Annotated in this window: 97 protein-coding genes and 1 riboswitch (2 of these 98 cut by a window edge); of the genes, 56 read left to right on the forward strand and 41 right to left on the reverse strand. The window is 60.8% G+C overall.

The genetic code is table 11. The features are described from left to right. The 3 genes from ACA046_RS07870 to ACA046_RS07880 all read left to right on the forward strand — a co-directional run. Positions 1 to 328, forward strand: partial view of a CvfB family protein gene (locus tag ACA046_RS07870; protein WP_008438162.1) — the 3' end only. 509 nt of this gene lie to the left of the window's left edge; 328 of the gene's 837 nt are visible here — the last part of the coding sequence; its start codon lies off the left edge, out of view; the stop codon is at positions 326 to 328. 142 nt (positions 329 to 470) lie between these two features. After that, positions 471 to 878: a DUF2177 family protein gene (locus ACA046_RS07875; protein WP_497677054.1), complete on the forward strand. Its 408-nt coding sequence runs from the start codon at positions 471 to 473 to the stop codon at positions 876 to 878. 199 nt (positions 879 to 1,077) lie between these two features. Then, positions 1,078 to 2,520, forward strand: coding sequence for an NCS1 family nucleobase:cation symporter-1 (locus ACA046_RS07880; protein ID WP_497676229.1), 1,443 nt, complete (start codon positions 1,078 to 1,080; stop codon positions 2,518 to 2,520). Here ACA046_RS07880 and ACA046_RS07885 read toward each other — a convergent pair. Then, the gene (locus tag ACA046_RS07885; RefSeq protein WP_497676230.1) at positions 2,432 to 3,640 is read right to left on the reverse strand and encodes an MFS transporter; all 1,209 of its coding nucleotides are present in this window, start codon (positions 3,638 to 3,640) and stop codon (positions 2,432 to 2,434) included. The genes ACA046_RS07880 and ACA046_RS07885 overlap by 89 nt on opposite strands. A 104-nt stretch (positions 3,641 to 3,744) precedes the next feature. On the opposite strand from ACA046_RS07885, the gene ptrR reads away from it, so the two are divergent. The 3 genes from ptrR to ACA046_RS07900 all read left to right on the forward strand — a co-directional run bounded on the left by ptrR (position 3,745) and on the right by ACA046_RS07900 (position 7,987). Next, positions 3,745 to 4,638, forward strand: coding sequence for a putrescine utilization regulator PtrR (gene ptrR / locus ACA046_RS07890; RefSeq protein ID WP_167662693.1), 894 nt, complete (start codon positions 3,745 to 3,747; stop codon positions 4,636 to 4,638). A 137-nt stretch (positions 4,639 to 4,775) separates the two neighbouring features. After that, the gene (locus ACA046_RS07895; RefSeq protein ID WP_003210728.1) at positions 4,776 to 4,898 is read left to right on the forward strand and encodes a PA1414 family protein; all 123 of its coding nucleotides are present in this window, start codon (positions 4,776 to 4,778) and stop codon (positions 4,896 to 4,898) included. Between the two features lie 989 nt (positions 4,899 to 5,887). Beyond that, the gene (locus ACA046_RS07900; protein WP_459026871.1) at positions 5,888 to 7,987 is read left to right on the forward strand and encodes an NAD(P)-dependent oxidoreductase; all 2,100 of its coding nucleotides are present in this window, start codon (positions 5,888 to 5,890) and stop codon (positions 7,985 to 7,987) included. A 61-nt stretch (positions 7,988 to 8,048) separates the two neighbouring features. Here ACA046_RS07900 and ACA046_RS07905 read toward each other — a convergent pair whose 3' ends face one another. Genes ACA046_RS07905 through speB form a run of 4 tightly spaced genes read right to left on the reverse strand, consistent with a single transcriptional unit; the run spans position 8,049 to position 12,375 of the window. Further along, positions 8,049 to 9,431, reverse strand: coding sequence for a sodium:solute symporter family protein (locus ACA046_RS07905; RefSeq protein WP_076014769.1), 1,383 nt, complete (start codon positions 9,429 to 9,431; stop codon positions 8,049 to 8,051). A 35-nt stretch (positions 9,432 to 9,466) separates the two neighbouring features. Further along, entirely contained in the window at positions 9,467 to 10,978 is a 1,512-nt protein-coding gene (locus ACA046_RS07910) for a purine-cytosine permease family protein (RefSeq protein ID WP_497676231.1), read from the reverse strand. Positions 10,979 to 10,999: 21 nt separating this feature from the next. Beyond that, positions 11,000 to 11,425 carry a YybH family protein gene (locus ACA046_RS07915; protein ID WP_497676232.1) on the reverse strand — a complete coding sequence of 142 codons (426 nt, stop codon included), beginning with the start codon at positions 11,423 to 11,425 and terminating at the stop codon, positions 11,000 to 11,002. Next, on the reverse strand, positions 11,425 to 12,375 hold the full coding sequence (gene speB, locus ACA046_RS07920) for an agmatinase (protein WP_497676233.1): 951 nt from the start codon (positions 12,373 to 12,375) through the stop codon (positions 11,425 to 11,427). Before speB ends, ACA046_RS07915 begins: the two co-directional genes overlap by 1 nt. A 244-nt stretch (positions 12,376 to 12,619) precedes the next feature. Between speB and ACA046_RS07925 the strand changes: the two genes are divergently transcribed. The 7 genes from ACA046_RS07925 (at position 12,620) to ACA046_RS07955 (ending at position 20,558) form a co-directional block, all read left to right on the forward strand. After that, positions 12,620 to 13,513 carry a LysR family transcriptional regulator gene (locus tag ACA046_RS07925; protein ID WP_003210734.1) on the forward strand — a complete coding sequence of 298 codons (894 nt, stop codon included), beginning with the start codon at positions 12,620 to 12,622 and terminating at the stop codon, positions 13,511 to 13,513. A gap of 6 nt (positions 13,514 to 13,519) precedes the next feature. Continuing rightward, positions 13,520 to 14,113, forward strand: a complete 594-nt coding sequence (locus ACA046_RS07930) for a tRNA-uridine aminocarboxypropyltransferase (RefSeq protein WP_497676234.1) — start codon at positions 13,520 to 13,522, stop codon at positions 14,111 to 14,113. 267 nt (positions 14,114 to 14,380) lie between these two features. Continuing rightward, entirely contained in the window at positions 14,381 to 15,283 is a 903-nt protein-coding gene (gene cysM, locus ACA046_RS07935; RefSeq protein WP_017479132.1) for a cysteine synthase CysM, read from the forward strand. Further along, the gene (gene rlmD, locus ACA046_RS07940; protein WP_497676235.1) at positions 15,283 to 16,635 is read left to right on the forward strand and encodes a 23S rRNA (uracil(1939)-C(5))-methyltransferase RlmD; all 1,353 of its coding nucleotides are present in this window, start codon (positions 15,283 to 15,285) and stop codon (positions 16,633 to 16,635) included. Before cysM ends, rlmD begins: the two co-directional genes overlap by 1 nt. Positions 16,636 to 16,770: 135 nt before the next feature. Continuing rightward, positions 16,771 to 19,014: a GTP diphosphokinase gene (gene relA / locus ACA046_RS07945; protein ID WP_076014756.1), complete on the forward strand. Its 2,244-nt coding sequence runs from the start codon at positions 16,771 to 16,773 to the stop codon at positions 19,012 to 19,014. A 139-nt stretch (positions 19,015 to 19,153) separates the two neighbouring features. Beyond that, the gene (gene mazG, locus ACA046_RS07950) at positions 19,154 to 19,987 is read left to right on the forward strand and encodes a nucleoside triphosphate pyrophosphohydrolase (protein ID WP_167662686.1); all 834 of its coding nucleotides are present in this window, start codon (positions 19,154 to 19,156) and stop codon (positions 19,985 to 19,987) included. A gap of 25 nt (positions 19,988 to 20,012) precedes the next feature. Then, positions 20,013 to 20,558, forward strand: coding sequence for a DUF2058 domain-containing protein (locus ACA046_RS07955; protein WP_076014754.1), 546 nt, complete (start codon positions 20,013 to 20,015; stop codon positions 20,556 to 20,558). A gap of 179 nt (positions 20,559 to 20,737) precedes the next feature. Here the strand turns inward: ACA046_RS07955 and ACA046_RS07960 are convergent, their stop codons facing one another. The 4 genes from ACA046_RS07960 to purM form a co-directional block, all read right to left on the reverse strand. Beyond that, on the reverse strand, positions 20,738 to 20,926 hold the full coding sequence (locus ACA046_RS07960; RefSeq protein ID WP_076014753.1) for a hypothetical protein: 189 nt from the start codon (positions 20,924 to 20,926) through the stop codon (positions 20,738 to 20,740). Between the two features lie 253 nt (positions 20,927 to 21,179). Beyond that, entirely contained in the window at positions 21,180 to 21,893 is a 714-nt protein-coding gene (locus tag ACA046_RS07965) for a DUF3108 domain-containing protein (protein WP_003210742.1), read from the reverse strand. A gap of 8 nt (positions 21,894 to 21,901) precedes the next feature. Then, positions 21,902 to 22,552 (reverse strand): phosphoribosylglycinamide formyltransferase, encoded by a 651-nt coding sequence (gene purN, locus ACA046_RS07970; protein ID WP_017479128.1) that lies wholly within the window; start codon positions 22,550 to 22,552, stop codon positions 21,902 to 21,904. Continuing rightward, entirely contained in the window at positions 22,552 to 23,610 is a 1,059-nt protein-coding gene (gene purM, locus ACA046_RS07975; RefSeq protein ID WP_063032448.1) for a phosphoribosylformylglycinamidine cyclo-ligase, read from the reverse strand. The genes purN and purM overlap by 1 nt, the downstream gene beginning before the upstream one ends. Before the next feature lie 359 nt (positions 23,611 to 23,969). Here purM and ACA046_RS07980 point away from each other — a divergent pair, with 359 nt between their 5' ends. The 5 genes from ACA046_RS07980 to ACA046_RS08000 all read left to right on the forward strand — a co-directional run bounded on the left by ACA046_RS07980 (position 23,970) and on the right by ACA046_RS08000 (position 28,590). Then, positions 23,970 to 25,010 carry a DUF2066 domain-containing protein gene (locus tag ACA046_RS07980; RefSeq protein ID WP_459026887.1) on the forward strand — a complete coding sequence of 347 codons (1,041 nt, stop codon included), beginning with the start codon at positions 23,970 to 23,972 and terminating at the stop codon, positions 25,008 to 25,010. 53 nt (positions 25,011 to 25,063) lie between these two features. Beyond that, positions 25,064 to 26,137, forward strand: coding sequence for an AI-2E family transporter (locus ACA046_RS07985; RefSeq protein ID WP_497676236.1), 1,074 nt, complete (start codon positions 25,064 to 25,066; stop codon positions 26,135 to 26,137). 217 nt (positions 26,138 to 26,354) lie between these two features. Continuing rightward, positions 26,355 to 27,059: a DnaA regulatory inactivator Hda gene (gene hda, locus ACA046_RS07990; protein WP_459026891.1), complete on the forward strand. Its 705-nt coding sequence runs from the start codon at positions 26,355 to 26,357 to the stop codon at positions 27,057 to 27,059. A 214-nt stretch (positions 27,060 to 27,273) separates the two neighbouring features. Continuing rightward, the gene (locus tag ACA046_RS07995) at positions 27,274 to 27,903 is read left to right on the forward strand and encodes a C40 family peptidase (protein WP_076014748.1); all 630 of its coding nucleotides are present in this window, start codon (positions 27,274 to 27,276) and stop codon (positions 27,901 to 27,903) included. 144 nt (positions 27,904 to 28,047) lie between these two features. Next, positions 28,048 to 28,590 (forward strand): C40 family peptidase, encoded by a 543-nt coding sequence (locus ACA046_RS08000; RefSeq protein WP_076014747.1) that lies wholly within the window; start codon positions 28,048 to 28,050, stop codon positions 28,588 to 28,590. A 51-nt stretch (positions 28,591 to 28,641) separates the two neighbouring features. Here ACA046_RS08000 and ACA046_RS08005 read toward each other — a convergent pair whose 3' ends face one another. Then, on the reverse strand, positions 28,642 to 29,955 hold the full coding sequence (locus ACA046_RS08005) for a PQQ-dependent sugar dehydrogenase (protein WP_167662681.1): 1,314 nt from the start codon (positions 29,953 to 29,955) through the stop codon (positions 28,642 to 28,644). Positions 29,956 to 30,054: 99 nt separating this feature from the next. Then, positions 30,055 to 30,291: riboswitch (cobalamin riboswitch) on the forward strand. 80 nt (positions 30,292 to 30,371) lie between these two features. On the opposite strand from ACA046_RS08005, the gene cobO reads away from it, so the two are divergent. The 13 genes from cobO (at position 30,372) to ACA046_RS08070 (ending at position 42,539) form a co-directional block, all read left to right on the forward strand. Next, positions 30,372 to 30,983 carry a cob(I)yrinic acid a,c-diamide adenosyltransferase gene (gene cobO / locus ACA046_RS08010; RefSeq protein ID WP_445572966.1) on the forward strand — a complete coding sequence of 204 codons (612 nt, stop codon included), beginning with the start codon at positions 30,372 to 30,374 and terminating at the stop codon, positions 30,981 to 30,983. Beyond that, on the forward strand, positions 30,980 to 32,371 hold the full coding sequence (locus tag ACA046_RS08015; RefSeq protein WP_497676237.1) for a cobyrinic acid a,c-diamide synthase CobB: 1,392 nt from the start codon (positions 30,980 to 30,982) through the stop codon (positions 32,369 to 32,371). The genes cobO and ACA046_RS08015 overlap by 4 nt, the downstream gene beginning before the upstream one ends. Next, positions 32,368 to 33,018, forward strand: a complete 651-nt coding sequence (gene bluB / locus ACA046_RS08020) for a 5,6-dimethylbenzimidazole synthase (RefSeq protein WP_177026428.1) — start codon at positions 32,368 to 32,370, stop codon at positions 33,016 to 33,018. The genes ACA046_RS08015 and bluB overlap by 4 nt, the downstream gene beginning before the upstream one ends. Further along, complete coding sequence (gene cbiB / locus ACA046_RS08025) at positions 33,015 to 33,923, forward strand: adenosylcobinamide-phosphate synthase CbiB (protein ID WP_497676238.1); 909 nt, start codon at positions 33,015 to 33,017, stop codon at positions 33,921 to 33,923. Before bluB ends, cbiB begins: the two co-directional genes overlap by 4 nt. Continuing rightward, complete coding sequence (cobD, locus tag ACA046_RS08030; protein ID WP_167662677.1) at positions 33,916 to 34,905, forward strand: threonine-phosphate decarboxylase CobD; 990 nt, start codon at positions 33,916 to 33,918, stop codon at positions 34,903 to 34,905. Before cbiB ends, cobD begins: the two co-directional genes overlap by 8 nt. Next, positions 34,902 to 36,353, forward strand: a complete 1,452-nt coding sequence (locus ACA046_RS08035; protein ID WP_459026900.1) for a cobyric acid synthase — start codon at positions 34,902 to 34,904, stop codon at positions 36,351 to 36,353. The genes cobD and ACA046_RS08035 overlap by 4 nt, the downstream gene beginning before the upstream one ends. 898 nt (positions 36,354 to 37,251) lie before the next feature. Continuing rightward, positions 37,252 to 37,773 (forward strand): bifunctional adenosylcobinamide kinase/adenosylcobinamide-phosphate guanylyltransferase, encoded by a 522-nt coding sequence (gene cobU / locus ACA046_RS08040; protein ID WP_459026902.1) that lies wholly within the window; start codon positions 37,252 to 37,254, stop codon positions 37,771 to 37,773. Continuing rightward, the gene (gene cobT, locus ACA046_RS08045; protein WP_459026904.1) at positions 37,770 to 38,825 is read left to right on the forward strand and encodes a nicotinate-nucleotide--dimethylbenzimidazole phosphoribosyltransferase; all 1,056 of its coding nucleotides are present in this window, start codon (positions 37,770 to 37,772) and stop codon (positions 38,823 to 38,825) included. Before cobU ends, cobT begins: the two co-directional genes overlap by 4 nt. Continuing rightward, positions 38,822 to 39,397, forward strand: a complete 576-nt coding sequence (gene cobC / locus ACA046_RS08050) for an alpha-ribazole phosphatase family protein (RefSeq protein WP_497676239.1) — start codon at positions 38,822 to 38,824, stop codon at positions 39,395 to 39,397. Before cobT ends, cobC begins: the two co-directional genes overlap by 4 nt. 2 nt (positions 39,398 to 39,399) lie before the next feature. Further along, entirely contained in the window at positions 39,400 to 40,128 is a 729-nt protein-coding gene (locus tag ACA046_RS08055; RefSeq protein WP_459026908.1) for an adenosylcobinamide-GDP ribazoletransferase, read from the forward strand. Between the two features lie 42 nt (positions 40,129 to 40,170). Beyond that, entirely contained in the window at positions 40,171 to 40,575 is a 405-nt protein-coding gene (locus tag ACA046_RS08060) for a MarR family winged helix-turn-helix transcriptional regulator (RefSeq protein ID WP_459026910.1), read from the forward strand. 62 nt (positions 40,576 to 40,637) lie between these two features. Next, a complete protein-coding gene (locus tag ACA046_RS08065; protein WP_497677055.1) occupies positions 40,638 to 41,837 on the forward strand; it encodes an MFS transporter in 1,200 nt (399 codons plus the stop codon). A gap of 150 nt (positions 41,838 to 41,987) precedes the next feature. Continuing rightward, positions 41,988 to 42,539 carry a glutathione peroxidase gene (locus ACA046_RS08070; protein WP_497676240.1) on the forward strand — a complete coding sequence of 184 codons (552 nt, stop codon included), beginning with the start codon at positions 41,988 to 41,990 and terminating at the stop codon, positions 42,537 to 42,539. A 65-nt stretch (positions 42,540 to 42,604) separates the two neighbouring features. On the opposite strand, the gene ACA046_RS08075 is transcribed toward ACA046_RS08070, so the two are convergent. From ACA046_RS08075 to ACA046_RS08085, 3 genes are all read right to left on the reverse strand, one after another. After that, a complete protein-coding gene (locus ACA046_RS08075; RefSeq protein ID WP_076014734.1) occupies positions 42,605 to 43,894 on the reverse strand; it encodes an OmpP1/FadL family transporter in 1,290 nt (429 codons plus the stop codon). Between the two features lie 146 nt (positions 43,895 to 44,040). Further along, entirely contained in the window at positions 44,041 to 44,523 is a 483-nt protein-coding gene (locus ACA046_RS08080) for a hypothetical protein (RefSeq protein WP_076014733.1), read from the reverse strand. Between the two features lie 265 nt (positions 44,524 to 44,788). After that, positions 44,789 to 45,013 carry a hypothetical protein gene (locus tag ACA046_RS08085; protein ID WP_003214941.1) on the reverse strand — a complete coding sequence of 75 codons (225 nt, stop codon included), beginning with the start codon at positions 45,011 to 45,013 and terminating at the stop codon, positions 44,789 to 44,791. A gap of 846 nt (positions 45,014 to 45,859) precedes the next feature. Between ACA046_RS08085 and ACA046_RS08090 the strand changes: the two genes are divergently transcribed. Continuing rightward, complete coding sequence (locus ACA046_RS08090; RefSeq protein ID WP_026078187.1) at positions 45,860 to 46,183, forward strand: SEL1-like repeat protein; 324 nt, start codon at positions 45,860 to 45,862, stop codon at positions 46,181 to 46,183. 175 nt (positions 46,184 to 46,358) lie between these two features. Further along, positions 46,359 to 47,723, forward strand: a complete 1,365-nt coding sequence (locus tag ACA046_RS08095) for a DNA recombination protein RmuC (protein ID WP_459029221.1) — start codon at positions 46,359 to 46,361, stop codon at positions 47,721 to 47,723. A 102-nt stretch (positions 47,724 to 47,825) separates the two neighbouring features. Here the strand turns inward: ACA046_RS08095 and ACA046_RS08100 are convergent, their stop codons facing one another. Next, a complete protein-coding gene (locus ACA046_RS08100) occupies positions 47,826 to 51,296 on the reverse strand; it encodes a hybrid sensor histidine kinase/response regulator (RefSeq protein ID WP_497676241.1) in 3,471 nt (1,156 codons plus the stop codon). 120 nt (positions 51,297 to 51,416) lie between these two features. Next, positions 51,417 to 52,163, reverse strand: coding sequence for a 3-oxoacyl-ACP reductase family protein (locus ACA046_RS08105; protein WP_063032408.1), 747 nt, complete (start codon positions 52,161 to 52,163; stop codon positions 51,417 to 51,419). A 114-nt stretch (positions 52,164 to 52,277) separates the two neighbouring features. Between ACA046_RS08105 and ACA046_RS08110 the strand changes: the two genes are divergently transcribed. Next, positions 52,278 to 53,201: a LysR family transcriptional regulator gene (locus ACA046_RS08110; protein ID WP_318302125.1), complete on the forward strand. Its 924-nt coding sequence runs from the start codon at positions 52,278 to 52,280 to the stop codon at positions 53,199 to 53,201. 118 nt (positions 53,202 to 53,319) lie between these two features. Here ACA046_RS08110 and ACA046_RS08115 read toward each other — a convergent pair whose 3' ends face one another. The 3 genes from ACA046_RS08115 to ACA046_RS08125 all read right to left on the reverse strand — a co-directional run bounded on the left by ACA046_RS08115 (position 53,320) and on the right by ACA046_RS08125 (position 56,678). After that, positions 53,320 to 54,048 carry an aspartate/glutamate racemase family protein gene (locus ACA046_RS08115; RefSeq protein WP_497676242.1) on the reverse strand — a complete coding sequence of 243 codons (729 nt, stop codon included), beginning with the start codon at positions 54,046 to 54,048 and terminating at the stop codon, positions 53,320 to 53,322. 13 nt (positions 54,049 to 54,061) lie between these two features. Beyond that, on the reverse strand, positions 54,062 to 55,591 hold the full coding sequence (locus tag ACA046_RS08120; protein ID WP_497676243.1) for an NCS1 family nucleobase:cation symporter-1: 1,530 nt from the start codon (positions 55,589 to 55,591) through the stop codon (positions 54,062 to 54,064). Between the two features lie 352 nt (positions 55,592 to 55,943). After that, complete coding sequence (locus tag ACA046_RS08125; protein WP_003214958.1) at positions 55,944 to 56,678, reverse strand: phosphoadenylyl-sulfate reductase; 735 nt, start codon at positions 56,676 to 56,678, stop codon at positions 55,944 to 55,946. 152 nt (positions 56,679 to 56,830) lie between these two features. On the opposite strand from ACA046_RS08125, the gene thrH reads away from it, so the two are divergent. Continuing rightward, entirely contained in the window at positions 56,831 to 57,448 is a 618-nt protein-coding gene (gene thrH, locus ACA046_RS08130) for a bifunctional phosphoserine phosphatase/homoserine phosphotransferase ThrH (RefSeq protein ID WP_063032398.1), read from the forward strand. Between the two features lie 12 nt (positions 57,449 to 57,460). On the opposite strand, the gene ACA046_RS08135 is transcribed toward thrH, so the two are convergent. From ACA046_RS08135 to rloA, 5 genes are all read right to left on the reverse strand, one after another. Next, entirely contained in the window at positions 57,461 to 57,817 is a 357-nt protein-coding gene (locus ACA046_RS08135) for a helix-turn-helix domain-containing protein (protein WP_076014724.1), read from the reverse strand. Positions 57,818 to 58,155: 338 nt separating this feature from the next. Beyond that, positions 58,156 to 59,496: an aminodeoxychorismate synthase component I gene (gene pabB / locus ACA046_RS08140; protein ID WP_497676244.1), complete on the reverse strand. Its 1,341-nt coding sequence runs from the start codon at positions 59,494 to 59,496 to the stop codon at positions 58,156 to 58,158. 5 nt (positions 59,497 to 59,501) lie between these two features. Beyond that, positions 59,502 to 60,488 (reverse strand): alpha-L-glutamate ligase-like protein, encoded by a 987-nt coding sequence (locus tag ACA046_RS08145; RefSeq protein WP_003214969.1) that lies wholly within the window; start codon positions 60,486 to 60,488, stop codon positions 59,502 to 59,504. Continuing rightward, positions 60,488 to 62,020 (reverse strand): osmotic stress tolerance membrane protein RloB, encoded by a 1,533-nt coding sequence (rloB, locus tag ACA046_RS08150; RefSeq protein ID WP_008432680.1) that lies wholly within the window; start codon positions 62,018 to 62,020, stop codon positions 60,488 to 60,490. Before rloB ends, ACA046_RS08145 begins: the two co-directional genes overlap by 1 nt. Before the next feature lie 5 nt (positions 62,021 to 62,025). Further along, a complete protein-coding gene (gene rloA, locus ACA046_RS08155) occupies positions 62,026 to 62,559 on the reverse strand; it encodes a retropepsin-like aspartic peptidase RloA (protein ID WP_258344304.1) in 534 nt (177 codons plus the stop codon). Between the two features lie 270 nt (positions 62,560 to 62,829). Between rloA and ACA046_RS08160 the strand changes: the two genes are divergently transcribed. The 6 genes from ACA046_RS08160 (at position 62,830) to prpD (ending at position 71,370) form a co-directional block, all read left to right on the forward strand. Then, the gene (locus tag ACA046_RS08160; RefSeq protein WP_459026926.1) at positions 62,830 to 63,543 is read left to right on the forward strand and encodes a GntR family transcriptional regulator; all 714 of its coding nucleotides are present in this window, start codon (positions 62,830 to 62,832) and stop codon (positions 63,541 to 63,543) included. Continuing rightward, the gene (prpB, locus tag ACA046_RS08165) at positions 63,540 to 64,433 is read left to right on the forward strand and encodes a methylisocitrate lyase (RefSeq protein WP_003214976.1); all 894 of its coding nucleotides are present in this window, start codon (positions 63,540 to 63,542) and stop codon (positions 64,431 to 64,433) included. Before ACA046_RS08160 ends, prpB begins: the two co-directional genes overlap by 4 nt. 201 nt (positions 64,434 to 64,634) lie before the next feature. Then, complete coding sequence (gene prpC, locus ACA046_RS08170; protein WP_093200487.1) at positions 64,635 to 65,762, forward strand: bifunctional 2-methylcitrate synthase/citrate synthase; 1,128 nt, start codon at positions 64,635 to 64,637, stop codon at positions 65,760 to 65,762. Positions 65,763 to 65,963: 201 nt separating this feature from the next. Then, positions 65,964 to 68,558, forward strand: a complete 2,595-nt coding sequence (gene acnD / locus ACA046_RS08175; RefSeq protein ID WP_497676245.1) for a Fe/S-dependent 2-methylisocitrate dehydratase AcnD — start codon at positions 65,964 to 65,966, stop codon at positions 68,556 to 68,558. Between the two features lie 42 nt (positions 68,559 to 68,600). Beyond that, a complete protein-coding gene (prpF, locus tag ACA046_RS08180) occupies positions 68,601 to 69,791 on the forward strand; it encodes a 2-methylaconitate cis-trans isomerase PrpF (protein ID WP_497676246.1) in 1,191 nt (396 codons plus the stop codon). 94 nt (positions 69,792 to 69,885) lie between these two features. Beyond that, on the forward strand, positions 69,886 to 71,370 hold the full coding sequence (gene prpD, locus ACA046_RS08185; RefSeq protein WP_459026934.1) for a 2-methylcitrate dehydratase: 1,485 nt from the start codon (positions 69,886 to 69,888) through the stop codon (positions 71,368 to 71,370). A 132-nt stretch (positions 71,371 to 71,502) separates the two neighbouring features. Here prpD and ACA046_RS08190 read toward each other — a convergent pair whose 3' ends face one another. The 7 genes from ACA046_RS08190 to ACA046_RS08220 all read right to left on the reverse strand — a co-directional run bounded on the left by ACA046_RS08190 (position 71,503) and on the right by ACA046_RS08220 (position 80,252). After that, entirely contained in the window at positions 71,503 to 72,825 is a 1,323-nt protein-coding gene (locus ACA046_RS08190; RefSeq protein ID WP_076017164.1) for an ABC transporter ATP-binding protein, read from the reverse strand. Positions 72,826 to 72,839: 14 nt separating this feature from the next. Then, on the reverse strand, positions 72,840 to 74,585 hold the full coding sequence (locus ACA046_RS08195; RefSeq protein WP_497676247.1) for an ABC transporter permease: 1,746 nt from the start codon (positions 74,583 to 74,585) through the stop codon (positions 72,840 to 72,842). Positions 74,586 to 74,812: 227 nt separating this feature from the next. Then, positions 74,813 to 75,541, reverse strand: coding sequence for an alanyl-tRNA editing protein (locus ACA046_RS08200; RefSeq protein ID WP_076017166.1), 729 nt, complete (start codon positions 75,539 to 75,541; stop codon positions 74,813 to 74,815). Between the two features lie 2 nt (positions 75,542 to 75,543). Next, on the reverse strand, positions 75,544 to 76,536 hold the full coding sequence (locus ACA046_RS08205) for a serine O-acetyltransferase (protein WP_167662658.1): 993 nt from the start codon (positions 76,534 to 76,536) through the stop codon (positions 75,544 to 75,546). A 22-nt stretch (positions 76,537 to 76,558) separates the two neighbouring features. After that, a complete protein-coding gene (locus ACA046_RS08210) occupies positions 76,559 to 77,473 on the reverse strand; it encodes a PLP-dependent cysteine synthase family protein (RefSeq protein ID WP_063034033.1) in 915 nt (304 codons plus the stop codon). 24 nt (positions 77,474 to 77,497) lie between these two features. Next, entirely contained in the window at positions 77,498 to 79,357 is a 1,860-nt protein-coding gene (moeB, locus tag ACA046_RS08215) for a molybdopterin-synthase adenylyltransferase MoeB (RefSeq protein WP_459026940.1), read from the reverse strand. 1 nt (position 79,358) lies between these two features. Continuing rightward, positions 79,359 to 80,252 (reverse strand): DMT family transporter, encoded by an 894-nt coding sequence (locus tag ACA046_RS08220; protein WP_497676248.1) that lies wholly within the window; start codon positions 80,250 to 80,252, stop codon positions 79,359 to 79,361. A gap of 150 nt (positions 80,253 to 80,402) precedes the next feature. On the opposite strand from ACA046_RS08220, the gene ACA046_RS08225 reads away from it, so the two are divergent. Then, positions 80,403 to 81,827 (forward strand): aminotransferase-like domain-containing protein, encoded by a 1,425-nt coding sequence (locus tag ACA046_RS08225; protein WP_017479080.1) that lies wholly within the window; start codon positions 80,403 to 80,405, stop codon positions 81,825 to 81,827. Between the two features lie 186 nt (positions 81,828 to 82,013). On the opposite strand, the gene ppsR is transcribed toward ACA046_RS08225, so the two are convergent. Then, positions 82,014 to 82,832 (reverse strand): posphoenolpyruvate synthetase regulatory kinase/phosphorylase PpsR, encoded by an 819-nt coding sequence (ppsR, locus tag ACA046_RS08230; RefSeq protein ID WP_003215001.1) that lies wholly within the window; start codon positions 82,830 to 82,832, stop codon positions 82,014 to 82,016. A 178-nt stretch (positions 82,833 to 83,010) separates the two neighbouring features. On the opposite strand from ppsR, the gene ppsA reads away from it, so the two are divergent. The 8 genes from ppsA (at position 83,011) to ACA046_RS08270 (ending at position 91,146) form a co-directional block, all read left to right on the forward strand. Then, complete coding sequence (gene ppsA, locus ACA046_RS08235) at positions 83,011 to 85,386, forward strand: phosphoenolpyruvate synthase (protein ID WP_076017171.1); 2,376 nt, start codon at positions 83,011 to 83,013, stop codon at positions 85,384 to 85,386. Positions 85,387 to 85,493: 107 nt separating this feature from the next. After that, positions 85,494 to 86,483, forward strand: a complete 990-nt coding sequence (locus ACA046_RS08240; RefSeq protein ID WP_497676249.1) for an alpha/beta fold hydrolase — start codon at positions 85,494 to 85,496, stop codon at positions 86,481 to 86,483. A 222-nt stretch (positions 86,484 to 86,705) separates the two neighbouring features. Continuing rightward, positions 86,706 to 87,197, forward strand: coding sequence for a ribonuclease E activity regulator RraA (rraA, locus tag ACA046_RS08245; RefSeq protein WP_003215007.1), 492 nt, complete (start codon positions 86,706 to 86,708; stop codon positions 87,195 to 87,197). A gap of 25 nt (positions 87,198 to 87,222) precedes the next feature. Continuing rightward, positions 87,223 to 88,218 (forward strand): divalent cation transporter CmaX, encoded by a 996-nt coding sequence (gene cmaX / locus ACA046_RS08250; RefSeq protein ID WP_076017173.1) that lies wholly within the window; start codon positions 87,223 to 87,225, stop codon positions 88,216 to 88,218. Between the two features lie 86 nt (positions 88,219 to 88,304). After that, the gene (locus ACA046_RS08255; RefSeq protein ID WP_003215011.1) at positions 88,305 to 88,550 is read left to right on the forward strand and encodes a hypothetical protein; all 246 of its coding nucleotides are present in this window, start codon (positions 88,305 to 88,307) and stop codon (positions 88,548 to 88,550) included. A gap of 2 nt (positions 88,551 to 88,552) precedes the next feature. After that, positions 88,553 to 89,377 (forward strand): mechanosensitive ion channel family protein, encoded by an 825-nt coding sequence (locus tag ACA046_RS08260; protein ID WP_008432650.1) that lies wholly within the window; start codon positions 88,553 to 88,555, stop codon positions 89,375 to 89,377. A gap of 87 nt (positions 89,378 to 89,464) precedes the next feature. Continuing rightward, positions 89,465 to 90,055 (forward strand): RNA polymerase sigma factor SigX, encoded by a 591-nt coding sequence (gene sigX, locus ACA046_RS08265; protein WP_076017174.1) that lies wholly within the window; start codon positions 89,465 to 89,467, stop codon positions 90,053 to 90,055. A 107-nt stretch (positions 90,056 to 90,162) separates the two neighbouring features. After that, positions 90,163 to 91,146 carry an OmpA family protein gene (locus ACA046_RS08270; RefSeq protein WP_459026947.1) on the forward strand — a complete coding sequence of 328 codons (984 nt, stop codon included), beginning with the start codon at positions 90,163 to 90,165 and terminating at the stop codon, positions 91,144 to 91,146. A gap of 60 nt (positions 91,147 to 91,206) precedes the next feature. On the opposite strand, the gene cobA is transcribed toward ACA046_RS08270, so the two are convergent. The 8 genes from cobA to ACA046_RS08310 all read right to left on the reverse strand — a co-directional run bounded on the left by cobA (position 91,207) and on the right by ACA046_RS08310 (position 103,419). Continuing rightward, complete coding sequence (gene cobA / locus ACA046_RS08275) at positions 91,207 to 91,950, reverse strand: uroporphyrinogen-III C-methyltransferase (RefSeq protein ID WP_497676250.1); 744 nt, start codon at positions 91,948 to 91,950, stop codon at positions 91,207 to 91,209. 9 nt (positions 91,951 to 91,959) lie between these two features. After that, positions 91,960 to 94,668 carry a nitrate reductase gene (locus ACA046_RS08280; RefSeq protein ID WP_497676251.1) on the reverse strand — a complete coding sequence of 903 codons (2,709 nt, stop codon included), beginning with the start codon at positions 94,666 to 94,668 and terminating at the stop codon, positions 91,960 to 91,962. Continuing rightward, on the reverse strand, positions 94,668 to 94,985 hold the full coding sequence (nirD, locus tag ACA046_RS08285) for a nitrite reductase small subunit NirD (RefSeq protein WP_063032355.1): 318 nt from the start codon (positions 94,983 to 94,985) through the stop codon (positions 94,668 to 94,670). The genes ACA046_RS08280 and nirD overlap by 1 nt, the downstream gene beginning before the upstream one ends. Then, positions 94,982 to 97,435: a nitrite reductase large subunit NirB gene (nirB, locus tag ACA046_RS08290; RefSeq protein WP_497676252.1), complete on the reverse strand. Its 2,454-nt coding sequence runs from the start codon at positions 97,433 to 97,435 to the stop codon at positions 94,982 to 94,984. The genes nirD and nirB overlap by 4 nt, the downstream gene beginning before the upstream one ends. A gap of 232 nt (positions 97,436 to 97,667) precedes the next feature. Beyond that, positions 97,668 to 99,338 carry a bifunctional protein-serine/threonine kinase/phosphatase gene (locus tag ACA046_RS08295; RefSeq protein WP_497676253.1) on the reverse strand — a complete coding sequence of 557 codons (1,671 nt, stop codon included), beginning with the start codon at positions 99,336 to 99,338 and terminating at the stop codon, positions 97,668 to 97,670. Further along, on the reverse strand, positions 99,338 to 100,549 hold the full coding sequence (locus tag ACA046_RS08300; RefSeq protein WP_497676254.1) for a nitrate/nitrite transporter: 1,212 nt from the start codon (positions 100,547 to 100,549) through the stop codon (positions 99,338 to 99,340). Before ACA046_RS08300 ends, ACA046_RS08295 begins: the two co-directional genes overlap by 1 nt. 1,081 nt (positions 100,550 to 101,630) lie before the next feature. Further along, complete coding sequence (locus tag ACA046_RS08305; RefSeq protein ID WP_003219125.1) at positions 101,631 to 102,206, reverse strand: ANTAR domain-containing response regulator; 576 nt, start codon at positions 102,204 to 102,206, stop codon at positions 101,631 to 101,633. A gap of 13 nt (positions 102,207 to 102,219) precedes the next feature. After that, positions 102,220 to 103,419, reverse strand: coding sequence for a CmpA/NrtA family ABC transporter substrate-binding protein (locus ACA046_RS08310; RefSeq protein ID WP_497676255.1), 1,200 nt, complete (start codon positions 103,417 to 103,419; stop codon positions 102,220 to 102,222). Between the two features lie 237 nt (positions 103,420 to 103,656). On the opposite strand from ACA046_RS08310, the gene sctC reads away from it, so the two are divergent. The 4 genes from sctC (at position 103,657) to ACA046_RS08330 (ending at position 107,227) form a co-directional block, all read left to right on the forward strand. Then, positions 103,657 to 105,120: a type III secretion system outer membrane ring subunit SctC gene (gene sctC, locus ACA046_RS08315; protein WP_497676256.1), complete on the forward strand. Its 1,464-nt coding sequence runs from the start codon at positions 103,657 to 103,659 to the stop codon at positions 105,118 to 105,120. Positions 105,121 to 105,291: 171 nt separating this feature from the next. Next, the gene (locus ACA046_RS08320) at positions 105,292 to 105,657 is read left to right on the forward strand and encodes a winged helix-turn-helix domain-containing protein (protein WP_459026962.1); all 366 of its coding nucleotides are present in this window, start codon (positions 105,292 to 105,294) and stop codon (positions 105,655 to 105,657) included. Then, positions 105,654 to 106,115: a transglycosylase SLT domain-containing protein gene (locus ACA046_RS08325; protein ID WP_459026964.1), complete on the forward strand. Its 462-nt coding sequence runs from the start codon at positions 105,654 to 105,656 to the stop codon at positions 106,113 to 106,115. Before ACA046_RS08320 ends, ACA046_RS08325 begins: the two co-directional genes overlap by 4 nt. Before the next feature lie 86 nt (positions 106,116 to 106,201). Continuing rightward, positions 106,202 to 107,227: a quinone-dependent dihydroorotate dehydrogenase gene (locus ACA046_RS08330; protein WP_459026966.1), complete on the forward strand. Its 1,026-nt coding sequence runs from the start codon at positions 106,202 to 106,204 to the stop codon at positions 107,225 to 107,227. Between the two features lie 121 nt (positions 107,228 to 107,348). Here ACA046_RS08330 and rmf read toward each other — a convergent pair whose 3' ends face one another. Further along, positions 107,349 to 107,564 carry a ribosome modulation factor gene (gene rmf, locus ACA046_RS08335; protein ID WP_002553055.1) on the reverse strand — a complete coding sequence of 72 codons (216 nt, stop codon included), beginning with the start codon at positions 107,562 to 107,564 and terminating at the stop codon, positions 107,349 to 107,351. Between the two features lie 531 nt (positions 107,565 to 108,095). Between rmf and rlmKL the strand changes: the two genes are divergently transcribed. Both rlmKL and ACA046_RS08345 read left to right on the forward strand, forming a co-directional pair. Continuing rightward, on the forward strand, positions 108,096 to 110,366 hold the full coding sequence (gene rlmKL, locus ACA046_RS08340) for a bifunctional 23S rRNA (guanine(2069)-N(7))-methyltransferase RlmK/23S rRNA (guanine(2445)-N(2))-methyltransferase RlmL (RefSeq protein WP_497676257.1): 2,271 nt from the start codon (positions 108,096 to 108,098) through the stop codon (positions 110,364 to 110,366). A 140-nt stretch (positions 110,367 to 110,506) separates the two neighbouring features. Further along, positions 110,507 to 112,906 (forward strand): sensor domain-containing diguanylate cyclase, encoded by a 2,400-nt coding sequence (locus ACA046_RS08345; protein WP_497676258.1) that lies wholly within the window; start codon positions 110,507 to 110,509, stop codon positions 112,904 to 112,906. Positions 112,907 to 113,045: 139 nt separating this feature from the next. On the opposite strand, the gene dacB is transcribed toward ACA046_RS08345, so the two are convergent. Continuing rightward, positions 113,046 to 114,238 carry the 3' portion of a D-alanyl-D-alanine carboxypeptidase/D-alanyl-D-alanine endopeptidase gene (gene dacB / locus ACA046_RS08350; protein WP_497676259.1) on the reverse strand. The gene runs 268 nt beyond the window's last position, so 1,193 of the gene's 1,461 nt are visible here — the last part of the coding sequence; its start codon lies off the right edge, out of view; its stop codon occupies positions 113,046 to 113,048.

The following is a 114,238-nucleotide window of genomic DNA, read 5'->3' on the forward strand; positions in this document are numbered from 1 at the left end:
GCACTGGGGCCTGATCCACAAGAACGAAGTGTTCAAGTTCCTGCGCCCGGGCAAGGAAGAGAAAGGCTTCATCAAGGAAATCCGCGCCGACGGCAATATCAGCCTGAGCCTGCAGCCGGTGGGTGAAGAGGCGGCCTCCAGCCTGAACTCGAAGATCCTCGCCAAGTTGCGTGACAACAACGGCACCCTGCCGGTCAGCGATAAAAGCGATCCGGCACTGATCAGCAGTTTGTTCGGTGTCAGCAAAGGCAACTTCAAGAAGGCCATCGGCGCCCTCTACAAGCAGGGTCAGATTGTGATCCACGCGGATCGCATTGAACTAAGCTGATCGCGGTTTGCTCTTTTGTAGGAGCGAGGGGGACGCCTAGTTCTTGCTCGCGAAGAACGTCAAGGCAACGTGTTCATTCAGACTGGGCGCGTTATCGTTGACGACCATCGCGAGCAAGCTCGCTCCTACAAGGGTCACGACGATGTCCAGGAAAACACTCTTCGCCTACCTTGGCACTTTGCTCGCCTTTCTGATCCTTGACGGCCTGTGGCTCGGCGTCCTTATGGGGCCGACCTACAAAGCGCTGCTCGGCCCCCTGATGCTTGATCAGCCGCGCCTGTTCCCGGCTGTGGCGTTCTATCTCCTCTATGTATTCGGTTGCCTGGTGTTTGTCGTCCTTCCGGCTTTGGCGAGCGGCGGCTGGCAACGTGCCGCGCGGCTTGGCGCGTTGCTGGGGCTGGTGGCTTACGGCACCTATGACTTGAGCAATTGGGCGACCTTGCAAGGATGGTCTGCCGGGCTGGCCGTCATGGACGTCGCTTGGGGCACCTTTCTGAGTGCGGTTTGCTGCACCGTGGGCTATCAATGTGCACGCAGGGTGCACAATTGATTGTGTACAGGAATCATCTGCACCATCCCTGAGCGAAGCGGCACTGCCTATCTCCGGATAGTCCCGCGTGCCAGAGGGATTGTGCCGAGTTTCATTCCATTGGCACGCATTCTGCTCATCAACTCGTATACAAACCATGCCGCCTCCCGTACGCACTCCCGTCGCGGGTGGCAGGCCGGTATTTACGAGGAGCCCTGCGATGACCGAACAATTGCCCAAAGGCTACAGCCCGCGCCTGTACAACCAAGACCTGGGACCGCTGCCGCAAAAGTGGAACTGGTACAACATCTTCGCCTTCTGGATGAGCGACGTGCACAGCGTCGGCGGTTACGTATTCGCCGCCAGCCTGTTTGCCCTGGGGCTGGCGAGTTGGCAAGTATTGATCGCCTTGCTCGCCGGGATCTGCATTGTGCAATTGATCGCCAACCTGGTGGCCAAACCGAGCCAACAGGCGGCGGTACCGTACCCGGTGATCTGCCGGCTGGCCTTTGGTGTATTCGGTGCAAATATTCCGGCAGTGATTCGCGGCTTGATTGCGGTGGCCTGGTACGGAATCCAGACGTACCTGGCATCCAGCGCACTGATCATTGTGGTGCTGCGCTTTTTCCCACAGATGGCGGTATACGCAGAGCCGCATTTTGCCGGTCTGTCGTACCTGGGTTGGTTCGGTTTCCTCAGCCTGTGGACGCTCCAGGCGCTGGTGTTCTGGGCCGGTATGGAATCCATCCGTCGTTTCATCGACTGGGCGGGGCCCATTGTCTATGCGGTGATGTTTGTCCTGGCCGGCTGGATCGTCTGGAAGGCGGGCTGGGCGAATATCAGCTTCACCCTGGCGGAAAAGTCGCTGTCAGGCTGGCAGGCGTTTGGCCAAATCATCGTGGCGACGGCATTGGTGGTCTCGTACTTTTCCGGGCCGACCTTGAATTTCGGTGATTTCAGCCGCTACTGCCGCACGATGAAGGATGTACGTCGCGGAAACTTCTGGGGCTTGCCGGTAAATTTCCTGGCGTTCTCCCTGGTTACCGTGGTGATCGTCTCGGGCACCTTGCCGGTGTTCGGCGAAATGCTCCACGACCCGATTGCTACCGTCTCGCGCATCGACAACGACATGGCTGTGCTGCTGGGGGCGTTCGCCTTCGTCACCGCGACCATCGGCATCAATATCGTGGCGAACTTCGTCTCGCCGGCCTTTGACTTTGCCAACGTGGCACCCAGCAAAATCAGCTGGCGCGCCGGCGGGATGATTGCGGCGGTAGCCTCGATCTTCATCACTCCGTGGAACCTGTTCAACAACCCGTTGATGATCCACTACACCCTCGACATCCTCGCGGCGTTTATCGGGCCGTTGTTCGGGATTCTGCTGGTGGATTTCTATCTGATCAAAAAGCAGAAGATCGATGTGGACGCGCTGTTCGATGACAGCCCGAGCGGGCGCTACTACTTTGACGGCGGCGTGAACTGGACGGCGGTCAAGGCACTGGTGCCCGCGACGCTGGTGGGCGTCGCGATCACCTTTACCCCGGCGCTGCAGGGCATGGCCAACTTCGCCTGGTTTACCGGCTGCTTCCTGGGTGGGCTGTTTTTCCTGGTGTTGGCGCGGCGTGAACAGGTTCGTGCGCCTGCACCGATGGTTGCCGGCTGACCAGTACCGAGCCCGCCACTAATAAACCGGCGCCGGCGACCACCAGCGCCGGTTGCAGGCCACCACTGAGGTGGCTGCTGACCGACGCCAGCAACGGCCCGCTCAATTGGCCGATTGCAAAGCTGGCGGTCAGCAACCCGGTGCTGCGCTGGTAGCCGTGGGGGGCGACCTCACGCAAGCGCGCCATCACCAGTTGCATGCACGCCAGGAATGGCCCACCGCACAGCAACACCCCCAGCGCCAGGCCCCACCCGTTGCCCAACAGGCAGGCAAACACCCCGGCCGCTTGCAGCCAAAGGGTGGTCATCAGCCAGCGGCGGGTGGTGTCCGGGTCCTTGCGGCGCAGGCTCGCGACCACCACGCCAATCGCGGCGGCCAGGCCAAAGCAGGGCCAAAACAGGTCTGCTTGCCAGGCGCCTTTGAATTGCGCGCTGGCCATCTGTGACAGGAACGTCGCCGGGATGATGTAGCCGAGGCCGTACAACACGTAGATCCAGCACAGGTGTGTGATGCTGCCGTTGCTCACCACCTCGGTGTGGCTGGCAACGGGCGCGTTGGCAGCGGAAGGCTTGGGCAGGAACGGCAGGATTGCCAGCAGCATGATCAGGGCGACCACGCCATACACCAGCCACAAAGTTGCAGAGTTTTGCCCCAACAGGTTGGAGCCCAACGCCAGCAACCCGGTCAACAGAATCCCCAGCCCCGGTCCGGCAAACACCAGTGCACCCAAGCGTGGGCGCCCGGCCGCAATGGCCAGCGGTTGGCTCAGGCTGGTGATCATCACCAACGCCCAAGCGCTCGCCACACCGGTACCGAAGCGCAACAGCAGGTGCGGCCAGAACCCGTGGGCCCAGTACGACGCCAGGGTCAGCAGCACACACAACCAAAGCCCACCGTATAAACGTCCGCGTACATGGTGATGGCTGCGGGCAAAGATCGAATCCACCGCCCCGACGAAATAACCCAGGTAGTTGGCCGCCGCGATCAATCCGGCGCCGGTCAGGTCGATCTGGCCTTCACTGAGCAAATGCGGCATTTGCGGGGTAAGCGCGAAGCGGCCAATGCCCATGGCCATCATCAAGGCGATAAAGCTGGCGATTAAGCGGATCAGCGGTGACATGGTCAAGGTTCCTACGGGAAGCGAGTAACCATCAGGCTAAAGCTGATTGACTTTCTTTAAAAATGAATAATAGTGAGTAACTTGTTCAGTTTTGGAGAAAGGTGATGGAGTTTAGTCAATTGCGGATTTTCCAGGCCGTGGCCGAGGAGGGCTCCATCACCCGCGCCGCCGAGCGTTTGCACCGGGTGCCGTCCAACTTGTCGACCCGACTTAAACAAATGGAAGAACAGCTCGGCGTCGAACTGTTCGTACGCGAGCGCCAACGTTTGCAGCTTTCTCCCGCAGGCAAAGTGCTGTTGGACTACAGCGCGCGCCTGCTGGCTCTGCACGACGAAGCCCATGGCGCGGTGCAAGGCGGTCAACCGGCCGGCGACTTTGTGCTGGGCAGCATGTACAGCACGGCGGCGATTCACTTGCCCAAGCTGCTGGCGCGTTACCACAAGGCGTATCCGATGGTGAACCTGCAGGTGCAGTCAGCCCCCAGCGGCGAACTGCTGGAAGGTTTGATTACCGGGCGTCTGGACGCCGCGCTGGTAGACGGGCCGCTGGCCCTGGCCACCCTCGATGGCGTGCCGCTGTGCGAAGAGCGGCTGCTGCTGATTTGCGAGGCCGATCACCCGCCCGTGCGTGGCCCGCAGGACGTGGCCGGCCGCTCGGTATTCACTTTCCGACGCAGCTGTTCCTACCGGGCGCGGCTGGAAGCCTGGTTTTCCCACGACCGTGTGGCCATGGGCCGGGCCATCGAAATCGAGTCCTACCAAGGCATGCTGGCCTGTGTGATCGCCGGTTCCGGCGTGGCATTGATGTCTGAATCGATGCTCGACAGCCTGCCGGGCAAGGACAGCGTGTCCATTCATCCGTTGGCAGAGCCTTTTGCCAGCGCTACCACTTGGTTGATGTGGCGCAAGGGCATGCTCGGCGCTAATCTCAATGCATGGATTGACCTGCAGCAAGAGGGCAAAGTCGTACCCGAAGCAGACAGACGAGCGATTGCTTGAACGATCCGTCAGGATTTTGATCAATTCAGTAATAGTTCGTTGTGGTTTCGTTCAAGCAATACGTAGGACTTAAGACTACTATCTGTAGGAAGCGGCCACAGAATTCCAGCCGCTCGGCATTACCCCAAGGGGGCACCATGAAAGAGAAACTGCAAAACTGGCTGCACGACCTCGGCGTCGCACTCGGCTTGATCGAGCCACCGCTGCAACCGGTGCCAATTCGCACCGATGACGAGCAGCGTCGCCCGCGTCGCAGGTAAGTCCTGAAAAGCGCTCTCGCGACTGTAGGTTTTATCGTGTGAGCGCTGACGGGCTGGTCATTTCCAGGGTGTATTCCTGTCACCTGAAGTGTTGCTTGCAGGTGTGATTTTTCTGCCAATCCAACAAAACGTATCTGTCTGACTGCGGAAGTATTCTGGTCGGACATTTCCTGTTGTTCTGTCGTTTCGATTATCTCAGCGCTCTATATTTCTGCCTTTCTTGAAGAAGTAAGCCGTCATATGTCGATGCTTGGCTCCAGCGTGGTTCGCAAGTGAAACGCGTGCTCTGGTTGGCGGCGCTGCTGACACTCCTGGGCGGTTGCGCACAGCCGCACACGTTTGACTCTAACAACCTGGGAGACATCGCCGTCTCCGGCTTCCAGTCCCAAGAGCCTGGTAGCTGCCGACCCTCCGACGTACCTCTCGACCAGAACCAGGTACTGAGCTTTTTCCAGCGCGCCATAACCATCGATAGCCGAGCGTTGCATGACGACTACGAATGGGCGCCTTGTTACCTTGAAGGCACATTGAAATACAGCGGGAAGGCCTGCACTTGGCAGGTGAGGGCGGGGGGCATTGGCGTGATTGCGTGCCCTGCGGCGGAGCAATATTTCGCCTGCAAAGAGTGCGACGATATGTTTTCAAGTGCAACGCACTAGCTCGGACAGGCAAAAAACGGTTGATCTGAACGATCGTTCGGATGGAAGCGTCTGCTTTCCGGAAAAGTTCTTCAAATATATCGTTTAATAGTTTCACTGTAATATGGATAAGTAGTCCGAGTTCGTGCGCGTCAGTCATGCTTTGGCGTTAACTGTCGGAATTGGACTACCTATTTGTCAGAGTCGGCTGGCTTATTTTATTTTAAAGACAAGCGTAGGTTGAGTTTCATCACGAAAAGATTTGTATCGTTTGCATTTATGCAATTCCCCAACTTTATTGAATTCCGCTCTCCGGGGCATAAGTCAGTCAGAATTGTTGGAGACAAAACTATGATGTTCTCTTCCGTTCCGCCAGTCGCCGCGTCACTCATCGCCACAACCGAGAATATTTTACATATCGCACCTGTGTCGAGAGGCTGGAAGGCTGACGCACCCAGCAACGTAGTGTTTTTCCCTCCGACATTAACCAAGCAAGTTCTGCTCTTACAGATTGGACTCCTGCGCCCATCAACGATCATTGTCGGGGACCAAACTATTGATGCAGATATCATTGCTCAATGGCGTATATCGCACCCATTTGGAGACCTCTACTTAGTCCGCAGAGGTGCGAGTCTGGATAAAGTGCGGCTGGATCTTTGCGAATCTAACAATATTCGAGTGGTCAATACACCAGGGGTTAATGCACCGCATGTTGCTGCTTATATTGCGCACTGGCTGACACAGGCCGATGGCTCCATACCCCGTGAAATCTGCGTGCTGGGATACGGCAATGTAGGGAAAGAGCTTGTTAAGTTGTTGCTTGATCGAGATCCGGATGTTCGGATTAAGGTGTTGGATCGACGCGATCGCGCGCCGGACAAGATCGGGAAAGCCTCTTCCAGTTGCAGAGTTTCATTTGTCGCAGACTGGCTCGAGGCGTTGCAGGGTGCCTATGCGGTCGCCATATGCTTGTCGTTGAATGATGAGTCCGCGCATTGCATTGATCGGACCCTCATTCAGTGTATGCCCAGACACGCTCGCCTGGTCTGTGTCGCCAAGCCAGATGTCTTTAGCGATGATGCTTTGCAGACTCTGGCAACGGCCGAAGACGTCCAACTGGTATTGGACTACGGGCCCAGGACACTGGATGCGTTTCGGGTGCGCACACAAGCGCTCGGTTGCAGTGTCTCCACATGGTACAAGCCGGCGACGCTGACGACACAGGCGGCAACCACTGAAGCCTGCCATTGCGACCTCGACTATGCGGTCTCAGTGCAACTGAGCTTGGTGGCCTTGCACGGCCTTGTCAGACGAAAACTTGCACACTCATTGATGATCCCCGCTGAGCAGGCAGAGGCCGGTGCACCGCGTGTGTCGATCATTGGCAGAGGTATCAACGGCCTGCTCCAAGCCGTGATGTTCCGCCTGGCGAATTATCAGGTCATGGTTTACGGAGGCAATCAGGAGCGGGATGGTGCCAGTCATAAGCAGGTGAACATGCGTCATTTGTCAGCAACGGAGACGACTGCAAAGCCGCTGCATAACGATTACCTGACTCCCGGAAATCAGCATCTGGCCGTTGAGTGCAATCGTGCAGGGATCGAGCTGTTTGAAAAGCTACTGGCTGACAACCCATCGCTGGCAAAATTTGCGCGCTCGCGGATTGTACGTGCCTATGTGGACGACGCCAGTAGCGTAGAGGCCGCGATCCAAGAGCAGCGCGATATTGAAAACAGCCCTTGGCCGAGTGGCAGGCCGGGATGTGAACTTGCAGAGATCAGCCAAATGCAATTCCAGTCACGTTATGGCGTTCCAGGGGTCGGTCGGGCTATTGAGATATCGGGCTACGATCTGGAATTTGGCGATCTTATGGCTGAAATGGAGACGCTTTTGCTGCGCTCTGGGGTTCGGTTCATGCCCCAGCACCTAAGCCCGGTCCAAATTGCTGATCTGAGTAGAGAGCACTTCGTCGTAACCGCCATGGGGGTAGAGGAGCCCGAAGTAGTCGCGATCATTGGCTGGTTTTTCAAACTTCGCGCCGTTGGTAATGAAGGTGTCGAAATGCGCGGACTCAAGCTGCAGTACGATCTGCCAATCGGTGTCATGAATTGCCGGTTGGACGGGGACTACATTCTTGTCTCCGGCGGGCAGGTTCCGCCCGATTCGACGCCGCAGTACAAGGAGCAGATACGGGCGGCGTGTCTGGCTGCTGTTTCTCGGCACTTTCCACAGTCCTACACCATGGCCATCGAACGTGGCGACTTGCAGCTTATTGAATGTGCCAGGCCCGGCACCGCAGATGGCCTTTCAATCGTTTATTGGTCGGCATACAACCGAATTGTCGCCGGGGCAACGTATGCCGCAGGCACGACCCAGGGATTGGTATGGGCGTCTTTGGTCCAGGAAGTCATCCAGGCAAGAGCGCCAGCAGTTTCGGCAATGTGGGGGTGAAAAAAACGGGTGCGACATCCGACGTCGCACCCGCTGACGAAAGCTTCTTTCAAATGTTCGTTCAGATCGCCCGAGCTGCTACAGCCTCCGGACGACGCGACAGCAAACTCACCACCACAAAACTCACCAGGCCCACGCCCAGGCTGTAGTAGATCGGCGTGTTGGCATCCAAGCCATCCTTGATCATGAATACCAGCGCCGTCACAAAACCCAGGGTCATGGACGTGATCGCCCCGGACGTCGTCGCGCGTTTCCAGAAAATCGCGCCGATCAGCGGGATTAGCATGCCGCCCACCAACAGGTTGTAAGCCAGGGTCAGTGCGCTGATTACATCGGTTACCACCAGTGCGATGCCCAGCACGGCGATACCGGTCAGCAAGGTAAACAGGCGGTTGATCTTCAGGCTCGACTGTTTACCGCCCCGCAGGCGTGGCAGCAGGTCTTCGGTCAGTACGGTGGAAGCGGCGAGCAAACCGGCGCTGGCGGTGGACATCATCGCAGCCAGTGCGGCGGCGATTACCAGGCCGCGGATACCGTCCGGCAACGAGACTTTGACGATGGCGGCGAACGCGTTGTTGACGTTGTCCAGGTCCGGGATCAGTACGTGGGCGGCCATGCCGATCAGCGCACAGGCCAGGCCGTAGAGGATGCAGTAGAAACCGGCGAACGTGCCTGCGTACTTGGCGACCTTTTCGTCGCGGGCGGTGAACACCCGTTGCCAGATGTCCTGGCCGATCAGGATGCCGAAGAAGTAGATCATGAAGTAGGTGATGATGGTGTCCCAGCCGATTTCAGTGAAGCTGAAATTCGACGCGGGCAGTTTGGCCACCAGTTCGTCCCAACCGCCGACGCGGTACAGGCAGATCGGCAGCAGGATAAACATCAGGCCAACGGTCTTGATCACGAACTGCACGATGTCGGTCAGGGTCAGCGACCACATGCCGCCGATGGTCGAGTACACCACCACCACGCCACCGCCGACCAATACCGAGATCCAGAACGGCAGGTCGAACAGCACTTGCAGCACGGTGCCGATGGCGAGGATCGAGGTCACGCCGATCATCAGCGCGTAGGCCAGCATGATCACCGCACTGGCCTGGCGGGCCATGGGGTTGTAGCGTTTCTCCAGGACCTGGGTCACGGTGAAGATTTTCAGTTTCAGCAGCGGCTTGGCCAGGAACAGGTTCAGCGCAATGATCCCGGCGCCCAACGCGGCGCATAGCCAGAAGCCGGAAATACCATGCACATAACCCAAGCGTACAGTGCCGACGGTGGAGGCACCGCCCAGTACGGTGGCGGCCATGGTGCCCATGTACAGCGTAGGGCCGAGGTTGCGGCCCGCCACCAGGTAATCTTCATGGGTCTTGGCGCGGCGCATGCCGTAGTAGCCGAGCACCAGCATGCCGGCGGCGTAGATGAGGACGACGAATAGATCTAAAGCCATGACGGCGAGTCTCCGATTATCTTTTTTATGAGCGATCAGGCGGCAGGTTGCAGCGCCGATTTAGCGAGCGAATCCATGCTCTTGCTGCGTGGATCGGTCGGCCCGTAAACGGAAGCCGGTTCAGGGAACATGCGAAGCAGCGTCAGGTACACCAGCGAGGCCAGCCCAAGCGTTACCGGCAAGCTGATGTCGATGCCGTCGGCGAGGTTGCCCAGCGGCCCGACAAACTGTCCCGGCAGGTTGACGAAGCACAGGCCCACCAGCGCACTCGGGATCCAGGCCCCCAGGCCGCGCCAGTTCCAGCCGTGGCTGAACCAGTAGCGCCCGCCGGTTTCACCGCGAGTGAACACTTGCAGGTCGTCCGGGCAGTAGTAGCCCCGGCGTACGATCAGGCCGATGATCATCATCACCATCCACGGCGTGGTGCAGGTGATGATCAGCACGGCGAAGGTCGACACGCTCTGCACCAGGTTGGCGGCGAAACGTCCGATAAAGATGAAGGCAATCGACATCACCCCGATCAGCAGCGTCGCCTTGACCCGGGACAGCAGCCGCGGGAACACGCGGGACATGTCCAGGCCGGTGCCATACAGCGAGGTGGTGCCGGTGGACATGCCGCCGATCACCGCGATCAGGCACACCGGCAGGAAGAACCAGCTCGGTGCCACCGCCAGCAGGCCGCCGACATAGTTGTTGGCCGCGATATAGTCCGGTGCCTTGACCGCCACGATGGTCGCGGTGGCCAGGCCGAACAGGAACGGGATCAACGTCGCGATCTGTGCGAACACCACCGCCAGCATGATCCGCGTCTTCGAGGTTTCCCGCGGGATGTAGCGCGACCAGTCACCGAGGAACGCCCCGAAGGAAATCGGGTTGCTCATGGCCACCAGTGCCGCACCGATAAACGCCGCCCAGAAACCGGTCTGGCCGAGGGCAACGGTGCCGGCGAAGTGACTGTCGAAAGCGGGTGCGAAGGCGAAGATGCCCAACAGGAACAGCAGGCTCGCCGCCCATACTGCAATGCGGTTGACCCACAGCATGAAACGAAAGCCGTAGATGCACACCGTCAGTACGAGGATGGCGAACACGCCGTAGGCCAGGCCCAGGGTCAAGTCGGTTTCCGGCAAGCCCACCAGCCGTTTCGCACCGCCTACCAGCGCATCGCCTGAACTCCACACCGACAGTGAGAAGAACGCGATAGCGGTCAGCAGTGACAGGAACGAGCCGACAATCCGCCCGTGCACACCAAAGTGCGCACCGGAAGACACGGCGTTATTGGTGCCATTGAGCGGGCCGAACAGGCCCATGGGCGCCAGGATCACCGCACCCACCAGCACGCCCAGCACAATTGCCCAGACGCCGGCCTGGAACGACAAGCCAAACAGCACCGGAAAGCTCCCCAGCACGGCGGTGGCGAAGGTGTTGGCACCGCCGAAAATCAGGCGAAACAAATCCTTCGGCCCGGCGGTACGTTCGTGGTCCGGGATTTGTTCGACGCCGTTGGTTTCTATGTTGCGAATACTGTTTTCGTTGTTTTTATTATTCATGATCTGCTCCGATCACATTGGCTAATGGGGCGGCAGCCCTTCCGGCATAGCGGACAAATGTTCGTGACAGGCCAGCCACAGGCCTTCTTTTTGTTGTGGGCGATCCCCTTGTCGCTTGAAGACAATGGTCTCGCGTTCCTGGCTGAAGAATTGCTCCCCGTTCATGCGCAGCTCGGTGGCCACGTCATGCACAAATACCGCGACGTCACCGTGCAGGCTGACGAAAGCGTTGCTTGAGGTGCAGGACAGCACCTCAAAACCCTCGTCCCGGCGCCAGCTGTCCCACAACACCTGATAGGCATCGCGACTCAGCAGCGGCTGGGGGAGGGTGTAGAACACGAAGCTGGCGCCGGCACTGAACGCGCCGAAGTAGGCGGCGCGGTCGTTGCGGGCGAAGGCCGACACCAGGTCGGCCGCGGCTTTTATTACCTCGGCCTGGGCGCTCATCAGAGGTGCGCCACGCCCGGCAGTACGCAGAGCATTTCGTACAGCAGGTTGGCGCCCAGCAGCGAGGTGTTGCCGGTGGTGTCGTACGGCGGCGAAACTTCTACCAGATCGCAACCAATCAGATCCAGGCCTTGGCAGCCGCGGATGATTTCAATCGCCTGGATCGTGGTCAAGCCACCGATTTCCGGGGTGCCGGTGCCAGGCGCCCAGGCCGGGTCGATGCCGTCGATGTCGAAGCTCAGGTACACCGGGCCGCCGCCGACTTTCTCGCGCACTTCAGCCATCAGTGGCGCCAACGAGTGGTGCCAGCATTCTTCGGCCTGGACCACACGGAAGCCCTGTTTACGGCTCCAGTTGAAGTCTTCGGCGGTGTAGCCTTGGGCGCGCAGGCCGATCTGGACCACGCGGTCGCAATCCAGCAAGCCTTCTTCCACCGCGCGGCGGAAGGTAGTGCCGTGGGCGATTTTCTCGCCGAACATATGGTCGTTGACGTCAGCGTGGGCATCGATGTGCACCAGCCCGACCTTGCCGTGTTTCTTGTGGATCGCCCGCAGGATCGGCAGGGTGATGGTGTGGTCGCCACCCAGGGTCATCGGGATCACGTTGTGTTCGAGGATCTCGTCGTAGGCTTCTTCGATGATGCGCACGGCGTCCAGCAGGTTGAAGGTGTTGATCGCCACGTCGCCGATGTCGGCAACCGACAGCGAGTCAAACGGCGCAGCGCCGGTGGCCATGTTGTAAGGGCGGATCATCACCGACTCAGCGCGGATTTCCCGCGGCCCGAAACGGGTGCCGGCACGCAGGGAGGTGCCGATGTCCAGGGGCACACCGACAAAGGCGGCGTCCAGGCCCTTGGCCGATTGCAAATGGGGAAGACGCATCATGGTGGCGATGCCGGCGAAGCGCGGCATTTCGTTGCCGCCCAGTGGTTGGTGGAAAATCTTGTCCACGGGATTGCCTCATCGTTGTGTTTATTAGAGGCCGATTCTGCGAAATGCAGGGGAAGGGAAGAATCGGCAGGGGCAAATACTTAGTTCAGATTTTTCTAAACTAATGGCTGAGGTAAACTCGGTTCAAATGTGGGAGCGGGCTTGCTCGCGAATACGGTGTGTCAGTCACGGATGGTTCGATTGATCCACCGCACTCGCAAGCAAGCTCGCTCCCACAGGTTTTTTGTTTGCCTCTGGAGAGCCCATGGCCAACGCCTTGCCCGACCTGAAACTCCTGCGCATCTTCGTCAGCGTCGTGCGGCACCAGGGTTTCGCCAATGCCCAGCACGAACTCAACCTGTCGACCTCGGCCATCAGCACTTACATGAGCCAGCTGGAAGCCGCATTGGGCCTGGTGCTGTGCCATCGCGGCCGGGGCGGGTTCAGCCTCACCAGCAAGGGCGAGCTGTTCCATCAGGAAACCCTGCGCCTGCTGGGCGAGCTGGAAGGCTTCGAGCAATACGCCGCTGCGCTGAAAGGCGAGTTGCGCGGCACCCTGAAGCTCGGCGTGCTCGACTCCACCGTCAGCGACAAGGCCCTGCCGTTTGCCGAAGTCATCGGCGCCTATAGCCAGGAACACCCGGCGGTGCATTTGCACCTGTCGGTGATGAGCCCTTACGAGTTGCAGTTGGGGGTGCAGGACAATCGCCTGGACCTGGCCATCGGTGCCTTCTCCAATCGCATGAGCGGGCTGATCTACATGCCGCTGTACCGCGAGCAGCACTGGCTGTATTGCAGCACCCGCCACCCGTTGTTCAACGAGCGGCGCATCCCCGAGCAAGTGATCACCCAGCAACGCATGGTCGGTCGTGGTTACTGGAGCCAGGCCGAACTGGCGCGCCACGGCTTCAAGCACAGCGCCGCCACGGTGGAAAGTATGGAGGCGCAACTGATCCTGGTGCTGTCCGGCGCCTACATCGGCTACCTGCCGGAACACTACGCCCAGGCCTGGGCCGACAAGGGGGATTTGCGGGTGCTGCTGCCGGCGACCTTTGGCTACCAGGCGCCGTTCTCGATGATCATGCGCCGGGGCCGCAGCCGCGAACCACTGATCCAGACCTTCCGCGATTTACTTAAAGCCCAGCTCAACCAGGCCTGAAAAACCATGTCCAGACCCCAATGCCCCCGCTGCCTGCGGCCCACCACTCATTGCCTGTGCGCGCTGATCCCCAGCCTGGATAGCCGCACCCGCGTGTTGCTGTTGCAGCATCCGAGCGAGGTGAATCATGCCTTGAACACAGCGCGGCTGGCGGCGCTGGGGTTGGTGAATGCGCAGTTGGTAGTGGGCGAGGTATTTGAGGATTTGCAGGTACTGTTGAATCCGCCGGGTTATCAAGCGCGATTGTTATTCCCTGCCGAGGATGCACAACCGTTGCAGGCCTACGCGCCCTCCGACGAACCGTTGCTGCTGGTGGTGCCGGACGGCACCTGGCGCAAAGCGCGCAAGTTGCTGCACCTCAATCCGTTGTTGGCAGCATTGCCAAGAGTGACGCTGGCGGAAGGCGCTGTGTCCCGTTACCGGCTGCGCAAGGCGCCGGGGCCCGGGGCATTGTCGACGGTGGAAGCTATCGTGCAGGCATTGCAGGTGCTTGAAGCCCCGACCTTATTTGAGCCGTTATTGAAACCATTTGAGGCGCTGATCGACGGGCAAATTGCCGCGATGGGGCAGGAAGTGTACCGACGCAACCACGGCACGTAATCTCCGTAGCAGTTGTCGAGCGCCAGCGAGGCTACGTCTGCCGCACCGCCGCTCTCGCGCCAGGCAAAGGACTGCGCCGCCCCCGACGCAGCCTCGCGGGGGGGCGACAGCTGCTACACAAAAACATCGGGTGTGTCTCACTACGTGTTTGCGGGCTCTAGATTCTGCTTATTCTATTAAGCCATAAGCACCACACTTTGCGTGATATGGCCCGCCAGTCTTTCCCGGTATGATGGTCGCCCCCGCAGTCTGGATTGCGAATACGCCATGACCTTGCAGTACCCCACCATCGCCGATTGCGTCGGCAACACCCCGCTGGTCCGTTTGCAGCGCCTGCCGGGCAACACCAGCAATACCTTGTTGCTCAAGCTCGAAGGGAACAACCCGGCCGGCTCGGTCAAGGACCGCCCTGCGTTGTCGATGATCACCCGCGCCGAGTTGCGTGGGCAGATCAAGCCCGGCGACACCCTGATCGAAGCCACCTCCGGTAATACCGGGATTGCCTTGGCCATGGCTGCGGCGATCAAGGGCTACAAGATGGTCCTGATCATGCCCGACAACGGCAGCGCCGAGCGCAAGGCAGCGATGACCGCCTATGGCGCCGAGTTGATCCTGGTCACCCAGGAAGAAGGCATGGAAGGCGCCCGCGACCTCGCCGAGCGTATGGCCGCCGAAGGCCGTGGCCTGGTGCTGGACCAGTTCGCCAACGGCGATAACCCCGAGGCGCACTACACCACCACCGGCCCGGAAATCTGGCGCCAGACCCAGGGCACCATCACTCATTTCGTGAGTTCGATGGGCACCACCGGGACCATCATGGGCAACTCGCGCTACCTCAAGGAGCAGAATCCCGAGATCCAGATCGTCGGCCTGCAACCGATGGAAGGTTCGGCGATCCCCGGGATCCGTCGTTGGCCCGAAGAGTACTTGCCGAAGATCTACAACGCCGCTCGCGTTGATCGCATCATCGACATGGCCCAGCGTGAAGCCGAAGACACCACCCGCCGGTTGGCCCGTGAAGAGGGCATCTTCTGCGGCGTGTCATCCGGTGGCGCTGTTGCCGGGATGTTGCGCTTGTCCCAGGAGTTGGAAAACGCGGTGATCGTCGCGATCATCTGTGACCGTGGCGACCGTTACCTGTCGACCGGCATTTTCGACGCGCCCAACTGATGGCCAAGCACGAGAGAGGCCTGCGCTTCCAACCGACGGGCGGCAGCCGCGCCCCGCAGATTCCCGTAGGCAAGAAGCAGCGCCTGACTATCGAGCGCCTGGCCAATGACGGCCGTGGCATCGTGTTCTTTGAGGGCCGCACCTGGTTTGTGGTGGGTGCCCTGGCTGGCGAAGAGGTTGAGGCGCGGGTGTTGGGCGCCCACGGCAAAGTGGTCGAGGCCCGCACCGAGCGCGTATTTACCGCCAGCGAACTGCGCCGTCCGGCACCCTGTGTCCACGCCGGCCGCTGTGGCGGTTGCAGCCTGCAACACTTGCCCCATGACGAACAACTTGCCCTGAAACAGCGCATGCTCGCCGAGCAATTATCCCGTGTGGCCGGTGTCGAACCCCAGGAGTGGGCCGCGCCTTTGAGCGGGCCGGAATTCGGCTATCGCCGCCGCGCCCGCGTGGCCGTGCGCTGGGATGCCAAGGCGAAGAAGCTCGAGGTGGGTTTCCGTGCCGTGGCCAGCCAGGACATCGTCGCCATCGACGATTGCCCGGTGCTGGTACAGGCCTTGCAACCGATCATGCAGCGTTTGCCAAACATGCTGCGACGCTTGAGCAAACCTCAGGCGTTGGGGCACGTGGAGTTGTTCAGCGGTTCGTCGATCGCCGTGTTGTTGCGACATATGGCGCCCTTGTCTGAAGCGGACCTGACGATCCTGCAGGAATTTTGTAGCTTCCATGAAGCCCAGTTGTGGCTGCATGGCGAGGGCCAGCCGCAGCCTTTCGAGCCAGACCAGGCGTTGGGCTACCGGTTGGAGCAGTGGGATTTGCAGCTGGCGTACCGCCCGGGAGACTTCGTGCAGGTCAACGCCGGGGTCAACGAGGCGATGGTCGCCCAGGCCCTGGAATGGCTGGCGCCGAAGCCCGACGAGCGGGTACTGGATTTGTATTGTGGCTTGGGCAACTTCGCCTTGCCGCTGGCCCGCCAAGTGCGGGAAGTGGTGGCGGTGGAAGGCGTGCAGGCCATGGTGGACCGGGCGGCACACAATGCCGTCAGTAATAATTTGCATAATGTGCAGTTTTTTCAGGCCGATTTGTCCCAGCCTTTGACCGACGCGGAATGGGCCAAACAGGGCTTTTCTGCGGTACTCTTGGACCCACCCCGCGATGGTGCCCTGGAGGCTGTGCGCAAGCTCGCCACTCTGGGGGCTGATCGCCTGGTGTATGTGTCCTGCAATCCGGCAACGCTGGCGCGGGACACGGTCGAGTTGGTCAAGCAAGGCTACCGGCTAAAACGTGCCGGGATCCTCGACATGTTTCCCCAGACGGCCCATGTCGAGGCCATGGCGTTATTTGAAGCGGGCTAGGATGCCCGTTTAATCCGACTGGCCTGCATCTCCTGGGCCTGTGACCTGCCAGGGAGCGTGCACAAGCTTTTTTGTAAAGCAGGTCAGCGATGATTTTGACGCACTAAAAGGTGCGTCGTAGGGAAGGTAAGCAAGATGGTACAGGTGAGAGCACACCAGCCGATCAACACCGACGGCAGTATCAATCTCGAGGCATGGCTGGATCATGCCATCAGTGTCGACCCGGCACTGGACCGTGAAGCCTTGAAAGCAGCCTGCGAGTTCGCTCGTGAGTCTGAACAGCAAGATAATGCGGCCAAGAACCTGTGGGCCGAAGGCACTTCAAGCTTTCGCACAGGGTTGGAAATCGCTGAGATCCTCGCCGATCTCAAGCTCGATCAGGATTCGCTGATCGCGGCGGTGCTGTATCGCGGCGTGCGCGAAGGGCATATTCAACTGCCCACCGTCAGCCAGCGCTTCGGCACGGTGGTGGCCAAGCTGATCGACGGCGTGCTGCGCATGGCGGCGATCAGTGCCAGCCTCAGCCCGCGCCAGTCCATGGTGCTGGGCACCCAGGGCCAGGTGGAAAACCTGCGCAAGATGCTGGTGGCGATGGTCGACGACGTGCGCGTCGCCCTGATCAAGCTGGCCGAGCGCACTTGCGCGATTCGTGCGGTGAAAACCGCCGATGACGAAAAGCGCAACCGCGTCGCCCGCGAGGTGTTCGACATCTACGCGCCGCTGGCCCACCGCCTGGGCATCGGCCATATCAAGTGGGAACTGGAGGACTTGTCCTTCCGTTACCTCGAACCCGATCAATACAAACAGATTGCCACGCTGCTCCATGAGCGGCGGCTCGACCGTGAGCGCTTCATCGCCGACGTGATGAGCCAGTTGCGCACGGAGTTGCAGGCCACCGGCGTTGAAGCCGACATCAGCGGCCGCGCCAAACACATCTATTCCATCTGGCGCAAAATGCAGCGCAAGGGCCTGGCCTTCAGCCAGATCTACGACGTGCGTGCCGTGCGCGTGCTGGTGCCGGAAATGCGCGACTGCTACACCGCGTTGGGTATCGTCCACACGCTGTGGCGGCACATCCCCAAGGAATTCGACGACTACATCGCCAACCCCAAGGAAAACGGTTACCGCTCGTTGCATACGGCAGTGATCGGGCCCGAGGGCAAGGTGCTGGAAGTGCAGATTCGCACCCATGCGATGCACGAAGAAGCGGAGCTGGGTGTATGCGCTCACTGGCGCTACAAGGGCACCGACGTCAAGGCCGGGTCCAACCAGTACGAAGAGAAAATCTCCTGGTTGCGCCAGGTGCTGGAATGGCACGAAGAGCTGGGCGACATCGGCGGTTTGGCCGACCAGTTGCGGGTGGACATCGAACCCGACCGGGTCTACATCTTCACCCCCGACGGCCACGCGATCGACCTGCCCAAGGGCTCCACGCCGCTGGATTTTGCCTACCGTGTGCACACCGAGATCGGGCACAACTGCCGTGGCGCGAAGATCAATGGGCGCATCGTGCCGCTCAACTACAGCCTGCAGACCGGTGAACAGGTCGAGATCATCACCAGCAAGCACGGTACGCCGAGCCGCGACTGGCTGAACCCGAACCTGGGCTACATCACCACCTCCCGGGCGCGGGCGAAGATCGTCCACTGGTTCAAATTGCAGGCGCGCGACCAGAACGTCGCCGCCGGTAAAACCTTGCTTGAGCGCGAATTGGCACGCCTTGGCCTGCCGCAGGTGGACTTCGACAAGCTGGCCGACAAGGCCAACATGAAGATCGCCGAAGACATGTTCGCCGCCCTGGGTGCTGGCGATTTGCGCTTGGCGCAGTTGGTGAATCTGGCCCAGCAACTGGTTGAGCCGGAGCGTGGCAGCGAGCAGCTTGAGCTTATTCCGCGTAAAGCCACCGGCTACAAGCCAGGCAAGCGTGGCGATATCCAGATTCAGGGTGTCGGCAACCTGATGACGCAAATGGCTGGCTGCTGCCAGCCGTTGCCGGGCGACGCCATCGTCGGTTACATCACTCAAGGCCGTGGGGTGAGTATTCACCGCCAGGACTGTGCCTCGGTGTTGCAACTGGGCGGGCGTGAGCCGGAGCGGATCATCCAGGTCAGCTGGGGCCCGGTGCCGGTGTTGACCTATCCGGTGGACATCGTCATTCGCGCCTACGACCGTTCCGGCCTGCTGCGCGACGTTTCGCAGGTGCTGCTCAATGAGCGGATCAACGTGCTGGCGGTCAACACCCGCTCGAACAAAGAGGACAACACTGCGTTGATGTCCCTGACCATCGAGATTCCGGGGCTGGACGCGTTGGGTCGGTTGCTGGGGCGTATTTCCCAGTTGCCGAACATCATTGAGACCCGGCGCAACCGGACACCCTAAATCGGGAGCGCTTTACTGTAGGAGCGAGCTTGCTCGCGAAGGAGGTCAACGATAACGCGTGCTTTCTGGATAAACGCGTCGTCGCTGAGTTTTTCGCGAGCAAGCTTGCTCCTACAGGGGGTGATAAAGAGACTGACTGATGTATTCACTTGAAGACCTGCTGCACCTGATGAACCGCCTGCGCGACCCGCAATACGGTTGCCCGTGGGACATCAAGCAAACCTACGCCACCATCGTCCCCCACACCCTGGAAGAAGCCTACGAAGTCGCCGACGCCATCGAACGCGGGGATTTTGATCACCTGCAAGGTGAGCTGGGCGACCTGTTGTTCCAGGTGGTGTATTACAGCCAGCTGGCGCGGGAAGAAGGGCGCTTTGAATTCGCCGGGGTGATCGACAGCATTACCCGCAAGCTGATTCGTCGCCATCCTCATGTATTCCCCACCGGCGACCTGTATGCGCCGCTGGACATCCCGCAGTTGAGCGAGGAACAGGTCAAGCAGCGCTGGGAAGAGATCAAGGCTGAGGAGCGTGCGGAAAAGTCCGACGCGCCACAGCAATTATCCCTGCTGGATGACGTACCCACGGCCTTGCCGGCGCTGTCCCGCGCCGCCAAATTGCAAAAGCGCGCCGGGCAGGTGGGTTTTGACTGGCCAGCCGCGTTGCCAGTAGTGGATAACGTGCGCGAAGAGCTGGATGAAGTGCTCGAAGCCATGGCCGATAACGACCCGGTTGCCATCGCGGATGAGGTGGGTGACCTGCTGTTTGCAGCGGTCAATTTGGCCCGTCACCTCCAGGTCGACCCGGAAGCGGCCCTGCGTTTAGCCAACGCCAAATTCGAACGACGTTTCCGATTTATCGAACAGGCATTGCGCGACACACGCCAATCCATAGAAGATTGCACCCTCGAAGAGTTGGACGCCCTGTGGGGCGAAGCCAAACGCCAGGAAAAGAATCTGTCCAGCTGCGGCTGAACCGTTGCCCAAGTGAGTAAGCACCATGAGCATTTCCCTTCGCGACCAGTTGCTCAAAGCAGGCCTGGTCAACCAAAAGCAGGCCAAGCAGGTCGGCAAAGAGAAACAGAAACAGCAGCGCCTGGTGCATAAAGGCCAGGTCACGGCGGATGATAGCCAGGCGCGCCTGGCCATTGAGGCGCATGCCGAGAAGGTCAAGCGCGACCAGGAGCTGAACCGTCAGCACCAGGAAAAAGCCGAGGCCAAGGCCCGTGTTGCCCAGGTCAAGCAACTGATCGAAACCTCGCGCCTGCCCAAGCTGACCACCGAGGACTACTACAACTTCGTGGACGACAAGAAGGTCAAGCGCCTGTCGGTCAACACGCTGATGCGCAACAAGCTGAGCAACGGCTCCCTGGCGATCGTGCATCACGGTGGCGGTTACGAGGTGATCCCGCGCGAAGCCGCGCTGAAGATCCAGGAGCGGGCACCGGAGCGTATCGTCCAGATGAACGTCCTGACCGAAAGCCAGGTGCCGGATGAGGATGATCCGTACGCCGCCTACCAGATCCCTGATGACCTGATGTGGTAAGGCTATAGAAACGACATTCTGGGGAGGGGGCTTGTTGTGGCGAGGGAGCTTGCTCCCGCTGGGGTGCGAAGCACCCCAAAATCCCCGACCCTGAAAACACAAACCCCGCTCAAAAGGCGGGGTTTGTGTTTTTAGATACTCCAGCTGCGTGGGGCTGGCTATCTACAGATTTCAGAGTTTCAGGAGCTTTGCGCCTGCCGTTTCATCTCAAGGGTCTCGAGCTCGTTTTTATAATTATGAGCTTCGCTCTCGTCGTGAAACATGCCGACCAGCAGGTCTTGCTGGTGTACATCCCAGATGTGAATCCCGTGGGCTACTGCTTCGTGGGACATATGTTCATCGTCGCGTTCAGTTACTTTTACAGTCATCTGCTTGCTCCAATCTCTGGTTGATCTGCGGCAAGGCGTCGCAGGCCTTTGTTATATGATTTGTTAGCTTGCTAAGTAAATAACCAGGAATTGCAACACACCTTTACAGAAATTGAAGTAATCGCCCGAGCCCACGCAAACCGCGACATTGCGTCGCAGGGCGCTGAGTTATATGACAAAAGTTTCATGTTGGCGTCAGGTGACAGGCGAAAAAAAGCCCCGCATGCGCGAGGCTCTTTTATTGCGCAGAGGATCAGCTGCCTTTGACAGCCTTGCCGTCAACGGTGCCGTCTTGCAGCATGATGTTGTATTCCTTGCCGTCGGTCTCAACCTGACGCAGAGCAACCAGGATGCCGCCCCAGTCCTTGGCAAACCACATTTGAGTAATGCGCTTGCTTTGAGTCGGGTCACGCACGCGCTCGACCTTGATTGCATCGATGGAGCCGGCTTTGGTCTGGACCTTTTCCGGGCCGATCACGCGGAAGTCGTAGGTATCGACATCAGTACCTTCGACGACGTTGTAGCTCATGCTTTTCTTGCCGGCTGCCACATCGCGCTGCAGTGCCAACTGGTAGGTCGACTTGTCGAGCATGCCGCTTTGAAGGGCCACGTTGACCGGGTCCTTGTTTTCAAAGCCGGTGACTTTCTTGGCCGTCTGATCGAAGTCGAGGTTGATCTTCTTCGTCTTGCCCAGGCCGCCGCGTTCAAAGGTGTAGCTCACCGGCTGCAGGGCATCTTTGTCGAAGCGAATCACGCTGGTTTCAGTCAGGCTGGCGATCATCATGGAAGCCTTGAAATTCAAGGTCCAGCTGCCGTTGTCATTCTTGGTCAGGCTGCGTTCTGCCGAACCACTCATGGGCAACTGTTTCCAGTCGGCGGTGTAGCTGGCGGAGAAAGGGTGAAGGTCTGCTGCTTGCACGGCAGGCAAGGCGAACAGCGCAAAAGCGAAGAGCAGGGCGCGACGCATAAAGTCTCCTAGGTTCGAATCAAGTGGCCGCTGGCCGCAAGTAACTGACCGTCCAATAATGCACCGTGGTCGCCAAGAATCAACCGCCCCTCAGCGAACCAGCGAACAGCCAGCGGGTAAATCCTGTGTTCCTGGGTGTGAACCCGTTGCGCAAGCGTCTGCGCAGAGTCCGCAGACTCTACCGGAACTACTGCCTGTACGACCAGAGGCCCGCCATCGAGTTCCTCGGTAACAAAGTGCACGCTGCAGCCGTGCTCGGTGTCGCCGGCCTCAAGGGCACGCTGGTGGGTGTGTAACCCTTTGTATTTTGGCAGCAGGGACGGGTGGATATTCAGCAGGCGCCCGTTGTAGTGGCGCACGAAGTCAGCGCTGAGAATGCGCATGAAACCGGCCAGTACCACGAGTTTGGGGTTGAAGGCGTCGATCAGCTCGATCAAGGCGCTGTCGAAGGCCTCGCGGCCTTCGAAAGCCTTGTGATCCAGGGAGCGGGTGTCGATGCCCGCGTCCCTGGCGCGTTGCAGGCCGTAGGCGTCGCTGCGGTTGGAGATCACCGCAGCGATGCGCACCGGGCTATCGCCGGTGCGCGTGCTGTCGATCAGGGCCTGCAAGTTACTGCCGGTGCCGGAGAGCAGCACCACGACATCACAGGTTGCAGGCATCAGTGCGCCTTAAGGTTCTTCAGTTCAACCTGAGCCGCGCCTTCAGGAGCGGTAGCGATCTGGCCGATGACCCAAGGCTGCTCGCCGGCTTCACGCAGTACGTTCAGCGCGGTTTCAACGTGCTCTTGCGCCACGCAGATGACCATGCCCACGCCGCAGTTCAGCACGCGGTGCATCTCGGTTTCGTTGACGTTGCCTTTCTCTTGCAGCCAGTCGAAGACTGCCGGGCGCTGCCAGCTGGCCACGTCGACAATCGCCTGGGCGCCTTTAGGCAGTACGCGCGGGATGTTGTCCAGCAGGCCGCCGCCGGTGATGTGGGCCATGGCCTTGACGGCTCCGGTGTCCTTGATCAGCTTGAGCAACGGCTTCACGTAGATGCGGGTCGGTGCCATCAACAGGTCGGTCAAAGGCTTGCCGTCGAGCTGGATGGTTTCGATGTCGGCGCCGGACACTTCGATGATCTTGCGGATCAGCGAGTAGCCGTTGGAGTGCGGGCCGGACGATGGCAGGGCCAGCAGGGCGTCACCGGCAGCGACTTTGGAGCCGTCGATGATTTCGGATTTTTCTACAACGCCGACGCAGAAACCGGCCAGGTCGTAGTCTTCGCCTTCGTACATGCCTGGCATTTCAGCGGTTTCACCACCGACCAGGGAGCAGCCGGACAGTTCGCAGCCAGCGCCAATGCCGGTAACCACTTGGGTCGCGGTCTCGACGTTGAGCTTGCCGGTGGCGTAGTAGTCAAGGAAGAACAGCGGCTCGGCGCCACACACCACCAGGTCGTTCACGCACATGGCAACCAGGTCGATGCCGATGCTGTCGTGCTTGTTCAGGTTCAGTGCCAGGCGCAGCTTGGTGCCCACACCGTCGGTGCCGGAGACCAATACAGGCTGCTTGTAGCCGGCCGGGATCTCGCAGAGGGCGCCAAAACCGCCCAGGCCGCCCATGACTTCGGGGCGCGCAGTGCGCTTGGCGACGCTCTTGATGCGTTCGACCAATGCTTCACCGGCGTCGATGTCTACACCGGCGTCCTTGTAGCTCAGGGAGGGTTGCTTGCTCATGATCCAGGCCTTTAGGGGGGATTCAGGGGTAACGACCGAATGCGGCGGGAATACCGAAACCTGACGTTTCAGCATGGCCTGCCATTGACGGTCTGCGAAGGCGCGCGATTTTATCAGGCTTGAGGGGCAGCGGCCATCCTCGGGCCGACGGGCAGGGGCAATAGCTGTTAAAAAAATCGCTAATCGAGTCGGTCACGGGCCGTATTAAGGTATAGCCTTTAACTCGCTATCGTTATGACAGTACAAAAACTTACCGAGGCCCTGTGAATGTTTTGCCGGTCGCTGTGGTCACAGCCTTGCTCAACAGTGTTCACGCGGTCTGTTCCAACCGCTTATTTGTCGTTCGGGAATCTTCTTTCATGGGTCTGAGTAAATATTTTTTTGTGGGCTGCTTGTCGTTGGTCAGCCTGGCGAGTCATGCCGAAACCCTCAATGGCCTCTATCAAGTGCTGGAGCCAGTCAGCAGCCAATCTCCCCAGGAGCGTGACCAGGCGACCCAGCGTGCCCTGCAAACCCTGGTGATCCGCCTGACCGGCGACGCCAAGGCCGCCGATGGCCCGGGCCTGGCGGCGATTCGCAAGGACCCGCAACAGATCATCAGCCAATACGGCTACGACGCCGGCCCGCCGGAAAGCCTGCAAGTGGATTTCGATCCCGTCAGTACCGACCGCGCCTTGCGTGGGGCGGGCTTGGCGCTGTGGGGCAGCAACCGGCCGTCGATCCTCGGTTGGTGGCTGAACGACTCCGTCGAAGGCAGCAGCCTGGTGGGTGATGGCCAGTCCGTCGCCCAACCGCTGCGTCGCGCGGCCCAGCACCGTGGTTTGCCTTTGCGCCTGCCGCTGGGTGACCTGGACGAACAAATCGTCGCCACTGCCCCGAATCTTGAAAGCCCCGACGCCACGCCGCTGCGTGCCGCGTCCGAACGTTACGGCGCCGACGCCTTGCTGGCGGTGCATGCCCGCGAAGACGGCGGCCAATGGTCGGCTAAATGGCGCCTGTGGTTGGGCGATAAAAGCGAGCAGGGCACCGCCACCGGTACTGACACCGCTGCGCTGGCCGACGCCGTGCTGCTGGCTGTCAGCGAGCGCCTGGCACCACGCTTTGCGGTCAAGGCCGGCGCTGCCACCAGCGATCAGTTGCTCGAAGTGCAGGGCATGAACCTGGAGCATTACGCCGCCCTGGGCCATCTGCTGGAGCCGTTTGGTGCCCAGCCGGTACGGGTGGATGGCAGTCGCATCGTCTATCGTGTGAATGGCAGCCCCGAGCAGTTGCGCACCCAGTTGAGCCTGGCCAAGTTGCAGGAAATCCCCGCGGGTGAAGCGCCGGCTCCGCAGCCGGTGGTGGAAGGCTCGCAACCGGCGCCGGTCGAGCCGACGCCGCAGCTACGTTTTCATTGGTAAGCGTTCTTCCTTCTTATATAGAAGCAGGAAGCAAATAACAGAGGGAAGGGTTTATGGCGGATACGCGTCGTTGGGTGTGGCTTGGCGGGATTGTCCTGCTGTGCGTTTTTGTGTTCCTGCTGCATTCGATCCTGACGCCGTTCCTGGTCGCGTTACTGCTGGCTTACCTGTTCGATCCCGTGGTGGATCGCCTGGAAAAGATCGGCCTGTCACGTACCTGGGGCGTGGTGGCGGTGTTTGCGTTGTTCACCTTGATCATCACGGCGTTGGTGCTGGTGCTGGTGCCGATGCTGGCCAAGCAATTGTTCAAACTCTATGAGCTGGCGCCACAGATGCTCGACTGGCTGCAACACACGGCCATGCCGTGGGCGCAGGCCAAGCTGGGGCTGGCAGACGGGTTCTGGAAGTTTGACAAAGTCAAGGCCGCCATCAGCGAGCACATGGGTCAGACCACTGACATCGTCGGCGTGGTGTTGAGCCAGGCGACGGCTTCGAGTCTGGCGTTGATTGGTTGGCTGACCAACCTGGTGCTGATTCCGGTAGTGGCGTTCTACCTGTTGCGGGATTGGGACATCATGATGGCCAAAATCCGCGGCCTGCTGCCGCGCGACCGCGAAGAGCGCATCGTCTCCCTGGCCGGGGAATGCCATGAGGTGCTCGGCGCCTTCGTCCGTGGCCAGTTGCTGGTGATGCTGGCGCTGGGGGGCATCTATGCGGCGGGGCTGATGGCTATCGGCCTGGAGCTGGGGTTGTTGATCGGCCTGATCGCCGGCCTGGCGGCCATCGTGCCATACATGGGCTTTGTGATCGGTATTGGTGCGGCGCTGGTGGCCGGGCTGTTCCAGTTCCACGGCGACCTGTACCCGATGCTCGGGATTGTCGCGGTGTTTATGGTCGGCCAGGCCCTGGAAGGCATGGTGCTGACGCCGTTGCTGGTGGGTGACCGGATCGGTCTGCACCCAGTGGCAGTGATCTTCGCGATTCTGGCGGGCGGCGAGCTGTTCGGCTTCACCGGCATCCTCCTGGCGCTGCCGGTGGCGGCGGTGATCATGGTGCTGGTGCGCCATGTGCACGACCTGTACAAGGACTCGGACATGTACGCCGGGGTCGAGGATCCGGAGTTATAACCGCAGCATCACAAACCCGGCTCAAGGCCGGGTTTGTCGTTTATCGGCTCTGGCGTTTCGCCATTGCGTCAAACAATCTTCACCAAATCCAACAAGTTAACGCAAACCTTTGATTTTGCTTGTGGTCTGCTGCATTGTGCGCCCGGCGTCACGGGTATAAACTTTGCAAACTTTACACAGAGGTCACTAACGGTTCGATTGGAGCCGTTCAGTCAGCATGAAACCGATTCAGCTGCCCCTAGGTGTGCGTCTGCGTGACGACGCTACCTTTATCAATTACTACCCAGGCGCCAATGCCGCTGCACTCGGCTATGTCGAGCGGCTCTGCGAAGCCGACGCCGGGTGGACCGAAAGCCTGATCTACCTCTGGGGCAAGCATGGCGTGGGGCGTACCCACTTGTTACAGGCCGCTTGCCTGCGCTTCGAGCAGATGGGTGAGCCGGCAGTTTACTTGCCGCTGGCGGATCTGCTGGACCGTGGTATCGAGATCCTCGACAACCTCGAGCAATACGAACTGGTTTGTCTGGACGACTTGCACGCGGTAGCGGGGCGGGCGGATTGGGAAGAGGCGCTGTTCCATCTGTTCAACCGCTTGCGTGACAGCGGCCGGCGTTTGTTGATTGCCGCGTCCACCTCGCCACGTGAGTTGCCGGTGAAGCTGGCCGACTTGAAGTCGCGGCTGACCCTGGCGCTGATCTTCCAGATGCGCCCGTTGTCCGACGAGGACAAATTGCGTGCCCTGCAACTGCGTGCGTCCCGCCGCGGGCTGCACCTGACCGACGAGGTCGGGCATTTTATCCTCACTCGCGGCACCCGCAGCATGAGTGCACTGTTCGACTTGCTTGAACAGCTCGACCAGGCCTCCTTGCAGGCCCAGCGCAAGCTGACGATTCCCTTCCTTAAAGAAACCCTGGGCTGGTAGCCAGCCCTTTAAAATCGGGGGCTTCCGGCAAATTCCAGGCGTCAGAAAACCCGCGTTTGGGCTGTTTTGGCCACGCAAATGGGTTGAATGGGGTGTTAAGGGCTTAGATGTCATAGTCCAAACAAGAAGTCACATAGATCACGATTGAATTTGCAAATCGATGTGATAGAGGGCATAGTCTCGGCTTCTTTACACATCAGCCACGGTCGTGCCCATGCTAAATCGCTTCGCACCCCTCGTGCCTCTCGCACTCGTTACCCTGTTGTTTGGTTGCGCCACCCACACTCAAAACGTGGCTGAGCAGCAAAAACCAGCACAGCAGTCCCAGGCAAAATTCGTTGCATCCCAATCTTCTACTGTTTACGAAGAAGAGATCGCAACCGAAAAAGAACTCGCCGACTTCGCCGGCAGCAAGCCTTACCAGCTTCCAGTTCTGGCCGACAGCATTCTCGAACGTGGCATGTCCCTGATCGGTACCCGTTACCGTTTCGGCGGTACCTCTGAAGCCGGTTTCGACTGCAGCGGTTTCATCGGCTACCTGTTCCGTGAGGAAGCCGGCATGAATCTGCCGCGCTCCACCCGCGAAATGATCAACGTGGATGCACCGTTGGTCGCGCGGAACAACCTCAAGCCCGGTGATCTGCTTTTCTTTAGTACGGCTGGTCGCGGTCGTGTCAGCCACGCCGGTATCTACCTGGGCGACAACCAGTTTATCCACTCCAGCAGCCGCCGCAGCGGTGGTGTGCGAGTCGACAACCTGGGTGACAGCTACTGGAGCAAAACCTTCATCGAAGCCAAGCGCGCCCTGGCGATGGCCCCGACTACCGTTACCGCCAGCAAGTAAAGTTAAAGTGATACTTGAAGTTTGACGTGTAAGCGCTAGAATCCCTGGACATTGTTGTAAATCGATCGCGCGAGCTTTGCTTGCGCGTTCTGTTTTTCAACGTTCGGCAGCGAAAGCCGCATCCAGATCAGGATTGTTCTGCCCATGTCGACCTCGGCCCGCCTAATTCTTCTCGTTTGCGCCGCGCTGCTCAGCGCCTGCGCAAGTCGTCCTCCGCCTGCTCCCGTGGCCGTCAAGCCCAAGCCGGTGTTCAATACCTACGCTACCCAAAATTTCTCGCCTGCGGCCGAAGACGTGCTCTTTCGTGCGCTGGGCCTGGTCGGCACGCCTTATCGTTGGGGCGGCAACACGCCGGACTCGGGGTTTGATTGCAGTGGCTTGATCGGTTTCGTCTACCGTGATGCCGCGGGTATCTCCCTGCCGCGTACCACCCGCGAGCTGATCGTGATGCGCGCCCAGGACGTGAGCGAAAACAACCTGCAAACCGGCGACCTGATCTTCTTCGCCACCGGTGGCGGCTCGCAAGTCAGCCACGCCGGGATCTACGTGGGTGAAGGGCGTTTTGTGCATGCGCCGCAAACCGGCGGCACGGTGAAGCTGGACACGCTGTCCAAGGCCTATTGGCAGAATGCCTACCTGAGCGCCAAGCGCGTGTTGCCGGCCGATCGCCTGGCACGAAACCCGTAAGCCAAAACAACTGTGGGAGCCTAAGGCTCCCACAGTGCTTTTCAGGGTCGGCTATTTAGCCGCCGACACCCGCCACACTTTGTTCCCCACATCGTCTGCCACCAACAAATCCCCCTGCTTGTCGATCACCACGCCGACCGGACGGCCCATGGCTTTCTCATCGCTGTTGAGGAACCCGGTCAGCACATCCACCGGCTGGCCTTTGGGCTTGCCGGCCTCAAACGGCACAAAGATGACCTTGTAGCCACTGTGAGGCTTGCGGTTCCACGAACCATGTTGGCCGATAAACGCGCCATTGCTGAATTGAGCGGGTAACTTGCTGCCGTCGGCAAAGGTCAGCCCGAGCGAGGCGGTGTGCGGGCCTACTGCATAATCCGGTGCAATCGCCTTGGCCACCAAGTCCAGGTTCTGCGGTGTGACCCGCACATCCACGTGCTGCCCGTAGTAACTGAATGGCCAACCGTAGAAGGCGCCATCCTTGACCGAGGTGATGTAGTCCGGCACCAAATCGCTGCCGATTTCATCGCGCTCGTTGACCGCCGTCCATAGCGCGCCGCTTTGCGGCTCCCAGGCCATGCCGTTGGGGTTGCGCAGGCCGGAGGCGAAGATGCGGTGCTGGCCGGTGGCGCGGTCTACTTCCCAGATCGCGGCCCGGCCTTGTTCGGCTTCCAGGCCGTTTTCCCCGACGTTGCTGTTGGAGCCCACGCTGACGTACAGCTTGCTGCCGTCTTTGCTGGCGATCACGTTCTTGGTCCAGTGATGGTTAATGCTGCCGCCCGGTAAGTCGGTGACGGTGGTGCCGGCGTCCTTGATCGAGGTTTCCCCTGGCTGATAAGGGAAGCGCAGTAATTTGTCTGAATCGGCGACATACAGGTCGTTGCCCACCAGGGTCATGCCGAACGGCGAGTTCAGGTTCTCCAGGAACACCGTGCGGGTTTCGGCCACACCGTCGTGGTCGGCGTCCCGCAACAGGGTGATGCGGTTCGGGCTCGGCACGCCGGCCCCGGCACGCCCCATGACTTTCTCCATCACCCAGCCACGAATGCCCTTGGCATCATCCGGCTTGGGCGGCGCGTTGGTTTCCGCCACCAGCACGTCGCCATTGGGCAGCACGTACAGCCAGCGCGGGTGATCCAGGCCTTCGGCAAACGCTGCCACCTGAGTACCCGCCGCGGGAGTCGGCTTGGCGCCTTCGGGCCAGCCGATGGCCGTGGCGATATTCACCGTGGGGATCAGGGTTTTATTCGGCTCGGGTAGTTTGGGCGAGGGCCCGGTGCCGTCGGACACCTGAAGGGTAGAGCTTTCACCACAGGCGGCAAGGGTGCCGGCGACCATGATCAGTAGGGCAAGTCGGGTCTTGTGCATGGTTTTCTCCTTAATACCTGTAGTGGTAGAGGCGCACAGCGGCCCGATGGTTCACGCGCATGTCCGGCTTTAATTGACGCTCCACCCCCAACCCACTAACCTTCGCGGCTTGTTTCAGGTGCTCTGTGGCGTACGCGCCGACTGAGTGAAACAGGGGAGCCGGTGAGTGAGCGCATTTTTCTACAGTGCCGCCACGATCCCGGCGCTGCCCCCGCAACGGTAAATGAGTCAAGACGGTGCCTTAAGCCACTGTATCGCCCGCGATATGGGAAGGCGCACCCTCGGCATCCAATGCCACTCATGAGCCCGGAGACCGGCCTGATCCATCCAACAGCATCACGGTGGGCGATGCTTGGCTGTCTGTATGTGTCTTTTTCCTGCCCGCCGTTTTTGTCCAGCGCCAACGGAGAGCTGCCATGACTGAATCCCCCGATCGTGACGAACGCCACCTGGCGCGCATGCTGCGCAAAAAAGCCGTGATTGATGAGCGCATTGCCAATTCACCGAACGAGTGCGGGTTGCTGCTGGTGCTCACCGGCAATGGCAAGGGCAAGAGCAGCTCCGCTTTCGGCATGCTGGCCCGGGCCATGGGCCACGGCATGCAGTGCGGTGTGGTGCAGTTCATCAAGGGCCGCAACAGCACCGGTGAAGAAATGTTCTTCCGGCGTTTCCCCGAGCAGGTGCGCTTCCACGTGATGGGCGAAGGTTTTACCTGGGAAACCCAGGACCGTGCGCGCGACATCGTGGCCGCCGAAGCCGCCTGGGCGGTCTCCCGGGAAATGCTGCAGAACCCGGCCATTGGCCTGGTGGTGCTGGACGAGCTGAACATCGCCCTCAAGCACGGCTACCTCGACCTGGACCAGGTGCTCAGCGACCTGCAGGCCCGCCCGCCCATGCAGCACGTGCTGGTGACCGGCCGTGGCGCCAAACCCGAATTGATCGAAATGGCCGACACCGTGACTGAAATGGGCATGCTCAAGCACGCCTTCCAGGCCGGTATCAAGGCGCAGAAAGGCATCGAACTTTGAATCAGCCCCGTCACTGTCCTGCTGTCCTGATCGCCGCACCGGCGTCCGGCCAGGGCAAAACCACCGTCACCGCCGCGCTGGCCCGTTTGCACCGCAACCTGGGGCGCAAGGTGCGGGTGTTCAAATGCGGCCCGGACTTTCTCGACCCGATGATCCACGAGCGCGCCAGTGGTGCGCCGGTCTATCAATTGGACATGTGGATGGTGGGCGAGCAGGAAAGTCGCCGGTTGCTGTGGGAAGCGGCGGGGGAAGCCGACCTGATCCTGATCGAAGGCGTGATGGGCCTGTTCGACGGCACGCCGTCCAGCGCCGACCTGGCGCGGCACTTTGGCGTGCCGGTACTGGCGGTGATCGACGGCACGGCCATGGCCCAGACCTTCGGCGCCCTGGCATTGGGCCTGGCGCGCTACCAGCCGGACCTGCCGTTTGCCGGCGTGCTGGCCAACCGTGTTGGTACGCTGCGCCATGCGCAATTGCTCGAAGGCAGCCTTACCGAAGGCCTGCGCTGGTATGGCGCGCTGTCCCGGGAAACCGGCATCGAGTTGCCCAGCCGCCACCTTGGCCTGGTGCAGGCCAGCGAACTGAACGACCTTGATCTGCGCCTCGACGCCGCCGCCCAAGCCTTGGGCAGCAGTTGCGAGGTAGCGCTGCCACCGCCGGTGGAATTCGCCGCACCCGAGGTGATCGAGACCCAACCGTTGCTGGCCGGCGTGCGCATTGCCGTGGCCCGCGACGAAGCCTTCGCCTTTACCTACGGCGCGAGCCTCGACCTGCTGCGGGCGATGGGCGCCGAACTGTGCTTCTTCTCGCCTATTCGTGACCGCGTGTTGCCCGAAGCCGACAGCCTCTACCTGCCGGGCGGTTACCCGGAACTGCATCACCAGGCGCTGTCGGAAAATACCCCGATGCTGGACGCCATTCGCGCCCATCACGCTGCCGGCAAGCCGCTGCTGGCCGAATGCGGTGGCATGCTCTATCTGCTGGACTCGCTCACCGATGTCGACGGCACCCGTGCCGAACTGGTGGGCCTGCTCCAGGGTGATGCCGTGATGCAGAAACGTCTGGCGGCACTGGCCCTGCAAAATGTCGAACTGCCCGAAGGCCTGCTGCGTGGCCACACTTATCATCACTCGTTGACCAGCACCGAATGGCAGCCGATTGCCCGCGGCCTGAGCCCGAATGGCGGGCGCGGCGCCGAGGCGGTTTATCGTCAGGGCCGGATGACGGCTTCCTACGTGCACTTTTACTTCCCGTCCAACCCGACAGCGGTGGCTGCCCTGTTTGCGCCAAGCCTTGAGACCGCCATCGCAGGCAAGCCAGCTCCCACAGTTGACCGAGTTGAAACGCAATCTACTGTGGGAGCGGGCTTGCCCGCGATGAGGCCATGACTGACAACGCCTTTCCGGAAGCCGACCGCGAAGCCGTCTACCGCGCCATCGCCGAACGCCGCGACATGCGCCACTTCAGCGGCGGCACCGTCGCACCTGAATTGCTCCACCGCCTGCTGCAAGCCGCCCACCAGGCGCCGAGCGTCGGCTTGATGCAGCCCTGGCGTTTTATCCGCATCAGCGACCGCAACCTGCGCGGCCAGATCCAGCAGTTGGTGGAAGAAGAACGCGTACGCACCGCCGAAGCCCTCGGCGAGCGCTCCGACCAGTTCATGAAGCTCAAGGTCGAAGGCATCAACGACTGCGCCGAAGTACTGGTGGCGGCGTTGATGGACGATCGCGAACGGCATATTTTCGGGCGCCGCACCTTGCCGGAAATGGACATGGCCTCGTTGTCCTGCGCGATCCAGAATCTATGGCTGGCAGCCCGCGTCGAAGGGCTGGGCATGGGCTGGGTCTCGCTGTTCGAGCCCCAGGCCCTGGCCGACCTGCTGGGCCTGCCGCCCGGCGCCAAGCCGTTGGCGGTGTTGTGCCTGGGCCCGGTGACCGAGTTCTACCCGGCACCGATGTTGCAGCTCGAAGGCTGGACCGAACCACGGCCACTGAGTGACATGTTGTATGAGAATGTTTGGGGAGTGAGTCAATGAGTGTGGCCTTGCTGAGTGTCGCTGCGGTGGCGCTGGATGCGCTGCTGGGCGAGCCCAGGCGCTGGCATCCGCTGGTGGCGTTCGGTAATTTTGCCGGGCGCATCGAGCAGCGTTTCAACTCCGGCGGCCGTGGCTGGCGCAGTCATGGGGTCACCGCGTGGGTGATCGCGGTGGTGCCGTTGACCCTGTTGGCCACGGCCCTGTCGTGGGCGCCGTATATCGGCTGGGTATTGGAAATCCTCGCGCTGTACTGCGCACTGGGCATGCGTAGCCTCGGCGAACACGTGCTGCCGGTGGCGCAGGCGCTGCGCAGCGATGACCTGGGCGAGGCGCGCCAACGCGTCAGCTACCTGGTGAGCCGCCAGACCAGCGAACTGGACCAAACGGAAGTCGCCCGCGCGGCCACCGAATCGGTGCTGGAAAACGGCAGCGATGCAGTGTTCGCTGCACTGTTCTGGTTTGTGGTCGCTGGCGTGCCCGGTGTAGTGCTCTATCGGTTGAGCAACACTCTGGATGCCATGTGGGGCTATCGCAATGAACGCTTTGAGCGTTTCGGCTGGGCCGCGGCAAAGATCGACGACGTGCTCAACTACATTCCGGCGCGCCTGGTGGCGTTGACCTACGCACTGCTGGGCAAAACCCGCCTAGCCCTCAAATGCTGGCGTACTCAGGGTCCGACCTGGGACAGCCCCAACGCCGGCCCGGTGATGGCGGCAGGTGCCGGCGCCCTCGGCGTGGAGCTGGGTGGTGCAGCGATTTATCACGGCGAGTTGCACCAGCGCCCGCAACTGGGCGAAGGTCCGCCTGCAGATGCGGATTCCATCGAGCGCGGCTGGCAACTGGTGCAACGCGGCGTGTGGCTGTGGTTGTTGATCCTGTGTGTGGGGGCTGAATTTTATGCTTGAGCACGGTGGCCGCTTGCGTAAGGCGGCGTTGCAATACGGCATTCCAGAGGCCGATTGGCTCGACCTGTCCAGCGGCCTGGCGCCGTGGCCGTTCCCGATCCCGGACATCCCGCTGCGGGCCTGGGCGCGCCTGCCTGAAACCGATGACGGCCTGGAACAGGCCGCCTGCGAATATTACGGCGCGACCCACGTACTACCAGTGGCCGGATCCCAGGCCGCGATCCAGTTATTGCCGCGCCTGCGCCGGACGGGCAAGGTCGGGGTGCTGTCGCCGTGCTACGCCGAGCATGCTGAAGCCTGGCGTCGCGCCGGCTATATCGTGCGCGAAGTGTTGGAGCAGGAAGTCGACTTCTTCCTCGACAGCCTCGACGTATTGGTGGTGGTCAACCCCAACAACCCCACCGGCCTGAGCCTGACGCCACAACGCCTGCTGGACTGGCATGCACGGTTGGCCCAGCGTGGCGGCTGGCTGGTGGTGGACGAAGCGTTTATGGACATCACCCCGCAACTGAGCCTGGCGAGCCAAGCCCATCAGGTTGGCCTGATTGTGCTGCGCTCCTTTGGCAAATTCTTCGGTCTGGCCGGCGTGCGGCTAGGGTTTGTGCTGGCCGAGCGCAAGCTGCTCAAGCTGCTTGCCGAACAGGTGGGGCCGTGGGCGGTCAGTGGGCCGACGCGGGTGCTTGGGCAAGCATGCCTGCGTGATACCGCCGGCCATGCGCAACAGCGGTTGCGTTGCGAGTCGGCCAGCCAGCGTCTGTTTGACCTGCTTGAACGCCATGGCCTGCGGCCTCAGGGTGGCTGCGCGTTGTTCCAGTGGATGATCACCGACCGCGCCGGGCAGTTGCATGAATTCCTGGCCCAGCGCGGGATTCTGCTGCGCCTGTTTGTCGACAACAGCAGTCTGCGTTTCGGCCTGCCGGATACCGAGGCCGACTGGCTGCGGCTCGATCAGGCGCTAAGCGCCTACAAGGAAGCCCCATGAGTACCTTGATGGTGCAGGGCACCACATCCGACGCGGGCAAAAGCACGCTGGTGACCGCACTTTGCCGCTGGCTGGTGCGCCAGGGCATACCGGTGGTGCCCTTCAAGCCGCAGAACATGGCGCTCAACAGCGCCGTGACTGCCGAAGGCGGCGAAATCGGCCGGGCCCAAGCGGTGCAGGCCCAGGCCGCCAACCTGGCGCCCCACACCGACATGAACCCGGTGCTGCTCAAACCTAACAGCGACACGGGCTCCCAAGTGATTATCCATGGGCGCGCCGTGACCACCATGAATGCGGTGGCTTATCACGATTACAAAGCCATCGCGATGCAGGCGGTGTTGGCCTCCCATGCGCGGTTGAGTGCGGCGTATCCGGTGGTGATGGTCGAGGGCGCGGGTTCGCCGGCCGAGATCAATCTGCGGGCGAACGACATTGCCAACATGGGCTTTGCCGAAGCGGTGGACTGCCCGGTGCTGCTGATTGCCGACATCAATCGTGGCGGGGTGTTTGCGCACCTTGTGGGTACGCTGGAATTGTTGTCGCCGAGCGAACAGGCGCGGGTCAAAGGCTTCATCATCAATCGGTTTCGCGGGGATATTGCGCTGTTGCAGCCAGGGCTCGATTGGCTGGAAGCGCGTACCGGCAAGCCGGTGGTGGGGGTGTTGCCGTATGTGATGGATTTGCATCTGGAGGCTGAGGACGGCATCGACCGGCGCCAGATCGACAAGGCGGCGCAGGTGCTCAAGGTGGTGGTGCCGGTATTGCCGCGGATCAGTAATCACACGGATTTTGATCCGTTGCGGTTGCATCCGCAGGTGGATTTGCAGTTTGTGGGGCCGGGGCAGGCGATTCCTGCGGCGGACCTGATTATTTTGCCGGGCTCGAAGAGTGTGCGCAGTGATTTGGCGTATTTGCGGGCCAATGGGTGGGACACGGCGGTGGCGCGGCATCTGCGTTATGGCGGGAAGGTGTTGGGGATTTGTGGTGGGTTGCAGATGCTCGGGGAGCAGGTGCATGACCCGCTTGGGTTGGAAGGACCTTGCGGATCGAGTGTGGGGTTGGGGTTGTTGGCGTTCAGTACGACGCTTGCGCAGGAGAAGCAGCTGCGTAATGTGCGGGGGCGGTTGTTGCTGGAGGATGCCGAGGTGAGTGGGTATGAGATCCACGCGGGCGTTACCAGTGGCGCTGGTTTGGTGCGGGCTGCGGTGCAGTTGGACGATGGGCGTCGGGATGGGGCGCAGAGTGAGGATGGGCAGGTTCTTGGGACCTATTTGCATGGGTTGTTTGAGAGCCCAGCGGCTTGTGGGGCGTTGTTGCGGTGGGCTGGGTTGGAGGATGTGCAATCGGTGGATTATCACGGGTTGCGGGAGCGGGATATTGAGCGGTTGGCGGATTTGGTAGAGCGGCATTTGGATACGGGTTTGTTGCGTTCGTTGTGTGGGGTTTGATTTTTTTTGGGCCGTGTACATATCCGTTATTTAGGTAACGGCGACCTATGGTTCCGCTCTTACAGCGGGTCACTTTTGGCAAACGCCCGGAATGCCGGCCCAGCCAAAAGTAACCAAAAGGTCTTTGCCCCACCACTCGGTGCCTCGCTTAGGCTCGGCATGCCCGCACTCCGGCCCGGTTCCGCGGGCCGCCGCGACGGGCCATCCATGGCCCGGCGCGGCTAAATCGGCTTCCCTGCCGATTTACCCGCTCCACCGTGCCTACTTGCGGCCATCGTGGTTGACGGGGCCCGCAGATCAAGATCAAAAGCCAGATCAAAAGCAACAGCAAAGCGGCCTACAGGCCGGCTTGAGTGTTAGAAGCAGAGGCAAGATCCAGAGCGAAAGCAGAGCTGCTGTTCTGTAGGAGCGAGCTTGCTCGCGAAAAACCTGAGACCGCCGCGTTCATCCAGAATGCCCGCGTCATCGTTAACGACCTTCGCGAGCAAGCCCGCTCCCACATTTGGACCGTGCCCGCTTTAGCTTCTGATTTTGCTGTTGCTGTTGCTTCACCACACTCAAGCCGGCCTGTAGGCCGCTGTGCTCTTGATCTGCTTGTGATCTTGATCTTAGGCGCCCCGTTAAACCACGCTGGCCGAACGCAGGCTTTGGAGCGTGGGTAACCCGGCAGGACGCCGGGTTAGCCGCGCTGGGCCAAGGATGGCCCATCGCGGCGGCCCACGCTCCAAAGCCGGAGTGAGGGCACACCGAGCCCAAGCGAGGTGCCGAGTGGTGGGGCAAGAGCCCTTTTGGTTACTTTTGGGGCTCTTTTCCAAAAGTGACCCGCTGTAAGAGCGGAACCCATATCAGCCGTTACAAAAATAACGGATACACACACAGTCAAAAACAGGCACAACCCATGCTCCAGTTGATCCTCGGCGGCGCCCGCTCCGGCAAAAGCCGCCTGGCTGAAAAGCTCGCCACCGACAGCGGCCTAAGCGTCACCTACATAGCGACGAGCCAACCCCTGGACGGCGAAATGACCGCACGCATCGCCCACCACCGCGAGCGCCGCCCGGCCGAATGGGGCCTGATCGAAGAGCCCATCGAACTGGCCCGTGTCCTCAAGGAAAACGCCAGCCCGAACCATTGCCTGCTGGTCGATTGCCTGACTTTATGGCTCACCAATCTGCTGATGCTCGAAGACCCCGACCGTCTCAACGACGAGCGCGAGGCCTTGCTACAAACCCTGGCCACCCTCCCAGGAGAAATCATTTTTGTCAGCAACGAGACCGGACTGGGTGTCGTGCCGCTGGGCGAATTGACTCGCCGCTATGTCGATGAAGCCGGATGGCTGCATCAAGCCTTGGCCGAACGTTGTCAGCGCGTTGTCCTGACCGTCGCCGGCCTGCCCCTGACTTTAAAAGGTACTGCGTTATGACCGACACCTGGTGGCTCAACCCCTGCAAAGCAATCGACACCCAAGCCCACGAACAAGCCCTGGCCCGTCAGCAGCAACTGACCAAGCCCGCCGGCTCCCTCGGCCAACTGGAAGCCGTGGCAGTCCAACTGGCCGGCCTCCAGGGCCAGGTCAAACCCAGCGTCGACCACCTGTGGATCGCCATCTTCGCCGGCGACCACGGCGTAGTCGCCGAAGGTGTCTCTGCCTTCCCCCAGGAAGTCACCGGCCAGATGCTCCACAACTTCGTCACCGGCGGCGCCGCCATCAGCGTGCTGGCCCGCCAACTCGACGCGAAACTGGAAGTAGTCGACCTCGGCACCATCACCCCAACCTTGAGCCTGCCCGGCGTACGCCACCTCAACATCGGCGCCGGCACCGCCAACTTCGTCAACGGCCCGGCCATGACCGACGCCCAAGGCCGCCTGGCCTTGCAAGCCGGCCGCGACAGCGTGCACCGCGCCACCGCGAACGGCGCGCAACTGTTTATCGGCGGCGAAATGGGCATCGGCAACACCACCGCCGCCAGTGCCCTGGCCTGCGCACTGCTGGACTGCCAGGTCAGCGACCTGACCGGCCCCGGCACCGGCCTGAACGCCCAGGGCGTCAGCCACAAAGTCGCCGTCATCCAGCGCGCCTTGGCACTGCACGCAGGCGACCGTGACGACGCCCTGAAAACCCTGTTCAACCTCGGCGGCTTTGAAATTGCGGCGCTGGTCGGCGCCTACCTGGCCTGCGCTCAAGAAGGTGTCGTGGTGCTGGTGGACGGTTTTATCTGCACGGTCGCGGCGCTGGTCGCCACGCGCCTGAATCCCGGCTGCCGCGAATGGCTGCTGTTCGGCCATCGCGGTGCCGAGCCTGGCCACCGCCATGTGCTGCAAAGCCTCAATGCCGAACCACTGCTGGAACTCGGCCTGCGCCTGGGCGAAGGCAGCGGCGCCGCGTTGGCCGTACCGTTGTTGCGCCTGGCCTGCGCGCTGCACGGGCAGATGGCAACCTTCGCCGAGGCGGCCGTGGCGGACCGTCCGGCATGACGTTGCACCTGGACCTGCTGCGCCATGGCGAAACCGAACTGGGCGGCGGCTTGCGCGGCAGCCTGGACGATGCCCTCACCGCCAAGGGCTGGGAGCAGATGCGTGCGGCGGTGGTGGAGCAGGGCCCGTGGGACCGACTGGTCAGCTCGCCGCTGCAACGTTGCGCACGGTTTGCTGATGAGCTGGGCGCGCGCCTGAACCTGCCGGTCACCCTGGAAAAAGATCTACAGGAGCTACACTTCGGCGCCTGGGAAGGGCAGAGCGCCGCAGCCTTGATGGAAACCGATGCCGAAGCGCTGGGCCTGTTCTGGGCTGACCCCTACAGTTTTACACCGCCGCAGGGCGAGCCGGTTTCGCAGTTCTCCGCGCGCGTACTGGGTGCTGTCGCTCGCTTGCATCAAGCTTATGACGGCCAGCGAGTGCTGCTGATCAGCCACGGTGGAGTCATGCGTTTGCTATTGGCCCAGGCGCGTGGTTTACCTCGTGAGCAACTGCTGAATGTCGAAGTCGGCCACGGTGGCCTGTTCAGCCTGCAGATCGAGGCTGGTGGCGTATTAAGGGAAGGAATCTGAGCATGTTGCCGTTCTGGATCGCCTTGCAGTTTCTCAGCAGCCTGCCGATTCGCTTGCCGGGCATGCCGCAGCCGCAGGAGTTGGGGCGGTCATTGCTGTTTTATCCGCTGGTGGGGCTGTTGTTCGGACTGCTGCTGTGGGGCTTGAACGCCGTATTGATGGGCGCGCCATTGCTGCTGCACGCCGCGTTGTTGTTGACCGCGTGGGTGTTGCTCAGTGGCGGCCTGCACCTGGACGGCCTGGCCGACAGCGCGGACGCCTGGCTCGGTGGCTTCGGCGACCGCGAGCGCACCCTGACCATCATGAAAGACCCGCGCAGCGGGCCGATTGCGGTGGTCACCCTGGGCCTGGTGCTGCTGCTCAAGTTCACCGCGCTGGTGGCGTTGATCGAGCAGCACAACGGCGCCGCGCTGATCCTCGCACCGTTGATTGGCCGCGCTTCGATGTTGGCGCTGTTTCTCACCACGCGCTATGTGCGTGCCGGTGGGTTAGGGCAGGCCTTGGCGGACCATTTGCCACGCATCGTCGGCCAACAGGTGCTGATCCTCAGCGGTCTGGCGTGTATCCTGATCGGCGGTTTCAGCGGCGGGATTGCCGTGTTGCTGGCGGCCGTTTGCTTTATCGGCTTGCGCCAACTGATGGTCAATCGCCTCGGTGGCACCACCGGCGACACCGCAGGCGCGCTGTTGGAGTTGCTGGAAGTGGCTGTATTGATCGGTCTGGCGCTGTAACAGTTTCTTGCATTTCATTAATCCCGGGTATATACACGCTCTATGCTTGCTTCCCAATGTTTATGCACCAACCTGCGTCGCGCCGCTCGTGGCGTCAGCAGGCATTACGACGGCGCTCTCGATGGCTTCGGGATCAACGTTGCCCAGTATTCTTTGCTGTGTAACCTGCAGCGCCTCGATCAACCGAGCATTTCCAGCCTGGCCGACGCCATGGGCCTGGATCGCAGTACGCTGGGGCGTAACCTGCGGGTGCTGGAGGGCGAGGGCCTGGTGCAAATGGTAGAGGGCGATGACCTGCGTAACCGCCTGGTGTTGTTGACCGAGTCGGGCAATGAACGGCTTTCTGCGGCATTGCCTGCCTGGGAAGCGGCGCAGCAGAAATTGATTGATAAGTTGGGCGCCGAAAAGCGCGAAACCCTGTTGGCCTTGCTGGACGAACTCGCTTGACGCGAGTTTGTTCGATGACAAGCGGGTATATACCCGCGACCGGAGAATAAGAAATGACCTCGATGTGGCGCACCAGTGGCTGGATTCTTGTGGGGAGTGCGCTGATCCTCGCGTTGTCCTTGGGCGTGCGGCATGGCTTTGGCCTGTTCCTGGCGCCCATGAGTGCCGAGTTCGGCTGGGGCCGTGAAACTTTTGCCTTTGCCATCGCCTTGCAAAACCTGATCTGGGGCCTCGCACAGCCGTTTACCGGCGCTTTGGCCGACCGCTTCGGCGCTGCCAAGGTGGTGATGATCGGTGGTGTGCTGTATGCCCTGGGCCTGGTGTTCATGGGCTTGTCGGATTCAGCGTGGTCGCTGTCCCTGAGTGCCGGGTTGCTGATCGGTATTGGCCTGTCGGGCACCTCGTTCTCGGTGATCCTTGGCGTGGTGGGGCGCGCCGTGGCGCCGGAAAAACGCAGCATGGCCATGGGCATCGCCAGCGCCGCCGGCTCCTTCGGCCAGTTCGCCATGTTGCCAGGCACTCTGGGTTTGATCGGCTGGCTCGGCTGGTCCGCCGCGTTGCTGGTGCTGGGTGTGATGGTGGCGCTGATCGTGCCGTTGGTGACCATGCTCAAGGACCGTCCGCTGCCCGCGGTAGCTGGTCAACAGACCCTGCGTGAGGCCTTGAGCGAAGCCTGCTCCCATTCAGGATTCTGGCTGTTGGCGTTCGGTTTTTTTGTCTGCGGTTTCCAGGTGGTGTTTATCGGCGTGCACTTGCCGTCGTACCTGGTGGACCAGCACCTGCCGGCCTCTGTGGGTACCACGGTACTGGCATTGATCGGCCTGTTTAATATCTTCGGCACGTATACGGCGGGATGGCTCGGCGGGCGTATGTCCAAGCCACGCTTGTTGACCGGTTTGTACCTGCTGCGGGCGGTGGTGATTGTGATCTTCCTGTGGGCGCCGGTGACGCAAACCAGCGCCTACCTGTTTGGCATGGCCATGGGCTTCCTGTGGTTGTCCACGGTGCCGCTGACCAACGGCACGGTCGCGACCTTGTTTGGTGTCAGAAACCTTTCCATGCTCGGTGGGATCGTGTTCCTGTTCCACCAACTGGGCTCGTTCCTCGGCGGCTGGTTGGGCGGGGTGGTCTATGATCGAACCGGTAGTTACGATTTGATCTGGCAGGTGGCAATCGTCCTGAGCCTGGCGGCAGCGGCCCTGAACTGGCCGGTGCGCGAGCGCCCGGTAGCACGTTTGCAGGCGCAAATGGGGGTGGCATGAATTCGACCTGGCATTGGCTCGGCGCAGCAGGAGCAGCAGTCCTGCTGCTGTTGGCGTGGTGGGGCTGGCAACAGGGCGGCCTGGCATTGATGCAGTTGGGCATGGCGATCTGTTAAGTTCTGTGTCTGAGACTTTTCAAGGACACCTGATATGCAGATGCGCTGGCTTGCAGTACCCGCTCTGATGGTGGCTTTTGGCGGTGTCGCCATGGCTGCCGATTGCCCGCCGTTGCTTGAAGGCCAGTTGCCCAAGCTGCGCGCCAAGGAATCCATCGACCTGTGCCAGCGCTTCGCCGGCAAGCCGCTGGTGATCGTCAACACCGCCAGCTTCTGCGGGTTTGCGCCGCAGTTCAAAGGGCTAGAAGCCTTGTACCAGCGCTACAAGGGCCAGGGACTGGAAGTGATCGGCGTGCCGTCCGATGACTTCAAGCAGGAAGCCAAGACTGGCGAGGAAACCGCCAAGGTGTGCTACGTGAACTACGGCGTGACCTTCACCATGACCGAGCCACAGAAGGTCAAGGGCACGGACGCGGTCCATCTGTTCAAGATCCTGGCGCAGCAGGCCAGCGCGCCGAAATGGAATTTCTACAAGTACGTGGTGGATCGCCAAGGCAAGGTGATCGCCAGCTTCTCCAGCCTGACCAAGCCTGATAACCCGGATCTGATCAAGGCAGTGGAAGAGGCGCTGGCTTCAAAACCCTGATCGTCGCCCACTAAAAAGCCCCGCCTCTTTTGCAAGAGAGCGGGGCTTTTTTATGTCGCTTTACATCAGAACTTGTACGTCACACCCAGGCCGAAACCGTTGGCGCTGTTTTCGTACTTGGCGTTGTAGGACTGGCCCAGTGCGTTAGCGCGTGCAACTTTGACAGGTTCTTCCTTGAGGTAGGAGTAAGCCAGGTCGACGGTCATGTTCGGCATTACGTCGTAGCCCAGGCCGAGACTGAAGATCGTCCGGTCACCGGTAGGGATGCGAGGCGAGCGATCAGTGTTGTTGGTCGGCGACTGGTCGAACGTCAGGCCGGTACGCAGTACCACCTGCTTGGTCACGCGGTACGAAGTACCCAGGGCGTAGGCCCAGGTATCGTGCCAGTTCTGGTCTTCCTTGATGGTGCCGACAATTTGCGGAGCCAGAGCGCCACTGCCTGCGGCGGCCGATACGCCTTCGTTATTGACGGTGATGTCTTTCAGGCGGCTCCAGCGAGTCCATGTTGCGCCCGCATAGAGTTTCCAGGCGTCGCTCAGGTCTTGAGTAACAGACAGATCCCAGGATTCAGGGGTGTCGATCTTCAGCGAAGCGTCGTAACGACCATTGTTCAAGAGACTGGCAGGAACGTTGGCCCCCTTGGTCACTTCGGTATGGCCTTCGAGCTTGTACTTCACTTTCGAGTGATAGGTCAGGCCCACTCGAGTGGTGTCAGTGGCTTGTACCAGCAGGCCGGCATTGAAGCCGAGTGCGGTGTCATCACCCTTGATCTTGATGTTGTTGGAGCCGGTCCCCGCGATTGGCAGGTTGATATCGGACTCAAGCGTACCGGCGATACGGTTGATAGTCGGACCAAAACCAATCGATACCCGGTCGTTGAAGGCATAGCTGACGGTTGGCTGGAAGGTGATGACCTTCACTTCGCTCTTACTGCCGAATGCTTTGCCCTGGAAGCCGCTTTCGTAGTCAGTCACCAGGCCAAAGGGTGCATAGACGCCGAAACCGACAGCCCATTGCTCATTGAGTTTATTGGTGTAGAAACCGAAAGGAACGGCAGTGAAAGGGACCATGTCGCCTTTGTTGCTACCGCTGGAGCGACCACTGACATCTTTGATGTTGGTGGAGGCATCAATCGCTGCAACACCACCTGTAACTTGCTGGCCTTCAAGGCGAGCCATACCGGCGGGGTTACCATAAACGGTGCTTGCGTTTTCGGCAGATGAAGAACGTCCCGCAAAACCGGTACCCATCCCGGCAACGTCTTGTTCGTTGAGGGCAAAGCCGCTCGCGAACACGTGGGAGGAGGCCATTGCAACGGCGAGGCTAAGTGTCGTCTTGAGCATTACTTTTTTCATTATTAGAACTCCGTGGTGATCACCGCTGCGGAAAGTAACAATAAATTTATGTTTGCGCTATAGGCTGAAACATAGGAGATAGAGCGGTTTTGTAGGACAATCCGACCAAAATCAACGTTTTTAGCTGAATCTTGCAAATCGCCCGGTCAACAGGCGACGTGATTCATGGTTGAAACACAGGTTTGCCAGGCCTGGGTGAAATCCCGAAGCCGACCCTGAGGGTGAAATATTTCTTTCCAGATACGCGCCATCGCCAATACATCGTCGGCTGGCGGCAAGGAAGGGCGGTGCTGTTCCACCAGCAGCCAGGCGATGGCGGTGGCGTAACGCAGGTTGACGGTCAGCTCAAGCTGCGGCCCGCTGAGGAAGGCATGCTGGCTGGCGAGGCCGCGAACCAGGCTGGCGCGCTCGGGATCCAGCGCCAGGTAGTTATCCCACAACGCACGGTGGCGCGGTTCGGTGATGCTGTAGAGGCCATGGCCGCGGCGGTCGTGCAGGGCTGATCCGAGCGCCGACTGGCTGGCGGCGATGCCCAGCAGCAGGGATTCAGCAGTCGGGTTATCACGACCCAGGTAAAGCAGGGTGGGCCGGATCACATAACGACACAATTCGCTGGCGGCGATGCCCATAAAAGCCTCAATCCATGAAATTGGTCGGCGATACCTGAGAGGGGGCTTGGCAGCAGTGAATCGGATCTCAGGCTCGCCGGAAGCGGATCATGCCGCTTGAGTTGAAGTGTAGTGTCATATTTACGACGTAAAGGACTGTTTTTAAAATATTTTTATCATTTAGTTATATCGTTTATATCAATTTAAACTTAGCGCGCCTGAATTTCAGGCAATAAAAAACCCCGGGTTTTAACCGAGGTTTTTGTGTTTCAGCGATCCGGGTCGATCAGGCAACCAGTGCCTGGCGAGTACGATCAATCACGGCCTGCAGCGGTTCTGCGCTGGAGTATTGATCGGGGTACAGGCGTTCGCTGTGACGAGCGATGCCGTGTTCGTTGACCAGGGTAAAGCTGAAGCAGCCTTTGCGAGCGGCCATGATCAGGCAGTTCATTGGTGCAAAAGCGTTGGTGAGGGTGCGAATGGCATCCTGAGTGTGGATTTGAGTGGACATATTATTGGTGTTCCTACAAATGACACGGTTAAGAACCGTGCAACGTTAAAACGTTCCAGTGACGCTGATCACCATTGATCAAGCGAAGAACCCGACTGGAACAAAGCAGCCAGTTTGAAGCGCTATTAAGTTGGCGCGCTTGGGCTGGCAGGTAGGTACTTAGGAGGGCAGGCAACACAACAGGGGCAAAGGTTCTGGGCCCAGGGTGAAGATCCTGATCAATTTGCAGGTTGGTTCTTTCAGAGTATTGAGACTTCGCGACACCCTTTGCATTGTTCAAAGGCTGTGTCGTCGCAAGTGATACCTGGAAACCATCGAGGTGGTCGATCCCTTTTTGTCGGCGGTGCCGTGAGGGAGTTGTTCGACCAGAATTGACTTTCAGCTTGGTACTAACGCCGCGGATAGTAACGGATTGAAACGATGAAAGGAAGTGTGCTAGGTAAAAAACTTTTCTGGCCGTGGTGCGTCGGTAACATTCCTCAGCAGCCGTCTGACAAAAAAACACGGTTGATATAACCGCCAGATGGGTAGTTGTGCACATTGGTTGCGTCCTGTGTCACCGTCCTGACATAAGCCCATCAGCGCCCCCGGGTGCCTGCAACTAAAATTTAAGTCAATGAAAAATCGAGCTTTTTTTTATTGGTGAAAAAATCGTCAGTTTGACTGCGGCCCCCATTCCATGGGCCTTTGCGGGAGTTACAGAACGGTTGTCCACTGAGTTATCCACAGCTTCTGTGGATTGTCCCAAGCGCTTGCTCTAGGACGGGCGTGCAGGGTTTTTTCAGCTTTACCTGTACGAAAAAAAGAGTAGAGTGGCGCGCCTTCCGTTCTGTCCCACAGTGCTTTATGAAGTTTCGCTCAGTATCACCTTCTGTTACCGACAGCCCTCAGGTTGTTACCGCACCCAAGCGCTTCTCCCTGAAAGTTGCCTTGTGGTTGCTCGACAGCCCGCGCCTGGGCCACAGCCCCAACGTCAAGCATTTCGCCGGGCATTTGCTCAAGCAACCGGCTCGCGCTGGCGTGGTGGTAGCGCAAAGCCGCCTGGGCCAGTTGATGTGCCGCGAGTGCGGCAACGCCCGGGACCGCCGCATCGGCCACGACCTGCTGCGCCAGGCCGCTCGCGCCGGCGACCGCATCGCCCAGCGTGAACTGGGCCAGATCGAAGACTGAGCTGTCCTCAATGCGCAGGCTTGGTTAACCTTCTTCTTTTCGGGTGACGGCAGGAATCGCTATGGCTTTTGACTGGACCAGTGTTGCGCTGGGTCTCGCCGGTGCTGGATTGCCGCTGTTGGGGCTGTGCTGGCAGATTCAGCGAAAACTGACCGCGCGAATGGCTGGCTGGGAATTGCTCGAAGAGCGCCTGGCCACTGCGCAACTGGCCCAGGAAGGGCTCGCTGCGCAGTTGGACGCCAGCCGCGATGAAATCAGCGACCTCAGCCAGGCCAATGCTGCCAAACAGGCCGACCTGGCTGCGGTGCGCCGCGAAGTCGAACTGCTGCAGATCGACCGCGACAATGCCCGCGACGCCGCCCACGCCTGGAACCTCGACCGTTGCGCCAAGGAAACCGAACTGCGCCGCCTGGACGCCTTGTCCGCGTCCCTGCGTGCCGAACTGCGCGAGCAACAGGAAAGCCATCAGCAACGCCTCAGCGACCTGCAAGGCTCCCGCGATGAACTGCGCGCGCAATTCGCTGAACTCGCCGGGAAGATCTTCGACGAGCGCGAACAGCGCTTCGCCGAAACCAGCCAGCAGCGCCTCGGCCAATTGCTCGACCCGCTCAAGGAGCGCATCCAGTCGTTCGAAAAGCGCGTTGAAGAAAGCTACCAGAGCGAAGCCCGCGAGCGGTTTTCCCTGGCCAAGGAACTCGAGCGCCTGCAACAACTCAACCTGCGACTGTCCGATGAAGCTACCAACCTGACCCGCGCCCTCAAGGGTCAGAAAACCCAGGGCAACTGGGGCGAGCTGATCCTGGAACGGGTATTGGAACATGCAGGCCTGGAGAAGGGCCGTGAGTACCAGACCCAGGTCAACCTCAAGGGCCCGGACGGCGAGCGCTTCCAGCCCGACGTGTTGATCATGTTGCCGGGTGACAAGCAGGTAGTGGTGGACTCCAAGGTCAGCCTGACCGCCTATCAACAGTACGTTTCCGAGGATGACCAGGCGATCGGCCAGGTGGCCCTCAAGCAACACGTACTGTCGTTGCGCAACCACGTCAAAGGCCTGGCCGGCAAGGACTACAAACGTCTCGAAGGCCTGCACAGCCTGGATTTCGTGCTGCTGTTCGTGCCCATCGAAGCCGCGTTTTCGGCCGCGCTCCAAGCCGAGCCGAACCTGTTCCAGGAAGCCTTCGATCGCAATATCGTGATCGTAAGCCCGACCACGCTGCTGGCCACCTTGCGGGTGATCGACAGCCTGTGGAAACAGGAACGGCAAAGCCAGAACGCCCGGGAAATCGCCGAGCGTGCCGGTTGGCTTTACGACAAGTTCGTGCTGTTTATCCAGGACCTGGACGAGGTGGGCAACCGCCTGCAGCAGTTGGACAAAGCCTACAGCGCAGCGCGCAACAAGCTGACCGATGGACGCGGCAACCTGGTGAGCCGTACCGAACAACTGAAGCTGCTCGGCGCCCGCGCCAGCAAAAGCCTGCCGGCCGACCTGCTGGAACGCGCGATGACCGATGAAGACGGCGTGGCGCAGTTGCCAGAATAGTCACCGGTCTCTGTGGGAGCCGACTTGCCTGCGATGCAGGCACCTCGGTCCTCCAGATACACCGAGGCGATGCCATCGCAGGCAAGCCAGCTCCCACATGGGCTAAAGCGGCAGGTGCCGGCTCAACAAGGCCCGCAATGCCGCCGGCTTCACCGGCTTGGCCAGGTAATCCAACCCTGCCGCATGCACCTGGGCCACCATCTCCGGCCGTCCATCGGCACTGATCACCACACCCGGAATCGGCTCCGCCAGTTGTGCGCGCAGCCAGCCCATCAATTCGGTGCCGGTTTCGCCGTTGTCCAGGTGGTAATCCACCAGGGCCAGTTGCGGGCGCACCCCCTCGGCCAGCAGCGCGGCACATTGTGCCTGGTCACGCGCGGTCCAGACCTCGCAGCCCCAGCGCGTGAGCAGACTGCGCATGCCGATCAGGATGCTTTCTTCGTTATCCACACACAGCACCTGGGCGCCACTCAACGGTTGGCCGTTTTCCAGTACCGGCTTGGCGGGAGCGCTGACCTGGCTGCGCGCCAACGGCACGCGCACGCTGAACACACTGCCTTTGCCCGGCCATGAGCGCACACTCAAGCGATGCCCCAGCACGCGGCACAAGCCGTCGGCAATCGCCAAGCCCAGCCCCAGGCCTTTCTCGGCACGGGTCTGGTGACTGTCCAGGCGTTTGAATTCCTCGAAGATGACTTTTTGCTTGTCCTGGGGAATGCCGGGACCACGGTCCCACACTTCAAGGCACAGTTCGCCACGACGGCGCCTGACTCCCAGCAACACCGGCCCGTCGGCATACCGGAACGCGTTGGTCAGGAAATTCTGCAACACCCTTCGCAACAACTTGATGTCGCTATCGACCCGCAAACGGCTGCCTCGCAGGCGGAAGCGCAAACCCTGTTCCTGGGCCAGCGCCTTGAACTCGGCGCCCAACGTATCGAACAGTTCATTGAGCACGAAGGGCTGGCGCTGCGGGTTGATCTTGCCGTTTTCCAGGCGTGAAATATCCAGCAGGTCGCTGATCAGGTCTTCCGCCGAACGCAGTGAACTGTCCAGATGCTGCACCAACTGCCGTGCGTCCGGCGACATGCCTTCGTTCTGGTGGGAGAGGGCGGCAGAGAACAGCCTTGCGGCGTTCAACGGCTGCATCAAGTCGTGACTGACCGCCGCGAGGAACCGGGTTTTCGACTGGCTGGCCGTCTCGGCGACACCCTTGGCATCGGTCAGGGCGACGTTGAGTTGCGACAGTTCGTGGGTACGCTCGGTCACCCGCTGCTCGAGGCCTTCGTTGGCCTCGGTCAACGCCTGCTCGGCTTCGCGGAACGCGGTGATGTCGGTGAAACTCATGACAAACCCGCCGCCCGGCATCGGGTTGCCGATCAGCTCGATCACCCGGCCATTGGGAAACAGCCGTTCGGAGGTATGCGCGCGGCCCTGGCGCATCCAGTGCAGGCGGCGCGCCACGTGCACTTCGGCCTCGCCCGGGCCGCACAGCCCGCGCTCGGCGTTGTAGCGAATGATGTCGGCAATCGGCCGGCCCACGCTGATCAGCCCTTCGGGGTAATTGAATAGCTCCAGGTACCGCCGGTTCCACGCCACTAGCCGCAACGACTGGTCCACCACGCTGATGCCCTGGGTGATGTTCTCGATGGCGCCTTGCAGCAATGCCCGGTTGAACTGCAGTACTTCCGACGCTTCGTCGGCGATGCGTACTACGTCCTCCAGCTGCATTTCCCGGCCTTCAATGGCGGCTTTCACCACCGCCCGGGTCGACGAAGCGCCGAGCACACCGGCCAGCAGGCGCTCGGTGTGGGCGATCCAATCGTTGTCGGCGTTCTGGTTAGGGTTAAAGCCTTTGCCCTGGCGATAGGCGAAGCGCACAAAACTCTGGTGAGCCCGTTCTTCACCGACAAACCGCGCCGCGAGGCTGAGCAAATCATTGATCTGCACTGAAAGCATCGAGCGGGCGCTGGCCCGCTGGCTGGTTTCCTGGCCGATAAAACGCCCGGCCTGCCAATGCTCCGACACCCGCGTACGCGACAGCATCGAGACCCACACAAACAGTGTGAAGTTACCCGCCAGGGAAAACACGGTGCCCAGCGTCAGGGACGTCACCGACAAGCCCAGCGGGTGCGAATGCAGCCACGTCATGCCTGGGAAAAGGCTGAACGACCAGCCGAGACTTTTCGCGGTGACCGGTAGGACCAAGGTGTAGAACCACAGGAACGTACCCGCCGCCAACCCGGCAAATACCCCGCGTCGGTTGGCCTGTTTCCAATACAGCGCACCGAGCATGGCCGGTGCCAGTTGCGTCACCGCCGCAAAGGCAATCTGGCCAATGGTTGCAAGGCTCGCAGAGGATCCCAGCAACCGATAACTGACATAAGCCAGCAGCAGGATGATGACAATGCTCACCCGGCGCACCGACAGCATCCAGTGACGGAAGACTTCGAACGGCCGCTCGGCGCTGGAACGGCGCAGCAGCCAGGGCAGCAGCATGTCGTTGGAGACCATGGTCGACAGCGCGATGCTCGCGACGATCACCATGCCCGTCGCCGCCGAGGCTCCGCCGATAAACGCCAGCACGGCTAGGGCCGGATGGGCTTCGGCCAATGGCAGGCTGATCACGTAGGAATCCGGCAATACCGAGCCTGGCAGCAGCATTTTCCCGCCGAGGGCAATCGGGATCACAAACAGGGCGGCCAGGATCAGATAGGCCGGGAATACCCACTTGGCCAGGCGCAGGTCCTGGGGGTCGATATTCTCCACCACGGTGACGTGAAACTGCCGGGGCAGGCAGATGATTGCCATCATCGCGACGCCGGTCTGCACCACCATCGAGGGCCAGTTGACGGTCTCTTTCCAGTATTCCTCCAGTCGCGGCGCAAGCATCGCCTGGCTGAACAAATCCTCGAACCCGTCGTACAGCCCGTAGGTCACAAACGCACCGACGGCGAGAAACGCGAACAGCTTGACCAGGGATTCAAACGCAATCGCCAGCACCATGCCTCGGTGGTGTTCCGTGGCGTCCAGGTTGCGGGTACCAAACACAATGGTGAACAACGCCAGCACCAGCGACACAATCAGCGCCGTGTCCTGGGAGCGGGTGCCGGTGGTGTCAGCGCTGGCACCGATCAGCAGGTTCACCCCCAGCACGATGCCTTTGAGCTGCAAGGCAATATAAGGCAGGACGCCCACCAGACAGATCAGCGCCACCACCACTGCAAGGGATTGGGATTTGCCATAACGGGCGGCGATAAAGTCGGCGATGGAGGTGATGTTTTCCTGCTTGCTGATCAGCACCATCTTTTGCAGGACCCACGGCGCCAACACCAGCAGCAGCACCGGCCCCAGGTAGATCGGTAAAAACGCCCATAACTGTTCGGCCGCCTGGCCTACGGCACCAAAGAATGTCCAGCTGGTGCAATACACCGCCAGCGACAGGCTATACACCCAGGCACGCATCCGCGGCGGCAATGGCGCATGGCGACGGTCACCGTAAAAGGCGATGGCAAACATAATGGCCATATAGGCCAGGGCAACGGCGGCGATCAGCCCGCTGGACAGCGTCATGAGAACTCCAGACATAAGAACGCCCGGGCATTCCCGGCCCGGGCGAACAGTCTCGCATGATGCTTGGCGTTAGTCAGTGTCGACCAAGGTCGGAGCGTGGTGTGATGTCGCAGCTTGGGTTCAGGCGCCGAAGCCGCCGTCGATGGTCAGGCTGGCGCCGGTGATATAGCCGGCTTCAGGGCCAACCAGGTAAGCGACGAAACTGGCGATCTCTTCCACATGGCCATAACGGCCCACGGCCATGAAGCCGATCAGGCTCTCGGCGAAATCACCGCTTGCCGGGTTCATGTCGGTGTCCACCGGGCCTGGCTGCACGTTATTGATGGTGATGCCCCGTGGCCCCAGGTCGCGGGCCAGGCCTTTGGTCAGGCCGACCAGCGCCGATTTGCTCATGGCGTACGGGCCGCCACCGGCAAACGGCATGCGATCGGCGTTGGTGCTGCCGATGTTGATGATGCGGCCACCTTCGCCCATGTGTCGCGCGGCTTCCTGGGTAGCGACAAACACGCTGCGCACGTTGATGGCGAGGGTTCGGTCGAAGTCTTCCAGGCTGAAATCTTCCAGCGGGCCGACGGCCAGCACGCCTGCGTTGTTCACCAGGATATCCAGGCGCCCGAAGGCTTCGACGGTGGCGTTGACGGCGCTGCGGATGGCGGCTGCGTCGGCGCTGTCAGCGTGGATCGCCAGGGCTTTGCCGCCTTCGCTGATCACGCTGTTCTGCAATGCTTCGGCCTTGGCAGCGGAGCTGACATAGGTGAAGGCGACGGCTGCGCCTTGGGCGGCCAGGCGCTTGACGATGGCGGCGCCGATACCGCGAGAACCGCCCTGGATCAAGGCGACTTTGCCGCTGAGGTTCTGTGTGGTCATGTCGATCTCCAAAAGGTGTGTTGAGGTTGGAGTCGAGTATCGACCTCGTATGGCGCCCTCGGTAGACCGTGATTGCTATAGTCTGTGTAAACCAAAAGTTTAGAGTGGGGCGATATGGAAAGCTTTGGCAGTATCGAATGCTTTGTGCGCAGCGCCGAAGGTGGCAGCTTTGCCGAAGCCGCCCGGCACCTGAGCCTGACACCGGCGGCCGTGGGTAAAAGCGTGGCCAAGCTGGAAGGACGCCTGGGTGTGCGGCTTTTTCAGCGCAGCACCCGGCGCCTGACCCTGACTGAAGCCGGCAAGCTATTCCTGGAAGAAGTCAGCGGCAGCCTCACCACTATTCAAAATGCCGTGGCCAACCTGGCCAGCGCCGAAGGGCGGCCGGTGGGAACGCTGAAAGTGAGCATGGGCACCGTGTTCGGCACCCGCTACGTGGTGCCGTTGCTGAGTGAGTTTTTGCAGCGTTTTCCGGATATCAGCCCCGACTGGCATTTCGACAATCGCCAGGTGGACCTGATCGGCCAAGGCTTTGATGTCGCGATTGGCGGTGGTTTTGAGCTGCCCCAAGGCGTGGTCGCGCGTAAGTTGGCACCGGCGCACCGGATCCTGCTGGCCTCACCGGACTACCTTGCCAAGCGCAAGCCGGTGCTCGCGCCCGAGGACCTGGGTCTCTGTAACGGCATCCTGATCCGCTCACCGCAAACCGGGCGCGTGCGCTCCTGGCAACTCACCCATCGCAACCGCGAACAGCGCCCGCTGGTGCTCAAGCCGCGCATGACCATGAGCGACTCCGGCGCCGCCTGCTGCGCCAGCGCCCAAGGCCTGGGGATTGCGCTGGTCAGCATGCCGATGGCGGTGCCGTTCCTCGACAGTGGCCAGTTGGTGCGAGTGCTGCCCGACTGGTACGTCGACGACGGCAACATCTCGCTGTACTACGCCGAACACAAGCTGCTGCCCGGCAAGACCCGGGCGTTTGTGGATTTCATTCTGGAGCAGTTTGTCGAGCGCGAGTTGGGGCGTCGGTTCAGTGCCATTTGATCCTTGTGGGGATCAACGTGTGGGAGCGGGCTTGCTCGTGAAGGCGGTGTGACAGTCACCAGATGCATCGACTGATCCACCGCTTTCGCGAGCAAGCCCGCTCCCACATTTTGGATCTTCAGTGTCCGAACTTTCCGGGCCAGCCAATCACTTTCTTCGGCCTCGGCGTCGCATACGTGCGGATCTTCGAGGTCGACAGCCCCAATCGCACCAGCCCTTCAGCAATGGCGACCGCTGCGGTCACGCCGTCCACCACCGGCACGCCCGTGCGGTGGCGAATCTGGTCGTCCAGCCCGGCCATGCCGCCGCAGCCCAGGCAGATCACTTCGGCCTTGTCTTCGCTGATCGCCAATTCAGCCTGGCGCACGATGGCCTCCATGGCCCGCAGCGGGTCTTCTTCCAGCTCCAGCACTGCCATGCCGCTGGCTCGTACCGACGCGCAGCGCTGGTACAAACCCGCCAGTTTCAGCCGGTCTTCGATCAGCGGCACCGTGCGGTCCAGGGTGGTCACCACCGAGTAGGCATGCCCGAGGAACATCGCAGTGCTGGCCGCCGCTTCGGTGATGTCCACCACCGGCACGTTGAGCAACTCTTGCAAACCTTCGCGGCCGTGTTCGCCGTAACCCGCCTGGATCACGGCATCGAACGGCTGGTCGTAGGCCATCACCCGGTCCATTACCGCAATGGCCGCCAGGTAGCTTTCGAAATTGCCTTCCACCGATTCGGCACCGAAAAACGGGGTCAGCCCGACGATCTCGGTACCCGGGGACGCCACCGCCCGTGCCTGTTTGGCGATGGCCTCGGTGATGGACTCGGTGGTGTTGACGTTGACCACAAGGATGCGCATGGAATGTCCTTACTTAATGACTGACGTTATCGACTGCAATGCTTTCGCCGCTCACATCGGCGTAATGCGGCTGGCGCTTGGCGAGCAGCAGGTACAGCAGCCCTGCAATACCGGCGCCAATCAGCCAGGAGAACGGCGAGACAAGGGCGAAACCGGGCAGCAGGGCGAGGAGAATGGCGATCACTGCCGCAGGAATAAACGCCGCAATGGCGCGCAGATTGACGCCACGGCTGTAGTAATAAACCCCCATCGGGTCTTCGCTATACAGCTGCGGCACGTCCACCTGGCTTTTGCGGATCAACCAGTAGTCGACCATGATCACCCCGTACAACGGCCCCAAAAGAGCGCCGAGCCCCGAGAGGAAATACACGATTACCAGCGGGCTGTTGTAGAGGTTCCACGGCAGAATCAGCACTGCCACGGTGGCGCTGATCAGCCCGGCGCGGCGGAAGTTCAGGTACTTGGGCGCCAGGTTGCTCAGCACAAAGGCGGGTGCGACGAAGTTGGCCATGATGTTCACCGCCACGGTCACAATCAGGAACGCCAGGCAGCCCAGCACCAGGAAGAATGTGTTGGGTATCGCCGCAATGATTTCCGTAGGGCTCTCGATCACCCGGCCATTGAGGTGAAACTGCCCGCCGCACAGCAGCACGGTGATGGCGGCGAACACCAGGATGTTCACCGGCAGGCCCCAGAAGTTGCCGACCTTGATGGTCTTGCGGCAGGGCGAAGAGCGGGCAAAGTCGCAGAAATTCAGGATCAGCGTGCCGTAGATCGCCAGCCACAGCGCGCCGCCGGCGAAGATATTGCGCCACATCTCGGCACCGGTGAGTGGCTCGCGGATCGACCAGGCGATCTGGCCGCCGGCCTGGAAATACATCCAGCCGGCGAGTGATGCCACCGTCAGCAAAATCACCGGCCCGGCGAACGCTTCATAGCGGCGCACCATCTCCATGCCATAGGCGAGGATGGCGAGCTGCACAAACCAGATCGCCACAAAACACGCCCAGCCGAGGGTCGACAGGCCGAGGATCGAGTCGTGGTCGTAGTCGGCAAAACCTGGATGAACCGCCGTCAGCAGCACACGGAAAACCACCGAGGCCAGGTAGGTCTGAATCCCGAACCAGGCAATCGCGATCACCGCGCGAATCAGCGCCGGAATCTGCGCGCCATGGATGCCGAAACTGATGCGACTGATCACCGGAAACGGCACGCCGGTCTTCTGGCCCATGTAGCCGGACAGGTTCATGAAGAAGTACACCAGCGCCGCGCCGATCCCCAGGGACAGCAGAATCTGCCAGCCGCCCAGGCCCATCGCATATAGGCCGATGGCGAAGGAATAGTTGGCGATGTTGTGCACATCGTTAGTCCACAGGGCAAAGATGCTGTAGCGGCCCCAGCGCCGGCCTTCGGCCTTGGTGGGTGCAAGATCCTTGTTGTGCAGGCGCGGGCTGAGGACTAGCGGGCCGGGGCTCGTGGCCTCGGGGTTCAGGGTGGAGGAGGGCAGATCCAGTGCGATGTTATTGGAGAGACTTGTACGCATTCCGGCAGGCTCCTGAACACCAGCAGGAGAACGGCTGATGTCAAAGTGTATGTATCTTTTTTATTGATTGTATACAAAGTGTGTTTTGCCTTAAGCCACATGCGTGCCAGATTTTCGCCGGGAAAATTATCGAATAAGTTGGTTTTTAGAGTGATTGGAAATAAATAGCTGAATTTAAAGCGATATAAATTGACCGTTTGAACAGCTATTTATTTTGTAGCGCAGGGAGGGAAGAGGATTTAACGAGAGGTGTGACGGGGGATGATGTAACTTTTCGGTGCAGGATTTTATAAGTGCACACAAAAATGGCACCGATGGTGACATTTCTGTGTACAGGATTTTGGCTCAGGTGTTACGCCTTGCTGATGATGTTCCCGGCGTGCAACCCGCATTCTTTCTGGGTTGCTTCTTCCCACCACCAACGGCCTTCGCGTTCGTGCTGGTTCGGCAGTACCGGGCGCGTGCAAGGCTCACAGCCGATGCTGATAAAACCGCGCTCGTGCAGGCTGTTGTACGGCAGCTCCAGCATGCGGATGTAACCCCAGACTTCCTCACTGGTCATCTGCGCCAGCGGGTTGAACTTGTACAGGGTGCGTTCCGGCGTGGAGAAGGCGGTATCGATTTCCAGCGCGGCCACCTGGCTGCGGGTGCCGGGGCTCTGGTCGCGGCGCTGGCCGGTGGCCCAGGCGCTCACGCCGGAAAGCTTGCGGCGCAGTGGTTCGATCTTGCGCACGCCGCAGCACTCGCCATGGCCGTCCTTGTAGAAGCTGAACAGGCCCTTTTCCTTGACGAAGGGTTCCAGCTTGCTCTGGTCCGGCGAGATCAGCTCGATGTCAATCTTGTAGAACTCGCGCACCTGCTCGATAAACCGGTAGGTCTCCGGGTGCAGGCGGCCGGTGTCGAGGCTGAACACCTTGACGTTCTTGTTCAGCTTCCAGGCCATGTCTACCAGCACCACGTCCTCGGCACCGCTGAAAGAGATCCACAGGTCGTCGCCAAACTGGCTGAAAGCCAGCTTGAGAATGTCCTGGGCGGATTTGTTGGCATAAGTCGCGGCGAGTTCAGCGACGTCGAAGGCTTGGTTCATCAGGACGGTTCCTACAGGTCAATGGCGCTGAGCGCTCTATAGGAGGGCGATGGTAACAAAATCCCGCCTGCGTTGCGGCGGCTGGCGTGAATCGCTAGAGTTCGGCAGTCCTTTTGCTCGCTCAACTCAATAACTTTAAATGGGAGTGTCTTGTGGAAATTGCCTGTCTCGACCTGGAAGGAGTGCTGGTCCCGGAAATCTGGATCGCCTTCGCCGAAAAAACCGGTATTGAATCCTTGCGGGCCACCACCCGGGACATTCCCGACTACGACGTGCTGATGAAACAGCGCCTGCGCATTCTTGATGAACACGGGCTGAAGCTCTCGGACATCCAGGAAGTGATCGCCACCCTCAAGCCCCTCGACGGCGCCATCGAATTCGTGAACTGGCTGCGCGAACGCTTCCAGGTGGTGATCCTGTCGGACACATTCTATGAGTTCTCCCAGCCGCTGATGCGTCAACTGGGATTCCCGACCTTGCTCTGCCATCGGTTGATCACCGACGAGAACGACCGGGTGGTGAGCTACCAACTGCGCCAGAAAGATCCCAAGCGTCAGTCGGTGCTGGCGTTCAAGACCTTGTACTACCGAGTGATTGCCGCCGGCGATTCCTACAACGACACCACCATGCTCGGTGAGGCGGATCGCGGGATCCTGTTCCACGCACCGGAAAACGTGATCCGCGAGTTCCCGCAGTTCCCGGCTGTGCATACGTTTGAGGACTTGAAGAAAGAGTTCATCAAGGCGTCGAATCGTTCGTTGAGCCTCTAATCAAGTGATCGACTAAACGCCTGCAAGCAAACTCTCATAAGGAATGCGCAAGCCTTCATGCAGGCGTTTGATCATCGACAAGCTCAGCTTACGCTTGTGGTTCAGCACTTCAGAAACTCGCCCGCTCGGACCTATGAAGGGCTCCAGGTCTCGGGCCGTCAGACCTAGTTGCTCCATTCGAAATTTAATTGCTTCTATGGGATCCGAAGGCGGCATCGGGTAATGCTCTGCTTCGTACTTTTCGATAAGTATTGCGAGAATTTCCAGCTCGTCACCCTCAGGCGAGCCGATTTCCGCTTCCCAAAGCTGCTCGACGCGCGCGAGCGCAGCGGTCAGGTCTTCCTGGGAATGAATAGGTTTGATGTTCATCACACGGTCTCCGCATTATGGCGATATAGCTCGACCAGCGGCGTTTTGGCATCCCTGTAACCGGGTTGGCTTTCCCAGAATATTCGCAAGGCAGACAGAGCGATTATCCGCACCGCTGCAACCTCCCAATTTGGGAGATGACAGGTGCGGTTGAGGGCAGATGCAATCTCGGAAATCTTTTCTGACGAGTAGGCAGTCGTTTCATGTGATCCTTCACAGACGGCTGGTGGACGTTCGAGGCCAGACGCTATCGTCCGACTTCAACTCCGTCCACTTCGGTACTGATTCAGGTTTTTTCTGCTTCCTTGCTATACGTCCAAGGCTGGGAAGGGTGGGCGCTACAGGCTTTCCAGCGTTTGTAACAACACTCGCACCTTGGTCATCGACTCCTGATACTCCGCCTGCCACTCCGAGTCCGCGACAATCCCGCCGCCACCCCAGCAACATACCTGGCCATCCTTGACCAACAGGCTGCGAATGGCGATGGAGCTGTCCATCTCGCCGCGTACGTCCAGGTACAACAACGAGCCGCAATACAACCCGCGCCGGGTCGGCTCCAGTTCGTCGATGATCTGCATCGCGCGGATCTTCGGGGCGCCGGTGATGGAGCCGCCGGGGAAGCTGCCGGCGATCAGGTCGAGGGCGTCTTTGTCGTCCGCCAGCTCACCGGTGACGCTGCTCACCAGGTGATGCACATTCGGATAGCTTTCGAGACTGAACAACTCCGGCACTTTCACCGAGCCGGTACGGCAGGTGCGGCCCAGGTCGTTGCGCAGCAGGTCGACGATCATCAGGTTCTCGGCCCGATCCTTGGGGCTGGCCAGCAATTCGGCGGCGTTGGCCGCATCTTCCACAGGCGTTGCACCCCGTGGCCGGGTGCCCTTGATCGGGCGGGTTTCCACTTGGCGCTGGCTGATTTTGACGAAGCGCTCCGGCGATAAACTCAATACCGCGCCATCATCCGGCAAGCTTTGGAACCCGGAAAACGGTGTTGGGCAGGCTGCGCGCAGGGCGCAATAGGCAACCCATGGGTCGCCGACGCACGGGGCGCGGAAGCGTTGGGCAAAGTTGACCTGGTAGCAGTCCCCGGCCTGGATGTAGTCCTGGATGCGGGCGAGTGCGTGTTTGTAGGTGTCGGCTGTCACGTCCGGGGCCATTGGGCCTTGCAGCTTGAAGGTGGCCGATGCGCTGATGGCCGGCTGACCGAACAAGGTGATCAGGCGTTGCCGTTCGCGTTCCGCCAGTTTGGGGTGGAACACCAGTTGGCTGGTCTGCGCCAGGTGATCGCTGATCAAGGCCCAGGCGTACAGGCCAAACCGCGCATCGGGCAGGTGCAGGTCGTCTACGGCCAGGTGCGGCAGTTGTTCAAGATGGCGACCGAAGTCGTAGCTCAGGTAACCGATCAGGCCACCGGCAAACGGCAGTTCGTAGGGCGCAGGAATCGTGGCTTCACCCAGCAACGTCAGGTTTTCCCGCAAGCGTTGCAGGAAATCGCTGCCGCTTTCGTCCGGCAGTACCGTCAGTGTCGTCTCGGGCCAGGCGCTCAGCAGGTCATACCGACCACGCTCGGCAGCGGGTCGGCCGCTGTCCAGCAGCACTGCGCCGGGGGCATGGCGGATCGCTGCAAAGTATTCGGCAGGGTTCGCCCGATAGGGCAGCGGGTGTACGGAACAGGTCACTGGGTTTATCCCTCGACCGCCGGAATATGCCCAAACATCTCCTGCACAAACTTCACCCGCTCTTCCGGCGTTTCCGTCACGCCCGCCGCCTTCAGCTCTTCCAGTCGAGCCTCCACCGCATGGGTGCGCAAGGTCAGGCCGCAGTCGTTGGCGATCTGGATGTTCAGTCCCGGGCGAGCGTTAAGCTCCAGGATCAGCGGGCCTTTCTCCTGGTCCAGCACCATATCCACGCCGATGTAACCCAACCCGCACAGCTCGTAGCAGCCGGCGGCGAGCTTCATGAAACCGTCCCAGTTGGGCAGTTGCACGCCGTCCACCGCGTTAGTGGTGTCGGGGTGCTTGGTGATGATGTTGTTCAGCCAGGTGCCGCGCAGGGTCAGGCCGGTGGCCAGGTCGACACCGACGCCAATCGCGCCCTGGTGCAGGTTGGCCTTGCCGCCGGACTGGCGGGTCGGCAAGCGCAGCATGGCCATCACCGGATAGCCCATCAGCACAATGATGCGGATGTCCGGTACGCCTTCGTAGCTGATGCTTTTGAAAATCTGGTCGGGCACCACCCGGTATTCGATCAGCGCCCGGTCACGGTGGCCGCCGAGGGAATACAGGCCGGTGAGGATGCTGGAAATCTGATGCTCGATCTCTTCATGGCTGATGATCTTGCCGGAGACCGTGCGATAGCGCCCCTCAAAACGGTCGGCGATCACCAGGATACCGTCACCGCCGGCGCCCTGGGCCGGCTTGATCACGAAGTCGCTGCGCCCGCCGATGATCTCGTCGAGCTTGTCGATTTCCTTCTCGGTGGAAATGACCCCGTACATCTCCGGCACGTGGATGCCGGCGGCCATGGCCCGTTCCTTGGTGATGATCTTGTCATCCACGATCGGGTACAGGCTGCGCTTGTTGTACTTGAGCACGTAGTCGGCATTACGCCGGTTGATGCCCATGATCCCCCGCGCTTCCAGGGCCTTCCAGGTCTTCCAGAAACCGAACATTACGAATCAGCCTTGAGGAAGGCCTTGAAACGTACCAGTTCGGTGAGGCGGTAACCGCGATAACGACCCATGGCCAGCATGAAGCCCACCAGGATCAACAGGATCGCCGGGAAGGTGAACACGAAGTAGATCAGCTCCGGCACGCTCATGATGATGTGGGCCAGGGACGCAGCGAACAGCGTGCCGATCGCGACTTTCATCGCATGGCCGCCACCGCGCTCTTCCCAGGTGATCGACAGGCGTTCGATGGTCATGGTCAGGATCACCATCGGGAACAGCGCAACCGACAGCCCGCGCTCCAGTCCCAATTTGTGGCTGAACAGGCTGATGGCCGCGATCAGCACCACCACGAACGTCAGCACCACCGAGAGCCTCGGCAGCATCTGCAGCTTCAAGTGTTCCAGGTAAGACCTGAGGGACAGCCCCAGCGCCGTAATAATGGTGAACAACACAATCCCGAAGCCCAGTTGCGTCTCGCGGAACGCCAGGGCAATCAGCACCGGCGTAAACGTGCCGAGGGTCTGCAGGCCGATCAGGTTGCGCAGGATCAGGATCACCAGCACGCCAATCGGGATCATCACCATGATCATGAAGGTCTGCTGGGTTTGCAGCGGCAGGCCGTACAGCGAGTATTCGAGGAAGTTGGCGTCGGTGTTTTCGTCCGTCAGCTTGGCCAGGCGAATCGCGTTCATTTCGCTGTTGTTGAGGCTGAAGGTCACCATGGCCTTTTTGCCGCCATCGACGGTGATCAGGTTTTCATCGCCGGTCCACCACAGCAGGCGGTCAGCCGGCAGGCCTTGCTCGCCGGTGTCAGGGTTGAAGTACAACCAGTCATTGCCATTGAAGCTGCGCAGCCAGAGTTCCGGGGTTTGCGGCTGGTCGGCCACCAGGCGGATGGTGTGGACCTTTTCCACCGGCACGTGGGCGATAGACAGCAGCAGCTCGACGATCTTGGCCTTGTGCGGCGTCGACGGGTCGCCCGCCAGCAGCAGCTTCACGTTGTCGTCGTTGAGGTTGTTGGTGCGCTTGATGGCTTCGCTGATAAAGGTCTCGACGTCGGCCGAGTGCTGGCGGATCGGCGCCAGCAGGGCTTCGGCGGCGATTTTTTCCGGGCCTTCGACGGCGATGCTGTCGCGGAAGGTCGGGCCCTTGACCTTGATCTTTTCACCGCTGTAACGCTTGGTCAGCACCAGGCGGTAGTAGAGGGTCTGATTGCCCTTGGCCCGGCGGGCCGACCAGGTGACCTTGCGGTTGCCGTCGAGGCGATTGACGCTCACGCCGTAGTTATTCGAGATAAAGCTTTCGTTCAGGCTGACGAAGTCGCGGCTCAGGGGCGGCACGAACATCTGGATTTTCACCGGGTCCTTGGCACTGGCGACGAACTCGACCTTGGCGTCGATGTTCCACAGGTCGTCGGTGGCGTCCTCGGTGACGGGAATCCCCAGCACGAAAATCTGATAGGCGGTGACCGAAATGCCCAATACCACCAAAACGGCGATCAGGATTTTCAGGTGCAGATTAAGAGAGCGCATTCAAATTACTCAGCGGTATGAGCGTCGGAGGCGCAGGCAGGTTTGCCCGCCGCGTATTTAAGACTGGGGTCGACCAGCGCATCAAAGCGTTTCAGCGCTTCGGAGCCGATCAGCAGCGGGTATTGGAAGGCGCTGCGGTCAGTCAAGTTCACTTCGATACTGCGTAAAGCGGTGCCCATGCAGATGTCCAGGGCAATCACTGGACGGGCGGTGTAGTTCTTGTCTTCATCGGGGTCGTAGTCACCGGCACGGCGCTTGATCTTGCTCACGCGGGCCAGGGGACGCTCGATGGGGTGGGAATGTGCGGTGTCGATGGCCAGGTAGAAGCGCACCCAGGATTCACCGTTGCGCTTGAAACGCTTGATGTCGCGGGCGCTCAAGGAAGCGGTCTTGGCACCGGTGTCGAGTTTGGCGGCCACTTCCAGGTCAATGCCGGCCAACTTGGCGTATTCATTGAGCCCATACACGGTCTTCTCGGCAGCAACGCCAAGGCCCGGCATAAGCAGTAGAAGCAAAAGGGGGAAGGGCTTGAGTCTCATAAATCCTGACGCGATGCAGTGCGATGTTCAATTCAAGGCGACTGGCATTGCTGCGCAATCTCTGGTGCGCCTTTTCATCCATGGATGTCAGGCAAAAGTGGCCGGCATTCTAACATGAAGGTTTTCTGGCGCCAGCGCTGGCAGCCGGCCATGCCCTGATAGGGTGCAAGAGCGGTTATTAGACGATTGTCGACAATGTGTATTTATTCTTTGACTATTAAGGGCTGATTGGCTAGTTTTTGCGGCATTGCTTTTAAAGGTGTCGACAATATGCTGGATCAACTGGAAACCCCAGTGATAGCGCCAGACGATTCCCAGACCATGTCCGAGAACGTCTTCCGGCGTATCCAGGCCGCTATCGTCAAGGGCGAGATCGCCCCCGGCAGCAAGATCTCCGAGCCGGAACTGGCGCGCACCTATGGCATCAGCCGTGGCCCGCTGCGTGAGGCAATCCACCGTTTGGAAGGCCAGCGCCTGCTGGTGCGCATCCCCCATGTGGGCGCGCGAGTGGTGTCCTTGAGCCATGAAGAGCTGATCGAGCTCTACGAAATCCGCGAATCCCTGGAAGGCATGGCCTGTCGCCTGGCCGCCGAGCGCATGACCGACGCCGAGATCGAAGAGTTGCGCCAGGTGTTGCACACCCACGAGCGCGATGCGGCCTTCCAGGCCGGTGTCGGCTATTACCAGCAGGAAGGCGACTTCGATTTTCATTACCGGATAATTCAAGGCGCCGGTAACCGCACCCTAACCCAAATGCTGTGCGGCGAGCTGTATCAGTTGGTGCGCATGTACCGCATCCAGTTCTCCGCCACCCCCAATCGTCCACGCCAGGCCTTTGCCGAGCATCACCGCATTCTTGACGCGATTGCCGATCGCGACGGTGAACTGGCCGAGTTGTTGATGCGCCGTCATATCGGCGCCTCCAAACGCAACATTGCCCGTCACTTCCCGGACGGCGCTCCCCAATCACGAGGTGAGTCATGAGTTCCAATAACAACACTACTCCAGGCCAGCGTTTCCGTGACGCCGTCGCCAGCGAGCACCCATTGCAGGTGGTCGGCGCGATCAACGCCAACCACGCGCTGCTGGCCAAACGTGCCGGGTTCAAGGCGATTTACCTGTCGGGTGGCGGGGTGGCTGCCGGCTCCCTTGGCGTACCGGACCTGGGCATTACTGGCCTGGATGACGTGCTGACCGACGTGCGCCGCATCACCGACGTATGCGACCTGCCGCTGCTGGTGGACGTGGACACCGGTTTTGGCTCCTCGGCGTTCAACGTGGCGCGCACCGTGAAGTCGATGATCAAGTTCGGCGCGGCGGCGATCCATATCGAAGACCAGGTGGGCGCCAAGCGTTGCGGTCACCGTCCTAATAAAGAAATCGTGTCCCAGCAGGAAATGGTCGACCGCATCAAGGCCGCCGTGGATGCGCGCACCGACGACAGTTTCGTGATCATGGCCCGCACCGACGCACTGGCGGTGGAAGGTCTGGAATCCGCCCTGGAACGTGCCGCCGCCTGCATCGAGGCCGGCGCCGACATGGTGTTCCCGGAGGCCATCACTGAGCTGGAGATGTACAAGCTGTTCGCCTCCCGCGTGAAAGCGCCGATCCTGGCCAACATCACCGAATTCGGCGCAACGCCTCTCTATACCGTCGATCAACTGAAATCTGCGGATGTTTCCATCGTGCTGTACCCGCTCTCAGCCTTCCGCGCGATGAACAAGGCGGCCGAGAACGTCTACACCGCGATCCGTCGCGACGGCACCCAGCAGAACGTGATCGACACCATGCAAACCCGCATGGAGCTTTACGATCGCATCGACTACCACACCTTCGAGCAGAAGCTCGACGCGCTGTTCGCCGCCAAAAAATAACGGCCCCTGATACTTGTAGGAGCGAGCTTGCTCGCGAAGATCGTTAACGATAACGCGCTTAGCCTGAATGAACGCGGCGCCCTGAAGTTTTTCGCGAGCAAGCTCGCTCCTACAGGGGCAGCGTGAAGATTTAGCGATTCGTGGGGTGGTGTGAAGCTTCAGCGAGGCGCTTCCCTAATAAATACAAAATTGGAGATAACCATGGCCGAAGCAAAAGTACTCAGTGGCGCTGGCCTGCGTGGCCAGGTCGCCGGGCAAACCGCACTGTCCACCGTGGGCCAGGCCGGTGCCGGCTTGACCTATCGCGGCTACGACGTGCGCGAACTCGCTGCCGACGCGCAGTTTGAAGAAGTCGCCTACCTGCTGCTCTACGGCGAACTGCCGACCAAAGCCGAACTCGCGGCCTACACCGCCAAACTCGGCAAACTGCGTGACCTGCCCCAGGCGCTGAAAGAAGTGCTGGAACGCATCCCGGCCGACGCCCATCCGATGGACGTGATGCGCACCGGTTGCTCGTTCCTGGGCAATATCGAGCCGGAGAAAGACTTCTCCGTGCAGCGCGACGTGACCGACCGCCTGCTCGCCGCGTTCCCGGCGATCATGTGCTACTGGTACCGCTTCAGCCACGACGGCCAGCGCATCAATTGCGTGACCGACGAGCCGTCCATCGGCGGTCACTTCCTGCACCTGCTGCACGACAAGAAGCCCAGCGACTTGCACGTCAAAGTGATGAACGTGTCGCTGATCCTCTACGCCGAGCACGAATTCAACGCCTCGACGTTCACCGCCCGCGTGTGTGCATCGACCCTGTCGGACCTGTATTCCTGCGTCACCGCCGCCATCGGCTCCCTGCGCGGCCCGCTGCACGGCGGCGCCAACGAAGCGGCGATGGAGATGATCGAGCGTTTCTCGTCCGCCCAGGAAGCGGTGGAAGGCACCCTCGGCATGCTGGCGCGTAAGGACAAGATCATGGGCTTCGGCCACGCGATCTATAAAGACAGCGACCCGCGTAACGAGGTGATCAAGGGCTGGTCGAAAAAACTCGCGGAGGAGGTGGGCGACACGGTGTTGTTCCCGGTTTCCGAAGCCATCGACAAGACCATGTGGGAGCAGAAGAAACTGTTCCCCAATGCCGACTTCTACCACGCCTCGGCGTACCACTTCATGGGCATCCCGACCAAGCTGTTCACCCCGATTTTCGTCTGCTCGCGGCTTACAGGCTGGGCCGCGCATGTATTTGAACAGCGTGCCAACAACCGCATCATCCGTCCGAGCGCCGAGTACATCGGCGTTGAGCAGCGCAAGTTCGTGCCAATCGAACGTCGCTGAGTGGAGAAACCGCTGATCTCGGGGTGAAACCGGATCAAAAATGTGGGAGCGGGCTTGCTCGCGAAGGCGGTGTGTCATTCAACACACATGGCGACTGTCACACCGCCTTCGCGAGCAAGCCCGCTCCCACATTTGGACCGTGTTTCACAATGGATCAGCACCGGTTCTTCCTTTTGCAACTACCGTGACCGAGTCCTGACGATGAACACTGAACACCGCAAACCGCTCCCCGGCAGCCGCCTCGATTTCTACGACGCCCGTGCGGCGGTCGATGCAATCACCCCCGGTGCCTACGCCACACTGCCGTACACCTCCCGCGTACTCGCCGAGAACCTGGTGCGTCGCTGTGACCCGGCGACCCTCAATGCATCCCTGAGCCAACTGATCGAGCGCAAACGCGACCTCGACTTCCCATGGTTCCCGGCCCGCGTGGTGTGCCACGACATCCTCGGCCAGACCGCCCTGGTGGACCTTGCCGGCCTGCGCGATGCAATCGCCCTGCAAGGCGGCGACCCGGCCCAGGTCAACCCGGTGGTGCCGACCCAACTGATCGTCGACCACTCCCTGGCTGTCGAAGCTGGTGGCTTTGACCCGGAGGCATTCGAGAAAAACCGCGCCATCGAAGACCGCCGCAACGAAGACCGTTTCCACTTTATCGAGTGGACCAAAAAGGCCTTCAAGAACGTCGACGTGATCCCGCCGGGCAACGGCATCATGCACCAGATCAACCTGGAGAAAATGTCTCCGGTGATCCAGGTGCGTGACGGTGTGGCCTTCCCGGATACCTGCGTCGGCACCGACAGCCACACGCCTCATGTGGACGCGCTGGGTGTGATCGCCATCGGTGTTGGCGGCCTCGAAGCGGAGAGCGTGATGCTCGGCCGCGCCTCGTGGATGCGCCTGCCGGAAAGTGTCGGTGTGGAGCTGACGGGCAAGCTGCAACCGGGAATCACCGCCACCGACATGGTGCTGGCGCTGACCGAGTTTCTGCGCAAGCAAAAGGTCGTGGGCGCGTGGCTCGAGTTCTTCGGCGAAGGCGCCTCCGCGCTGACCCTGGGCGACCGCGCCACCATCTCCAACATGGCCCCGGAATATGGCGCCACGGCGGCGATGTTTTACATCGACCAGCAGACCATCGCCTACCTCAAGCTTACCGGCCGTGAAGACGAACAAGTCACCCTGGTGGAGCAATACGCTCGCCACACCGGCCTGTGGGCGGACGACCTCAAGGGCGCGCAATACGAGCGTGGCTTGAGCTTCGATTTGTCCAGTGTAGTGCGCAACATGGCCGGCCCGAGCAACCCCCACGCCCGCGTCGCCACCAGCGATCTGGCGGCCAAGGGCATCTCTGGCCAGTGGGATGACGTGCCGGGGCAAATGCCCGACGGCGCGGTGATCATCGCCGCCATCACCAGTTGCACCAATACCAGCAACCCGCGCAACGTGATTGCCGCCGGCCTGCTGGCGCGTAATGCCAACAAGCTTGGGCTGGTGCGCAAGCCGTGGGTCAAGTCGTCGCTGGCACCGGGTTCGAAAACCGTCGCCATGTACCTCGACGAAGCCGGGCTGACCACCGAGCTGGAGCAGTTGGGTTTCGGCGTGGTGGCGTTTGCCTGCACCACCTGCAACGGCATGTCCGGCGCACTCGACCCGGTGATCCAGCAAGAGATCATCGACCGCGACCTGTACGCCACCGCCGTGCTTTCGGGTAACCGCAACTTCGACGGCCGTATCCACCCTTACGCCAAGCAAGCGTTCCTCGCGTCGCCGCCGCTGGTGGTGGCCTATGCGATTGCCGGCACCATCCGTTTCGATATCGAGAAGGACGTGCTGGGCCTGGACGCCAACGGCAAGGAAATCCGCCTGAAGGACATCTGGCCAAGCGACGAAGAAATCGACGCGGTGGTCAAGGCGTCGGTGAAGCCGGAGCAGTTCCGCCAGGTCTACATCCCGATGTTCGCGATACACGAAGACACCGGCCCGAAAGTCACGCCGCTGTACGACTGGCGCCCGCAGAGCACCTATATCCGTCGTCCGCCGTACTGGGAAGGCGCCCTGGCCGGCGCGCGTCCGCTCAAGGGCATGCGCCCGCTGGCGGTGCTGCCGGACAACATCACCACCGATCACCTGTCGCCGTCCAACGCGATCATGCTCGACAGCGCCGCCGGCGAATACCTGGCGAAAATGGGCCTGCCGGAAGTCGACTTCAACTCTTACGCCACCCACCGCGGCGACCACTTGACCGCGCAGCGCGCCACCTTCGCCAACCCGAAACTGTTCAATGAAATGGTCATCGAAGACGGCAAGGTCAAGCAGGGTTCGCTGGCGCGCCTGGAGCCGGAAGGCAAGGTCACGCGCATGTGGGAAGCCATCGAAACCTACATGGAGCGCAAGCAGCCGCTGATCATCATCGCCGGCGCCGACTACGGCCAGGGCTCGTCCCGTGACTGGGCGGCCAAGGGCGTGCGCCTGGCGGGTGTGGAAGCGATCGCCGCCGAAGGGTTCGAGCGTATTCACCGCACCAACCTGGTGGGCATGGGCGTGTTGCCGCTGGAGTTCCTGCCGGGCACCGACCGCAAGACCCTGAAGATCGACGGCACCGAAACCTACGACGTGATCGGCGAGCGCACCCCGCGTGCGCAACTGACGTTGCTGATCAACCGCAAGAACGGCGAGCGTGTCGAGGTGCCGGTGACCTGCCGCCTGGACACGGCTGAAGAGGTGTCGATCTACGAGGCGGGCGGCGTGTTGCAACGCTTTGCCCAGGACTTCCTGGAATCGGCTGTTACCGCCTGACAACTGTGGCCGGGGTTTGCGCCCCGGCCCATGAGGACCACCATGGCACACGTACCGCAGATCAAGATTCCCGCCACCTACATGCGTGGCGGCACCAGTAAAGGCGTATTTTTCAGCCTCAAGGATTTGCCCGAATCGGCCCAGGTGCCAGGCGCGGCGCGAGATGCATTGTTGTTGCGGGTGATCGGCAGCCCCGACCCGTACGACAAGCAGATCGACGGCATGGGCGGCGCGACGTCCAGCACCAGCAAAACCGTGATCCTGGCCAAAAGCACCCGCGCCGATCACGACGTGGATTATCTGTTCGGCCAGGTTTCCATCGACAAACCGTTCGTGGACTGGAGCGGCAACTGCGGCAACCTGTCGGCGGCGGTGGGTTCGTTCGCCATCAGCGCTGGCCTGGTGGATGCCGCGCGCGTCCCGCACAACGGCGTGGCCGTGGTACGGGTGTGGCAGGCGAACATCGGCAAGACCATCATCGCCCACGTACCGATCACCGACGGTGCGGTGCAGGAAACCGGCGACTTCGAACTCGACGGCGTGACCTTCCCGGCCGCCGAAGTGCAGCTGGAATTCATGGACCCGGCGGCGGAAGAAGAGGGCGGCGGTGGCTCGATGTTCCCTACCGGTAACCTGGTGGATGATCTGGAAGTGCCGGGTGTCGGCACGTTCAAGGCGACCCTGATCAATGCCGGGATTCCCACCATCTTCATCAACGCCCAGGACCTGGGCTACACCGGCACCGAGCTGCAGGGTGCGATCAATAGCGACCCCAAGGCCCTGGCGATGTTTGAAACCATTCGTGCCCACGGTGCGTTGCGCATGGGCTTGATCAAGCATCTGGACGAAGCGGCCCAGCGGCAGCACACACCGAAAGTTGCGTTCGTGGCACGGCCTGCGGATTACGTGGCGTCCAGCGGCAAGGCGATCAAGGCGGCCGATGTCGACCTGTTGGTGCGGGCGTTGTCCATGGGCAAGTTGCACCACGCAATGATGGGCACGGCGGCGGTGGCGATTGGCACGGCGGCGGCGATTTCCGGCACGCTGGTGAATCTGGCGGCGGGCGGCGTGGAGCGTAATGCCGTGCGGTTCGGGCACCCGTCCGGGACGCTGCGGGTAGGCGCGGAGGCCAGCCAGGTCAACGGTGAATGGGTCGTGAAAAAAGCCATCATGAGCCGCAGTGCACGTGTGTTGATGGAAGGGTTCGTGCGCGTCCCCGGCGATTCGTTTTAAGCAATCAACAGGCAGGCACCAAGACCTGCCTTTTATAAAACTTCAACCCTGACCCTGAGGATGGACCACACCTAACCTACTTTGGAGTACTGCCATGAGCGCCAACGTCGACCAGAACAACCGCCCCGACTACGACCAGGTCCTGCAGGACATTGCCGACTACGTCCTTAACTTCAGGATCGAATCCCGCGATGCCTTGGATACCGCCCGCAACTGCCTGATGGACACCCTCGGTTGCGGCCTGCTGGCCCTGCGTTTCCCGGAGTGCACCAAGCACCTGGGGCCGATCGTCGAAGGCACGGTGGTGCCGTTCGGCGCACGGGTGCCGGGCACCGCGTTCCGCCTGGACCCGGTCAAGGCCGCGTGGGACATCGGCTGCATCGTGCGCTGGCTCGACTACAACGACACCTGGCTCGCCGCCGAGTGGGGGCATCCGTCGGATAACCTCGGTGGCATCCTCGCGGTCGCCGATCACCTCTCGCAAAAACGCGTGGCCAACGGCGAGGCGCCGCTGACCGTACGGGCCGTGCTGGAGGCGATGATCATGGCCCACGAAATCCAGGGCGTGATCGCCCTGGAAAACTCCTTCAACCGCGTCGGCCTGGACCATGTGCTGCTGGTGAAAGTCGCCTCCACTGCCGTCACTGCCAAGTTGATGGGCGCCAACCGTGAGCAACTGCTGTCGGCACTGTCCCAGGCATTTGTCGACGGCCAGGCATTGCGCACTTATCGCCATGCGCCGAATGCCGGTTCGCGCAAGTCGTGGGCGGCGGGGGATGCGTCGAGTCGCGGGGTGCGTCTGGCCGACATCGCCATGCGTGGCGAGATGGGGATTCCCGGTGTGTTGAGCGCGCCGCAGTGGGGCTTTTATGACGTGCTGTTCAGCCACACCAACAAGGACCTGGCGCTCAAGCCCGAAGACAAGCGCGCCTTCAGCCTGTCGCAGCCCTACGGCACTTATGTGATGGAGAACGTGCTGTTCAAGATCAGTTTCCCGGCCGAGTTCCATGCGCAAACCGCGTGTGAAGCGGCGGTCACCTTGCACCCGCAAGTGAAGAATCGCCTGCATGAGATCGACAGGATTGTCATCACCACCCACGAGTCGGCGATTCGCATCATTTCCAAGGTCGGGCAGTTGGCCAATGCGGCCGACCGTGATCACTGCCTGCAATACATGACCGCCGTGCCGCTGGCGTTTGGCAACCTGGTGGCCGAGCAATACGAAGATGAGTTCCACGCGGCCCATCCGATCATTGATGTGCTGCGGGAGAAGATGGTGATCGTCGAAGACCCGCGCTACAGCCGCGAGTACCTGGAGGCCGACAAGCGCTCCATCGCCAACGCAGTGCAGGTGTTCTTCAAGGATGGGAGCCGTACAGAACAGGTGGCGGTGGAATACCCGATTGGTCACCGTCGTCGTCGGGTGGATGGCATTCCGTTGCTGGAAGACAAGTTCAAGGCCAACCTGGCGACCCGGTTTACTGCGCTGCGCAGCGCCGAGATTTTTGCGCTGTGCAAGGATCAGGCGAAGCTTGAGTCCACGGCCGTGAACCGGTTTGTGGACTTGTTCGTCATCTAAAGAACACCACTGATCAAATGTGGGAGCGGGCTTGCTCGCGAATGCGGAGTGTCAGCCAATACATGTGTGGCTGATCCACCGCATTCGCGAGCAAGCCCGCTCCCATATTTTGATGGGGGTTCGTCTCAAAACCTACATGCTGCCTTCCACATCATCCAGGCTGAACGTCTCGGTATGGTCGTCATAGGAGAAAATCTCCGCATACCGTCCCCACGCCACCACGCTTTCCAGGGTCTTTTCCACAAAGGCTTCCGTCATCGAATCTTCCAGCTCCTGCTCGAAGCGCACCCGTGGCGCACGATGGCCGCTGCGCTCAAGCAACACCTGGTGAATACGTGCGGCCAATGGCACGTGGCGGATCAAGTGTTCGGCAAACAGGGTCTTACGTTCTTGGGTACCGTAGTCGGCGAACAGTTTGCCGGCGTCGGTGAGGGTGATGTCGGCACCCTTGAGTTCGGCGAAGCCCAAATGCTCAAGCATCTCCGCCACCGGGAACAGATCGTCGACTTCCAGCAAGCGCCGTTCGGCCACGGTCGGCAGGCCGGCGTGGCCGTTGTAGGGCTCGGCGGCCAGGGTTTCGATCAGGCCGGCCATCAGGTTGGTGGAGACTTCCGGCAACAGGCTGCCCATTTTCAGCTCAGGCAAACCTCTGCTGGCGTCAGCGCTGCGGCGGTCGGTCATCAGGGCGTAGATGTCGTCGACCATTTGCCGGAAGGTCGGGTCCAGCCGGTTGCGCGGGTGGGCAAACGGCACCTTGATCTCGGCCACCACCCGGCCAGGGTTGGACGACAGCACCAGGATGCGGTCGCACATCAGCACCGCTTCTTCGATGTTGTGGGTCACGATCAGGATCGATTTGATCGGCAGTTGTTTGCCGCTCCACAGATCCAGTAGGTCGGTGCGCAGGGTTTCAGCGGTGAGCACGTCCAGCGCCGAGAACGGTTCGTCCATCAGCAGCAGGGTCGGGTTCACCACCAGCCCGCGGGCGAAACCGACGCGTTGGCGCATGCCACCGGACAGTTCGCGCGGGTAGGCGTTTTCAAAACCGTCCAGACCGATCAAGTCGATGGCCGCCAGGGCGCGCCTGCGGGATTCCTTGCGCTCGACCTGCAAGGCTTGCAGGCCGGCCTCGACGTTTTCCAGCACGGTCAGCCACGGGAACAGTGCAAAGGTCTGGAACACCATGGCCACGCCTTCGGCCGGGCCGGTGAGTGGCGCGCCGTTGTAGCGTACTTCGCCCGACGAGGGCTGAATCAGCCCCGCGATGATGCGCAGCAAGGTCGACTTGCCCGAGCCGGAACGGCCGAGCATGCCGACAATCTCGCCTTCGTGCAGGCTCAAGTCCACGCCGCTGAGGACTTGCAGCTCATCTTTACCTTTGCCGAACACCCGGTTCACGTTTTTCAACGAGTAGATTTCCGGGGTGTCGGCGGCATGCTCGGTATAGGTAGTCATCACTGCGAATCCCATCAATTCAGACGAAGTTTGTTTTCAGCCATGGCGTACATCGGCCGCCAGACCGCGCGGTTGAACGCCACCACGAAGATCGACATCACCACCACGCCCAGGGCAATTTTCGGGAAGTCGCCGGCCGCAGTGGTTTGTGCGATGTAGGCGCCGAGCCCGTGGGCGACTACGTTGTCCTGGCCCCAGGACACGTACTCGGACACGATACTGGCGTTCCAGGCACCGCCCGAGGCGGTAATGGCGCCGGTGACGTAGTACGGGAAAATCCCCGGCAGCATCACTTTGCGCCACCACAACCAGCCGCGAATGCGGAAGTTGGCCGCGGCTTCCTTGAAGTCATTCGGGAACGCGCTGGCGCCGGCGATCACGTTGAACAGGATGTACCACTGGGTGCCCAGCACAATCAGCGGGCTCAGCCAGATATCCGGGTTGAGGTTGTAGTGCAGGATCACGATGACGAACACCGGGAACAGCAGGTTCGCCGGGAATGCTGCGAGGAACTGCGCCAGGGGCTGGATTTTTTCCGCAAGCGCAGGGCGCAAGCCGATCATCACGCCCAACGGCACCCAGATCAGCGAGGCGATCAGGATCAGGCCGACCACCCGCAACAACGTGATCAGCCCCAGCACGAATACATGGCCGACTTCGGCGAGGGTCACTTCGGTGCCGACGTACTGCACGATGTGGTACAGCGCATAAGCGGCCAGCAGCGCGATGAGCGTGCCCCACACCCAGTCGATCACTTTTGACGCCTTCGGTGTTTCTGCCGGCAACGCCTTGAGTGCGCCGCCCGCCAGGCTGAAGCGCTTGTTGCCAATGCGGCTGATGGTGTGGGTGAGCGGCCGCAGGATGCGCTGGACGATGCGCGTGCGCTGGATCAGGTTCAACAGCCAGGATTGCGGCGCGGCGCCTTGGGAGGCGGTGGTTTCCATGCGGAACTTGTCGGCCCAGGCCACCAACGGGCGGAACAGGAACTGGTCGTACATCAGGATGACCACAATCATCGCCAGGATCACGTAACCCACGGCGTGCAGGTCTTTCTGGGCAATCGCCAGGGCCAGGTAGGAACCTACGCCCGGCAAGGTGATGGTCTTGTCGCCGACGGTAATGGCCTCGGAGGCGACCACGAAAAACCAGCCGCCGGACATGCTCATCATCATGTTCCACACCAGCCCGGGCATGGCGAAGGGTACGTCGAGCTTCCAGAACCGCTGCCAACCGGAAAGCCGCAGGTTGGTCGACACTTCCACCAGGTCATTGGGCAGCATGCGCAGCGACTGGTAGAAGCTGAACGTCATGTTCCAGGCCTGGCTGGTGAAGATCGCAAAGATGGCCGCGAACTCCGCGCCGAGCACGCGCCCGGGGAACAGCAGCAGGAAGAACGTCACGGTAAACGAGATGTAGCCCAGTACCGGTACCGATTGCAGGATATCCAGCACGGGCACCAGCAGTTTCTCGGCGCGCCGGCTTTTGGCGGCCAGGGTGCCGTACAACAGGGTGAACACCAGCGCTGCAACCATCGCCGCCAGCATGCGCAGGGTGGTGCGCATCGCGTATTCCGGCAGGTTGGCCGGGTCGAGGGAGATGACTTCACTTTGCAAGGTGGCGATGGGCGCCCAGGTTTCCCGGGCAGTGATGGAGAAAAACAGTAAAAAGCCGATCACCAGGGGCAGGGCGACCAAGTCCCAGCGGTTGGGCAACAAACGCAATGTGGACGCAGGGATGTAGTGACGGAGCACTCTTTTCATAGGCAGTCAGTCCTGCAGCGTTCAGGTTCAGGGGCGTGATGGGAGTGAGCTTAGCTGCTGCACGAATGACCCTGCGAGAAGGAAGGGCGCTGTTTTCGCGAGTCAGGGGCAACGAGGCGTTGCAGGCGGGATTGTACGTTTCTAAATGTTACAGGCACATAAATTTGCTGTCAGTTTCCTGTACGAACTGCAGCTAGGGCGTTGGCGCCCCAACTGCTTCTCGGCCGCTATTCAAACCGCAGGATCACCCGACGGTTGTGCTTGCTCTTCTTCTCGATTTTTTCGCAGAACACCCGGCCGATTTCCTCGGTATTGGTCACATGGGTGCCGCCACAGGGCTGGATGTCGATGCCGGCAATTTCGATCACCCGCACTGAGCCCTGGATCACCGGTGGCGCCACCGCCTGGGTGCGGGTGATCTGTAGCAGGGTCGAGTACTCCGAGGCGGGCATCGACAGGGTTTTCACCGCGTGAGCCTGTTCGATCAAGGCATTGAGGTCGCGGGTGATGGTGTCTTTGTCGAGGGTCATTTCCGGCAGGTCGAAATCCAGGCGGCCCTTGTCGGCACCGATGCTGCAACCTGTCACCGGTGCATCGATGATCGAGCACAGCAGGTGCAGGCAGGTGTGCATTTTCATGTGCTGGTAGCGCCGCTCCCAGTCCAGGCTGGCGTCCACCTGCATGCCGGCGGCCAGTTGTTCAGGGCACTGTTCGACTTGATGCCAGATGATCGAGCGCAGCACCGGATCACGCACGGTGCCGGTGATGTCCACGCGGCTGCCGTCGGGCAGGATGAAGTGCCCGGTGTCGCCCGGCTGCCCGCCGCCGGTGGGGTAGAACAGCGTGTGCTCCAGGGCGATCCCCTGTTCGCTGACGGCAATCACCCGCGCACTGAACGCATTCTGGTAAGGCGCGCTGTCGAACAGCGCGAGGGTTTCCATGGTGTGCACGGACATGTTCAACCTCCGACGATCAGTGGGCTGGCTTGCAGCAAGCGACGAACCATCGCGCTCAAGCCAGGGGGAGATAGCAGGGTGATTTCAAATTCGGGCCCGGTCACTTTCAGGTTCAGCGGCAGGCGCGGCGGGTAGGCCGTAGTCTCGATATGACGCAGGCGGAACTGCAAATGGTGGCGTTCCTTGACCGTTGGCTCCAGCAGCAGGCCGGGCAAGGGATGGAAATCGGCGTCGAGCACCATCACCTTGTGGCTGGCGTTGACCTCGCCCACCACATGCAGGCGTTCGTCGAGGGCAAACGCACCGAGGTAGTTGCTGTGGTCCGACTCATCGTTTTTCTGCAACTGGATCTGGTTGACCACCTTGACCTTGGTGCCGGCTGGCACGTCCTGGGTGATCACGCAGGACGGGCTGATAAACACGTTGTCGCCGATCAGCACATAACCCAGCACCCGCGCGCCGGAGCCGACCTCCACGTTGTTGCCCAGCCGTGGGTGACGCTTGCCGTCCGGGTTGTTGGCGATGCCCCGTGCGCCGAGGGTCACGCCGCAAAGGATGTAGCAGTCGTTGCCGATCTCGCAGGTTTCACCGATGACCGTGCCGTAACCGTGGTCCAGCACAAAGCGTCGGCCGATCCGCGCAGCGGGGTGAATTTCGGCGCCGGACAGAATCTTGCCCTGGTTACTCAGCTTCAGGGCGATGGTGGAAAACACGCCGTTGTTCGTGTCCGGGAAATTCCACACCAGGTGCGCCAGCCGGTAGTACAGCACGGCCTTGAACGAGGCGTAGGACTCTAGGATCAGCTCGCCCCGGCCACGGGACGCCGGGTCGCGCCAGGCATAGGCGATCAGGTCTTCGGCCACCGCCTGGGCCGCCGCCTGGATCAGCGGCGCAAGATGCGCCTCCAGCTGCTTCAACTGCGCAGGCGTAAGCGTGGTGATGAGGTGGGTGAGCAACTCATCGTGCAGCTGTTGCATGTCGATAAAGCCCCCCATGGAGGCACCCCCGCAATAGTTGTTATTCAAAACAGGGCAAATAACTGTCGGCACTGTCGTAGACCATGGTCAGCACAACGGTATCGGTGGGCAGTTCCGGCGCCAGCTTGGCGATCGCCACCATGTTGGCGGCCGACGACAGCCCGAGGCTGATGGCATCGGTGCGCATGATGCGTTTGATCATGTCGAGGCATTCCTGGCGGGACACCTTGAGCATTCCGTCAATGATTGCGACGTTGAGAATGCTCGGGATCAACCCGATGGACAGGCCCTGGATATGGTGCGGCGCGTGGCGGTCGCTGAGCAGGTCGCATTCTTCCGGCTCCACCCCCATCACGCGGATTGCTGGCCAGGTGCTCTTGAGGGTTTCGCCGATGCCGGTGATATGGCCGCCGGTGCCGATGCCGCTGACGAAGTAGTCGACCCGCAGCTCGCCGAAGGCGCGGATGATTTCCCGGGCGGTGGTGTCACGGTGGGTCTGCGGGTTGGCGCCGTTGCGCTGCTGGTTGAGCATCACGTAGCTGGGGTTTTCCAGCTGCAGCTCCATGCACTTTTCGCCGTGGGAATTGTTGCCCTGACGGCTGTCCGACAGCACCACTTTGGCGCCGTACAGGCGCAGCAGTTTCTGCTTTTCCGGGCTGTAGTTGTCGGGGATCACCAGCACCACTTTATAGCCCAGCACGTTGCCGGCCATCACCAGGCCGATGCCGGTGTTGCCGCCACTGGGTTCGATGATGGTTTGCCCGGAGCCGCGAATCAGAATGCCCCGGCGCTCGGCGTCGAGGATCATGCCCAGGGCGATGCGCGCCTTGTGGCTGCCGCCGGGGTTGAGGGATTCCAGCTTGGCGTAGACCTCGATGCCAAGGTCTTCGGAAAACTGTTCCAGACGCACGATGGGCGTTTGGCCAATGGCGTCGAGTATCGAGTTATGCAACATCAAGTAAGAGCCCATGGCCGCTGATCAGTACAAAGGCATGTCGGGTTCGACGTCGCGAACCCAGTGTTTCATGCCACCTTGCAGTACTTTGGTGTTGGCGAATCCGGCGGCCAGCAACGTGCTGGCGGCTTGCTCCGCGCGGGTTCCGGCGTAGCAGATGAGGTAATGCGTGTTGTCGCGGCTGAGGTTGGCGAGTTGCCCGTCGAGCTCGGCCAGCGGGATGTGCACCACCCCCGGCAATTTGCACACTTCCAGCTCACTGGCGTCGCGCACGTCCAGCAACACGTCGGCCTTGCTGTGGCGTTCGAGCAGTTGCTTGAGTACCCGCGGCTTGATGTAGCGCTCTTCGGCCAGTGACGGTTGGCTTGGCACCGCATCGGCGCAGACGGCGGGTGCGATGCTTTGGGTGTGGCGCAGCTCGGAACAGCAGGGGCAGTCGGCGCGGCGCTTGAAGCGGATCTCGCTGAACTTCATCGCCAGCGCATCAAAGCGCATCAGCCGGCCCGAGAGCGGTTCGCCAATGCCGATCAACAGCTTGATCGCCTCGGTGGCCTGGATCATCCCGACCACGCCGGGCAACACGCCGATGACGCCGCCGGCGCTGCAGTTGGGCGCCAGTTCCGCCGGTGGTGCCTGGGGAAACAGGCAGCGATAGCACGGCCCGCCTTTATAGTTGAGCACGCTGATCTGCCCGTCGAAGCGGTAGATGGCTCCGTACACCAACGGCTTGCCCAGCTGCACGCAGGCGTCGTTGACCAGGTAGCGGGTTTCGAAATTGTCGGTGCCGTCGATCACCAAGTCATAGGCGCCCACCAGTTCCAGGGCGTTGTCGGTGTTGAAGGCGGTGTCGTAGGTGTTGATCTGGATGTGGCTGTTGAGGTCCTGCAAGCGCTGCTTGGCGGACTCGACCTTGGGCAGGCCCAAGGTGCTGTTGCCGTGGACGATCTGGCGTTGCAGGTTGCTGCTTTCCACCACGTCGAAATCCACCAGGCCCAGGGTGCCGATGCCGGCTGCCGCCAGGTACAGGCTGATGGGCGAACCGAGGCCGCCGGTGCCGATGATCAGCACCTTGGCTTTCTTCAGGTTCAGTTGGCCTTCGCGGCCGACGCCGGGCAGGGTGATGTGGCGCACGTAGCGCTGCACTTCTTCGTTGCTCAGTTGGTCGACGTCCATGCCGCCGGAGGTGGCCAGCAGTACTTCGATTTTGGCCTTTTCGGGCAACGGGTCGTTGGCGTCGATCAGTTCCTCTTCGGCGGTGAACAGGAAGTGTTCCTTGAGCTGGTTGTTCTCGTAGAGCAGGTGAGCCCGCAATTGCGGGTGCTCAATGCAGAGGTTTTCAATGACTTCGCGCAATGTCGATCCGGCACCCTCGAGGGTCGATGCTGGCAGCTTGGCCACGCGGACCAGGATGTCGGGGAAAGAGACAGCGTTCATGCACAACTCCGTTTGCAGGTCGTTGAAGGGGTTTTGGGCGAAGTGTTTGCCATCCCAGGCAAACAGCTTGGAACCTTGGGTCTTGCCCTGGCGAACATCCACCACCAGGTAACTTACGGGGTAGATCGGCTCGCCCATGAAAAGGGCCTTGTCCTGGTCTTCGTCGCTGAAATACGCGCCGACGTCAGGGTGGGAGTGGTAGATCACCACCACCGGGTTATCACTGCGAAAAGCCTTGTTCATCATCAGCGTGTCGGCAACCGAAAAGGTGTAGCCGTTGGCGGCGCTGCGTGAATACATCTGCGGGTTCTTGCTGTGCAGCTCGTTCTGGATGTTGCTGCCCAGGTACACGCTGCCATCGGCGAAAACGAAACCGCAGCATTCCTCGGGGTAGCTGCGGTCGGCATGGGCGTAAATCTGCTCCAGGGCGCTTGAGCTCAGGACCTTCATCTCAGTTTTTCTTCGCCAGGAGCTTTTCGATGGGCAGCTTGGTGATCGCAAAACCGGCCAGCAGGATCGCCGAGTACATCATCAGGTCCTTGGAAATCTGCAGGCCTTCGTACCAGGCGCCGATGATCACCGCGAACACCGGGAAGATGATGAACACGAAGGACAGAATGATCGGACTCAGGCGCTTGAGCAGCATGAAATACACGATAAACCCGCCCACCGAGGCCACCAGGCCGAGGTAGAACAGCGCACTCCAGGAACGCAGGGTGATGTCTTCAAAGGTCGGGGCTTCAAAGAAAAGCCCGGCGACAAACAGCATCAGCCCGGCAATGCCGATGGGCAGGGTGTTGTAGGTGATCACGCTGATGGCGCTGCCTTGTTTCTTGGTAATCACGTAGCACAAGGCATGCATGATCGCCGCAGCCAGGATCGCCAGCACCCCGAAGAACTCGGCGTGGTCCAGGTGCAAGCCCTGGCTCTTGATGATCATGTACAGGCTGCCGAAACCGATGGCGATACCGACCACTTGCGAGAAGTAGATGCGCTCACGCAAAAACAACGCAGAGAAAATCAGGATAAACACCGGCATGCAGCTGAACAGCAGCGCGGTGAGGCCGGACGAGACATGCATCTCGCCGTAATTGAGCAGGTAATACGGAACGCTGAAGTAGGACAGCGTCACAAACACGAAGAACCAGCGGCTCTCCCGGGGAAACAGGATCGGCTCGCGGCGCACCCAGGCGAAACACAGGAACAGCGGAAACGCGATTAAAAACCGCAGCCCGGCAGAGGTCAGCGGCGGCACGCTTTCCACGGCGATTTTGATGCCCAGCCAGGTGGTACCCCAGCTCAGACACACGATCAGAAACATGACGCTGGTAATTAGCCCAGCCAACCACTGCTTGTGAGTTTTTGTTTTTTCAGCATTTTCGAGAACGGCGGACATTGGCATCGTGACATTGCTTCCATGAGACCGAATTGACCTCTATATTGAGTGCCTTGATTCGGTGATTGAACCCGTAAAAGCACACTATTAGGGCGAAAGATGGCTGTCAAAACAAATATTGACATGGTGTCAATTATGCGAGAAGGACTCTCCAACGGGCAGGGCGTGAAGTACAAACGCCTGTCCGATGTCATGGAGCGGGGCATTCTTGAAGGCTTGATTGAACCGGGAAGAAAGCTGCCGCCTCATCGGGTGCTTTCCGACAATCTGGGGGTCACCATTGGCACCATCAGCCGCGCCTACGGTGAGCTGGAACGCCTGGGGTTGGTGGTGGCGCGAGTGGGTGACGGCACCTTCGTGCGCAAGCGTGGGATGGAGCGCCAACGGGATGAAGGTTTCCGCAACTTCAGCGACGAGCCGCGGCAATACTTTGATATGAGCCGCAACATGCATATCCCGGGGCAGGAGACCACGTTCCTGGCCCAGAGCTTCCAGACGCTGGCCACCAATGCCAAGTTTTTGCAGGACATCAGTGCCTACACCCCGGATGCCGGCCTGCCGCGCTACCGGGCGGCGGGTGCGCAGTGGCTGGTGCAGCGGGATTTCCATCCGATTCCCGAGCAAGTGATCTGCGTGAACGGCGGCCAGCATGGGCTGTTGTGTGCACTGATGGCGCTGCTACGGGCCGGCGACACCGTGGTCACCGAACAGTTGACCTACCCGGGGCTGATCACCGCCGCGCGGATGCTGGGGATACGCCTGATCGGCCTGGAAATGGATGAAGAAGGGCTGCTGCCGGGGGCGCTGGATGAAGTCTGCCGCAATCACCGGGTTTCGGCGTTGTACTGCACGCCGACCATCCAGAATCCCACCACAGCCGTGCTGTCGGTCGCGCGCCGTGAGGCGCTGGTCAAGGTGTGCCGTGAACACAACCTGCTGATTCTTGAGGACGAGGCCCACGGGGTGTTGGTGGAAGACCGCCCGCCGCCCCTGAGCCATTTCGCCCCGGAGCGTACGATTCTGATCAGCAGCCTGAGCAAGGCGGTGTCGGCGGGGTTGCGCGTTGGGTACGTGCATGCGCCGCCGGCGCTGGTCAGCCGGATTTCTGCGGCCTTGCGTTCCACCTGCTGGATGGCCACGCCGGTCACCCTGGAACTGGCCACGCAATGGATCGAGAACGGCACGGCAGAACACCTGCTGCACCAGCAGATTCAGGAAATCAGCCGGCGCAAGGCACTGGTTGAAGGGTTGTTGATCGGGTTGGAGTACCGCACTCACCTGAACAGCCCGCACTTCTGGATCGAAGTCCCGGAGCCGTGGCGGGCGTCGGAAATAGAGGCGGAGTTAAAGCAGAACAATTACCTGATCGCGACAGCCGAAGCGTTTGCAGTGGGGCAGACGGCGGTGCCGCAGTTTATCCGGGCGAGTATCTGCAATACGTCGGGAGATGATCAGTTGCTGCTGGACGGGTTTGATGCACTGGCGACGGCGCTGGGGCAGGGTGGGGGACGGTTTCACCTGTGAACCCAACAGCTTGTTGTGAACATGGCCCTGTGGCGAGGGAGCTTGCTCCTGCTGGGCTGCGAAGCAGCCCCAAGGCCATTCACCGGTTGGTGTCAGTTAAATACCAGTCGTCTGGTTTACGACTGCTGCGCAGCCGAGCGGGAGCAAGCTCCCTCGCCACACAAGCACGTTGGCCAGAGAGCGTATTTACTTAAACCGCCGCTCCACACCTTTCTCCACCAGAATCTTCGCCGAAATCTCTTCCACCGAAAAATGCGTGGAATTGATGTGCGCAATATTCTCCCGGCGGAACAGATTTTCCACTTCCCGCACTTCAAACTCGCACTGCGCATAGCTGGAGTAACGGCTATTGGGCTTGCGCTCGTTACGAATCGCCGTCAGTCGGTCCGGGTCAATGGTCAGCCCGAACAGCTTGTGCTGGTGCGCGCGCAGGGCGCTCGGCAGCGTCAGGTGCTCCATGTCGTCTTCGGTCAGCGGGTAGTTGGCCGCGCGAATCCCGAATTGCATGGCCATATAAAGGCAGGTCGGCGTCTTGCCGCAGCGGGACACGCCCACCAGGATCAAATCAGCCTTGTCGTAGTAGTGGGTGCGGGCACCATCGTCGTTGTCGAGGGCGAAGTTCACCGCCTCGATCCGCTCCATATAGTTGGAGTTGTGGCCAATGGAGTGAGATTTTCCGACGGAGTATGACGAATGTTCACTTAACTCTTGTTCCAGCGGCGCCAGGAAGGTAGAGAAGATGTCGATCATGAAACCATTGGAGGTGGCGAGGATCTCACGAATGTCCTGATTGACGATGGTGTCGAAAATGATCGGACGAAATCCGTCTTTTTCGGCCGCCAGATTGATTTGTTGTACCATGGCTCGCGCTTTATCCACGCTATCGATATAGGGTCGCGTGAATTTGCTGAAGGTAATGTTTTCGAACTGCGCCAGCAGGCTTTGACCCAGGGTTTCGGCTGTAATGCCGGTGCCGTCGGAGATAAAGAAAGCAGATCGTTTCATTTGAGCCTTGGGCCTTAAGCTGATGACGAATCTTGGATATGATAGGCGCGATTTTGCTGTCCCGCAGTGGGCCGCATTCTCACTTATTTTCCAGGTCCAGGCCACAAACGCCGGTAACTGCTCCTACTGAGCCGCCGGCGTCCTGAGCTTTTCCAACACAGAAAGTGGAGAGATCACCTTGGTAGAGTACGTAGTTTCCCTCGATAAGCTCGGCGTCCATGATGTGGAGCACGTAGGGGGCAAGAACGCATCCCTGGGCGAGATGATCAGTAATCTTGCGGGCGCCGGTGTATCGGTGCCAGGTGGTTTTGCCACCACTGCCCAGGCTTACCGTGATTTCCTCGAGTTGAGCGGCCTCAACGATCAGATCCACGCCGCCCTCGATGCGTTGGACGTCGATGACGTCAACGCCCTGGCCAAGACCGGCGCCCAGATCCGTCAATGGATCATGGAAGCCGAGTTCCCCGAGAAGCTCAACGCCGAGATCCGCACCGCGTTTGCCACGCTGTCGGCCGGTAACCCGGACATGGCCGTCGCCGTGCGCTCCTCGGCTACCGCCGAAGACCTGCCAGACGCTTCCTTTGCCGGCCAGCAAGAAACTTTCCTGAACATCCGCGGCGTGGAAAACGTGATCCGCGCGGCCAAGGAAGTATTTGCCTCCCTCTTTAACGATCGCGCCATTTCCTACCGCGTACACCAGGGCTTCGACCACAAGCTGGTGGCCCTGTCTGCCGGTGTGCAGCGCATGGTGCGTTCGGAAACCGGCACCGCCGGCGTGATGTTCACCCTGGACACCGAGTCGGGCTTCCGCGACGTGGTGTTCATCACCGGCGCCTATGGCCTCGGCGAAACCGTCGTACAAGGCGCGGTGAACCCGGACGAATTCTACGTCCACAAACACACCCTTGAAGCCGGCCGCCCGGCCATCCTGCGCCGCAACCTGGGCAGCAAGGCCATCAAGATGATCTACGGCGACGAGGCCAAGGCCGGTCGCTCGGTGAAAACCGTTGATGTCGACAAGGCTGAACGCGCGCGTTTCTGCCTGAGCGACGCCGAAGTCAGCGAATTGGCCAAGCAAGCGATGATCATCGAGAAGCACTACAAGTGCCCGATGGACATCGAATGGGCCAAAGACGGCGACGACGGCAAGCTGTACATCGTTCAGGCCCGCCCTGAAACCGTGAAGAGCCGTACTTCGGCCAACGTCATGGAACGCTACCTGTTGAAAGAAACCGGCACCGTGCTGGTGGAAGGCCGTGCCATCGGCCAGCGCATCGGCGCCGGCAAGGTGCGGATCATCAAGGACGTGTCCGAGATGGACAAGGTCCAGCCAGGCGACGTGCTGGTCTCCGACATGACCGACCCGGACTGGGAACCGGTGATGAAACGCGCCAGCGCCATCGTCACCAACCGTGGCGGGCGTACCTGCCACGCGGCGATCATCGCCCGTGAGCTGGGGATTCCGGCAGTGGTTGGCTGCGGCAATGCGACCCAACTGTTGAAAGACGGCCAGGGCGTGACCGTATCCTGCGCTGAAGGCGACACCGGCTTTATCTTCGAAGGTGAGCTGGGCTTCGACATCAAGCAAAACTCCATCGACGCCATGCCGGACCTGCCGTTCAAGATCATGATGAACGTCGGCAACCCGGACCGCGCCTTTGATTTCGCGCAGTTGCCGAACGCCGGTGTGGGCCTGGCCCGCCTCGAGTTCATCATCAACCGCATGATCGGCGTGCACCCCAAGGCGCTGTTGAACTACGACGGCCTGCCGCTGGACATCAAGGAAAGCGTCGACAAGCGCATCGCCGGCTACAACGACCCGGTGGGCTTCTACGTCGAGAAACTGGTGGAAGGCATCAGCACCCTGGCGGCAGCGTTCTACCCGAAAAAGGTCATCGTGCGGCTGTCGGACTTCAAGTCCAACGAATACGCGAACCTGATCGGCGGCAAACTCTACGAGCCGGAAGAAGAAAACCCGATGCTGGGCTTCCGCGGTGCCTCGCGTTACATCAGCGAAGCCTTCCGCGACTGCTTCGAGCTGGAATGCCGTGCCCTCAAGCGCGTGCGCAACGAGATGGGCCTGACCAACGTCGAAATCATGGTGCCGTTCGTACGCACCCTGGGTGAGGCGAGCCAGGTGGTGGACTTGCTGGCAGAGAACGGCCTGTCCCGTGGCGAGAACGGCCTGCGCGTCATCATGATGTGCGAACTGCCGTCCAACGCCATCCTGGCCGAAGAGTTCCTGGAGTTCTTCGACGGCTTCTCCATTGGCTCCAACGACCTGACCCAGCTGACCCTGGGCCTGGACCGCGACTCGGGGATCATCGCTCACCTGTTCGACGAGCGTAACCCTGCGGTCAAGAAGCTGCTGGCCAACGCCATCCAGGCATGCAACAAGGCTGGCAAGTACATCGGCATCTGCGGCCAAGGCCCTTCCGATCACCCGGACCTGGCCAAATGGCTGATGGAACAGGGCATCGAAAGCGTCTCGCTGAACCCCGATTCCGTACTGGAAACCTGGTTCTTCCTGGCTGAAGGCCAAGCGCCAGCGTAAGGTGTAGCACCCCAAAGTGCCGGTCAATCTTGCGGTTGGCCGGCATTTCTCATTCTGTACAGGGCGGAACTCCTTCCGGACGCCGCCCTTTTTTGTGCAAGAGCATTATGCAAAGCAGCAGCAACCTGTTCCCCGTCGCCTTGATCAGCGCTGAGCGTCGTGGCGACCTGAGTGAAGATGTGTACCGGCTGAAACCTGGCAATAGCCCCGACGGCACCGTCGAGCTGGCCGTGACCCGCCTGGGCCTGGCTGATGTCCCGGAAAACCGGGGCGTGCCGGTGGTTTTGTTGCACGGCAGTTTCTCCAACCGACGCTTCTGGTACTCGCCCAAGGGTATCGGCCTGGGTGCCTACCTGGCGCGCGAGGGGTTCGATGTCTGGATTCCGGAAATGCGCGGCCATGGGCTGTCCCGGCGTAACCAGGGCTACGCCAAGAATCGCGTCGCCGACTATGCTCGCTACGACTTGCCGGCCATTGCCGCCTTTGTGCGTGAGCAAAGCGGGCAGATTCCCCACTGGGTCGGGCATTCCCTGGGCGGCACAACCTTGGCTGCGGCCCTGGGTGGGCAGCACCTGGGCGCGCCTGCGGTGGCCTCGGTGGCGCTGTTTGGCTGCCAGGTCAGCCGCACCCATTGGCCGTTGAAGCTGCCACCGGTGGAATGGACCGGTCGCCTGCTCTTGAAGTGTTTTGGCGAGTTGTCTGGCTCCCGGCTGAAACGCGGCCCAGAGGACGAGCCAGCCGGCGTGTTGATTGAAGCCATGCGCTGGAATGGTCTGTTCGGCCGCTTTGGCGAAGGAAAGCAGGATTGGTGGAAAGGCCTGGCAGGTGTCGACGTGCCGCTACTGGCGGTGAGCGCTGCCGGTGATCACCAGGACCCGGACTGGGCCTGTCGCAAGCTCTTCGAACAGGTCGGCTCCGAGCATCGCCAGTACCTGTGCCTGGGGCGCCAGCAAGGGTTCAGCGGGGATTTCGGGCATGTCGAGATGCTCATCAGCAAGGCTGCCCAGGCTGAAGTGTGGCCGTTGGTGAGGCGTTGGTTGAAAGATCCGCTTACACCTTTGGCGGCGGCGGAGGCACGGGAGCTTGTAGCGGTTTGAGCGGGAGGCTCTATCAAGGGCGTTTCGCTTGTTTCCCGCAGCGGATAAGATATGACGCGTTGGGTGGTTCTGGTCATATTCAGTCGCGCAGTAGGTCTTGCGTTGCTGTCCGATGAGCCCGACTATTCGACCCGGATTAAAGAACCTTCATGGCAAAGCGTTTCCAGATGTAAGTAAACAGTGGGATGTTCGACACCTTCTTTCACCTACAGGAGTTTCTAGATGAACCATTACCTTACCCCCGACCTGTGCGATGCCTACCCGGAGCTGGTGCAGGTAGTTGAGCCGATGTTCAGCAACTTCGGCGGCCGAGACTCCTTTGGTGGCGAGATCGTGACCATCAAGTGCTTTGAAGACAATTCCCTGGTCAAGGAACAAGCCGAACTCAACGGCGCCGGCAAAGTGCTGGTGGTCGATGGTGGTGGTTCCCTGCGCCGCGCGTTGCTGGGCGACATGATCGCCGAGAAAGCCGCGAAGAACGGCTGGGAAGGGTTGGTGATTTACGGCTGCATCCGTGATGTGGACGTGATCGCCCAAACCGACCTCGGCGTGCAGGCCCTGGCCAGTCACCCGATGAAGACTGACAAGCGCGGTATCGGCGATTTGAACGTGGCGGTGACATTCGCCGGCGTGACCTTCCGTCCGGGCGAGTACGTGTATGCCGACAATAACGGTGTGATCGTCTCCCCCAGCCCGCTGAAAATGCCTGAATAAATAGCCGTAGCCGACAGGGGTGAGGATGTTCGAGGAAGAAAACGCGCAGTGGGGGCTGGTGCATGCCCTGGTGCTGGACGGTAAAGGTGGTGCGCGTTCGATTGCCCGGACAGAGCTTGATGAGCTGCAACTGCAGCCTCAGGAAAGCCTGTGGCTGCATTGGGACCGTAGTCACCCCCAGACCCAGACCTGGTTGCGTAAATCCAGCGGCTTGAGCGAGTTCGCCTGTGACCTGCTGCTGGAGGAAAACACCCGCCCACGCCTGTTGCCACTGCCGGACGCTGAACTGCTGCTGTTTTTGCGCGGGGTCAACCTCAATCCCGGCGCCGAACCGGAAGACATGGTCTCGGTGCGGATCTTTGCCTCGGCAGCGCGGGTGATTTCCCTGCGTTTGCGCCCGTTGCGCGCCACCGACGAGTTGCTGGTGCAACTGGCGGACGGCAAGGGGCCGAAGACTTCCTCGGAACTGGTCCTGTATATGGCGCAGTACCTGACCAACAAGGTCCAGGATCTGGTCAGCGATCTGTCCGAAATTGTCGATATCGAAGAAGAAAAACTGGATGCCGACGAACGGTATACTCCGGAGCATGGCAGCGTTTTGCAGATCCGTCGGCGCGCCGCCGGGCTGAAGCGTTTCCTGTCGCCGCAGCGGGATATTTTCGCGCAGTTGACCCGGATCAAATTGCCCTGGTTCTGTGACGACGATGCTGACTATTGGAACGAATTGAACAACAGCCTGACCCGTTACCTCGAGGAGCTGGAATTGTCCCGGGAGCGCGTGGGGCTTGTGCTGGAGACCGAAGACCGACGTTTGAGCCTGCGCATGAACCGCACCATGTACCGCTTCGGGATCATCACCGGGATCTTCCTGCCGATGAGTTTTCTGACCGGCTTGCTGGGGATCAACGTGGGCGGAATTCCGTTCTCTTCCAGCCCTTACGGATTCCTGATTGCCTGCCTGATGATGGTCTCGGTGGCGGTCGGGCAGTGGTGGTTGTTTCGACGTTTACGTTGGGTTTGAGCTGAATGTGACCTGAACGTAGAAAGAGGTCATGTGACCCGAAGAATTTTACCCTCGTCTTTTAAATCACTTGCGAGAGGTTTTTTATGCACGATCCGTTCGAACAGTCTTTGCGTGACATGCTGAATGCGTCGCCGTCCAATCGGGACGACGATGCTTGCCTGGGTCGCGTTTTGAAAACCGCCAACCGCCAGGTCGGGGCGGGGGATCTGTTCGGTCTGCTCGGCCGTTGGTTGCCGGCGTTGATGATGGCGTTGAACAATGGTTCGGCCCACGTTTCACCGGTTTCCCGTCGTAAACCTCTTGCTCGCACTGCTGATAAGGCTGAATGAATATGGAACTCGATCTCTGGACCCAGAGTCTGGTAACTGCAATGACTGCACTGTGGACCAAGGTGGCGAATTTCATTCCCAACCTGTTTGGTGCACTGGTGGTGGTACTGCTGGGTTTTGTCGTGGCCAAGCTGCTCGACACCCTGCTTTCCAAATTGCTGGCTAAGCTGGGTCTTGATCGATTGATGGGTGGTACCGGCCTGACCAAGATTCTGGGGCGTGCCGGGTTGCAGGTACCGATCTCGACATTGATCGGCAAGATCGTTTATTGGTTTGTTTTGCTGATTTTTCTGGTTTCCGCAGCGGAATCCCTTGGACTTGAGCGCGTTTCAGCTACGCTCGACATGTTGGCGCTGTATTTGCCGAAGGTATTCGGTGGCGCGCTGGTATTGCTGGTAGGGGTTTTGCTGGCGCAACTGGCCAATGGCCTGGTGCGTGGCGCGGCTGAAGGCGTAGGGCTGGATTACGCCAGTGGCCTGGGGCGAATTGCCCAGGGTCTGGTGATTATCATCAGTATTTCGGTCGCGATCAGCCAGTTGGAGGTCAAGACTGACCTGCTGAACCACGTGATTGTGATTGTTTTGATTACCGTTGGTCTGGCCGTTGCGCTGGCCATGGGGCTGGGAAGTCGGGAAATTGCAGGGCAGATTCTTGCGGGAATCTATGTGCGTGAGCTATATCAGGTTGGGCAACAAGTGCGTGTGGGCGAGGTCGAAGGGCAGATCGAGGAGATCGGCACGGTCAAGACGACAGTGCTGACGGACGACGGCGAACTGGTGTCGCTTTCGAACCGGATCTTGCTGGAACAGCATGTGACTAGCCGCTAACCCGGCGAATCCTGCTAATGTACGCCGCCGCGAACCTGGGTATCCAGACTCTGGCGGACATTGACCTGACTGTCGGCACGACTTGTTTTGAATAAAGCCCAAACGCTGTCCACGCGCTATGACCCCCGTGAGCTCTCTGATGAGGAGTTGGTCGCGCGCTCGCACACGGAGCTGTTTCACGTAACACGCGCGTACGAAGAATTGATGCGCAGGTATCAACGCACTCTGTTCAACGTTTGTTCAAGGTATTTAGGGAACGATAGAGATGCGGATGATGTCTGTCAGGAAGTGATGCTCAAGGTGCTCTACGGCCTGAAGAACTTCGAGGGCAAATCGAAGTTCAAGACATGGCTCTACAGCATCACGTACAACGAGTGCATCACGCAGTATCGGAAGGAACGGCGAAAGCGTCGATTGATGGATGCTTTGAGTCTGGACCCACTTGAGGAAGCGTCTGAAGAAAAGGCGCCAACCCCGGAAGAGAAGGGCGGACTCGATCGCTGGCTGGTGTATGTGAATCCGATTGACCGGGAAATTCTGGTGCTACGATTTGTCGCAGAGCTGGAGTTCCAGGAAATCGCTGACATCATGCATATGGGTTTGAGTGCTACAAAAATGCGTTACAAACGCGCTCTTGATAAATTACGTGAGAAATTTGCGGTCAGCACTGAAACTTAGTGCGTGGCAAATATCTCTTACGTGTAGGCAAGTTCTGTTAGACTTGTCGCCGAGTTGTCCCCCGGTATGTGGGACTGCTTTACAATCACCAGATGGGGATTTAACGGATGAAACTGAAAAACACCTTGGGCTTGGCCATTGGTACTCTTATTGCTGCCACTTCAGTCGGCGCTCTGGCACAAGGCCAAGGCGCAGTTGAAGGCCAGCTGTTCTACAAAAAGCAGTTCAACGATAGCGTCAAGCATATCGAAGACGGCTTCAACCCTGGCGCCAGCATCGGTTACTTCCTGACCGACGACGTGTCGATCAACCTGAACTACGACACTACCAAGCACACCCGTTCGAACGACGGTACTGGTAGCCAGAAGATCAAAGGTGATACCGGCAGCGTTACTGCCCAGTACCACTTCGGTCAAGCTGGTGTCGACTCCCTGCGTCCATACGTAGAGGGCGGTTTCGGCCACCAGAGCCGTACCAACGTTGAAGCTGATGGTCACAAAGGTCGCGATCAATCGACCCTGGCTATCGCTGGCGCTGGCGTGAAGTACTACTTCACCGACAACCTGTTCGCACGTGCTGGTGTTGAAGCTGACTACGCTATCGACAACGGCAAGTGGGACTACTCTGCACTGGTTGGCCTGGGCGTAAACTTCGGCGGCAACGCTGGCAAAACTGCTCCAGCTCCTACCCCAGCACCAGCTCCAGAGCCAGTTCCAGAGCCAGAAGCTCCGGTTGCTCAGGTTGTTCGTGTTGAGCTGGACGTGAAGTTCGACTTCGACAAGTCGGTTGTTAAGCCTAACAGCTACGGCGACGTGAAAAACCTCGCTGACTTCATGAAACAGTACCCACAAACCACCACCGTTGTTGAAGGTCACACTGACTCCGTCGGTCCTGACGCTTACAACCAGAAGCTGTCCCAGCGTCGTGCTGACGCTGTTAAGCAAGTCCTGGTCAAAGACGGTATTGCTCCTAACCGTGTAAGCTCGGTTGGTTATGGCAAATCCCGCCCAGTTGCTGACAACGCAACTGAAGCTGGCCGTGCTATCAACCGTCGCGTAGAAGCCTCGGTAGAAGCACAAGCAGCTCAGTAATTACTGAGTTGTAGAAAAAAGCCCGGCTTAGGCCGGGCTTTTTTTCGCCTGCAATTTGTCTCACGCAGTGGCGCTGGCCAGGGCCTCAACCGCTTGCGTCGCCTGGATTACCCGGCCAATCACCAGGATTGCAGGGCTCTTCAGGGCGAAATCCTGTGCATCGTCCTGCATCCGGGAAAGGCTGCTGCGACACTCACGTTGTTGTGGCAATGAAGCGTTTTCAATCATCGCCACCGGCATGTCGTCACTCATTCCACCTTCCAGCAACTGTTGGCGAATCTCGCCCAGCTTGGCCACACCCATGTAAATCACCAGCGTCGTACCACCCTCGGCCAGTGCTCGCCAATTGAGGCTGCTGTCATCCTGAGTGTGAGCCGTGACCAGCGTGACGCCCCGGCTGATACCGCGCAGTGTCAGCGGAATATCACAGTTCGTTGCACCGGCCAGCCCCGCCGTAATGCCATTGACCAACTCCACCTCCACCCCTTGCTGCCTGAGCCATGCCGCCTCTTCGCCGCCGCGACCAAAAATGCACGGATCGCCGCCCTTGAGCCGCACCACGCATTTGCCTTGCCGGGCATAGCGCAGCATCAGGCGATGGATAAATGCCTGTGGTGTGGAACGGCACCCGCCGCGTTTACCCACGGTGATCAGCCGTGCAGTGGGGCAATGCTCCAGCAGCGCCGGGTTGACCAGGTCATCGATCAGCACCACATCGGCTTCCCGCAGGGCTCTCACCGCCTTGAGTGTCAGCAGCTCCGGATCGCCGGGACCTGCGCCCACCAGCCAGACTTTTGCGCTCATATGCTTTCCTCACACCGTGATCGCGATTGGCTGCGTGCCGTTCGCCAATAGCCGTTTGATTTCCGGCACACAGGAGCCGCATTGCGTACCGCAACCCAACTCCTGCTTCAGCCCATTCAGGTCCAGGCCCCGGGCAATGCCGGCGCAGACCGCGTTTTCGCTGACGTTCCTGCAGTTGCACAACGTCTTGATGCGGGTCGAACTGCCCCCCGGTGGCGCACTCAATGGCGCCAGCAGCCAGCGTCGCAACTGCTCATCGGTGCGACCTTCCAACCACAGGCTTTGCAACCAGTGGCGAGCCAGGGTTTCGCCGGCCAGGCGAATCGCGGTGATACGGCCCTTTTCAATTTTTACCCGCTTGCCAATGGAGCGCCGCGGGTCGTCGTAGGCCATGACCGGACCGTCATTGAGGCCCAGCAACTGGTCAATCTGCTTGAGCAGGTCAAGCGCAGGCGCCTCGTGATGCGCCGCACGAATCAGCAGGGCGGGCCGCTCGCGCCCGGTCAGGCTCAGGCTGACGTAGGCAAAGCCCTCACACAGCGGTCGCAACGCTTCGAAGTGTTGCTGCACATCGCCCTCAATCAGCGCAAACAAGTGCCAGGGCAGTTGCACGGCCTCCAGGCGCACGCCGCTATGTTTGAGTTCCGGTTGTTTGGACAGCGGATCGAACGCCGGCTGGGTGAGCGCGTTGACGCCACCTTTAAGAAACCGGTCGCCCCAGTGCATCGGCAGGAAAGCCTGGCCGGGACGCACGCTGTCATCGCTGCCGACAGCCACGATCACGCTGGCGCGCCGACTTTTCAGGCTGATCAGGTCACCTTCCTTCAAACGATGCCGGCGCAGTTCATCCGGGTGCAGGCTGAGCAACGCTTCACTGACATGCCCGAACAGCTGCGCAGCAGTACCCGTGCGGCTCATGCCATGCCATTGGTCCCGCAGGCGCCCGGTGATCAGGGTCAGAGGGAAACGCGCGTCACGCTGCTCCTTGGCGGCGCGATAAGGGTCGGCGACAAAGTGCGCGCGGCCAGTCTCCGTCGGGAAAATCCCGTCGGTGTACAGGCGCGGTATTCCGCTCACCGCATCGGCCGGGAATGGCCATTGCTGTGGGCCGATCCGGTCCAGCAGGGCGTGACTGATACCCGAGAGGTCCAAGTCGCGCCCACGGGTCAGCAATTTGTATTCTTCAAAGATCTGCGCGGGTTGCTCAAAGGCAAAAAGCCCCGGTTTTCCGGGACGAAGACGCCGTTCCAGGCGCTGGGCAAAATCCACGGTGATGGCCCAGTCCGGCCGCGCTTCCCCTGGTGGGACGATGGCTTGCCGGACGTGGGAAATACGCCGTTCAGAGTTGGTGACTGTGCCTTCTTTCTCGCCCCAGCTCGCTGCTGGCAACAACAGGTCGGCGAAACGTGCGGTCTCGGTTGTACGAAAGGCTTCCTGTAGCACCACGAAAGGACACGCCTCCAGGGCCTGGCGCACGCTGTTCTGGTCGGGCAGTGATTGGGCCGGGTTGGTGCAGGCGATCCACAGGGCCTTGATCTTGCCAGCCTGCATCTGTTCAAACAGTTCGATGGCTGTGAGCCCGGTGCTGGCAGGGAGTTGTTCTACACCCCAATACGCGGCCACTTCTGCCCGGTGTTCAGGATTGGCAGCCTCGCGATGCCCCGGCAGCAGATTCGACAAGCTTCCTGTTTCCCGTCCACCCATGGCATTCGGCTGACCCGTCAGGGAGAAAGGTCCGCAGCCCGGACGGCCGATGGTGCCGGTCGCCAGATGCAGGTTAATCAGTGCGCTGTTCTTTGCGCTGCCTGCGGTGGACTGGTTCAGCCCCATGCACCACAACGACAGGAAGCTCGCCGAGGTGCCGACCCATTCTGCGCACAGGCGCAGTTGCTCGACACTGATCCCGCACAGCTGCGTAACCATCTGCGGCGTGTAGTCGTGAACCAGGCGTTTGAGCTCCATCAGCCCGTCGGTATGGGCCTGGATAAAATCGCGGTCGATCCAGTCTTCCCACAACAACAAGTGCAAGATCCCATGGAACAACGCGACATCCGTACCCGGCAGGATCGCCAGGTGCAGGTCCGCCAGGTCGCAGGTGTCGGTGCGTCGGGGATCAATCACCACCACCTTCATCTGTGGCCGACGGGCCTTGGCTTCCTCCAGGCGTCGGAACAACACCGGATGCGCGTAGGCCATGTTACTGCCGACGATCATCACGCAGTCGCTCGACTCCAGGTCCTCATAGCTGCAGGGCGGCGCGTCGGCCCCCAGGCTGCGCTTGTAGCCGACCACCGCCGAAGACATGCACAGCCGCGAATTGCTGTCGATATTGTTGGTGCCCACCAGCGCCCGCGCGAGTTTGTTGAAGCTGTAGTAATCCTCGGTCAGCAACTGCCCGGAGATATAAAACGCCACGCTGTCCGGCCCGTGTTCGGCGATGGTCTCGGCGAACACATTGGCCGCGTGTTCCAGGGCGGTGTCCCAGTCCGTGCGGGTGCGGGCCAGGCCTTTGCCCAGCCGCAGTTCCGGGTACAACGCACGGGCAGCAAGATCGCCAGTAAGGTGCAGGCTTGCACCCTTGCTGCACAGCTTGCCGAAGTTGGCCGGATGGCTCGGGTTGCCACTGACGCCGAGGATCTGCGAGCCATCATGCTCGATCAGCACGCCGCAACCGACCCCGCAGTAGCAGCAGGTGGACGCGGTGGTCTGGCGGTTCATCAACCGGCGTCCCGCAGGGCCAGCATCACCCGGCCGTTTTCCACACGGGCCGGGTGGTGATGGGCGCAGCCGACGTCCGGTGCCTGGGCTTCACCGGACTCCAGGTCGATCTGCCAGTTATGCAGCGGGCAGGCCACGCGCTTGCCGTAGATCAAGCCTTGGGACAGTGGACCTCCCTTGTGCGGGCAGCGGTCATCGAGGGCGAAAACTTCGTCGTCACTGGTACGAAAAATCGCGATGTCACCTTTGGGCCCGGTGATGATGCGCGAGCCCAGGGCGTTGATTTCTTCAAGGGCGCAGATATCCAGCCAGTTCATGCCGGCACCTCCAGCAGTTTGACGGGGAGGGTGTCGAACTCCTTTTTCAGCAGTGGCTGTTCCAGGCGTTCTTTCCACGGGTCCTGTTCGAACGACAGGGAGAATTGCAGGCGGTCATTGAGCGCCTGGCGCCGCGCCGGGTCTTCCAGGACGGCCTTCTTGATGTGCTCCATGCCCACCCGTTGCAGGTAGTGCACGGTGCGCTCCAGGTAGAAGGCTTCTTCCCGGTAGAGCTGTAGGAAAGCGCCGTTGTATTCGCGCACTTCTTTGGCGGTTTTCAGCTTGACGAAGAACTCGGCGACTTCAGTCTTGATCCCGCCGTTACCGCCGATGTACATCTCCCAGCCCGAATCGACGCCGATAATTCCCACGTCCTTGATCCCTGCCTCCGAGCAGTTGCGCGGGCAGCCGGACACTGCCAGCTTGACCTTGTGGGGCGACCACATATTGAACAGGTCATGTTCCAGCTCAATCCCCAGCTGTGTGGAATTCTGCGTACCAAAGCGGCAGAACTCGCTGCCAACGCAGGTCTTCACGGTGCGGATGGATTTGCCGTAGGCATGGCCGGACGGCATGTCGAGGTCCTTCCATACACCGGGCAAGTCCTGCTTCTTGATGCCCAGCAAGTCGATACGCTGCCCGCCGGTGACCTTGACCATCGGCACGTTGTACTTGTCGGCCACATCGGCGATGCGCCGCAGTTCCGATGGATTGGTCACACCGCCCCACATCCTCGGGACTACCGAGTAGGTGCCGTCTTTCTGGATATTGGCGTGGGCCCGTTCGTTGATCAGACGCGATTGCGGATCGTCTTTCGCCTCGCCGGGCCAGGTGGAAATCAGGTAATAGTTGAGTGCCGGACGGCAGGTGGCGCAGCCGTTCGGGGTGCGCCAGTTCAGGTAGCTCATGGTGCCGGCGATGGTCAGCAGGTGCTGGTCGCGAATGGCCTGGCGGATTTGCCCATGGTTGAGGTCGCTGCAGCCGCAGATGGCTTTTTCGCTTTTCGGTTTGACGTCGGCCGCGCCGCCTACGGTGTTGATCAGGATCTGTTCCACCAACCCGGCGCAGGAGCCGCAGGAGCTGGCGGCCTTGGTGTGTTTTTTCACGTCGTCGACGCTGAACAGCCCGTGTTCCTGAATTGCCTTGACGATGGTGCCCTTGCACACGCCGTTGCAGCCGCAGACTTCAGCACTGTCGGCCATGCTCATGGCCTTGTCCTGGCCTTGGTGGCCTACATCGCCGATGGCGTTTTCGCCGAACATCAGGTGATCACGGATCTCGCCAATGGCGTGGTTCTCACGGATCTGCCGGAAATACCAACCGCCGTCAGCCGTATCGCCGTACAGGCAGGCGCCGACGAGGATGTCGTCCTTGATCACCAGCTTCTTGTAGACGCCGCCAATCGGGTCGGAAAGGGTGATGGTTTCGGTGCCTTCGCCACCCATGAAATCCCCGGCGGAGAACAGGTCGATGCCAGTGACTTTCAATTTGGTGGAGGTCACCGAACCCTGGTAACGCGCGAAACCCAACTGGGCGAGGTGGTTGGCGCAGACCTTGGCCTGTTCGAACAGCGGTGCCACCAGGCCATAGGCGATCCCGCGATGGCTGGCGCATTCGCCGATAGCATAGATGCGCGGGTCGTAGGTTTGCAGGGTGTCGTTGACCAGAATCCCACGGTTGCACGGGATGCCGGATTTTTCCGCGAGCTCGGTGTTGGGGCGGATGCCGGCAGCCATCACCACCAGGTCGGCGGGGATCACATCGCCATTCTTGAATTGCACCGAGCCGACGCGGCCATTGCCGGCGTCATGCAGCGCCTGGGTTTGTTCCTGCAGGCGGAACACCAGGCCACGGCTTTCCAGTTCGGTTTGCAGCAGTTGGCCGCTGGTCTTGTCCAGTTGCCGCTCCAGCAACCACTCGCCGATATGCACCACGGTCACGTGCATGCCGCGCAGCATCAGGCCGTTGGCGGCCTCCAGGCCCAGCAGCCCGCCGCCGATCACCACGGCGTGCTTGTGGGTCTTGGCGGTGTCGATCATGGCCTGGGTGTCGGCGATGTCGCGGTAGCCGATCACACCCTGCAACGTATTGCCGGGGATTGGCAGGATAAACGGCGTGGAGCCGGTGGCGATCAGCAGGCGATCGTACTCGGCCTCGCTGCCGTCTTCGGCGATGACTTTGCGTTTGACCCGGTCGATCTGCACCACTTTGCGGTTGAGCAGCAACTTGATGTTGTTATCGAGGTACCAGCTCAAATCGTTAAGCACGATCTCTTCAAAGGTCTGCTCACCAGCCAGCACCGGCGACAGCAGGATGCGGTTGTAATTGGTGTGGGGCTCGGCGCCGAAGACGGTGATGTCGTACAGGTCGCTGCTCAGCTTGAGTAATTCTTCAAGGGTGCGAACCCCGGCCATGCCGTTGCCGATCATCACCAGTTTGAGTTTCTTCATGTCGTTCTCCGCAGTGGCTCGACAAATCGTGCGCAACAAAAAAAGGCGTCCCCGCTAGGTAAGTAGCGAGGACGCCTTTGTCCTGGTCCCGTTCTCTCGGGAAGCTCGACCTTCGACGTTGAAGGTGCGGCTATATGTGTGTTGATGGAAAAGCTAATGCAGCGGTTGTGCCAAGTGGTGGTTTGGCCGGATTTATTCAGTGCGGCGCCGATGTGTCGGGGGATTTCGCCTCTTAGTGGTGCAACAGCCAGTACAACAGCACCAGATTGATCAGCAGCGACAGCACCGCCAATGTTTGCCAGACCTTGAGCGGTTCGCGCTCCAGCAGTGGTTTTGGTCGCGTGCTCAACTCGCGGCGGTCTGCCTGCTCCAGTACGAGCAACCATTCCTCGGCGGTTTCATAGCGTTGCTCGGGTTGTGCGGTGACTGAGCGCTCCAGGCTTTGTTGCAGCCAGTCGGGCAGGTCGGGGCGGTAACGGCTGGCGCTGACCGGCGCGGTGAACCGGGGGCGTTGGAACGCTTCGATTTCGCCGTAGGGATAATGCCCGGTGAGCAGGTAATACAAGGTCACGCCGACGCTATACAAATCCTGTTGCGGGGTAGGGCGTTCGCCGTTGAAGGCTTCCGGGGCGATAAAGCTCGGCGTGCCAGGCAGCAGGTGCGCGCGATCCTCGGAAAGCCCAGGGCAGTAGGCCAGGCCAAAATCCAGCACGCGCAATTCGTTATCGTCGCCCAGCAGCAGGTTTTCCGGCTTGATGTCGCGGTGCAGGATCTGCCGGCGGTGCAGCAACCCGACCGCGCGCAACAGGCGTTCGGCCAGGGACTGCCACTGCGCCAGGGGCAATGGGCCCTGGTGCTTGAACAGTTCGGCCAGGGTTTGCCCGGCGTATTCGCGCATCACGTAGTACAAATGCTGACGGCCGCTGGCGGGATGGACTTCAGGAAACGCGCGGCCGGCGACCCGGCGCAGGAACCATTCCTCCGACAGCAATGCCTGGGCGGCGAACACGTCATCGTCATGGCTGACCGGCAAGGTTTTCAGCAGCCAGGCCTGTTGCTGGGCATCGCGCACCCGGTAGAGCAAGGATTGGCGGCTTTGCCCCAGCAGCGTTTCCACCTGCCAGCCTTCGAAACGCTGGCCGGCTTTCAAGGGCGGCGGCAGCGGCCATTGCTGCAACTGCACCAGTGCATCACCCAGGGTGGCAGCGCCGAGCTGGTCGACACGCACCAGCAGGGCGCTGGCATTGTCCTGACTGCCCGCCAAGTGCGCAGCGCTGACCAAGGTGTTTACCGCGAGGTTCAGGTCCGACTGTTCCCGTAGGATTGCGCTGATGCGGGTGTCATCCAGGGTCGCCCACACACCGTCGCTGAGCAGCAGAAAACACTCGCCGGCCCGCAATTCGCCGTCGAGGAAATCCAGTACCAGAAGTTGATCCAGACCCATGGCGCGCTTGAGCACATGCTGCATGCCCGGTTGCTCCCACACGTGCTCTTCGCTCAGGCGCTGCAACTCGCCATCGAGCCAGCGATACACCCGGCAATCACCCACATGGGCCAGGGTGAAACGCTGGCCGCGAAACACCAGAGCGCTCAGGGTAGTCAGCAACGGCTGGCCGCCGCCGTTGGCTTGCAGCCAGCGATTCTGTGCCACCAGCAAGCGTTCCAGGGCCTGGGCCACGCCCCAGGTTTGCGGCGTGGCGTAGTAGTCCAGGGCCAGGGCTTGCAAGGTCGAACGAGCAGCCAGTCCGCCATCGGCGCATTGGCTGACGCCATCGGCGATGGCGCACAGGTAGCCTTTGCTGGCGGCCAGCTCCGGGGCTGGCGTGACCAGGCGCAAGGCGTCCTGGTTTTCCTGCCGAGGGCCGGTGGCGCTGGCTTGGGCGAAGCTCAGTTGCAGGCTCATCAGACCCGGGCAGCCGTCACCGCTGCCGAGCCCCAGGTGGTTCTCCAACGCCGCTTGACGCCGTACAGGCCGAACCACGCCAGCACGCCCAGGCTGGCGAACAACCACAGTGCCAGTTGATAGCTGCCGGTGCTTTGCTTGATCGCGCCCATGCCCGCCGCCAAGGCGAAACCGCCGATGCCGCCGGCCATGCCGATCAGGCCGGTCATTACGCCGATCTCCCGATGAAAACGCTGGGGCACCAGCTGGAACACGGCGCCGTTACCCGCACCCAAACCGAGCATGGTGCAGACGAAAAGCGCCAGGGCGGCGTAGGAACTTGGCAGGTTGAAACCCACCGCCGCGATGCAGATCGCGGCCACGCCGTACATGCCGAGCAGGGTGCGAATCCCGCCAAAACGATCGGCCAGGGCGCCGCCCAAAGGCCGCATCAGGCTGCCGCCGAATACGCAGGCGGCGGTGTAGTAACCGGCGGTCACCGGGCTCAAGCCGTATTGGTCGTTGAAGTAGCCGGGCAGGGCGCTGGCCAGTCCGATAAAACCGCCGAAGGTCACGCTGTAGAAGAACATGAACCACCAGCTATCGCGGTCGCCCAGTGCCTTGAAGTAATCGGCCATGGACTTGGCTTTGGGCCGTTGCGGGGCATTGCGGGCGAGCCAGGCGAAGACGATCAGGGTCAGGATCAGCGGGATCAGCGCAAAGCCGAACACATTGCTCCAGCCAAATGCGGCGGCCAGTACGGGGGCCAGCAAGGCCGCAAACACCGTCCCGGAGTTGCCGGCGCCGGCGATGCCCATGGCCTTGCCCTGATGCTCGGCGGGGTACCACTGGGACGCCAGTGGCAGCGCGACGGCGAACGAGGCACCGGCCATGCCCAGGAACATCCCCAGCAGCAGGGCTTGTTCGTAGCTGTGAATCCCGAGTTTCCAGGCGGCGAACAGGGCGCAGATGACGATCACCTGGCCAATCAGGCCGGCGGTCTTGGGCGAGAGTTTGTCGGCGAGCATGCCCATCAGGAAGCGCAGCACTGCGCCGGCGAGGATCGGCGTGGCGACCACCAGGCCGCGTTGTTGGGTGGTGAGGTGCAGGTCGGCGGCGATTTGCACCGCCAGGGGGCCTAACAGGTACCAGACCATGAAACTCAGGTCGAAATACAGGAACGCGGCGAACAGGGTTGGGGTGTGGCCGGATTTCCAGAAGCTTGATTTCATCACGCACCTCAGCGGTAAAGGGGTCTTATGAGAAGGCCTGGTGATGGAACGGCTGTGGCCGCCCCACCGGCCCCGGGCTATAGGGCCAAAACGAAAAAACGCCGCCACCGGGTTCGCGAGGGCAAACCGGGTGTGCGACGTCTTTGTCGTGGAGGGGGCAACCGCCGTTGGCTACCTGTGGGGATTCTTTAGCAAGAGGTGGGCCAACAGGGGGTGGGTGGGTTTTTTGACTGTGTGTATATCCGTTATTTAGGTAACGGCGGCTTATGGTTCCGCTCTTACAGCGGGTCACTTTTGGCAAACGCCCCAAAAGTAACCAAAAGGTCTTTGCCCCACCACTCGGTGCCTCGCCTAGGCTCGGCATGCCCGCACTCCGGCCCGGTTCCGCGGGCCGCCGCGACGGGCCATCCATGGCCCGGCGCGGCTAAATCGGCTTCCCTGCCGATTTACCCGCTCCACCGTGCCTACTTGCGGCCATCGTGGTTGACGGGGCCCGCAGATCAAAATCACAAGCAGATCAAAAGCCAGAGCACAGCGGCCTACAGGCCGGCTTGAGTGTGAGAAGCAGGGGCAAGATCCAGAGCGAAAGCAGGGCTGCTTTCCTGTAGGAGCGAGCTTGCTCGCGAAAAACCAGAGGGCGCCGCGTTCATCCAGGATGCCAGCGTCATCGTTAACGACCTTCGCGAGCAAGCCCGCTCCCACATTTGAACCGTGCCCGCTTCTGATTTTGCTGTTGCTGTTGCTTCACCACACTCAAGCCGGCCGGTAGGCCGCTGTGCCCTTGATCTGCTTTTGATCTTGATCTTAGGCGCCCCGTTAAACCACGCTGGCCGAACGCAGGCAGTACGGAGCGGGTAAACCGGCAGGGAAGCCGGTTTAGCCGCGACGGGGCAGGGACGCCCCGTCGCGGCGGCCCGCTTCGTGCTGCCGGAGTGCGGGCACACCGAGCCCAAGCGAGGTGCCGAGTGGTGGGGCAAGAGCGTTTTGCTTACTTTTGCGCTGTTCAAAAGTGAGCCGCTGTAAGAGCGGAACCCATACAAGCCATCACCCAAAAAACGGATATACACACAACAAGAAGCCCTCACCCCAACAACTCACTCATCGCAATAATCTGCTCCGCCACCTGAATCAGCTTCTGCTGCCGACTCATCGCCTGACGCCGCATCAGCGTGTAGGCCTCTTCCTCATTACACCCCTTCATTTTCATCAACAGCCCCTTGGCCGTTTCGATCCGCTTGCGTTCGGCCAACTGCTGATCCCGTGCCTGCAACTGCGCACGCAGCGCCTGGTCACTCTCGAACCGCGCCATCGCCACATCCAGAATCGGCTGCAACCGCTGCGCCTGAATCCCCTCGACAATGTAGGCACTCACCCCGGACTTGATCGCCTGACGCATCACCCCCGGATCATGCTCATCGGTAAACATCACTATCGGCCGCGGCTGGTCGCGACTGACCAGCACCACCTGCTCCATCACATCCCGCCCCGGCGACTCGGTATCGATCAAAATCACATCCGGGCGCACCGCCTCAACCCGCGCCGGCAGGTCAATCGTCAGCCCCGACTCATCGATCACTTCAAACCCGGCCTCGGTCAAAGCAGCCTTGAGCCGCCCGACCTTGCGCGGCGTGTCGTTGATCAACAGGATTCGCAACATAAAGATCCTCCTGTCAGCGCAAGGCCTGGCGGCTGGAAACGTCGGCCATGGCATGCAGGCGAAAGCTGCGGGCATACCCGGCCGGGTCCGAACCGTCCCAGACCTTGCCGTCGATCAGTTGACTGCTGCGCATGGCCTCGCCTCCGGCGGGCACACCCACGGCGCTGGCCGCCTGGCGATAGATATCCAGCTGCTGCACGCGGCGGGCAGTCCCGAGGTAGTCCGGGTCTTCCCGAAGCAGGCCCCAGCGGCGGAACTGGGTCATGAACCACATGCCATCGGACAGGTACGGCAGGTTGACTTCGCCATGGCCAAAAAAGCGCAGCGCATGGGGATCCTGCCAGTGGTTGCCGAGGCCGTCGTCATAGTTGCCCAGCAGCCGCGGTTCGATGCAGTCCAGCGGCGCGTCGAGGTATTGCGGGGCGCTCAGCAGTTGCGCGGTAGAGCGCCGGTTCTCAACGCTCTCCTCGATAAATCGGCTGGCTTGCAGAATCGCCATCACCAGTACCCGGGCGTTGTTGGGGTATTGCTCGACAAACGCCTGGGTGCAGCCGAGGACTTTTTCCGGATGATCCGGCCAGATCGCCTGGGTGGTCGCCAGGGTGAAGCCTTGATTTTGCTTCACCGCACTGGCGCACCAGGGTTCGCCAACGCAAAAACCATCGATGCGCCCGGCTTGCAGGTGCGCAACCATTTGTGGCGGCGGCACCACCACACTGTCCACATCCTGCAGCGGATGGATGCCCTGGCTCGCCAGCCAGTAATACAGCCACATGGCGTGAGTGCCTGTGGGAAAGGTCTGGGCGAAGGTGAGTTTTGTTCGGCTTTGGTGCACGCGACGATCCAGTGCCTCAGGACTGGTCACCCCCTGCTGCTGCAGGCCACGGGACAGGTTGATGCTCTGGCCGTTCTGGTTCAGTCCCATCAGCACGGCCATGTCGGTGGGCGCCACGCCGCCGATGCCCAGGTGCACGGCGTAAATCAGGCCGTACAGGCTGTGGGCGGCGTCCAGTTCGCCGCTGACCAGGTTGTCTCGCAGGCTGGCCCATGACGATTGACGCTTGAGGTTCAGCGTCAGGCCATAGGGCTGCGCGAAGCCCTGGGTGGCGGCGACCACCACCGAGGCGCAATCGCTCAGGGCCATGAATCCCAGGTTGAGGCTGCTCTTTTCCGGGGCATCGCTGCCGTTGACCCAAGCCAGGGGATCACTCATCAATACGTACCTTTCATAAAAAAACGCCGTTCCGTCGGGCCACTCACAGGAGAAGCCCGGGGTAACGACGTCTGTGTCCTTGAGCCCGTTCCGCCGTTGGCGCGGGCTGCGATAGACAAGGCAAAGCAAGGCACATGCCACGACGCGTGCAGGATGGGCGGGGCGTCAGCTTTCCATCAGGATTGAAATTGACGTGCCTCGCAGTATGGCCGCTCTTTCAGCCCGGGCCATGCAGGCATGTTCATCAACCCTCACCGTTTTTCGACGCTGCTTTTCTGCCTGATGCTGTTGGGCAGTCCCTGCGCGTTCGGGGCGTCGTACCAGGCCCGCGATGAAAGCCTGCATACCTTTTTTACCGCGCTGTCGTTGCCGCTGGGGCAGCCGATCGTTGTCAGTCAAGCGGCGGCGCGCAAGCGTATCAGCGGAGCGTTCGATTTCGATTCGGCGCAACCGCTGCTGGAGTCGGTCGCCCGGCAGCAAGGCTTGATCTGGTACAGCGACGGCCAGGTGCTTTACCTCTATGACGCCGACGAGGCGAAAAGCTCAGTGGTGACCTTGCGGCACATTTCGGTCGATATCCTGCGCGGGTTTATGCGCCGCTCAGGGCTCGACGAGGCGCGCTACCCGCTGCGGGCGAGTGGGGCGCGGATGTTCTACGTGTCCGGGCCGCCGAACTATGTCGACCATGTGTTGCGCCTGGCGCAACTGATGGACCGCCAGCGTGCGGAGCTGCGCATGGGGTCGCAGCGGATCGGGGTGGTGCAGGTACTCAACACCCACGTTGCGGACCGTGAGTACGACATGGGCGACAAAACCGTCACGGTACCGGGCATGGCCTCGATGATCGAAAAACTGCTGGCCGTCGGGCAGAAGCCTGACTCCCCGGGGCACCCCGGATTACTGGACGACAAGGATATTTCGGTGTTGGCGTACCCGGACACCAACAGCTTGTTGATCAAGGGCAAGCCTGAGCAGGTGAGCTTTATCGAAAGCCTGGTGGCGGAACTGGATGTGCCGAAGCGTGCGGTGGAAATTTCGTTGTGGCTGGTGGATGTGGATCGTGATGAGCTCAAGAAGCTGGGGGCGGCCATGCACGAGGGGGCCGGCGAGCTTTCCGCAACCCGGGTCATGGCGCCCGTCGATGACGACGCCTTCATGAAGCGGATCTCGGCACTGGAGCCGCGTCGGCGCGCAAAGGTCACGGCGTTACCGGTGATTCTTACCCAGGAGAATGTGCCGGCGGTGTTCAACGATAACCAGACGTTCTATCTGCCCCGGCCAGGTGAGGACAGCGATGAGTGGCAACCGGTGGTCTATGGCACCCAGGTCAGTGTTTTACCGCGCTTCGCCGAGGCGGGTGAAATCGAGATGCTGCTCGCCGTTGAGGATGGCCGCCAGATGGGCAAGGCTGGCAATCGCGACAAGCGCCCGGCGGCGGTGGAGCGTGTGGGGATCAGCAGCGTGGTGCGTGTGGCGCCGGGCAGACGGCTGCTGGTGGGGGATTTTCAGCGCGATACCGGGGCGGCCTTGTCCGGACGTTATTACGGGCCTATGGCTAACAGTGTGCGTCTGTTTGTCATTCAGGCGACATCGGTCAGGGACGCCGTGCATGCCCGGACGGAGCCTGGGCAGGCGCCGCCGCTGACACCCTCCCAGCACGAGCGGGTGAAACGTGCATTTACCCGCGTGATCGAGGGATAAACCGTCGTTGTCCTGTGCGGGGTAGTGTCGAAAAATCCTACGCAGCCTGTCTGGAAAAAACAGTGCCTGCGGGCTTTGTCCTCTCCTATAGCGCCGGTGAGCTTTTTATAGTCGCGACTTTCCTGGAAAACCATTGTTGGAAATGAGGGTGAGTTGGGTGCAGAGGACTGAATGGCCGTGTTGAATGATGGGGTGCTGGCTGCCCCGATGGTCTTTGATCGCTGGACATTGCATGGCGACGGCAGGCTGACCGATGAAGACTCGGATATTCAACTACCGCCCAAGGAAGGGCAGGTGCTGCGTGTGCTGCTGGCGTCGGCCGGTGTGTTGGTGACCAAGGATCACTTGCTGGAACAGGCATGGCCTCATAACGAGGTCACCGAAGAGTCTCTGACCCGGTGCATCTGTTCGCTGCGTAAAATCTTGAAGGACGGCAGGGGCCTGATCAAGACGGTGTACGGCAAAGGGTACCGAGTGACCTGTGCGGTCACGGTGACGAGCCATGTCTGTTCCACCTGCGGTCGAGGTCAGGCATGAGAAGCGCCTGGCGCAATTGCGCGCTGCTGCTCGCGCTCTGCTTGAGCAATGAAGCCAGGGCCTATTGCTGGGCAGAGGCCGCCAGCGTGCACGGCATCGAACCGGAGTTGTTGCAGGCCATCGCCGCAGTGGAGTCGGGCTATCGCGCCGAGGCCATGAATTACGCCAACAATAACGGCACCCGTGATATCGGACTGATGCAGATCAACAGCATTCACCTGCCGCGCCTGCTCAAGTTGGGCATTACCGAACAACGCCTGCTGGATGAGCCTTGTCTGTCGGTGGAAGTCGGCGCGTCGATCCTTGCCGACTTTATCAAACAGTTCGGCTACAACTGGACGGCGATCGGTTCCTACAATGTGGGCGGAGGTCCCGGGCCTCAGCGCGAGGCCCTGCGTCTTCGCTATGCGCAAAAAATCTGGGTTCGCTACGAGGAACTGATGGCGTACCGCAACTGACGATTGGACGGCACGCCTCGCATGCAGCCCTTCACCCCGGCTATAATCGCCGCCACCTTTCGCCGCCATCCGAGTCAATCCCGCCCATGTATACCCTGGCCCGCCAGCTGTTGTTCAAACTCTCTCCGGAAACCTCCCACGATCTGTCCCTGGATTTGATCGGTGCCGGTGGCCGCCTGGGGCTCAATGGTCTGGTGTGCAAGGCCCCGGCGAAAATGCCGGTGTCGGTGATGGGGCTCGATTTCCCCAACCCGGTGGGCCTGGCTGCCGGCCTGGACAAGAACGGCGCGGCCATCGACGGTTTTGCGCAGTTGGGTTTTGGCTTTGTCGAAATCGGCACTGTGACCCCACGACCGCAGCCGGGCAACCCGAAGCCGCGGATCTTTCGCCTGCCGGAAGCCGAGGCGATCATCAATCGCATGGGCTTCAACAACCTGGGTGTGGATAACCTGCTGTCGCGGGTTCAGGCGTCGAAGTACAAGGGCATCCTGGGGATCAACATCGGAAAGAACTTCGACACGCCGGTGGAGCGTGCGGTGGATGACTACCTGATTTGCCTGGACAAGGTCTACGCCCACGCCAGCTACGTCACAGTCAACGTCAGCTCGCCGAACACCCCGGGCCTGCGCAGCCTGCAATTTGGCGACTCCCTCAAGCAATTGCTCGAAGCCTTGCGCCAGCGTCAGGAAGATCTGGCTGTGCGTCACGGCAAGCGTGTGCCATTGGCGATCAAGATTGCCCCGGACATGAGCGACGAAGAGACCGTACTGGTGGCCCAGGCCCTGGTGGACTCGGGAATGGATGCGGTGATTGCTACCAACACCACCCTGAGCCGCGTCGGTGTCGAAGGCCTGGCCTTTGGTGACGAGGCGGGTGGCCTGTCCGGTGCGCCGGTACGCAACCAGAGCACCCGCATCGTCAAGGTGCTGGCAGCAGAGTTGGCAGGGCGTTTGCCGATCATTGCCGTGGGCGGCATCACCGAGGGCAAGCACGCGGCCGAGAAGATCGCCGCTGGCGCCAGCCTGGTGCAGTTGTATTCCGGCTTTATCTACAAGGGCCCGGCATTGATTCGCCAGTCGGTGGATGCGATTGCGGCGTTGCCGAAAGGTTAAACGAGGCCCATTAAAAAGGGCTCCTCGAAGGAGCCCCTGGGCCGAAGCCCGCCGCCCGGATGGGGCGTGCGTGGTTAAGTGGTTGCGTATTCGTGCTGGTGTCGGAATTAAATGCCCTTGATTAGCCGACGGCGTGAAGTTCGTTGAGTCTGTGGATTCCCGCAGTGCCAGTCATACCGTCCCAGTTGTCGCCGCGTCCTTCTCGCCAGCCGTTGATCCAGGCTTGGCGTACCGACGGTAGAGTAAATGGGCAAAGCTCACGGGATTTGCCATGAACGCCATATTGATATCCGCGTAAAAATGCTCTTTCCAACGGATCACGCTTAAGTCTTCTCATAGGGTGTTTCCCTCACTTGTTGACTGTCTTGATATCCTTCGGCCCCGCTTGGGGCCGGGCAGAGTTTTTCTGCCGTTGGTGCGCTCGCTGCCGGCGTGGCGAGCACTGTGTCGGCGTCGTTACGGCGCCAACCTGTGTTGAGTTCTAACCAATAGGTCACATGGATTCAATGATCGTTTTGTCATAAGCACGTAACGATAATGATGCTATAGCCATAAGCTGGGATGGCTTTTCGCCCCTTTTCTTGGGCAAACCCAGCTATGATGTGCCCTTCAAAGAGGATGGGTTTAATCCTTTAGTGAGAATGCCCACCCGTTGCAGTCGGTTATTATTCGACGAAGGGTCAGAATATTTCTTTTTGTTGCTTCAAATACTTGAACTGCCCCGTCGATAAAGGCCCAAAAGGCGTGTAGCCGGGGTGGAACGGCACATTCGTGCCACACGAGCGCTCTTCAAGAAAAGCGCTTGATTGAAAACCGAACGCGCGATGCGTCGCCCGTTCACTTATTGCTGAAAAGCCTGGAATGCCCCATGTCGGACCGTTTTGAACTCTTCCTCACTTGCCCCAAGGGCCTCGAAGGCCTGCTGATCGAGGAAGCCGTCGGGCTTGGCCTTGAGGAAGCACGCGAGCACACCTCGGCCGTGCGCGGCATGGCCGACATGGAGACTGCTTACCGCCTGTGCCTCTGGTCGCGCTTGGCCAACCGCGTATTGCTGGTGCTCAAGCGCTTCCCGATGAAGGACGCCGAAGACCTGTACCACGGCGTGCTGGACATCGAGTGGGAAGACCACATGCTCGCCGACGGCACCCTGGCCGTTGAATTCAGCGGCCATGGCTCGGGCATCGACAACACCCACTTCGGCGCGCTGAAGGTCAAGGATGCGATTGTCGACAAGCTGCGCACCCCGACCGGCGAACGTCCGTCCATCGACAAGATCAACCCGGACCTGCGCATTCACCTGCGCCTGGACCGTGGCGAAGCGATCCTTTCCCTCGACCTGTCCGGCCACAGCCTGCACCAGCGCGGCTACCGCCTGCAGCAGGGTGCCGCACCGTTGAAAGAGAACCTGGCGGCAGCGATCCTGATTCGCTCCGGTTGGCCGCGTATTGCTGCCGAAGGCGGCGCGCTGACGGACCCGATGTGCGGCGTCGGTACCTTCCTGGTGGAAGGCGCGATGATTGCCGCCGACATGGCCCCCAACCTGAACCGTGAGCTGTGGGGTTTCACCGCCTGGCTCGGCCACGTTCCGGCGCTGTGGAAGAAGCTGCATACAGAGGCCAGCGAACGTGCCGCCATCGGCATGGCCAAGCCACCGCTGTGGGTTCGTGGTTACGAAGCTGACCCACGCCTGATCCAGCCAGCGCGTAATAACATCGAACGCGCCGGCCTGAGCCACTGGATCAAGATCTACCAAGGCGAAGTCGGCACCTTCGAGCCGCGTCCGGACCAGAACCAGAAGGGCCTGGTGATCTGCAACCCGCCTTACGGCGAGCGTCTGGGTGATGAAGCCAGCCTGTTGTACCTCTACCAGAACCTCGGCGAGCGTCTGCGCCAGGCGTGCCTGGGCTGGGAAGCGGCGGTGTTCACCGGTGCCCCGGACCTGGGCAAGCGCATGGGCATCCGCAGCCATAAACAGTATTCGTTCTGGAACGGCGCCTTGCCGTGCAAATTGCTGCTGATCAAGGTCACCCCGGACCAGTTCGTCACCGGCGAGCGTCGCACCCCGGAACAACGCCAGGCCGAGCGTGAGCAAGCGGCCTACGACCAGGCGCCGACCGAGCCGCAAGAGCGCCAGTACAACAAGAACGGCAACCCGATCAAACCTGCCCCGGCCCCGGCCCCGGTGGTCGAGCAGGCGCGTTTGAGCGAAGGCGGGCAGATGTTTGCCAACCGCCTGCAAAAGAACCTGAAGCTGCTGGGCAAATGGGCCAAGCGCGAAGGCGTCGATTGCTACCGTGTGTACGATGCCGACATGCCGGAATACTCCATGGCCATCGACCTGTACCACGACTGGGTTCACGTCCAGGAATACGTGGCGCCGAAGTCGATTGACCCGGAAAAGGCCTCGGCACGCATGTTCGATGCCCTGGCGGCCATTCCCCAGGCCCTGGGTATCGACAAGAACCGCGTGGTGGTCAAGCGTCGCGAACGCCAGAGCGGCACCAAGCAGTACGAGCGCCAGAGTGCCCAGGGCAAGTTCACCGAAGTCAGCGAAGGCGGCGTCAAGTTGCTGGTCAACCTGACCGATTACCTGGACACCGGTCTGTTCCTCGATCATCGCCCAATGCGCATGCGCATCCAGAAAGAAGCGGCCGGCAAACGCTTCCTCAACCTGTATTGCTACACCGCCACCGCCAGTGTGCACGCCGCCAAGGGTGGCGCGCGCAGCACCACCAGCGTTGACCTGTCGAAAACCTACCTGGACTGGGCACGCCGCAACTTCTCCCTCAACGGTTTCTCCGACAAGAACCGTCTGGAGCAGGGCGATGTGATGGCCTGGCTGGAAGCCAGCCGCGATGAGTTCGACATGATCTTCATCGACCCGCCGACCTTCTCCAACTCCAAGCGCATGGAAGGCATCTTCGACGTGCAACGTGACCACGTGCAGTTGCTCGACCTGGCCATGGCGCGCCTGGCGCCGGGCGGCGTGTTGTACTTCTCGAACAACTTCCGCAAGTTCCAGCTGGAAGACAACCTCGTCGAGCGTTATGCCGTCGAGGAGATCAGTGACAAGACCATCGACCCGGATTTTGCGCGCAACGCCAAGATCCATCGGGCGTGGAAAATCACCGCTCGCTGATCACTGCGTTCTGAAGCCGCAAGCCCGGATCATTCCGGCCTTGCGGTTTTTTTTGCGCTGGTCAAACGCAGGTCCTGTGGCTATAACTTAAGGCTTGGCCAAAGTGACGCACCCGCACGCTGGCGTTCCGAGTCTTGTCTATGCCGCTGCATGCCGTCCGCCCGAAAATCCTAGGTTTTATCAGTGAGCAGGTATCGGCGTGGCTAGTCGCGGTGGTGGTGTTTCTGGCCGGTATTGCGCTGACGAGCATCGTCGCCTGGGCCGCCTCCGATCTCTATCAGCAGCAAGTTCGCCAGCGCTTCCAGTTGCTGGTCAACGAGCGTTACAGCCGCCTCCAGGAACGTTTCGAGGACCAGGAGCAACGCCTGGGCAGCCTGCGGCGGTTCTTCGTCAATTCCAATTCGGTTTCCCGCAACGAGTTCGACGGTTTTGCGCAGCCCTTGCTGTTGCGTACCCGTGCCTATGCCTGGGCTCCTCGGGTTTTACGTGACCAGCGCAGCGCGTTTGAACAAGAAATTACGGCTGAGCGCGGCGCGAGTTTTGCCATTCGCGAATTGAACGCGGCGGGCGAACTGGCCCCGGCCGCTCAGCACGATGAGTATGTGCCGGTGCTGTACAGCCAGACCCAGAGCCTGCTCGGCTCGCCGCTGGGTTTTGACCTGTTGGCCCAGCCACTGCGGCGCTCGACGGTGGAGCGTGCGCAACAGTCAGGGAAAATGGCGGTGTCCCAGCCCATGCAACTGGTAGGTGTGGAGCCGGCCTACGCCATGGGCGTGCTGCTGGTGGCGCCTGTCAGCCGGGCACCGACGCCACAATCGCCCATCAGTGAACCTTACGGCTATGTAATGGCAGTGATCAGCATGCGCCAGCTGGTGGCCGATGGCTTGCCCAAGGCTGAGCGGGACAATCTGGTGACGCAGATCATTGATACTTCCGACGCAGAAAAACGTGTGCTGTACGAATCCGGCAATGCCGTGGCAGACAGCGACCTGATGGCCGCACGCCGGCTGACCCTTGGCGACCACATCTACGCCTTGAGCCTGCGCCCCAGCCTGGTGTTCCAGCAGGGCAATCATTCTTCGCAGGTGACTATCCTGGTCATGGGCAGCCTGCTGAGCCTGCTGCTCAGTGCGCTGCTCTACGTGTTGGTCAGCCAGCGCCAGCGCGCGTTGAAACTGGTGGAGCAGCGCACGGCCCAATTGCGTCAGCGCGAACAGGAGCTGCGGGGCACCCACGGCCAACTGCGCAGCGTGCTGAATGCGGCGACCCAGGTGGCGATCATTGCCACTGACTTGCGTGGTGTGATCACCACTTTCAACGCTGGCGCCGAGCAGATGCTGGGTTTTGAGGTGGATGAGGTGCTCGGGTACCTGACCCTCGAAAGCCTGCACCTAGCGCCCGAGCTGGAAGCCGGTGCCGCGCAGTTGAGTGCGGCGCTGGGCAAGCGCATTGCGCCTGGCCAGGCGATGCTGGTGGACGGCGCCGATGCGGTGCACCAAGCCCGTGAATGGACGCTGGTGCGTAAGGACGGCAGCCACCTGACGGTGAACATGCTTGCCACCGTATTGCTGGATGAGCATGGCCTATGGGTCGGGCACTTGGCGATCTGCCTGGATGTCACCGAACAAAAGCGAGCCTATGAGGCACTGGCCGCGCGGGACCGCCTGTTGAAGAAACTCAGTGCCCATGTGCCCGGCGGTATTTTCCAGTTCATCCTGGAACCGAATGGCGACTCGCGTTTCATCTACGCCAGCGACGGCATTCGCGATATCTACGAGATCGAGCCGGGGGTGCTGCAGCAGGATGCACGAAAGGTCTTCCAGCGCATTCATCCGCTGGACGTCGAGCGGGTGCGGGATTCCATTCGTCTGTCCACCCTGCAACTGAGCCATTGGCGTGAAGAGTACCGGGTGCAATTGCCTCTGCGTGGGCTGCGCTGGATTCGCGGTGAAGCGACGCCGGAAGAACTCCCCGGCGGCGGTACGGTATGGCATGGGTACGTGTCGGATATTTCCGATCTCAAGCGGGTCGAAGAAGAGCTGCGCGCGCTGTCGATTACCGATTCGCTGACGGGCATTCATAACCGACGCTACTTTCAGGACCGCTTGAAGGCTGAAATGATTCGAGTCAAACGCGCCTCTGGAGCGTTGTCGGTGATCATGTTCGACATCGACCACTTCAAGCGGATCAACGACCAGCACGGCCATGCGGTCGGCGATGAAGTGCTCAAGGAATTGTGCCGGCGCATCAGCCAACGATTGCGGCGTACGGATGTGTTTTGCCGGCTGGGGGGCGAAGAGTTCGTGGTGCTGTGCCCCAATACCGACGGCAGCCAGGCCTTCAGTGTTGCCCTGGAGTTGTGGCAGGCGTTGCGCAGTGCGCCGATGGAGGGTGTCGGTACTGTGACGGCGAGTTTCGGCGTAGCCAGTTGGCGGGTCGAGGAGGGCGTTGACGGCTTGTTGCTGCGAGCGGATTCGGGGGTGTATGCGGCGAAGCAGGCGGGCCGGGACAGAGTTGAGGCAGAGCGGGCGCTTGCCTGAAGACAGATATCGGAGCGTGGGAGCTGTCGAGCTTTAGCGAGGCTGCGATGCAGGCGCCGCAGTGCACCAGGTACACCGCGGTGATCCTATCGCAGCCTCGCTATAGCTCGACAGCTCCCACATTTGATCTTTGTTGCCGTTAGAGCACCGGCGCAGCCGCCGCGAGCTTCGGCTGGCGATACAGGTCCAGCAGCACCTGGTCCAGCACCGAAGACGCACCCCACGGTTTTGTATCGTTGAGAATCGCCACCACCGCCCAGGTATTGCCATTGTTGTCGCGGCTGAACCCGGCGATTGCGCGCACGGTGTTCAGGGTGCCGGTCTTGACGTGGGCTTCGCCGCGCATGGCCGTGGTCTTCAGGCGTTTACGCATGGTGCCGTCGGTGCCGGCAATCGGCAGCGAGCTGATAAATTCCGCCGCGTACGGGCTTCGCCACGCGGCTTGCAGCATGGTCGCCATTTCGCGGGCGCTGACCCGTTCGGCACGGGACAAGCCGGAACCGTTTTCCATCACCAGATGCGGTGCAGTGATGCCCTTTTTCGCCAGCCACTGGCGCACCACGCGCTGCGCTGCCTTGGCGTCATCGCCGTCGGCATCGGTGCGGTACTGCGCGCCCAGGCTCAGGAAAAGCTGCTGGGCCATGGTGTTGTTACTGTATTTGTTGATGTCGCGGATGATTTCCGCCAGGTCCGGCGAGAACGCACGGGCCAGCACCTTGGCGTTTTTCGGTACCGGCGCCTGGATGTCGCGGCCCTGGATGCTGCCACCCAGTTCCTTCCAGATCGCCCGAACGGCGCCGGCGGTGTAGGTGGCGTGGTCCAGCAATGACAGATAAGTCTGCGAGCTGCAGCCGTCCGCCAACTGGCCGCTGACGGTCACAGTGACGCTGCCATCGGCGGCGGTCATCGGGCTGTAGCGCACGTCACCGGTGCACTGCTTGGCGTTGGAAACCTTGACCTGATTTTCGATGCGAATGCTCGCAATCGGTGGCTCGACTGAAATCAGCACCTTGCCCGAATCATTGCGGGTGACGAAGCGCAGCGCCTTGAGGTTGACCATCAGGGCATCGGGCTTGACCAGGAACGGCTTGTTCTCATCGTTGCCGTCGTCATTGAACTCCGGCAGTTGCGGCGGGATGAAGAAGCCACGGTCCAGTACCAGGTCGCCGGTCACTTGCTGTACGCCATTGGCCCGCAGGTCGCGCATCAGCAGCCAGAGTTTTTCCATGTTCAGCTTGGGGTCGCCGCCGCCCTTGAGGTACAGGTTACCGTTCAGGATGCCGCCGCTGAGGGTGCCGTCGGTGTAGAACTCGGTTTTCCACTGATGGTTGG

The sequence above is a fragment of the Pseudomonas sp. LBUM1641 genome (assembly GCF_059716235.1).

What these genes read in the sequence shown, in the direction of transcription:
- ACA046_RS07875 (WP_497677054.1), top strand. Translation starts at nt 471, where the DNA reads ATGTCCAGGAAAACACTCTTCGCCTACCTTGGCACTTTGCTCGCCTTT.
- ACA046_RS07880 (WP_497676229.1), top strand. Translation starts at nt 1,078, where the DNA reads ATGACCGAACAATTGCCCAAAGGCTACAGCCCGCGCCTGTACAACCAA.
- ACA046_RS07885 (WP_497676230.1), bottom strand. Translation starts at nt 3,640, where the DNA reads ATGTCACCGCTGATCCGCTTAATCGCCAGCTTTATCGCCTTGATGATG.
- ptrR (WP_167662693.1), top strand. Translation starts at nt 3,745, where the DNA reads ATGGAGTTTAGTCAATTGCGGATTTTCCAGGCCGTGGCCGAGGAGGGC.
- ACA046_RS07895 (WP_003210728.1), top strand. Translation starts at nt 4,776, where the DNA reads ATGAAAGAGAAACTGCAAAACTGGCTGCACGACCTCGGCGTCGCACTC.
- ACA046_RS07900 (WP_459026871.1), top strand. Translation starts at nt 5,888, where the DNA reads ATGATGTTCTCTTCCGTTCCGCCAGTCGCCGCGTCACTCATCGCCACA.
- ACA046_RS07905 (WP_076014769.1), bottom strand. Translation starts at nt 9,431, where the DNA reads ATGGCTTTAGATCTATTCGTCGTCCTCATCTACGCCGCCGGCATGCTG.
- ACA046_RS07910 (WP_497676231.1), bottom strand. Translation starts at nt 10,978, where the DNA reads ATGAATAATAAAAACAACGAAAACAGTATTCGCAACATAGAAACCAAC.
- ACA046_RS07915 (WP_497676232.1), bottom strand. Translation starts at nt 11,425, where the DNA reads ATGAGCGCCCAGGCCGAGGTAATAAAAGCCGCGGCCGACCTGGTGTCG.
- ACA046_RS07925 (WP_003210734.1), top strand. Translation starts at nt 12,620, where the DNA reads ATGGCCAACGCCTTGCCCGACCTGAAACTCCTGCGCATCTTCGTCAGC.
- ACA046_RS07930 (WP_497676234.1), top strand. Translation starts at nt 13,520, where the DNA reads ATGTCCAGACCCCAATGCCCCCGCTGCCTGCGGCCCACCACTCATTGC.
- cysM (WP_017479132.1), top strand. Translation starts at nt 14,381, where the DNA reads ATGACCTTGCAGTACCCCACCATCGCCGATTGCGTCGGCAACACCCCG.
- rlmD (WP_497676235.1), top strand. Translation starts at nt 15,283, where the DNA reads ATGGCCAAGCACGAGAGAGGCCTGCGCTTCCAACCGACGGGCGGCAGC.
- relA (WP_076014756.1), top strand. Translation starts at nt 16,771, where the DNA reads ATGGTACAGGTGAGAGCACACCAGCCGATCAACACCGACGGCAGTATC.
- mazG (WP_167662686.1), top strand. Translation starts at nt 19,154, where the DNA reads ATGTATTCACTTGAAGACCTGCTGCACCTGATGAACCGCCTGCGCGAC.
- ACA046_RS07955 (WP_076014754.1), top strand. Translation starts at nt 20,013, where the DNA reads ATGAGCATTTCCCTTCGCGACCAGTTGCTCAAAGCAGGCCTGGTCAAC.
- ACA046_RS07960 (WP_076014753.1), bottom strand. Translation starts at nt 20,926, where the DNA reads ATGACTGTAAAAGTAACTGAACGCGACGATGAACATATGTCCCACGAA.
- ACA046_RS07965 (WP_003210742.1), bottom strand. Translation starts at nt 21,893, where the DNA reads ATGCGTCGCGCCCTGCTCTTCGCTTTTGCGCTGTTCGCCTTGCCTGCC.
- purN (WP_017479128.1), bottom strand. Translation starts at nt 22,552, where the DNA reads ATGCCTGCAACCTGTGATGTCGTGGTGCTGCTCTCCGGCACCGGCAGT.
- purM (WP_063032448.1), bottom strand. Translation starts at nt 23,610, where the DNA reads ATGAGCAAGCAACCCTCCCTGAGCTACAAGGACGCCGGTGTAGACATC.
- ACA046_RS07980 (WP_459026887.1), top strand. Translation starts at nt 23,970, where the DNA reads ATGGGTCTGAGTAAATATTTTTTTGTGGGCTGCTTGTCGTTGGTCAGC.
- ACA046_RS07985 (WP_497676236.1), top strand. Translation starts at nt 25,064, where the DNA reads ATGGCGGATACGCGTCGTTGGGTGTGGCTTGGCGGGATTGTCCTGCTG.
- hda (WP_459026891.1), top strand. Translation starts at nt 26,355, where the DNA reads ATGAAACCGATTCAGCTGCCCCTAGGTGTGCGTCTGCGTGACGACGCT.
- ACA046_RS07995 (WP_076014748.1), top strand. Translation starts at nt 27,274, where the DNA reads ATGCTAAATCGCTTCGCACCCCTCGTGCCTCTCGCACTCGTTACCCTG.
- ACA046_RS08000 (WP_076014747.1), top strand. Translation starts at nt 28,048, where the DNA reads ATGTCGACCTCGGCCCGCCTAATTCTTCTCGTTTGCGCCGCGCTGCTC.
- ACA046_RS08005 (WP_167662681.1), bottom strand. Translation starts at nt 29,955, where the DNA reads ATGCACAAGACCCGACTTGCCCTACTGATCATGGTCGCCGGCACCCTT.
- cobO (WP_445572966.1), top strand. Translation starts at nt 30,372, where the DNA reads ATGACTGAATCCCCCGATCGTGACGAACGCCACCTGGCGCGCATGCTG.
- bluB (WP_177026428.1), top strand. Translation starts at nt 32,368, where the DNA reads ATGACTGACAACGCCTTTCCGGAAGCCGACCGCGAAGCCGTCTACCGC.
- cbiB (WP_497676238.1), top strand. Translation starts at nt 33,015, where the DNA reads ATGAGTGTGGCCTTGCTGAGTGTCGCTGCGGTGGCGCTGGATGCGCTG.
- cobD (WP_167662677.1), top strand. Translation starts at nt 33,916, where the DNA reads ATGCTTGAGCACGGTGGCCGCTTGCGTAAGGCGGCGTTGCAATACGGC.
- ACA046_RS08035 (WP_459026900.1), top strand. Translation starts at nt 34,902, where the DNA reads ATGAGTACCTTGATGGTGCAGGGCACCACATCCGACGCGGGCAAAAGC.
- cobU (WP_459026902.1), top strand. Translation starts at nt 37,252, where the DNA reads ATGCTCCAGTTGATCCTCGGCGGCGCCCGCTCCGGCAAAAGCCGCCTG.
- cobT (WP_459026904.1), top strand. Translation starts at nt 37,770, where the DNA reads ATGACCGACACCTGGTGGCTCAACCCCTGCAAAGCAATCGACACCCAA.
- cobC (WP_497676239.1), top strand. Translation starts at nt 38,822, where the DNA reads ATGACGTTGCACCTGGACCTGCTGCGCCATGGCGAAACCGAACTGGGC.
- ACA046_RS08055 (WP_459026908.1), top strand. Translation starts at nt 39,400, where the DNA reads ATGTTGCCGTTCTGGATCGCCTTGCAGTTTCTCAGCAGCCTGCCGATT.
- ACA046_RS08060 (WP_459026910.1), top strand. Translation starts at nt 40,171, where the DNA reads ATGCTTGCTTCCCAATGTTTATGCACCAACCTGCGTCGCGCCGCTCGT.
- ACA046_RS08065 (WP_497677055.1), top strand. Translation starts at nt 40,638, where the DNA reads ATGTGGCGCACCAGTGGCTGGATTCTTGTGGGGAGTGCGCTGATCCTC.
- ACA046_RS08070 (WP_497676240.1), top strand. Translation starts at nt 41,988, where the DNA reads ATGCAGATGCGCTGGCTTGCAGTACCCGCTCTGATGGTGGCTTTTGGC.
- ACA046_RS08075 (WP_076014734.1), bottom strand. Translation starts at nt 43,894, where the DNA reads ATGAAAAAAGTAATGCTCAAGACGACACTTAGCCTCGCCGTTGCAATG.
- ACA046_RS08080 (WP_076014733.1), bottom strand. Translation starts at nt 44,523, where the DNA reads ATGGGCATCGCCGCCAGCGAATTGTGTCGTTATGTGATCCGGCCCACC.
- ACA046_RS08085 (WP_003214941.1), bottom strand. Translation starts at nt 45,013, where the DNA reads ATGTCCACTCAAATCCACACTCAGGATGCCATTCGCACCCTCACCAAC.
- ACA046_RS08090 (WP_026078187.1), top strand. Translation starts at nt 45,860, where the DNA reads ATGAAGTTTCGCTCAGTATCACCTTCTGTTACCGACAGCCCTCAGGTT.
- ACA046_RS08100 (WP_497676241.1), bottom strand. Translation starts at nt 51,296, where the DNA reads ATGACGCTGTCCAGCGGGCTGATCGCCGCCGTTGCCCTGGCCTATATG.
- ACA046_RS08105 (WP_063032408.1), bottom strand. Translation starts at nt 52,163, where the DNA reads ATGACCACACAGAACCTCAGCGGCAAAGTCGCCTTGATCCAGGGCGGT.
- ACA046_RS08110 (WP_318302125.1), top strand. Translation starts at nt 52,278, where the DNA reads ATGGAAAGCTTTGGCAGTATCGAATGCTTTGTGCGCAGCGCCGAAGGT.
- ACA046_RS08115 (WP_497676242.1), bottom strand. Translation starts at nt 54,048, where the DNA reads ATGCGCATCCTTGTGGTCAACGTCAACACCACCGAGTCCATCACCGAG.
- ACA046_RS08120 (WP_497676243.1), bottom strand. Translation starts at nt 55,591, where the DNA reads ATGCGTACAAGTCTCTCCAATAACATCGCACTGGATCTGCCCTCCTCC.
- ACA046_RS08125 (WP_003214958.1), bottom strand. Translation starts at nt 56,678, where the DNA reads ATGAACCAAGCCTTCGACGTCGCTGAACTCGCCGCGACTTATGCCAAC.
- ACA046_RS08135 (WP_076014724.1), bottom strand. Translation starts at nt 57,817, where the DNA reads ATGAACATCAAACCTATTCATTCCCAGGAAGACCTGACCGCTGCGCTC.
- ACA046_RS08145 (WP_003214969.1), bottom strand. Translation starts at nt 60,488, where the DNA reads ATGTTCGGTTTCTGGAAGACCTGGAAGGCCCTGGAAGCGCGGGGGATC.
- rloB (WP_008432680.1), bottom strand. Translation starts at nt 62,020, where the DNA reads ATGCGCTCTCTTAATCTGCACCTGAAAATCCTGATCGCCGTTTTGGTG.
- rloA (WP_258344304.1), bottom strand. Translation starts at nt 62,559, where the DNA reads ATGAGACTCAAGCCCTTCCCCCTTTTGCTTCTACTGCTTATGCCGGGC.
- ACA046_RS08160 (WP_459026926.1), top strand. Translation starts at nt 62,830, where the DNA reads ATGCTGGATCAACTGGAAACCCCAGTGATAGCGCCAGACGATTCCCAG.
- prpB (WP_003214976.1), top strand. Translation starts at nt 63,540, where the DNA reads ATGAGTTCCAATAACAACACTACTCCAGGCCAGCGTTTCCGTGACGCC.
- prpC (WP_093200487.1), top strand. Translation starts at nt 64,635, where the DNA reads ATGGCCGAAGCAAAAGTACTCAGTGGCGCTGGCCTGCGTGGCCAGGTC.
- acnD (WP_497676245.1), top strand. Translation starts at nt 65,964, where the DNA reads ATGAACACTGAACACCGCAAACCGCTCCCCGGCAGCCGCCTCGATTTC.
- prpF (WP_497676246.1), top strand. Translation starts at nt 68,601, where the DNA reads ATGGCACACGTACCGCAGATCAAGATTCCCGCCACCTACATGCGTGGC.
- prpD (WP_459026934.1), top strand. Translation starts at nt 69,886, where the DNA reads ATGAGCGCCAACGTCGACCAGAACAACCGCCCCGACTACGACCAGGTC.
- ACA046_RS08190 (WP_076017164.1), bottom strand. Translation starts at nt 72,825, where the DNA reads ATGACTACCTATACCGAGCATGCCGCCGACACCCCGGAAATCTACTCG.
- ACA046_RS08195 (WP_497676247.1), bottom strand. Translation starts at nt 74,585, where the DNA reads ATGAAAAGAGTGCTCCGTCACTACATCCCTGCGTCCACATTGCGTTTG.
- ACA046_RS08200 (WP_076017166.1), bottom strand. Translation starts at nt 75,541, where the DNA reads ATGTCCGTGCACACCATGGAAACCCTCGCGCTGTTCGACAGCGCGCCT.
- ACA046_RS08205 (WP_167662658.1), bottom strand. Translation starts at nt 76,536, where the DNA reads ATGGGGGGCTTTATCGACATGCAACAGCTGCACGATGAGTTGCTCACC.
- ACA046_RS08210 (WP_063034033.1), bottom strand. Translation starts at nt 77,473, where the DNA reads ATGTTGCATAACTCGATACTCGACGCCATTGGCCAAACGCCCATCGTG.
- moeB (WP_459026940.1), bottom strand. Translation starts at nt 79,357, where the DNA reads ATGAAGGTCCTGAGCTCAAGCGCCCTGGAGCAGATTTACGCCCATGCC.
- ACA046_RS08225 (WP_017479080.1), top strand. Translation starts at nt 80,403, where the DNA reads ATGGCTGTCAAAACAAATATTGACATGGTGTCAATTATGCGAGAAGGA.
- ppsR (WP_003215001.1), bottom strand. Translation starts at nt 82,832, where the DNA reads ATGAAACGATCTGCTTTCTTTATCTCCGACGGCACCGGCATTACAGCC.
- ACA046_RS08240 (WP_497676249.1), top strand. Translation starts at nt 85,494, where the DNA reads ATGCAAAGCAGCAGCAACCTGTTCCCCGTCGCCTTGATCAGCGCTGAG.
- rraA (WP_003215007.1), top strand. Translation starts at nt 86,706, where the DNA reads ATGAACCATTACCTTACCCCCGACCTGTGCGATGCCTACCCGGAGCTG.
- cmaX (WP_076017173.1), top strand. Translation starts at nt 87,223, where the DNA reads ATGTTCGAGGAAGAAAACGCGCAGTGGGGGCTGGTGCATGCCCTGGTG.
- ACA046_RS08255 (WP_003215011.1), top strand. Translation starts at nt 88,305, where the DNA reads ATGCACGATCCGTTCGAACAGTCTTTGCGTGACATGCTGAATGCGTCG.
- ACA046_RS08260 (WP_008432650.1), top strand. Translation starts at nt 88,553, where the DNA reads ATGGAACTCGATCTCTGGACCCAGAGTCTGGTAACTGCAATGACTGCA.
- ACA046_RS08270 (WP_459026947.1), top strand. Translation starts at nt 90,163, where the DNA reads ATGAAACTGAAAAACACCTTGGGCTTGGCCATTGGTACTCTTATTGCT.
- cobA (WP_497676250.1), bottom strand. Translation starts at nt 91,950, where the DNA reads ATGAGCGCAAAAGTCTGGCTGGTGGGCGCAGGTCCCGGCGATCCGGAG.
- ACA046_RS08280 (WP_497676251.1), bottom strand. Translation starts at nt 94,668, where the DNA reads ATGAACCGCCAGACCACCGCGTCCACCTGCTGCTACTGCGGGGTCGGT.
- nirD (WP_063032355.1), bottom strand. Translation starts at nt 94,985, where the DNA reads ATGAACTGGCTGGATATCTGCGCCCTTGAAGAAATCAACGCCCTGGGC.
- nirB (WP_497676252.1), bottom strand. Translation starts at nt 97,435, where the DNA reads ATGAAGAAACTCAAACTGGTGATGATCGGCAACGGCATGGCCGGGGTT.
- ACA046_RS08295 (WP_497676253.1), bottom strand. Translation starts at nt 99,338, where the DNA reads ATGAGCCTGCAACTGAGCTTCGCCCAAGCCAGCGCCACCGGCCCTCGG.
- ACA046_RS08300 (WP_497676254.1), bottom strand. Translation starts at nt 100,549, where the DNA reads ATGAAATCAAGCTTCTGGAAATCCGGCCACACCCCAACCCTGTTCGCC.
- ACA046_RS08305 (WP_003219125.1), bottom strand. Translation starts at nt 102,206, where the DNA reads ATGTTGCGAATCCTGTTGATCAACGACACGCCGCGCAAGGTCGGGCGG.
- ACA046_RS08310 (WP_497676255.1), bottom strand. Translation starts at nt 103,419, where the DNA reads ATGAGTGATCCCCTGGCTTGGGTCAACGGCAGCGATGCCCCGGAAAAG.
- sctC (WP_497676256.1), top strand. Translation starts at nt 103,657, where the DNA reads ATGTTCATCAACCCTCACCGTTTTTCGACGCTGCTTTTCTGCCTGATG.
- ACA046_RS08320 (WP_459026962.1), top strand. Translation starts at nt 105,292, where the DNA reads ATGGCCGTGTTGAATGATGGGGTGCTGGCTGCCCCGATGGTCTTTGAT.
- ACA046_RS08325 (WP_459026964.1), top strand. Translation starts at nt 105,654, where the DNA reads ATGAGAAGCGCCTGGCGCAATTGCGCGCTGCTGCTCGCGCTCTGCTTG.
- ACA046_RS08330 (WP_459026966.1), top strand. Translation starts at nt 106,202, where the DNA reads ATGTATACCCTGGCCCGCCAGCTGTTGTTCAAACTCTCTCCGGAAACC.
- rmf (WP_002553055.1), bottom strand. Translation starts at nt 107,564, where the DNA reads ATGAGAAGACTTAAGCGTGATCCGTTGGAAAGAGCATTTTTACGCGGA.
- rlmKL (WP_497676257.1), top strand. Translation starts at nt 108,096, where the DNA reads ATGTCGGACCGTTTTGAACTCTTCCTCACTTGCCCCAAGGGCCTCGAA.
- ACA046_RS08345 (WP_497676258.1), top strand. Translation starts at nt 110,507, where the DNA reads ATGCCGCTGCATGCCGTCCGCCCGAAAATCCTAGGTTTTATCAGTGAG.